This is a genomic window from Ferrovibrio sp. GW821-FHT12B10 (assembly GCF_058807515.1).
Genome location: NZ_JBXAQT010000001.1, coordinates 689234 through 803562, shown reverse-complemented (window position 1 = coordinate 803562; position 114329 = coordinate 689234). Strand labels below are relative to the sequence as shown.

Genomic DNA, 114329 nt, shown 5'->3' with positions numbered 1-114329 from the left:
GCTGGGCACCGATTGGCGCGCCGGGCCGTGCAGTAACACCCCCACTCTGAAGTATGGGCGCGCCGCCGGACATATCCGTTCCGCGCATCTTCAGCCGGTTCTCAATCCGGCTGGTCAGCGTGCGGAATTCCATCTCGTTGAGGAAGGCCGAGAGCCTGGGCCATTCCACCGGCGACAGCTTGAGGTCGTCCAGCCCCAGCTCCAGCGGCACGTCGTCTTTCAGCTTCACCAGCTGGTATGAGATGCGCGCCTTGTCGGCATTGGTCTGCAAGGTCTCGCGGCGCTTGGGCTGCTTGATCTCGCCGGCGCGCGCCAGCAGCGTCTCCAGGTCGCCATAGGTGTTGATCAGCTCGGCCGCCGTCTTGACGCCGATGCCGGGCACGCCGGGCACGTTGTCGGTAGAATCACCGGCCAGGGCCTGCACGTCGATCACCTTGTCAGGCGCCACGCCGAATTTCTCCAGCACCTCGGCCGGGCCGATGCTGCGATCCTTCATCGGATCCATCATGCCGATGCCAGGATCTTTATCAGTAGCTGGGCGGACAAGCTGCATCAGGTCCTTGTCGGACGACACGATGCAGACTTCCATGCCGGCTTCGTTGGCGATGCGGGCGTAGGTCGCGATGATGTCGTCGGCCTCGAAGCCGCTCTTTTCGATGGAGGGCAGACCAAAGGCCCGCGTCGCTTCGCGGATCGGCGCGAATTGCGGGATCAAGTCTTCCGGCGTCTCGCTGCGGTTGGCCTTGTATTCGGGATAGATCTCGCTGCGAAAAGTTTCGCGGCCGGCATCGAAGATCACGGCCATATGGCTGACCGCCTCGTCATGCTCGGCTTTGTCCCGGAGGGACGAGAGCATGTTGCAAAAGCCCGAGACGGCGCCGATCGGCATGCCGTCGGATTTGCGCGTCAGCGGCGGCAGGGCGTGATAGGCGCGGAAGATGTAGCCCGAGCCGTCGACGAGGTAGAGGCGGTGCTTGCTGTCAGCCATTATGAAGAATGCAGCCCGGCCTTAATGGCCGTGGCCACCAGCGCCTTCCTTCAGCAGGTAGAGGCGGCCGCAATAGGGGCAGTCGATCTGGTGCTTCTCGCCCATGTTCAGGTAGACGCGCGGATGGCCCAGCGCGCCGCCGCCGCCATCGCAGGCGATGACCGGGCTCTCGACGGTGATCGTCTCTGGGGCCGAGGCGGATGCAGAGGGGGATTTGGTGGCCTGCATGGGGGTCTCCAAAGGCTGATCGAGGCAGTCGGTGCGGGCGGGTAAATTGACCAGCCCGGCATCTGGTGATACCTACCGCAGGGCCGCTCGCCACGCCAGCCTTTCAGGCCATAAAGACAATGTCAGACACCCCGTCGACCGCCTCGGTTCCGGACCGGAATGCCGCCATTTCGGTGCGCGATCTGGTCAAGATTTACGGCTCTGGCGCCAAGGCCAAGCAGGCGCTGCATGGCGTCTCGCTCGACATCGCGCGCGGCAGCTTTTTCGGGCTTCTTGGTCCCAACGGGGCTGGCAAATCCACCCTGATCAACATTCTCGCCGGCCTGGTGCGCAAGACCGCCGGCCAGGCCATGGTCTGGGGCCATGACATCGACAGCGACACCCGCATGGCGCGGGCCGCCATCGGCGTGGTGCCGCAGGAGCTCAACCTCGATCCCTTCTTCACGCCGGAAGAGGCGCTGGAATTCCAGGCCGGCCTCTATGGCGTACCCAAGGCCGAACGCCGCACGGCTGAAATCCTCGCCGCCATGGGGCTGACCGACAAGGCGCAGGCCTATGCGCGCACGCTCTCGGGCGGCATGCGGCGGCGCCTGCTGGTGGCCAAGGCGCTGGTGCATGCGCCGCCGGTGCTGGTGCTGGATGAACCCACTGCGGGCGTCGATATCGAACTGCGCCAGCAGCTCTGGGCCTATATCCGCGAGCTGAACAAGTCGGGTGTCACCGTGGTGCTGACCACGCATTACCTGGAAGAGGCCGAGGCGCTGTGCGACCACATCGCCATCGTCAATCACGGCCGTATCGTGGCGCAGGGCGAAACCCCGGCGCTGCTGTCGAAGCTCGACCGCAAGGATGTGATCCTCACACTGGGCGCTGATCTCTCGGCCGCGCCGGCCTCTCTAGCCAGTTTGAGCCCGGAACTGCTGGGGCCGCGTCGCCTGCGGCTGCATTACCGTCCCAGCGCCACGCCGTTTCCGCGTGTGCTGGCGCTGGTGCAGGCGGCGGGTCTGGAGATCATCGATCTCTCGACCCAGGAAGCCGACCTGGAAGACCTGTTCCTCGAACTGACCAGCAGCCGCGCGGCATAAAAGGGTTATTCGGCACCCTTGCGCAGGGCGTCCTGGATGCATTGGTGCACCACGTCCAGATCGTAGGGCTTGCGGATCATCGGCCCGATATCGTCGTCGCAGGCGGCGACGACGCCGGAGGTGACGATCACCGGCACGGCGGGATGGTTGGCTTTCACCCATCTGGCCAGTCCAATGCCATCCATCTCGCCGGGCATCTGCAGATCGGTGAAGACCAGATCAATATTCATTTCGCGGGCGAAACTGGCGATCGCCTCGGCGGCATCCTCGGCCTGCAGCACGACATAACCGCAGCTTTCCAGGAAATCGGTGGTGGTCAGGCGGATCAGTAGGTCGTCTTCCACCAGCAGGATGCAGATCGGAGTCTCGCCGGCGTCCTTGAGCAGCATGATGGGGTAGCGCGTATTGGCCAGAGCCCCGTCTTCGACAGGATTCCGGCCGGCATTCGCTATTATCGCGTCTGCGGACGATGCCGTGTGGAGCGTGACATCCGTTCCATCCAAGTGTTTCAACGACAAATACTCCAGGCGGCAGCGCAATGCTGGTGCATGACGGGGGAACCACCTCGTGGTCCGATGGTTCCGATCGAGCGAGGATGAGCAGGAATTGATTGATTTTTGTCGCAGCGGAACACAGCTGGCGTCATAAGGGCTGCTCAGCCACGGGGTAGCGCAATCTCCCGAGGGAAGGTGATGGTGACGGTCAGTCCGCTGCCGTTGCTCTGCGCACCGGAATCAAGGCTGCCATGGAGCTGTTTGACCAGCAGCCGGATCACCTTCATGCCGAAACCGCGGCTCGCATCGGCGGCCTGGCCGGCGGGCATGCCGGGTCCTTCGTCGGAAACCGACAACGCGTAGCCGGCCTCAGCCTCGGCAAAGCGGACCGCGACCTTGCCCTTGCCGTATTTGATCGCGTTGGTGACCAGTTCGTTGATGATCAGGCCGATGGCGACGATCCGTGCGGTGGGCAGCTTTACTTCGGCGCCGCTGACTGCGATTTCACCGCGACCGGTGGCGCGCAGCATCACTGACAGGTCGTCGCAGATTCGCTGCAGATATTGTGCGACATCGGCATGCTCGATGCCCTCGCTCAGATAGATATGCTGGTGCACCCTGGCGATGGCGGCGACGCGGCCGGCCGCCTGCTTGAGCTGGGTGGGCACATCGTCGTCGCTATGGCTGCGGCTTTGCATCGACAGCAGACCCGAGACGAGCTGCAGGCTGTTCATCACCCGGTGGTCGATTTCGTTGGCCATGGTGGCGGCCAGGCGCAGCGCGTTTTCCTTGTCGGCGGCAACCTCTGACAGCGCCGCCGCGGCGCGGCGTGCGGCGAGCCGCAGGTCGAGTTGGTCCATGGCAATGGCGGCCAGGTTGCCAAGGCTGGCGATCTGCCGGCGGGTCACGCTGCGGGGCTTGTGGTCCATGACGCAGAGCGCGCCGATATTGCTGCCATCGGCGCTGCACAGCGGAATGCCCAGGTAGAAGCGCAGGCCGAAATCACCGGTGACCAGCGGATGCGCCTGCGCCCGCCGGTCCGCCTCGGCATCCGATACCAGCCAGGGGCGCGTCTGCAGGATGGCCGAAGCGCACAGGCCCGGCTCCCGGCCGGTCTGCCGCAGGGGCATGCCGTGACGGGATTTGAACCAGACGCGGTCCTCATCGACAATGCTGATCATCGCTATTGGCGCCGACAGCAGGTCGGCGGCCATCACCGCGATATGGTCGAAGGCGGCTTCGGGTTGGGTATCCAGGATGTCGTGCTGGCGCACGGCAGCCATGCGCCGCTTCTCCTCTGACGGAGAAAGCAGTGGCTGGACGGACGGCATCATGGCGAGCGTCTCATACGGCCTGCGAATTGTAGGGCTGGCCTTGAGAGATACGACTCTACGGTGGTATGTCGAGTGATATTTCGAGGTAGTCCGCCGTGGTGCGGCTCTGTTGCCTGTATGGACCTGGACTGCGCGGATTTGTGCGTCGCCTGACGAACAGACAGGCATTGTCAGCGCCATGGTGTCTCCACCATTTCGCCTGCATACGCCCATTCCGCTGCTTCAAATCGCCTTACCTACCGTCATCTGCCGGCTGAAGGCTTCGTCCTCGTCGATGAAGGCGGCTTCCGGCATCGCGCCCACGGCATCGAGATAACGGCTGAAGAAGCAACGCCAGGCGGCGCAGAAGGCGATGTCGCCGATCTCGCGGTCGCTGAAGCCGGCAGCGCGCAGCCTGTCGATATCGGCCTGCGTCACAGCGGCGGCATTCAGGGCGACCTGCTCAGCATAGGCCAGCATCGCCACATCTTTCGCCGACAGGCCCGCATTGCGGAAGTCGCGATGCGCCGCCAGCACGGCGTCCTTCGATCCCAGATCGGCGATCAGCTGCTGGCTGTAGACTTGCGTGCAGTAAGTGGAGGGGATGTGCTTGGCGGCGATCAGGGTGATCAGGCGCCAGGCGCGCAGGTCGAGTGAGAAGCCGGCGCGGATCGCTTTGTTGAAATCGTAATAGAGCGGTAGCAGGTCGGGCCGCGTGGTCAGGCACTGGCTGGCCTGCATCACGAAGCCGAAGCGCGCCTTCTCATCGGCATAGATTTCGGCGATGCGGCCGGTGGCGTCTTTCTCCGCGATGGTTTGCAGGAACATTCATGTTTCTCCAATGGCAGGCGCATGCATCTGCAGGCGACTCGTGTGCTGCAGGCTAGCAGCCGGATCGCGCGGCTCTAGTTCAATTTCCGGACACTGGTTCCAGACACTGGGCGATTCCCCCGATCTTGACCGGGGTCAGCCATACGGAACCGATGCGTCGCGGAAATCTGCAAATTCTCGGAGCGTGGTTTGCGGGCTGCGATTCAGATGAGCGCGGCGCGCATTTTTTGAAAGGGCGCTGGAACGTTTCTGCTGGAATGGCGTTCCAACCTCAGGCAAAAATTGCATTTCCGGGGACGGAGAGGCCAGGGAAATAACGGGGACGGATCATGCGATATCGCAGGAAGCCCGAGATTATCGAGGCTTTTCGTTTTGGATTTGACGAACCCCCCCGGTGGTGGAAGGAAGCCGTACGGACTGGGTTCGCGCGTGTCACTAAAACCAGCGCAACGATATTCACGGCCGACAGTGCCGTGTTCGCGGATCGCGGCGACTGGATCATCAAAACACGGACCGGCAGCATGTACCCGTGCAAGCCCCATGATTTTGAGGTGCAGTTTGAACTGGCGAGGCCTCGTCGCAGCTCGTCCCCGAATGCGGATGAGCATGTCGGGGACCTGATGCGAAAAAGCTTGCCCCGCGCCTAAGGCATTGAGGCTTTTCGCAGCATGCGCATTGTGGCGATGTTCGCCATGAAGTGCCCGCATCTCGCGGCTCCGGCTTCACTTTTCCGGCAATCAGCGATTCCCTGCAGGTGATTCGGCCTTGGCGTGGCCTGCGAATCACCGGATAACGGATTCATGGCGAAGCAACGGAGTCGGCTAGCCCATGGATCGCAACGCCAGTCGTCTTGAAGACGGTGCCCCGCTTGGCCAGGAGAGCCAGCATTGGGACCAGATCGCCCCGCAATGGACGGACGAGATCTTCAACTCACTGCAGCATGACAAAAAGCGCGTCATCACCGCGGCCCTGAAGGCCGCCTCGATCAAGAGCGCATCGATTGCCGATTTCGGCTGTGGCATCGGCGTCTATCTGCCGATGCTGAGTCGCCTGTTTGCCCGCGTGCATGGCTTTGATCATTCCGCTGCCTGTATCCAGGTGGCGCGACGTCGCTTCCGCATGCAGAAGAACATCACACTGTCGGTGGCGGGCGAGACTCCGAAGCAGTTTCGCGGCGGCTTCGATGCCGTGCTCTGTGTCAATACGGCGCTGCATCCCCGGCGCAAGGTCTGGCAGCGCATCCTGCGCTCGACCTACGAGCTGCTGAAACCAGGCGGCGCATTGGTTCTCGTGGTGCCGGCGCTGCAATCGGCGCAACTGCTCGAGCGCGCCGAACGCGGGTATTCCGATATCGTGATCGGCCCCGACCCGCATGAGAAAGGCGCGCGCGCCGTCAGCATCGAGGGTGTGCCGACCAAGCATTACACCCGCGGCGAACTGCTGGCCGCGCTGAAAGGCCTGGGCTTCACACGCTGCAAAATCCAGCGCGTGGAATATTCCTGGCCGAGCCAGGGCGTGAAGCCGACGCCGGCGCTCAAGCATCTCAAGCCCTGGGACTGGCTCGTCACGGCCAGGCGATAAACAGCGCATAAGATTGTATTCGGCTGGAAGGCGGGATTGCGGCTTGACTTTATGTTCTCTATATGTTCTAATTCGGTATGGACATAGCGGGAGTTCGCGCTGCGCCGGCAACGGTCGCAAACGATGGAGTCTGTCTGACGGTTTCAATGAAGCGTCGGAGGTCGACGAACCGCAGCGGATTCCAGCGAACGCCAACGAACACCAGCGAGCGTCAACGAACCGGAATGAACCACAGCGAAGCAAAACGAACGCAAACGAAGCCAAACGAACTGAAACGAACCCAAACGGCGTGAAACGAAGGCAAAGGAAGCAAAAGGAATGCGCGGGAAGCGGATCGGGGTCTTTACCGGCCCGCCTGCGCACCGTCAGGATGGCAGGCGGGATTCATCAAGGATTTCCGCAGGATGCCATGATTCCAGACCGCCATGGCCGTCTTGCCTGGGGCGGAGCGCTCCTGTATGGTCCGGCCGACCGAAACGGCTCCGTGCACCCGTAGCTCAGCTGGATAGAGCGCTGCCCTCCGAAGGCAGAGGTCACAAGTTCGAATCTTGTCGGGTGCACCATTTTCCCAAAATTCTGATCGTCAGGGCTGCCGTCGATGGCGGGCGGTCACTCGGCCGCAGCGGCGCCTGGCGTCCTGTCGTTGCCGGCGACCGGAAAATGGCAGGCCACGGAATGGCCGGGGCCGACGCCCTGCAGCAGGGGCATGCTTTCCTCGCAGGCCAACTGGCTTTTCGGGCAACGGCCATGGAAACGGCAGACGTTGGGCGAAGGGTCGATCGGGCTGCGCGGTTCGCCGCTGATGCGCAGGCGCTGGGCCGGCGGGCCGCCGCTCCCTTTGATCTGGTCGAAATGCGGGATCGCCGACAGCAGCGCCTTGGTATAGGGATGCGCGGGATTGCGGAACACCGTTTCGGCCGGTCCGGTCTCCACGATCTTCCCCAGATACATCACCATGACGCGGTCGCAGAGCAGGCGCACGACGTTGAGGTCATGGCTGACGAACAGGTAGCTCATGCCCAGTCGCTGCTTGAGGTCGTCGAGCAGTTGCAGGATCACCACCTGCACCGAGACATCGAGCGCTGCGGTCGGCTCATCCAGGATCAGCAGGTCGGGTTCGACGGCGATGGCGCGCGCGATGCCGACGCGGGCCTTCTGGCCGCCCGAAAGCTGGTGCGGGAAACGGCCCAGCAGTTCGGTCGGCAGGCCGCACATGGCGGCCAGCGCTTCGACGCGGGCTTTCAGTGCGGCGCGGCCCAGTGGTTTCAGGCGCTGGATCGGATCGGCGATGGCGGCAAAGGCGGTGAAGCGCGGATTGAGGCTGTCGCCGGCATCCTGGAATACCATCTGGATGCGCGGACGATACGGGCTGCGGCCAAAGCCCTTGGCGGGCAGATGGCCGATCTCCTCGCCGTTGAGATGGATGCTGCCGTCGGTGAGGTCGAGCAGGCGGGTCAGCAGGCGCACGAGCGTGGATTTCCCGCAGCCGCTTTCGCCGACCAGGCCGAGCGTCTCGCCCTTGCCGATGGTGAAGGTAACGTCGTCGACGGCATACAGCATCGTAGGCGGTTTGGCGGCCGACTTGCGTGTGAACAGGCCGCCAGTCTTTTTCCCAACCGGAAAATGCTTGTGCAGCGACTGCGCATCCAGCAGCGGTTTGTCCAGCGGGCTGCTCATAGCGGATTCCAGCAGGCGACCATGCTGTCCCTTCCATCGGTGAGCGCGCGCGGCAGCGCCTGGGCGCAGCGCGACTGCCGGCGCTCGCAGCGCAGGCTGTAGCGGCAGGTCGGAATTTCCGTGGCGCGCAGGTCAGGCAGGTTGCCCGGAATCGCGGCCAACTCGGCCAGCCTGGCGGTCGGGCGCGGCGTCGCGGCGATCAGCTTGGCCGTGTAAGGATGGTGCGGATTGGCGAACAACGCCGCGGTCGGTGCGGCCTCGACGATATGGCCGGCATGCATCACCACGATATGGTCGCAGTATTCCGCCGCCATGCCGAGGTCGTGGGTGATGAGCAGCGTAGCCATGCCCTGGCCGGCGCCCAGTTCGGCGATCAGGTCCATGATGGCAGCCTGGGTGGTGACATCGAGGCCGGTGGTCGGTTCATCGGCGATCAGCAGCTTGGGTGAGCAGGACAGCGCGATGGCGATCATGATGCGCTGGCACATGCCGCCCGACAGCTCGAAGGGATAGGCTTTTGCGCGCCGCTCCGGATCGGGGATGCGCACACGGGCCAGCATCTCGATGGCGCGGCGCGGCGCCTCGCGACGGGTGACATTGCCATGCTGCAGCAGCACGTCGGCGATCTGGTCGCCGACCCGGCGGATCGGGTTCAGCGCCACGCGCGGATTCTGGAAGATCATCGACATCTCGCGGCCGCGGATATCGCGCAGCATGCTCTCCTTGGTCTGCAGCAGGTCGAGCCCGCCGAAGGTCGCCGTGCCGCTGCTGACCCGGCCGGCGGCATCCAGAATCCCCATCACCGTATAGGCGGTGACCGATTTCCCCGATCCGGACTCGCCCACGATGGCAACCATCTCGCCCTTGTTGACGTTGAAACTGACCTGCTCCAGCGCCTTGACGATGCCGCCGCGGGTCTTGAATTCGACGCTGAGGTTATCGACGGCGAGAACCGGTACGGCGCTCATGTGCGCCTCCGGGGATCGACGATGTCGCGCAGGCCGTCGCCCAGCAGGTTGAAGCAGAAGACCGCGGTCATCAGCGCCAGGCCGGGGAACAGCGCGACCCACCATTCGCCCGAGATCATGAAGGCGGCGCCCTCGGCTACCAGGATGCCCCATTCCGGCGTCGGTGGCGAAATCCCTAAGCCGATGAAGGAAAGGCCGGCCGCGTTCAGGATGGCGTAGCCCATGGTCAGCGAGCACTGCACCATCAGGATGGGCAGGATGTTGGGCAGGATCTGCAGCAGCAGGATACGGTTTTCCGAATTGCCCGATAGCCGCGCGGCCTCGACGAAGCCGGCGTTGCGGCGGATGTTGGCCTCGGCCCGGGCGACGCGCGCATAGAGCGGCGTGTTGATGATGGCGGTGGCCAGCACGATGTTGCCGACGCTGTTGCCCAACGCTGCCACAATGCCCATGGCCAGCACGAACAGGGGGAAGGCCATGATGGTGTCTGCGGCGCGGCCGACGGCGCGGTCGACCCAGCCGCCGTAGAAGCCGGCGGCGATGCCAGCCAGCGCGCCGATGGCAAAGGTGAGGATGACGGAGGCGAAGGCGATGCCGAGGTCGAGCCGGGTGGCAACCAGCACACGGCTGAAGATGTCGCGGCCCAGAGAGTCCGTGCCGAACCAGTGCGCGGAAGATGGCGGCTTCAGCGCCATGGCGGCATTGGTCTCCAGCGGATTATACGGCGCCAGCCAGGGGCCGAGGATCGCGCAAAAGACGATGAATCCGAACAGCGAAAAGGCGAAGAGCGTGACCAGGTTCTCGGTCAGCACATAGCGGATATGCTTCAGCGTCGCGCTCATGCTTCAAACCCGACGCGGGGATCGATCACGATATAGAGGATATCGATGGCGAGGTTCAGCGCCACATAGAGCAGCGCCATGGTCAGCACGAAGCCCTGGATCGGCGCATAGTCCGAGGCCACCAGCGCCTCGATCGCGAAAGTCCCGATGCCGGGCCAGGAGAACACTTTCTCGACCAGCACATTGGCGCCGAGCAGGAAGGAGAACACCATGCCCAGCGTGGTGACGACCGGCAGCATGGCATTGCGGAAGGCATAGCCGTAAACGATCTTGGCCTTGGGCAGGCCGGAGGCGCGGGCGGTGCGGATGAAATCACTGCCCAGCACCTCCAGCATGGCGGCGCGAGTCATGCGGGCCAGCGGCGCGAGGGTGAAGATCGCCAGCGCCGTAACCGGCAGCAGCAGCTGCGCCAGCGCGGCGCGGAAGGTTTCGAGATTGCCGTCGAGCAGGCTGTCGATGGTGTAGAAGCCAGTCACATGGCTGGGCGGCGAGAAGAAGATGTCGAGCCGGCCGAGCGGCGCTGGTGCCCAGCCCAGCAGGTAATACAGCACATAGACCAGCAGCAGGCCGGTGAAGAAGGCAGGCAGGGACACGCCGGCCGTGGTGATGACGCGGCAGCCATGGTCGATCCAAGAACCCGGCCGCGTCGCCGCCAGCACGCCGAGCGGCACGGCGATCAGCACCGAGACCAGCAGGCCATACAACGTGAGCTCCAGCGAGGCCGGCAGGCGGGTGCGGATTTCAGTGAGCACCGGCTGGCCGGTCGCGATGGAGTTGCCCAGGTTGCCGCGGCCCAGGTCCTTCAGATAGACGACAAACTGCTCGGGCAGGGTCTTGTCGAGGCCGAGACTTTTGCGCACCTCCTCGATGGCCTCGCGGGTCGCCGCCGGACCAGCGAAGAAGACGGCCGGATCGCCGGGCAGGGCGCGGGTGAGCAGGAAGGTGACGACCAGTACGCCGATCACGCTGGGAAGCGCACCCACCAGTCGCTTGCCGATCAGCCGCAGCATCGCCGCCCTCCTGCCTTACCTGCCGCTTCCCTGGGCCTTACAGCTTCTCGAACTGGCGGAAATCGAGCTGGCGATGGAACCAGTAAGTGTAGCCCTTGATGTTCTTCTGCATGCCGACGTCGAGCATCTGCTGGTACAGCGGAATGCGCGGTACTTCATCCATCGACATCTTGATGAAGCTGGTCACCAGGGTCTTGTACTTGGTTGGATCGCTTTCAAACCGCGAGGCGTCGATCAGCGAGTCCATGTCCTTGTTCTGGTAGGCCATGGTGTTGAACACGGCATTCTGGCCGTGATAACCCCAGAAGAAGTAATAGTCGGGGAAGTTGAGCCAGCCGCCGAAGCTGGCGATATGGATCGGGCGGTTCTTCTGCAACATGGCATTGCGGAAGTTGGCGCTCGGGATCTTCTCGATGGTTGCCTTGATGCCGATCTTGGCCAGGCTTTCCTGCAGCAGCACGGCGGTCGGCTCATCGGCCGTTGCCTCGCCCAGGTCGAAGGAGATCGTGGTCTCGAAGCCATCGGGATAGCCGGCCTCGGCCAGCAGCTTCTTCGCCTTGTCGAGATCGACATTATACGGGAAGGGCTGCGGCCAGACGGCGTCCTTCGGTGTGGCCGAGGCCGCGCCGTACATCATGTTGCCGCGGCCGTAGATGGCGGATTTGGAAATCTGTTCGAAGGGCACGGCATAGGCCACGGCCTGGCGCACCTTCACATTGTCAAAGGGCTTGGCAGTGGTGATCATGCCGATGTATTTCAGCGAATTTTCGACCGGCACGCCGACGACGATGTATTTGCCCGAGCCCTTCTCGGCAAAGATCTCGGAGGCATCCTTCTGCGGCATGTCGAGTGAGATATCGGCATCGCCGCGTTCCATCAGCGCACGGCGGTTACCGGCCGAGGGCACGTCCCGGATGATCACGCGTTTCATCTTGGGCAGCGGACCGCTTTTCCAGTCGTCGAAGCGGGTGAACGTGATCTCCTGGCCAGGCGTCCACTTTTCCAGCTTGTAGGCACCGCCACCGGCATCGTTGGTCTTCATCCAGTCCATCGCCCACGGATCCTTCTCCGTGGCATTCTTCTTGGCCAGCTCCGAGTTGTAGATCGCCGGCACCACCACCGCCATGTCGGGCAATGACAGCTTGTCCTTCTTCGGCAGGTCGACGCGGAAGGTGTAATCGTCCACCACCACGAACTGCTCAGGCTTGGTCAGGCTGCCGGCCGCCATCTGGAAGGTGGGGAAGCCGCCGACGCTCACCGCGCGGTCGTAAGACCATTTGGCATCCTTCGCCGTCACCGGCGTGCCGTCATGGAATTTCGCATCCTTGCGCAGCTTGAAGGTCACCGAGGTGCCATCGGGCGCCACCGTATAGCTCTCGGCCAGCTCGGGTTCGATCTTGCTGTAGTCGTAGGACAGCGTGCCGTCAGGCAACGTCTTGCGGCCGAAGGTGACCAGGCGATCGTACATGTTCCAGGCCGCGACATAGGAACGGCCGCTGGTGCCGACGCCATGAATGTCGAGATTGTTCATGCCGGCCTCGACCACCACCAGCAGCGTCTCCTGACGCGATTGCGCGGCGGCGGGTGTGGATGCTGTGCCGAGCGCCAGCGATGCGGCGACGAACAGAGCTGATGTGGCGAAAAGGAATACGCGACGTTGCATGGCAGGACCCCCGTTGCTGCAATTTGCTTTGCATACAATCTGCAACCGGCGTGCCATGGCGGTCGGGCGCGAGCCCGGCTCTGGTAATCGCCTGATCCGTTTCAGGGAATCCGATTGGCCAGGCGAATGCTCAAATTTACACCGTAGGATTTGGCCGCAGAATATGCATATAAATTATGCATATGCTTTTGAGAGTCGGCTAATTTTACGACACAGAGTTTTAAAAATATAAGTGTTTGTATGTATTTAATTGAATTTACTGACGGTATGCAGATTGCATACATGATCGTTGAGACGACCGTTTTGCCGAGGGAAACCATCGATGTCTGCCTCTGACGCCACTCTCCTGGGGACCCTGACTTTGACCGGCCTGCGGCAGGATTATCAGGCCGGCAGACGCCGGCCGGGCAGTGTGATCGCGGCAATCTACGATGCCATCGCAGCGCGCGGTGAAGACGGAGTCTGGATATCGCTCAATCCACGCGACGCCGCCTTGCAGCGCGCCGCAGAGCTGGAACGTGCAGGGCCGCAACCGGACCAACCGCTATGGGGCGTGCCCTTTGCGGTAAAGGACAATATCGATGTCGCCGGCCTGACCACCACGGCGGCCTGTCCGGCGTTTGCCTATGCGGCGACGCAGACCGCCTCTGCCGTGCAACGGCTACTGGATGCGGGCGCGATCCTGATCGGCAAGACCAATCTGGATCAGTTCGCAACCGGCTTGGTCGGTGTGCGCAGCCCCTATGGTGTGGCGCGCAATCCCTTCAATACCGAATACATTCCTGGTGGATCGAGTTCGGGCTCCGCCGTCGCGGTCAGTTCTGGTCTGGTCAGCTTCGCGCTGGGCACGGATACGGCCGGATCCGGCCGCGTGCCGGCCGGCTTCAATAATATCGTGGGGCTGAAGCCCAGCATTGGTCTGATCAGCGGTGCCGGCATGGTGCCGGCCTGCCGCTCCATCGACTGCATATCTGTTTTTGCATTGTCGGTATCGGACAGCATGGCAGTCTTGGATGTTACCGCAGCGCCGGATTCTGCCGATAGCTATAGCCGCGCGGCGCCCGCCGGCTGGCGCGCCATCACGCCAGCTAAACCGGAACGCTTCCGTTTCGGCGTGCCGCGCCGCGACCAGCTCAGCTTCTTCGGCAACACGGATGCCGCAGCCCTGTTTGATGCAGCATTGGAGCGATTGCAAAGCCTGGGTGGCATCGCGGTTGAGATCGACTATGCGCCCTTCGCGAAGGCCGCGAGCTTCCTGTATCAGCCGGCCGGCACGGCAGAGCGCACGGCGGCGGTCGGTGCCTTCCTGGATGAACAGGCCGATGCCATGCATCCGGTGACGCGCGCGGTGATCGAGCGCGGCCGCGAGGCGACGGCCGTCGACGTGCACCGGATGAACTACCAGCTGCAGGCATTGCGGCAGGAGACCGCACCGGTGTGGAAGTCGATCGACTGCATGGTGGTTCCGACGAGCGGCACGATCTACCGGATCGACGAGGTGCTTGCCGACCCGGTGACGCTGAACAGCAATCTCGGAACCTATACCAATTTCGTGAACTATCTCGACCTTGCGGCTCTGGCGGTTCCGAACGGCTTCCAGTCAAACGGCCTGCCGGCCGGCATCACCCTGATCGGTCCATCTTTCCATGAGAGCGAACTGGCGGCTATCGGTCATGCCTTCCATGTCGCATCAGACGTGACGCTTGGCGCAACGCCATTCCCGCTGGAAGACATCACGCCGGCCAAGGCGAGTTATCCGCATTTCCAGGTGGTCATTCTAGGTGCGCACCTCTCCGGTGAACCGCTGAACCATCAACTGACCGGCCTGGGCGGCCAACTGGTCGGGGTCTGCCGGACGGCGGCCGATTACCGCTTCTATGCACTGAACGGCACACCGCAGCGCCCCGGTCTTGTGCGCGTGGAGACGGGTGCAGGCGCCGAGATCGAAGGCGAGATATGGTCTCTGCCGACACCCGCCTTCGGCGCTTTCATGGCCGGAATCCATGCACCGCTGGGCATCGCCGATGTCCGCCTGAATGACGGTCGGCTGCTGAAGGGCTTTATCTGTGAAGCGGCCGGCGCCAGTGGCGCGCCCGAGATCACGAGCTATGGGGGATGGCGAGCCTATCGTCAGGCAGCGCGGCCTTGATGGTGTCGCGCTGTTTGTCCTGATCGGTGTCGGGCGTGCGGTGACCCTCGACCAGGATGACGGATGCGGTAGTGACCTGCGCCACATGGCCCCGCATGGCTTGCTCCGCCGCCTGGCTGTCGCCACGCAAAATCGCTTCGACCACGGCGTCATGCTCGGCATGTGAGTTGCTGAGACGGCCAACCACGCGGAACTGCGACTGCCGGAACGGCATCAGGCGGCGGCGCACAGAGCGCGCCGTTTCCTCCAGGAAGCTGTTCTTGCTGGCGCGATAGATGAAGTCGTGGAATTCGTTATTGAAACGCGCGTAGGATTCGCGGTCGCCCGCCTGCACCAATTGCTGCCCCTGGTTATGAAGGGTTTCCAGGGCGCGACGCTCGGTGCCCGTCATGCGCTGGGCGGCAAGACGGGCGCAGGTCGCCTCGATCTCGGCCATGACTTCGAACATCTCTTCCATGCGGTGGCGGTCCGGCAGGGCGACGACGACGCCACGATGAGGGCGCTGTTCCACCAGGCCCATGGCGGCCAAGGCCTTGAACGCCTCGCGTACGGGGGTGCGCGACATGCTGTAGCGCTTGGCGAGTTCGATCTCATCCAGGCGCGCGCCCGGCGGCAGCACGCCTGTCACGATCTGGTCGGCCAGTTGCTCGCGCAGACGTTCAGCCAGGGTCGGTTGGCCTGCCATGATCCGGTATTCTCGTCTCCTGCATCTCGGTTCGAAGACTATAGCCGTTCAAATGAACAGGGCGATAGGCCTGGCGCCTGTCGGCAAGGGGTAAGAGCCGGGAGCCGATCGTCACGTTCATGGCATGTGAAGTGAAAGCGAGCCGATGTTGTTCATGGCGGCTTCGTGCCGGCTATCCCTCGGCGGGTCATCAGGATTGGCGTATCCGCCGGGCCTCGGCCCGGGCTGTGCGCTGTCTTCCCACGGCTGTCTTGCCGATGGGATCGCCCGGGCCACGGAGTTGGCCTGCCTGCAGTCTGGACGGGCGGCGCGGGATATAAGGGGAATCGCGGTTTTTAGGCGATTTGCCTTCTTCTCCGCCGGTCTCAAATTGGTTCGTCCTCGACCGTAGGCGTGGCAGACCGTATTTTCCCTATACGGAGCAGGACGGTCGCCAGATCGGGAAGCGGCCGGGGTATAGTCGGGGGATGAGATTCAATATGAAAAAGGCGTTTGTCTGGGCCGGCCTTGTGCTTGTGGCCGGCGGTATCGGTGTCGGGGTATTCGGCGCTCAGATCAAGGCAAAGCTGTCGCCGGGCGCGACGGCCTCGGCCAATGCGGCGGCGGCCCCGAATGCCACGCCGGTCGCGATCCAGTCAGTGATCATCGGCGCGGTACGCCAGCAGCTCGATGCGGTGGGCAGCCTGCGTTCGAACGAGTCTGTCATCCTGCGGCCCGAAATTTCCGGTCGCGTCACCGACATCCTGTTCGATGAGGGCCAGCCGGTAAAGCGTGGCGCGCCGCTGGTGCGGCTGGATGCCGCCGTTGCGCGCGCCCAAGTGGCGCAGGCCAGGTCCAGCATCGTGCTTAGCCGCGCCAATTTCAGCCGCGCCAAGGAACTCTACGACAAGGGCGCCGGCACCCAGCGTGCCCATGACGAGGCGGTCGCCAAGCTCGCCAATGACGAGGCCATGCTGGCGCTGGCCCAGGCCACGCTCGACAAGAGCACCATCCTCGCGCCGTTCGACGGCATCGCCGGCCTGCGCTCGATCAGTGTCGGCGACTATGTCAATCCCGGCCAGGCCATGGTGAATATCGAAAGCGTCGAGCAGCTCAAGGTCGATTTCCGCATCCCGGAAATTCATGCTGCGCTGATCGCCGTCGACCAGCCGGTGCGTGTGCGTCTGGATGCCATCCCGAATGCCGCATTCGACGGCAAGGTCTATGCCGTCGATCCGGCCTTCGATCCCAGCGGCCGCGCGGCCATCCTGCGCGCCAGCCTGCCCAATCCGAACAAACAGCTGCGACCGGGCATGTTCGCCCGTGTCACCCTGATCGTCGAGGATCGTCAGAATGCAATCCTGGTGCCGGAAACCGCGCTGATGCCGGCCGGTCGCGACGTCTTCGTCTTCAAGGTCGTCGATGGCAAGGCCCGGCAGACCAAGGTCCGTACTGGCCTGCGCCGTAGCGGTGAGGTCGAGATTATCGAAGGCCTGACGCCCGAGGACCGGATTGTCTCCGAGGGCGCGCAGAAGCTGCGCGACGGCCAGGCGGTACGCGCCTCCGAGATGAAGGGCTCGTAACGTCATGAGGATTTCCGATCTCTGCATCGAACGTCCCGTCTTCGCCACGGTGCTCAGCCTTGTGGTGGTGCTGGTCGGCCTGGTCGCCTTCACGCGCCTGACCGTGCGCGAATATCCCAATATCGATCCGCCGGTGGTGCTGGTGGAGACAATCTATCGCGGCGCAAGCGCCGAGGTCATCGAAAGCCAGGTGACCCGCATACTGGAGGAGTCGATTGCCGGTATCGAAGGCATCGATTTCGTCCGTTCGATCACTCGTCCGGAGCGTAGCCTGGTGGTGGTGCGCTTCAAGCTTTCGCGCGATGCGGAATCGACCGCAAACGACGTGCGCGACCGGGTCAGCCGTGTGCGCGGCAAGCTGCCGACCGAGATCGATGAGCCGATCGTCTCCAAGGTCGAGGCCGATGCCCAGCCGGTGCTCTATATCGCTTTCTCGTCCGACCGGCATTCGCCGCTGGAGTTGACCGATTTCGCGGACCGTTATGTGAAGGATCGCCTGCAGTCGGTGACCGGTGTATCGGAGGCTCGCATCTTCGGCGAGCGCCGCTATGCCATGCGCATCTGGCTCGACGCCGCACGTCTCGCCGCCTACAGCCTGACACCGCAGGATGTGGAAAATGCCCTGCGCCGCCAGAATGTCGAAGTGCCGGCCGGTCGCATCGAAAGCCGCAACATGGAATTCACCGTGCTGTCGGAAACCGATCTGCGCAGCTCGGAGCAGTTCGGCGCCATCATCGTCCGCGAGGTGAATGGCTATCCGGTGCGTATCAGCGATATCGGTCGTGTCGAACTGGGTCCGCTGGACGAACGCGTCAGTGTCCGATTCAACGGCAAGCCGGCTGTCTCGATTGGCATCGTCAAGCAGGCGGTGGCCAATCCACTGGATATTTCCGAAGGCGTGCGCGACGCGCTGCCCAGCATCCTGGAAAACCTGCCAGAGGGTATGCGGGCCGAGATCGCCTATGATACCTCGCTGTTCATCCGGGCCTCGATCAACTCAGTTTACCATACCATTGGTGAGGCGGTGATCCTGGTTGTCGCCGTGGTCTTCTTCTTCCTGCGCAACTTCCGCGCCACGTTGATTCCGGTGGTCACCATTCCTGCCTCGCTGCTCGGTGCCTTCGCCATCATGCACGCGATGGGCTTCACGGTGAACACGCTGACCCTGCTGGCCATGGTTCTGGCCATCGGCCTGGTGGTCGACGATGCCATCGTGGTCCTGGAAAACATCTACCGTCATATCGAAGAGGGCATGGAGCCGTTGGCGGCCGCTTTCAAGGGCGCCAAAGAAATCGGTTTCGCCGTGGTGGCGATGACATTAACGCTGGCGGCCGTCTATGCGCCGATCGGTTTCATGAGCGGCACGACGGGCCGCCTGTTCACCGAGTTCGCCTGGGCGTTGGCCGGAGCGGTGCTCGTCTCGGGCTTCGTCGCGCTGACGCTCAGCCCGATGATGTGTGGCCGCCTGCTCAAGCATGAGGCCAAGCACGGCTACCTGTTCAACCTGGTTGAACGCGGCCTCAACAGCATGACGGAAGGCTATACCCGTTTGCTGCGTACGTCGCTGCAGGCGCGCCTTGTGGTAATCCTGATCGGCGTCGTTTTCGCCGGCAGCAGCTACTTCCTTTTCCGCGGCCTGAAGCCTGAACTGTCGCCGGTCGAAGATCGCGGTACGGTGATCGGCAGCTTCAACGGCCCTGAAGGCGCGACCATCAATTATATGGAGCAGTATGCCCGCCAAGTGGAATCCATCATGGAGAAGGTGCCGGAAGCAGAGGCGCGCTTTGTCGTCTCGGGCAATCCCATCGTGTCGCAGGGCGTGTCCTTCACCCGCCTGAAGCACTGGGACGACCGCGACCGCAAGCAGCAGACCATCACCGCTGAACTCACGCCGAAGTTCAACGAACTCGCCGGCGTGCAAGGCTTCGTCAACAATCCGCCCTCGCTGGGCCAGAACCTGCGCTCGCCGCCGGTCTGGATCGTGCTGGAAAGCAGCATGGAATATGACGAGCTGAACCGGCTGGTAGGTCTTGTGATGCTGGAGGCAGCGAAATACCCGGCGCTGACCAATATCGATACGCGCCTGAAGCTGAACAAGCCCGAGATCAAGGTGGCGGTGAATCGCGACAAGGTTGCTGATCTCGGCGTCGAGGTGGACACCATCGGCCGCACGCTGGAAACCATGCTGGGCGGCCGGCAGGTCACGCGCTTCAAGCAGAATGGCAAGCAGTATGACGTGATCGTGCAGGTTGCCGATGTCGAGCGCACCAATCCGGAAGACCTGTCCAAGATATACGTGCGCGGCGGTGGCGGCCAGATGACCCAGCTGTCCAACCTGGTGGACGTGCGGGAATCGCTCACTGCGCGCGAGTTGACCCGTATGAGCCAGTTGCGCGCCGCCGATGTCACCGCCAATGTGGCGCCAGGCTATTCTGAAGGCGAGGCGCTGGCACAGCTGGAGGAAGCTGCTCGCAAGGTGCTGCCGGGCAGCGTGCAGATCGACTACAACGGCGGCTCGCGCGAATACAAGCAGGCGGCCGGCGACATCTTCCTGACCTTCATCCTGGCGCTGCTGTTCATTTACCTGGTGCTGGCGGCGCAGTTCGAGAGTTTCATCGACCCCTTCATCATCATGCTCACTGTGCCGCTCTCGATGACCGGCGCGCTGCTGGCGCTGAAATACGGCGGCGGCACCATGAACATCTACAGTCAGGTCGGACTGGTGACGCTGGTGGGCCTGATCACCAAGAACGGCATCCTGATCGTGGAATTCGCCAACCAGCTGCAGGAGCAGGGCCGCAGCCGGCTGGAAGCCGTGATCGAGGCCGCGTCGCTGCGCCTACGCCCAATCCTGATGACCACGGCTGCGATGGTGCTGGGTGCGGTGCCGCTGGCCTTCGCCGAGGGTGCCGGCGCCGAAAGCCGCAACCAGATCGGCCTGGTGATCGTGGGCGGGCTGCTGCTCGGGACGCTGCTGACCCTCTTCGTCGTGCCGACCGCCTACACGCTGCTGGCGCGCGAACGGAAGGCGGCAGGCGCGGGCGCTGCGACAGAGCCGCATCCGGCCGAATAAGCCGCTCGTTTTACTTAGGTTTCTGGCGAAAATTAACCTTCTAGCTACCGCTTTCGGCGATGCTGGCCGGGAAGAAGTACGGAACGGCATCATGCGCGTCGTTTTTGCGGCAAATATCCTTCCCCAGGACCTGGCAACCCAAAGGGGCGTGCTGGCGAGCACGCGCTATCGCGCCCTGATTCCCGCCGAGGCGCTGCGCGACGACGGCGTGCAGGTCGAGGTCATTTCCTTTATCGACCTTTTCCGTCCTGAATTTGACTGCAATCTCGATCTGCTGGTTGTGCATCAGCCTAAGACCGAAATCACGCAGCTTTTGCCGATCATTTCGGTCTTACTCGACAATTTGGACCACGTGCGCGAGCGTGGCGGCACTGTCGCGGTGGATGTGTCCGACTTCAAGTTCACACCGGAATTTGCGCAGAATGCGGCCAGGGAGATCGGCGCTGAGGCGGCAGTGAACTACCGCATGATCCTCGATGCAATCTTCGCCCATAGCAGCGCGGTGACCACACCGACCGAAAGTCTTGCCGATCTGATGCGCACCGCGCTCGGCGGCAAACTGCCAGTCTTCGTCATCGACGATGTCGTTGAGGTCGAACGGCGGCCAGCTCGCTTTGCGCCGGGCGCGGAACTGAATCTTCTGTGGTTTGGCCGGATGGCGGCACACCGGGCCGCCATAAAGCTTTTCCTCGACCAGGACTTGCCGCGGATCGATGCCATTCATCCCACGCAGATGACCCTGCTCTGCGAACCGTTGCCCAATGCCTTGGACGGACATCTGCCCTGGCCCGGCCGGACGGAGAGGCTGCTTAAAGTGAAAGCGTGGTCGGTGTCGGCCCTGCAGGCGGCATTAGAAGACTGCGATCTTGTAGTTTTGCCATTTAACGTCGATTCCCTTCTATCTCTTGGCAAAAGCAATAACCGGGCCCTGCAGTCCCTGTATGCGGGCCGCGCCGTGGTGGCGCACCCGATCGACAGTTACCTGCCGCTGGGCGACTATATAGGCCTGGATCGCGACCTGCCGGCCGCGGTGGCTGCGGCGCTGGCCGATCCGGCAGCCATGACGGCGAAGCTGGAGCGCGGTCAGTCTTATGTTGCGGAGCATTACAGCCCGGCGGCTGTCGGGCGGCGTTGGCGCGAACTGGTATCCCGACTGGTGGCGACGGACAGTCCTTAATCGTACAATCGGGCCCGTGGTTATACTGCCGGATCGGAAATACGATTCGGCGAGAAGGAACAAGCTGACGATGCGAATTATCGCGACCGACCTGCCGGATGTGTTCATCATTGAAATGCGCGCCTTTGGCGATGCACGCGGCTTCATCAAGGAGTTGTGGAATGCCCCGCGCTATCTGAACAACGGTCTTGGCGTGCCTTCGGTGCAGACGAATTTCTCGCGCTCGGGCAAGGGTGTGCTGCGCGGCCTGCATTACCAGGAGCCGCATGCCCAGGGCAAACTGGTGACCGCGCTGGCCGGCGAGGTTTTCGACGTGGCCGTCGACATCCGCAAGGGTTCCCCTACTTTCGGCAAATGGACCGGCACAATCCTGTCGGGCGACAATCATCGGCAGCTCTGGATTCCGCCGGGTTTTGCCCATGGTTTCTCGGTTTTGAGCGACAGCGCCGATTTCCTGTATCAGTGCACCGCGCCCTACGACCCGAACTGCGAGCATTCGATCCGCTGGGATGATCCGGCGATTGGCATCGACTGGGGCATTTCCAATCCCGTCATTGCACCGAAGGACCTGGCCGCGCCGCTGCTGCGCGACGCCAAGGTGCTACCGCCGTATTTCCCGCTGCCGCCGCTGATCACGTCGCAGAATGGCGCCGGTGCCTGATACGATGCCGTTGCGGATCGCGGTCATCGGCCAGAGCGGGCAATTGGCTCGCGCCATGGCCGATGCGGCTGCCGGGCGGAGCGATATTGCCGTGACCTGCCTCGGGCGGCCGCAAGTCGATCTTGCCGCGCCCGATGGAATTGCTCCCGCTCTTGCTGCCATCAAACCGACACTTGTCGTCAATACCGCAGCCTATACCGCAGTCGACAAGGCCGAGATCGAGGCAGACGCAGCCTTCGCGGTCAACCGCGACGGCGCCGCTGCTGTGGCGCGGGCCTGTGCGATTCATGGGCTGCCGCTGATCCATGTCTCCACCGATTATGTCTTCGATGGCACCGCTACCGTGCCCTATCGCGAAACGGACGCCTGCAATCCGCAGGGCATCTATGGCCGTTCCAAGCTGGAGGGTGAGCAGATGGTGCTGGCGCAGTTGCCGGATGCGATCATCCTGCGGACTGCCTGGGTGCACAGCCCATATGGCACCAACTTCGTGCGCACGATGTTGCGGTTGGCGGAAGAACGCGACGAACTGCGCGTCGTGTCCGACCAGCGGGGATCGCCGACTTATGCTCCCGATCTGGCAGGCGCACTGCTGGTCATGGCGCAGCGCCGGATCACGGCGGCAACGCCGGCCATGAAAGGCGTGTTTCATCTGGCTGGTAGCGGCCAGGCTAGCTGGTGGGAGGTCGCCCGGGCGATCATGACGGAAGCGGCGACTTTGGGGCGCCGCGCTGTTCCTGTTCAGCAGATTACAACGGCCGAGTATCCCACGCCGGCGCGGCGGCCGGCCTGGTCGGTGCTGGATACCACGAAGGTCGCCGCCGTGTTCGGCGTGACATTGCCACCATGGCAGGATGGCCTGCGACGTGGGGTTGCCACCCTCTTGGGCGGTGTGCGATGAGTCATCGGGATACGGCTGCGGGCCGGGAGAGATGAGATGCAGGACCTGAATATTTGCTGGCTGACCGGCACGTCTCTGCCGCGTTATCTCGTGACGGGAAAAGGCGTTGCCCTGAATCTGGTCGGACTGACCGCCGATGCTCTGGCCAAGGCCTGCAAAGGCGCTGCCCCTGATATCGTGGTGGTGCCGCCGGTATCGGCGGCGCTGCAGGCGGCTGGCTGGGCCCGCGCTCTGGGTGCAAAGGTCGTCGTCGATTGTCATGACAGCTATTTAGATACGCCGGCTGCCATGGCTGGGATGCGGCAGCTTTTGACGCAGGCGCATGCGGTGAGCGCCGCCTCGCCGGGGCTGGCGGCGCTGGCCAAAGAGGCCGGGCGTGTGGCCGTACAAGTCAACGATCCCTGTCTGGATGCGGCCCTCGAACCCCGCTTCGCGCCATCGGCTGATCGCGCGTTACGCCTAAGCTGGACCGGCGATGCCGGCGACCTGGGTGAAATTTCGGCGCTGCTGTCCGATCTGATCGCTTATGCCCAGCAGCGCCCTATCAGCCTCGCCATCGTGGGCAGCCTGCCGGGACCGCTGGCCGACTCACTGCGGCGCGTGCATGAGGTTACAGGCGGCCGTATGGCGGTGTCGGTAACGGAGTGGAGCGAGGCGGCCTGCCGGTCCGCGCTGGGCGATTGCGATGCCGTCATTCTGCCAGCTTCACCCGATGATCGTGGCCGTATTCGCAGTGCAAGCCGTTTGACGCAGGCCCTGCGTGCCGGCCGATTGGTTGTTGCCGGCCCGGTTTCGGCCTATGCCGCTTTCGACGCGGGTATCGTGACGGGGAACCCGCTGTCTTCAGGCCTGTATCGCGCCGAGCAGGATGTTGCAGCAGCCCGCCAGCGTATTGTCACCGGTCAGGCGCTGGTCGAAGCGCAAGCTTCGCCGGCGGCGGTGACGACGCAATGGGATGCTGTCTTCCAGGCAGCGCTTGATAGCATCGCGGTTGCACCGGTCATCGCCATGCCCCAGGGCGTGCGGTTCAACCTTGGCTGCGGCGATAAGATCCTGCCGGGCTATATAAACTGCGATGCCCTGGCCTCGCGCGGGCAGGGTGGTGCCGTCGATGTCCAGTGCAACATCACCAAGCCGTTGCCGTTTGCCGACAATGTCGCCAGCGAAGTGCTGGCCGTGCATGTGGTCGAACATATCTGGCGCTGGGAAGTGATCGATGTGCTGCGCGACTGGCGGCGTGTGATCCAGCCTGGTGGCCAGATCATCCTCGAATGCCCCAATCTGTTAAGCGCGGCGATGGAGCTGGTCAAGAATCCGGCCCTGGCTGCCGGCCCGGGTCCGGAGGGTCAGCGCAGCATGTGGGTATTCTACGGAGATCCGCGCTGGCGCGATCCGCTGATGAATCACTGCTGGGGCTATACGCCGCAGAGTCTGGCGGCGCTGCTGAGCGAAGCCGGGTTCGTCGATGTGCGGCAGGAGCCAGCGCAATTCAAGCTACGCGAGCCACGCGACATGCGGATTGTCGGCGTGAAGCCGGCAGGCTGAAGCTGGCGCGACCAGCGGTCAGGCGGCCGGTGTCACCTGTTTTGGAATCACCGAGTTTGGCGCGACGATAATGATGTTCGGCGCCGGCAGTCCCAGCCAGATATCGGGATTTTGCAGCGTCACCATGCTGGATTTCACGAAGCCTTTGACCGACTTGGCATCGACATTGGGCCAGCGTCGCTGCATCGAGGCATCCCCCAGATGCTTGGCCGACATGTATTTGACGTCGAGAATTTGGGTGATGTCGCATTGCGGCGGGTCGAAGGCGTCGAAGGCGTCCAGCGTCTGCTCGATCACCGGCTGGTCGATGCCGTAGATCGTTTTCTGGATCTCATGTAGGATTTCGTCGTTGGCAGGGGCCTGTAACTGCCGGAGCGCTTCCTGCCAGCCATGCGGCGGAATCAACTGTGCGCTCAGGGTGTGGTCGGGCTCGGCCATGTAGTTGGCGACTGGCTTGCCCAGCAGCACGGATTCCAGGCCGGTGGTGCAGTTGCCCATCAGCACGCCACTTGCGGCCATCAGCCAGGGCGCGACGGTATCACGATCGTCGACACGGACATTCGGCACGCCATCAAGCAGGTCGCGCCACATCTGCGGATTCTCATGCGGATGCGGGCGGACGACGATGTTCTTGCCTTCCGCTCCCAGGGAGCTGGCAAGACCGATAACCGTCTCGATGCCGCGTTTCTCGCGCTCGTAGGTCTCGCTGAAATAGTCTTTCTGCTGTACGGCTGCTTCATCGGCACCCAGGTGATCGAATTCCTCACGCTCGCGTTCCACCGAGCGGAAGCTGCCGGTGATTCCGAAGGATGAGTTGATCAAAACGAAGTCGCCCAGCTCCTGGTGCAGGAAATTGACATAGGGTTGATAAACCTTGCGGTTGTTGCCGCGCAGCATTTCAAGCCGGCTGTTACCGATATTGGCGATCTTTGCAAAGGGATAGGTCTCGGCCACATGTGTATCCACCGTATTCGCGGCCAGATACAGGTCGATATTCTCGGCGGCGCGGCGATCGAAGAAGAGACGCGCGTAGTTCCGGATGGATTCATCGTTGGGGATGTTGAGGATTTCCTCGCAGCATCCGACAGTACGGCTACCGAGCTGGCGTGCCAGTTCGTAATAATGGGTGCAGCGGCTCGTGGCGGTCTTGTGCCAGAAGATGCCAGCCGGCAGTTTCGGCAGATTGGTCTTCATCACCAGCTTCTGGGAGATGACGCTGGTGTAGCCCCGGCGTGCGGCGGCAACCGCGAAAAACAGCCGCGCATGCAATTCGCGTCGCTGCACCTCGCAGGACATGTAGATCGGCTTGACCTTCATCGAAACCTCGGCAGTTCTTCTAACTGTACTGGGGGGCACATTTTGTGGCCCGGAGACACCCATAAGATTGTGCGAGAGTATGGCGAGGCAATCTTACCTGAGGGTTAAATTTTGCATCGCCCGGGCGACGTCTTTTCCAATATTATTTATACATTTCAATGCATTATAGAGGTGTCGCGGTTTTACCGCTGAAACCTTGGCGGACGCTGCGATGTTTCAGCCGACGCTGCAGGGATTTCGCGCAAAAGAAAACCCGCGGCCGGTCGCCCCGCCGCGGGTCATCGCAATTGAAACCTTTTACTTAATGTCCGACTGACGGCCGTTCAGGATCTGGTACAGGATGATGGCACCGAAAGTGGCTGTACCGATGCCGCCCAGAGAAAAGCCGCCGAATTTCAGCATCAGGTCGCCGGCGCCGACGGTGAGTGCCACGCCGACCGTGATCAGGTTGCGGGCATTCGAGAAGTCGACTTTGTTCTCCACCCAGATACGGCCGGCCGTTGCCGAGATCAGACCAAACACCACCAGTGCCAGGCCACCGAGCACGGGGCCGGGAATGGTGAGGATCAGCGCGCCGAACTTGGGTGAGAAGCCGAGCAGCAGGGCGAACAGCGCCGCCACGATGAAGATCAGCGTGGAGAAGATCTTGGTCACCGCCATCACGCCCATGTTTTCGGCGTAGGTGGTCATGCCGGTGCCGCCGCCAGCGCCCGAAATCATGGTGGCGATGCCGTCGCCCAGGAAGGCGCGACCCAGAAGTGGATCGAGGTTGCGGCCGGTCATAACGCCGATCGCCTTCACATGCCCCAGATTCTCGGCCACCAGGATGATCGCCACCGGTGCGATCAGCGCCATGGCGCCAGCCTCGAAGACGGGCGCGGTGAAGTTCGGCATGCCGATCCAGGCAGCATTCATCACGCCGCTGAAGTCGATCGGCTTGCCCATGCCGGCGCCGTTAGCCAGTGCGGCATAGACGATATAGGCGGCCAGGCCGCCCAGCAGGATCGGCAGTCGCTGCAGCGTGCCGCGGGTATAGACCGCAACCACGCCGACGGCGACCACGGTGAACAGGCCGATGAAGGCGTCGAAGCCGCTGGCGCTGACGCCCTTCACCGCAATTGGCGCGAGATTGAGTCCGATCACGGCGACAATGGCGCCGGTCACCACCGGCGGCATCAGCGTCTCGATCCAGGCATGGCCGATCTTCATGACGATCAGTCCGATGATGGCATAGAGCGCGCCAGCGGCGATGATGCCACCCAGGGCCACGCCGATGTTGGTGTTAGGGCCGGCCCCGCTATATGCGGAGGCTGCAATGACAACGGCGATGAAGGAAAAGCTGGAGCCCAGGTAGCTCGGCAGCTTGCCGCCGGTGATGACGAAGAAGATCAGCGTGCTGATGCCGGAGAACAGGATCGACACGTTCGGATCGAAGCCCATCAGCAGCGGCGCCAGGACGGTGGCGCCGAACATGGCGACCACATGCTGCAGGCCGACCACAATTGTCTGCCCCATGGGCAGGCGTTCGTCCGGCGCGATCACGCCGCCGGTTTTCAGGGTCCATCGCGACAGGAAGCCGCCATCTGACTGTGTCATTGTTTTCTCCCCAGGGTTTCGTCTGCGAGTGCGAGCGGCCGGAGCGGGCGGTCTTTGGAAATGCCGCCGAGTCTTCGACCAAAGTCGATCATTCGGGGTCGCGTATCGCGTGTCAAATGGGGAAAACGAGTCGCCTTATATGATTTGTGCAATCAAGTCGGGTCAGTGGCGGCCGGTGTCAAAGAATCCAACGAGCTTGGCCAGTTGATTCGCTTGATTGGCGAGTTGCTGGGCTGATGCGGAAGTCTCCTCGACCAGTGCGCCGTTGCGCTGGGTCATCTCGTCCATCTGGCCGACAGCGGTGTTGATCTGGTCTAGGCCGGTTGCTTGTTCGCGGCTGGCGGCGGCGATCTCAGCAACAATGTCGCTGACCTTTTTCACAGCTTCCATGATGTCGGTTAGCGAACGGCCCGCCTGGCCGACCAGATCGGCGCCGCTTTTGACCTGACTGTTAGAAGTGCCGATCAGGGTCTTGATATCCTTTGACGCATCAGCCGACCGCTGCGCCAACGCCCGCACCTCCTGCGCCACCACGGCAAACCCTTTACCCGCCTCACCGGCGCGTGCGGCTTCCACCGATGCATTGAGCGCCAGCAAATTGGTCTGGAAGGCGATTTCATCGATCAGCGAGACGATATCGCCAATCTTGCGGGCACTTTCCTCAATGCCGTTCATGGCGCCGGTGACATCGGCCATGACGCGTCCGCCTTGTTCAGCAGCCGTTCGAGCCACAGCTGCCATCTGGTTGCCCGCTTCGGCATTGTCGGCATTCTGCTTCACCGTCGTGGTGATTTCATGCATTGAGGCTGCGGTTTCCTCGATACTGGCCGCCTGACTTTCAGTGCGCTGAGCCAGATCAAGGCTAGCTGTTGAGATCTCGGCCGAGGCATTGCGTACGACCTGTGCGGTCTCGGCCAGGCGGGCGGCGAAGTCACGCAGCTTGCCCGCCATGGCATTCACGCTGTCCTTGAGCTGGCCATAGACCCCGCTGTAAGCCCCATCAATCGATTGGGTCAACTTGCCTTCGGCCATCGCACCGGTCACATCAGCAAGTTCCCGTGTCATCTGCTGCAGAGTATCGGTCAGGCTGTTGAGCTGCTGGCTGATCGTGAGCAGGAAGCCTTCTTTGTCAGCTTCTATCAGCCGACCCGCGAGGTCACCGCTGGCGACGCGTTCGCAAAGGCTTGAGATCTCGGCAATGGCCTGTCGTTCCCGGGCTTCGCGTGCATTGCGTTCGCGCTCGGTCTCCTCGCGCTGGGCGGCAGCGCTGGACTCCGCGGCGCGCTTATCGATGGCATTCTGTCGGAACACAAGCAGCGCACGGCCTATCAGCCCAACCTCGTCACGGCGTCCGTCATCGCTGATTTCGATGTCCAGGTCATCCTGTGCCAGCCGTTCCATGCCTGAGATCATCCGCCGCAAAGGCCGGCTGATTGCCGCGAGCGTAATGAGTATGGCAAGTCCGAGGCCGATGGCGCCGCCGATTCCGGATTGAACCAGCATAGCAGTGATGGCCTTTTCACCATCCTCGCGGGCCTTGGCGCTGAATTCGGTGATTTCCTTGGTAATTGCGTCCTCAATCGGACGGATGCGGGCTCGGATTTCCTCGGCCTGGACCATGCCGGCAGCAGCGGCTTTTTGACTGCCTGCGACATCGCCCTGTTCGGCCAGTTGAAGGACCATACGATGAACGACTTCATAGGCACTCACGGCCTGCATCATGGCGGCAAGCCGTTGCTGGCTTTCGGCGTTATGCAGGAGACCTTTCAGATTGTCGATGCGCACGCCAAGCCGGCGTCGCTCGTCAGCGGCCTTGCTGGCTGCATCGTTCCGGCCGGCCGGCGTGGTTGCATGAGAAATCGCTTCGACCATGCGAATCCAGCTCAGTGCGTTGGCAGTACCGCGTCCAGCATTCTCGACCCGCTTGGCCTGCAGCTCGAGTTCGGCGATGTCAGTGGATAGCTCGTGCAGACCGCGATAGCCGGTCCAGACGCTGGCGGTCATCGCCAGCAGAAGCACGGCAATGACTGTCATGATTTTCCAGAGAATGCCCCAACTCTTGAATGACCGCATGATTGTGCCCCCCGCGTTTGAATTGGGATTTGCAATATATGAATGCCTAAAGAGGCGAGCTGTGCCAGAAGATTCTATCGGAGATAGAACGTAGGCGGCAGAAATTGCTTGACATTTCAATATAATCTGTGTACTGATGATATTGTCGATGGCAGACAACAAGAAAATAAGGGGAGGGCCATGGCAGCTAAGCGGGATCAGCCGATCATTATCGTCGGCGGCGGTATAGGGGGCTTGGCGACGGCTTTGGCCTTAGCGCTCAAGGGCATCGACAGCGTGGTGCTGGAACAGTCGGCTGAGTTCCGCGAGGTCGGCGCCGGGATTCAACTCGGGCCGAATGTTTTCCGCCGCTTCGACGCACTTGGCATCCGTGCTGGTATCGATGCGAAGGCGGTGTTTCCTGAAAACCTGATCATGCGCGATGCGCTGACCGGCGAGGAAGTGACGCGCATGCCGCTGGGTGAGCGGGCGCGCAAACACTGGGGCTACCCCTACGGCGTGACCCATCGCGCCGATCTGCATGGCACCTTTCTGGAAGCCTGTCGCGCGCAGCAGCGCATCACGCTGCGCACCAACACCAAGGTTGCGGCCTGGCAGGATGATGGCGACAGCGTGCGCGTGACGCTGGCCGATGGCGAGATCGTCGCGGGCAGCGCCATGGTGGCCTGCGATGGTCTGTGGTCGCAAGTGCGCGAGGATATCGTCAAGGATGGTAAGCCGCGCGTCTCCGGCCATATCGCCTATCGTGCCGTGCTGCCGGCCGCTGACGTGCCCGAAGGCCAGTTCGAAAACAACGTGGTGCTCTGGGCCGGGCCAAAGACCCATCTGGTGCATTATCCGCTGCGCAGCGGTGAGCTGTTCAATCTGGTCGCGGTGTTTCATTCCAATCGCTACGAGGAAGGCTGGAATGCCTTCGGCGATGTGGACGAGCTGAACGAGCGGTTTCAGAACCAACAGCCGCAGGTGCACCGGCTGCTCGACAAGATCGAATCCTGGCGCATGTGGGTGCTGTGCGATCGCGAACCGGTCGAGACCTGGACCAAAGGCCGCATTGCTTTACTGGGCGATGCGGCACATCCGATGCTGCAGTATCTGGCTCAGGGCGCCTGCATGGCCATCGAGGATGCGGTCTGCCTCGCCGACTGCCTGCATGAGTCGCGCATAGATCCGCAGCGGGCGTTTCTCGCCTATCAGAAGGCGCGATACCTGCGCACCGCGCGGGTGCAGGTGATGGCGCGGGTCTATGGCGATTTCTATCACGCTGCCGGCCCGGTGCGGGAATTGCGCAATATGGCGCTGTCCGGTCGCGGCGTCGACGCTGCCTATGCCGGCAACGACTGGCTTTATGGTGGCTGATCAGGACGTACGCCAGACGATATAGGCTGCCACCACAAAGATCAGGCCGGCGAAAATTCGGTTGAGCAGGCCTTTGCGTTCGGCCACATGCAGGGCCAGCCGCATGCCGGCCAGCCCGCCGATCACGCCGCCAGCGATGAACCAGGCGGCCGCGATCCAATGCACTTGGTCGGACAGGGCGTAGTTGATAGCAGTGGTGAGGCCGAAACTACCGACCGAGACAAGTGAGGCCGCCACCGCATTCAGCATCGGCATGCCGCTGCCCAGCATCAGGCCGGGCACCACCAGGAAACCGCCGCCAATGCCGAAGAAGCCGCTGACTAGGCCGGTGACTAGGCCGAGTGCCAGCAGTTTTGGCGTGTTGCTGTGGCTCAACTGCACATTGGGGTCACCGCCAGCGGCCTTCGGCCGCAACATGGCAATACCAACCGCCACCATGGCGGCGGCGAACAGCAGCAGCAGATAGTGACCATTGACCAGCTTGCCGAGGCTAGAGCCCAGTATGGCGCCTAGGACACCACTTAGGGCATAGACGCTGGCGCAGCGCCATTTGATGCTCTGACGTTGCGCATGTAGCGCCAGATTGGCGAAGGCATTGACCGCCACCGCCAGGGCGCTGGTACCGAGCGCCAGATGCGTATCGGCGATGCCGACTAGATAGAGTAGGGCCGGGACCGCGAGAATAGAGCCCCCACCGCCGATCAGGGCTAGCATGAAGCCGACCGCGCCGCCGGAGGCCAAAGCCCAGGCCGATTGAACTGCGGTCAGGCTGTGCATGGGATTACAGCGCGTCGAGCGGAATTTTCAGGTAACGTATGCCATTGCCTTCCTCTGGTGGCATCTGACCGGCACGCATATTCACCTGCACCGAGGGCAGGATAAGGCGCGGCATGTCCAGCATGGCATCGCGTTCGCGCCGCAAGGCCACGAAAGTGTCTTCATCCACGCCATCGTGTGCGTGGATATTGGCGGTGTGCTCCTCGGCTACCGTAGTTTCCCAGCGATAGTCGTCGCGGCCCGGTGCTTTGTAGTCGTGGCACATGAACAACCGGGTGTCCGGCGGCAGGCTGAAGATGCGGCGGATCGAACGATACAGTTGGCGGGCATCGCCGCCCGGGAAATCGCAGCGTGCCGTACCGTAATCGGGCATGAACAGGGTATCACCGACGAAGGCGGCGTCGCCGATCAAATAGGTCATGCAGGCCGGCGTATGACCAGGCGTATGCAGGGCTTGGGCCGCTAGATCACCGAGCCGGAAGGTTTCGCCGTCCCGGAACAGATGGTCGAACTGGCTGCCATCGCGGGCGAATTCAGTGCCGGCGTTGAAGACCTTGCCGAACACATCCTGCACGACGGTGATGTTGAAGCCGATACCGATATGGCCGCCAAGCTGTTGTTTCAGATAAGGCGCGGCAGAGAGATGGTCGGCATGGACATGAGTTTCCAGAATCCAGTCGAGCGTCAGGCCCTGCTGTCGGACAAAGGCGATCAGGATATCGGCGGAGGTTTTGCGCGTGCGTCCCGAAGCCTGATCGTAATCGAGCACAGAGTCGATGATCGCGCAGGTCTTGCTGGCCGGATCGACGACGACATAGCTGACCGTGAAGGTCGGTTCATCGAAAAAGGCATGGACCTGGGGTTTCATTCGGTCGCTCCATCACGCCGCAAAGGCTTTACGGTTCCAGGGCATCAGGGCCAGCAAGCGGGCCATGCCGCAGAAGCCGGTTAGCCCGGCGGTCATCAGGCCGCCGCCAACGAAGGCGCAGAGCAGGATGAACCAGGGCGAGACCAGCCATGCGAGGAGGACGCCAAGCAATACGACTAGGCCGGCGCCGATCTGGGCCTGGCGCGGCAGATCAAGTGGGGCTACCGCATTGAAATGCACTGGTAGGCCGGCCTTTTTCCAGCCATCCAAGCCGCCATCGAGCGTGTAGGATTCACGGAAGCCCGTCGCCAGCAAGCGCGAGGCATTGAGCGTGGTGCGGTTGCCACTGCGGCAGGTAAAGACGACTGCCTTGCCATGCTCGGCATCGAAATCATGACTGTCCATGGCCGCTAGCGGCACCAAGCGGGCACCATGGATATGCTCGCGGGCATATTCGGAGGGTTCCCGGATATCGATCAGCACTGCGCTGCCATCCTGGAGACGACGCTGCAGTTCGGTAGGGGCAATTTTCGGCATGGACATGGCGGGGTTTCCCGGACTTAGCGTTTAGGGGCGCAGAACTGGTCGTAAAGCAGGCTTATCATCGCCTCGATGCGCGGATCGGCGAGCCGGTAATAGATCGTCTGGCTGTCGCGTCGGGTGGCCACCAGGCCATCTTCGCGCAACCGGGTGAGATGCTGCGACAGTGCCGACTGGCTGAGGCCGACGGCTTCGGCCAGCGTATTAACCGAGCGCTCGGTGCCGACCAACTGACAGAGAGTGAGCAGGCGCTTCTCATTGGCGAGGGCACGCAGGAACTGGCTGGCTTCAGAGGCGCTGGCTTTCAGTCGTGACAGGTCGGTCTTACGCATGAGGGGGCCTTATTATTTGAGTAATTTCTAATTTAGAATATGCTAATATAAATGTCAAGCCGTAGTATGTGGAATTATTGCGAGAGAGGTGCATCAGGAAATGGCCGGTTTGTGAGCGAAAATTGTCAGCAGCATGGCGACGAACACGCCGCTGGCACCAAGCGCGAACAGCAGATTGTAGGAATGCGTGAGATCGAACAGGTATGAGAAGAGGTAACCTACACCGGCCGACGCGCCGGCGAAGCCGGCGGTGAGCCAGCCCCAGACCTGACGGTGCGCACCGTAGCCGACCAGTTCCACCACCCGGCCCGAGGCGAGCGCCGAGATGCCGGGTGTCATCGCGCCGACGGTGATGGCCGATACGGCCAGCGCCACCGGATGCTGCGATACCAAAGGGAGGGCGATGGCGGCGCTCTTGATGGTCAGCACGCCGATGATGCTGCGATAGAAGCCAAACCATTCGGCCGAGAAGCCGACCAGCATCGGGCCGCAGAGCGCGCCGACTCCGAACAGCACCCAGTAGAAGCCGCCGGCAGTGACGCCGAAGCCGAGGCCGCGGGCGACATAGTCGGCCCAGAAGACGGTATGCGGCACAAAGCCGGCGGAATCGAGCGTGTAGGCGGCCAGCAGCAACGCGACCGGCAAAGTGAAGGCGCGTGCCGGCGCTTCACCGGATGGTGGCGGCGGCAATGCCGCGTCGCTGTCCCACTGCTTCCATGTCAGGCCGGCGATGATCAGCGCCAGCAGCCCCATGCCGAACCAGATCGGGGCAGGCCCAAAGGATGCCAGCGCGGGCACGAGTGTGCCGGCGGTCATGATGCCAAGGCCGACGCCAGTAAAGATGATGCCGTTGGTGCGGCCACGCTGGGCCACCGGCGCACGCGACAGGATCAGCGGAATGCCGGCTACCATCAGCAGGCCGCCAGTAAAGCCGGCTATGAAGCGCCACGGTACGAACCAGGCAAAGCCCCACGGCACGGCACAGACAATGAGGCTGATGGCGGCGATCAGCATTGAGGCGCGTATCAGACGGGGTACCGGCACCAGTCTGGCCATCGTGGCGGCCAGCAGGCTGCCGGCAACATAGCCGAACAGGTTGGTGGCGCCGAGATAGCCTGCATCCCCCGCGCTGAGCCAGTTGTTCTGGACCAGCACTGGGATCAGCGGTGTATAGCCGAAGCGGGCTAGGCCAAGGCCGAGAAGCAGCGCGCAAAGCCCGGTGAAGGCATTGCGCAGGACAGGATTGAACATGGGATGGCCAGGGGCGGAATGACTAAGCCGCTATGCTACCCGGGTTGAATGATTCCGACGATGGCCAACGCCATGAAATTTGACGATGCCTGATATGGCCTTTTGTGATGCCTATTTGCCGAACAGGCCCTTCAGCTTTTCCGCCGGGGCCCCGCTAGTGCCTGTACTGCCGGCTCCGCTGCCGCCGAGCAGGCCGCCCGCTTGGTTCTTGATCAGGTCGCCAGCCTGCTTCTGCAGTTCCGTCGTGGCGACGCGGCTGGCCTGAGCACTGATCGCGCCGATCACCTTCTCGGCCACTTCTGCCGGCGTGGCGCCGCCGTTACTCTTGCCGATGTCCTTCAACTGGATGGTCGGCAGGGCGGCCGACAGAGTGCGGCCCTGCAAGGCCTGATGCGCGATCGACACGCGGCCATCGCGGATGCTCAGGTTCTCGATGATGACTTTCTTTTCCGGTTGCTTGCTGGCGGACTGGTTCGTATCGCCGGCGCTCTTGTCCGGCGTGGTCTTGCCGCCGCTGAACTTCGACGCATAAGACTGCACGTTCTTCTGCAGTGTCTCCAGGTTGCCGCCGCCGCTGGCATACTCATAAGCGACTACAGGCTGCAGGATCGTCACATCCTTGATCACGATGGGATTGGACTGCAGCGTGGCGGTATCCAGCACCACCTTGATGTCGCCCAGCGCGATGGCATCCGCACTGCTGAAGCCCTTAGGGTTTTTCACCGTCAAGGTGTTCAGTTCGCCGCTGCCTGCCGTCAGCGCCAGTTTAATCGATTTCAGGTTGACGCTCGCCTGGGTGGCTTCAGAGCCGTAGCGCTCGATGGCCGATTTCACCAGGCTGTCGAGATTGGAGAAGAAGTAGTAGCCAGCGCCGACGACGGCGACGACCAGAATGGCGAATGCGAGAGCGAGTTTCTTGATCATGGCTTTTCCTCTGTTCGGGTTTTCAGCCTGCCAGCCGCAATTATCGGACCGTCGCTGCAACGCGGCAACCATTCTGCTGCCTTCGCGACTAGGCAGGTGGGTGGAAACCCGATAAAGTTTCTCAAAACTGATATATCAGATGGGAGAGAAAATGTCCGCGACCCTCCCGGCCGGTACCGGAACCGGCCTGTCTTCTGCTAGCTCGCCCCCCTCTGGCCTGTCGCTCGCTGACCGCTTGGCGCGCTGTTACGCCTCGGCCGTTCACGACGTGCTGCGCGCCCAGGGTCATGACAACTGCTTGCTGCCCCATGAGATTCGTCCGCTGGACATCCGACAGACGCTGGCCGGCGAGGTCTGGACCGTCAGCGGCCATATCGACCGTACCAAATCCGCCCACGAAACCCTGCTGGAATGGACCGGTGTGCTGTCCAAGGCGCCCGGCGGCAAGGTGGTGATCTGTCAGCCCAATAATAAAGAAGTGGCATTGATGGGCGAGCTGTCGGCCTCAGCGCTGCAGTTGAAGGGCGTGCGCGGATATGTCGTCGATGGCGGCTGTCGCGATGCGGCGATGATCGAGGACATCGGTTTTCCAGTCTGGTGCAGCTTTTACACGCCCTCAGATATTGTGGCGCGCTGGGTGCCGGACCGCTTCGGCGCTCCCATCACCATTGGCACCGTCACCATCAGCAGCGGCGATTATGTGATCGCCGACCGTGACGGCGTGGTGATTGTGCCTGCTGCCATGGCTGCCACGGTGATCGCCCGCAACGAAGAAGTGATGGGTACCGAGGGCGAGGTGCGACGCCAGATCATGGCCGGCATGGATCCGCAGGAGGCTTACAGGCGTTATGGCAAGTTCTGAGCAGACCGATGCCCGGCTGCTGGTTCTGGCGCCGGGCGACAATATCGCGGTAGCGCGGCAGGAAATCGCCGCCGGCACTGCCGTGACGGTGGCCGGCCGCAGCGTCAGCCTGCAGCGCGCGCTGGGCTTCGGCCACAAGATCGCGTTGCGCGATATCGCAAGCGGCGAGCGAATCGTCAAATACGGTGCGCCGATCGGCCGCGCGACTGCCGCTATAGCGCTGGGCGAGTATGTGCATAACCACAATGTCGCCAGCGACTACATGCCCAATACCGTTGCGGTGGAGGCGGCGCCATGAGCGATGTGACGATGCGAGGCTGGCGTCGCGCCGACGGGCGTAAGGGCATTCGCAACTATGTCGCAGTGGCTTACCTGGTAGAATGCGCCCATCATGTCTCGAAAGAGATCGCCTGGCCGTATCGCGAGCAGGGCGCGCATGTGATCGGCTTTCCTGGCTGCTATCCCAATGCCTATGCGCTGAAGATGATGCAGCGGCTGTGCACGCACCCCAATGTTGGCGCCGTGCTGCTGATCTCGCTGGGCTGTGAGGGCTTCAACAAGAAGCTGCTGGAGCGCACCATTAAGGATAGCGGCCGTCCGGTCGAACTGCTGGCGATCCAGGAGCATGGCGGTACGCGCTCGACCATCGAGAAGGGCCGCGCCTGGGTTGAGGCGCAGCTGAAAAGCCTGGCGGCGCAGCCGACGGAGCCGATGGAGGTGTCCGAACTGGTGGTCGGCACCATCTGCGGCGGGTCCGATGCAACCTCGGGCCTGACCGCTAATCCGGCGATGGGCCGCGCCTTCGATTTCCTGGTACAGGAAAAAGCCGCCGCCATCTTCGAGGAGACCGGCGAACTGATCGGCATGGAAGATTGGATGGCCGAGCGCGCCGTGACGCCAGAATTGGGCGTCGAACTCAAGGCTTGCGTGGCTAAGGCGGCACGCTATTACGAAACGCTGGGCTATCCGAGCTTTGCCCCCGGCAATGCCGATGGCGGGCTCACCACCATCGAGGAGAAGTCGCTGGGCGCCTATGCCAAGAGCGGCGCTTCGCCGATCAGCGGCATCATCAAGCCGGGTGATATTCCGCCGCATGGCGGACTCTACCTGCTCGATGTCGTGCCGGATGGCGAAGTGCGATTCGGTTTCCCCAATATCAGCGACAATGCCGAGATCGCCGAACTGATTGCCTGTGGCTCGCACGTCATACTGTTTTCTACTGGCCGCGGTTCGGTGGTCGGCTCGGCGCTGGCACCTGTGATCAAGGTCTGCGCCAATCCGCGCACTTATACGCGAATGGCCGACGATATGGACGTCAATGCCGGACGGATACTCGAGGGTTCGGCCGATCTGGATATGGTGGGCCGCGAAATCTTCGACCTGATCAAGCAGGTGGGAGCGGGCGCGGCGACCAAGTCGGAGGGCCTCGGCCATCAGGAGTTCATTCTCACCTACAAGAGTTTCGAGCCGATCGGTCCGGCCTGTCTGCCGGCGGTGGCGTAAACACAGGAGAGCTTAATGCGTTTGGAAGGCAAGTTGGCGGTAGTGACTGCGGCGGCCCAGGGTATAGGCCGGGCTTCGGCCATCGCCTTTGCACAGGAAGGCGCCACGGTGATCGCCACGGACATCAACGAGGAAAAGCTCAAGCAGCTCGGCGCCCTGCCCAATATCCGCACGCGCAAGCTGGATGTCATGGATGCGGGGTCCATCGAGGCTTTTGCCAAAGAGGCTGGTGCCGTCGATGTGCTGTTCAACTGCGCCGGCTTCGTGCATCACGGCACGATCCTGGAAACCTCCGAGAAGGACTGGGATTTCTCCTTCGATCTCAATGTGCGCGGCATGTATCGCATGACCAAGGCCTTGCTGCCTGCCATGATCGCTGCCGGCAAAGGCGGCTCCATTGTCAATATGGCCTCGGCCTGCTCGTCGGTCAAAGGCGCGCCGAACCGCTTCGTCTATGGCACGACCAAGGCCGCCGTGATCGGCTTGACCAAGTCGATCGCCGCCGATTTCATCAAGCAGGGTATCCGCTGCAACGCGATCTGTCCGGGCACCATTCAGACGCCGTCGCTGGATGACCGTATCGCCAGTCAGGCTGTGGCCGCGGGCGGCGTTGAACAGGCGCGTGCCGGCTTCGTGGCGCGCCAGCCGCTGGGCCGTCTGGGCACGCCGGAAGAAATCTCGGCGCTGGCCGTCTATCTGGCTGCCGATGAATCCGCCTTCACCACCGGCACGATCCATGTGATCGATGGCGGCTGGTCGATCTGATCGTTCAAGCAGGTTTTCTGGGGAGACAACAATGAAACTGCTGCGTTACGGCCCGGTGGGCCAGGAAAAGCCCGGTTTGCTCGATGCGAGCGGCACCCTTCGCGACCTCTCCACCGTGGTGCCGGATATTGCTGGCAGCGTGTTGAGTCCGGCGGGACTGGACAAGCTCAAATCGCTCGATCCAGCGGCGCTGCCGGCCATTTCAGGCAATCCTCGCTTGGGGCCTTGCGTCAACCGCGTGGGCAAGTTCATCTGCATCGGCCTGAACTATTCCGATCATGCAGCCGAGACCGGCGCGACCGTGCCGCCGGAGCCGATCATCTTCATGAAGGCGACCTCGGCCATCACCGGACCGAACGACGATGTGATCATTCCGAAGAACTCGCAGAAGACCGACTGGGAAGTCGAACTGGGCGTGGTGATTGGATCGGTCGCACGCTATGTAGATGAGAAGGACGCGATGAAACATGTCGCGGGTTATTGTCTGGTCAACGACGTGTCGGAGCGTGCCTTCCAGATCGAACGCCATGGCCAGTGGACCAAGGGCAAAAGCTGCGACAGTTTCGGCCCCATCGGACCGTGGATGGTGACGGCCGATGAAGTGCCGAATCCGCAGAACCTGTCGATGTTCTGCGATATCAACGGCAAGCGTTTCCAGGACGGCTCGACCAAGACCATGGTCTACGGCGTGCGGTATCTGGTGAGCTATCTCAGCCAGTTCATGTCGCTGCAGCCGGGTGACATCATCTCGACCGGCACGCCGCCGGGTGTGGGCATGGGCCAGAAACCGCCGCTGTATCTAAAGGATGGCGACAAGATTCACCTTGGCATCCAGGGCCTGGGCGAACAGCACCAGACCGCCAAGAACTACAAAGGCTGAGTCTTCAGAGCGGTTGGGGCGGAATCTTCCCGACCGACTGGAAGAAGGCGTCCACGGCGGCGCGGCGCGGAATCGGAGCAACCGCGCCGTAGCCGATGGTGGTCAGTGCGGCGGCCGCATTGGCGTAAGTCACGGCCTCCAATGGATCGGCGCCACGCACCAGTTCGGCCAGGAAGGCGCCATCGAAGCAGTCACCGGCACCTGTGGCATCTACGGTTGGCACGCGATGGCCCTTCAGGTGCCAGCGCTTGCCGTCCTCGCCAGCCACCAGCACGCCATCGGCGCCGCATTTCAGCACGATCAGCGGAATGCCCATGGCGTGATAGAAATCCAGAATGGCTGTTGGTTCGCTCAGGCCGGTCAGCGCCGTCGCATCTTCCAGGCTGGGCAGGGCGATGTCGCTGAGTTTCAGTGCAGCATGAATGGCCTCGCGCGCAGCCTCGATCGGCCAAAGCTTGAGCCGCAGATTGGTGTCGAACGAAACCTTGCGCCCGGCCTTGCGCATGCGCTGGATCGCTGCCATGGCCGTGTCGCGCAGGGACGCGCTTACCGCTAGGGTAATCCCGGAGACATGCAGCAGTTTCGCGGATTCGAGCTCTGCGCCGGGCAGGTCGGCCGGCATCATACGGCTGGCGGCGGAATCCTTGCGGTAATAGGTGAAGGTATGGCCCTTGTCGCCATGAGTGACGAAATAGATCGCGGTCGGTGCATCGGCGCGCTGGCCCACGGTGCTGGTGTCGACCTCTTCGGTTCGCCACAGATCGAGCAGCAGGTCGCCGAACGGGTCCTGGCCCAGCAGGGTGCAGTAGGCGGCTTTCGCGCCCTGCCGCGCCGCAGCAATTGCACAATTGGACGTGTCGCCGCCGAAGCCACGCAGATACTGGTCGCTGCCGGCGCCGCCGGTCTGGTTGAACTCGACCATGGCCTCGCCAAGGCAGAGGATGTCGAACGCCATCGCGTCAGCGCCTCCCTGTTGTCTCTTTCCTAGCCGACTGGATGCAGCGCGGCAAGTCAACTGACATATCAGATATTAACTTGAGGCTGTCCGGGGCCGCTGCTACGGTGCGGTCTGGCAGGAAACAAGGTCAGCCCTCATGGCAAAAAACAGCGTCGCGCGCACCACGCGGCTGGAGCGTCCGAAATCCCTTACGGAACTGGTCAAGGATCACGTTCGCAGCCGGATCACCAATGGCGAACTGATGATGGGCGAAGCGCTGTCGGAAAACGTTTTAGCGGCCCAGCTCGGGATTTCCAAGACCCCGGTCCGCGAAGCGCTGCTGCAGCTCAAGCTGGAAGGCCTCGTGGATATCCAGCCGCAGCGCGGCAGTTTCGTCTTCTCGCTGGCGCCGGAAGAGGCGGCCGAGATGTGCCAGTACCGCGTCATCCTGGAATCGGCGGCGTTGCGCGATGCGTTGGCCAATGATGAGGCTGGGCTGGTTACGGCGCTGGAGCAGAATGTGCGTCGCATGGCCAAGGCGGTCGCCGATGACGACATGCCGGCCTATCGCCGATTGGATACCGAATATCATCTGCATATCCTGTCGCGTGCCAATAACCGTTTCCTGACCCAGGCGCATCAGCAACTGGAAATGAAGATCCAGGCCCTGCGCGCCCGCGTCACCTCAAAGCACCGCACGGTGGAGGATTCGCTGGCTGAGCATCAGAATATCGTCAAGCTGCTGCGCGCCAAGGAGCGCACCAAGGCGATGAACCTGCTTGGCGTGCACATCCGCGCCGCGTCACGCGATTACCAGATCATCCTGCAGGAGCAGGCGCGTGGCCGGGAACGCAAGAGCGGTTGAGTGGACGGAACATGGCTGAGCGCAGCGTGGGCGGAGTAACCGCAAGCATGGATATGGCCGGTCATTGGCGTGGCATCGTCTTCATGCTGCTGGGTACCGCGTTATTCACCTTCAATGATGCATTGGGTAAGTGGATGGTTGCCAGCGTCGCCGTTGGCCAGCTGCTGTTTATCCGTTCGGCCACGGCATTGGCGGTGCTGTTGCCGATTGTGCATCGCGCTGGCTGGCGCGAGGTGTTCGTCGTCGCGCAGCCAGGGCGACATATCGTCCGGCTGGTTTTTATCGTCGCCGAAGTGGCCTGCTTCTATCTGGCCGTTCGTCATCTGCCGCTGGCCGATGTGATGGCGGTCTACCAAGCGACCCCACTGATCGTGACCGTACTGGCGATCCCGCTGCTGGGTGAGATGGTAGGCTGGCGTCGCGGCTTGGCTGTCGGTATCGGCTTTATCGGCGTGTTGCTGGTGCTGCAGCCCGAAGGCGGCGTGCTGTTCACAGCGCCGGCCCTGATAGCGCTGGCGGGCAGTTTCACCTATGCGCTGTCGATGATCGCCACACGCCATCTGCGCGCGGCCAATTCGCTGTCGCTGATCGTCTACCACACCCTGGCTGTCGGTGCCGCTGGACTGCTGACTCTGCCCTGGGGCTGGTCGGCTGTGAGCGCGCTTGATATCGCCTATCTGGCTTTGATCGGTGTTGTCGCCACGGCTGCGCATATGTGCATGAACCAGGCCCTGAAGCTGGCGCCGGCTGCTGTGGTGGTGCCCTATACCTATACCTCGCTGCTCTGGGCGATCCTGCTCGGCTGGCTGTTCTTCGCTGATATTCCCACGCCGCTGATGCTGCTGGGCGCGACGATCATTGTGGCCAGTGGCTGGTTCGTCCTGCATCGCGAACGCCAGAAGAAAGCCCAAGTCTGAAATCAGCATCAGTACCGAGGAAACGCTCATGACCGAGAACAAGAAACGCCTCCGCAGCCGCGAATGGTTCGACAACCCGCATGATCCGGGCATGACGGCGCTGTATCTTGAACGCTATCTGAATTTCGGCCTCACCCTGGCCGAACTACGCGGCGGCAAGCCCATCATCGGCATTGCCCAGTCGGGCAGCGATCTGTCGCCCTGCAATCGCCATCACATGGAACTAGCCAAGCGCGTGCGCGAGGGCATCCGCGATGCCGGTGGCATTCCCTTTGAATTTCCCACCCATCCGATCCAGGAAACCGGCAAGCGCCCGACGGCGGCGCTTGACCGTAACCTGCTGTACATGACTCTGGCGGAGCTGCTGTATAGCTATCCGATCGACGGCGTCGTGCTGACCACCGGCTGCGACAAGACCACGCCCGGCATGCTGATGGCGGCAGCCACTGTCGACATTCCCGCCATCGTGTTGTCAGGCGGCCCGATGCTGGATGGCTGGTACAAGGGCCAGCGCGCTGGTTCGGGCACGGTGGTGTGGTTCGCGCGCCAGGAGCTGGCGGCCGGCCGGATCAATTACGACCAGTTCCTCGAGATGGTGGCATCTTCCGCGCCCAGTCCGGGTCATTGCAATACCATGGGCACGGCGCTGTCGATGAACAGCATGGCTGAAGCGCTGGGTATGTCGCTGCCGGGCTGTGCCTCGATCCCGGCGCCTTATCGCGAGCGTGCCCAGATGGCTTACGAGACCGGCCGCCGCGCGGTTGAGATTGTGCATGAGGACCTGAAGCCGTCGAAGATCATGACGCGCCAAGCGTTCGAGAACGCCATCGTGGCGGCGAGTGCGCTCGGCGCCTCCACCAACTGTCCGCCGCATCTGAACGCCATCGCCCGCCATATGGGCGTCGAATTGGATGTAACCGATTGGGACAAGGTCGGTTATGACATTCCGCTGCTGGTGAACCTGATGCCGGCCGGCGAATATCTGGGCGAGGGCTTCCATCATGCCGGCGGCGTGCCGGTGGTGATGCGTGAACTGCTGGAGGCGGGCAAGCTGCATGCCGATGCGCTGACCGTGAACGGCAAAAGCATGGGCGAGAATGTGAAAGGCGCGATCTGCGAGGACCGTAATGTCATTTGGCCCTACAAGAAACCGATGCTGCCGGAGGCGGGCTTTGCCGTGCTGTCGGGCTCGCTGTTCGAGTCCGCGGTGATGAAGACCTCCGTGGTGTCGGCAGAATTCCGCAAGAAGTACCTGCAGCGGCCGGGCGATCCCAATGCCTTCGAGGGGACGGCGATCGTTTTCGAGGGGCCGGAGGATTATCACGAGCGGATCAATGATCCGTCCCTGCCGATCGACGAGAACAGCATCCTGGTGATCCGCGGCACCGGGCCGATTGGCTATCCGGGTGCGGCTGAAGTGGTGAACATGTTGCCGCCGGACCGGCTGGTGAAACAGGGCATCAACCTGCTGCCCTGCATCGGCGACGGTCGCCAGAGCGGCACCTCAGGCAGCCCTTCGATCCTGAATGCCTCGCCGGAATCGGCTATCGGCGGCGGTCTGGCCCTGCTCAAGACGGGCGACAAGATCCGTATCGACCTGAACAAGCGCAGCGCCGACATCATGATTTCCAAGGACGAGCTGGAGCAACGCCGCAAGGCCTGGACACCGCCCACGCTGGTCAACCAGACGCCGTGGCAGGAGCTGCAGCGCAAATATGTGGGGCAGTTGTCCACAGGCGGATGTCTGGATTTCGCCACCGATTACCAGCGCATCGCCGAAACCCACGGCGTGCCGCGCCACAATCACTAAATGCATGGTGGCCGCCGGTTTCGCGGCGGCCACCATGCAGTCACAGCCATAGCTAGCCAGGGCCGGATACAAGCCGAAAGTCGTGTGCTGATTCCCCGCGAAGGGGACTTGGCAGGGCCGGGAGGGCTGGCTAAACTGATATATGAGATGCAACATCGGCATGACCGGCGTCGCATTGAAGGCATATAGAACCCACAACGGGTCTATGGTTCAGGGAGGACCGAGAAGATGCGTAAAGCATTGGGATTGATTCTTGCGACGACTGCTCTGGCCGGCATGACGGCCTACGCCTCGCCCGCCGCGGCGCAGCAGACGGTGACCGTGTGGTTCACCAAGGGTTTCTACGAGGCTGAAGACAAGGCGCTGTACGCCTTCATCGAGCGTTTCGAGAAGAAGCATAACGCCAAGGTGCAGCTCAGCCTGTTCAGCACCGAAGATATCATCACTAAGACGGTCAGCGCCGTCGAAGCCGGCACGCCGCCGGATGTGGGTTTCGGCACCACCTATGACTTCCGCACCACCGGCAAGTGGGCGAATGACAACAAGATCGAAGACCTGACCGACATCATTACCCCGATCAAGGACCGGTTCCTGCCGGGCACACTCGAAACGGTCTTCCTGAATAACGCGACCACCAAGAAGCGCGCCTATTACGCGATGCCGGTGCAGCAGCAGACCATTCATACCTTCTACTGGAAGGACATGATCGAGGACGCTGGCTTCAAGACCACCGATATCCCGACTGATTGGAAGGGCTACTGGTCCTTCTGGTGTGACAAGGTGCAGCCGGCACTGCGTGCCAAAGGCAAGCGCGTGTACGGCATCGGCCATCCCAGCTCGATCGCCGCCAGCGACACCTTCTACAGCTTCCTGACCTTCGTGAACGCCTATGACGCGTCACCGGTGGACAAGGACGGCAACCTGACGGTGGATAACCCGAAGGTGAAGCAGGGTCTGGTCAATGCGCTGAAGGACTATGCAGACGTCAATCTCAAGGGTTGCACGCCGCCGTCCTCGGTGACCTGGACGGATACCGACAACAACGTCAACTTCCACAACAAGACGACCGTGATGACGCATAACGCGACCATCTCGATTCCATCGTCGCATCTGGACAACGCCAACAAGGGCGATGCCCAGGCGAAGATCAATTACGATTCGCTGATCCAGACTGCCGGCTGGCCGAAGAAGCCCGATGGCGGCACATTGCCGAACCTTGCTGCGGTGAAGACCGCCGTGGTGTTCGCCGATGCCAAGCAGAAAGCACTGGGCAAGCAGTTCCTGGCCATGCTGCTGGAAGACGAGAACCTCAATCCGTTCGTCGAGGGCGCTTTGGGCCGCTGGTTCACCGTCACCAAGGCGGGCGCCGAGCGTCCGTTCTGGAATGATGGCAAAGACCCGCATCGCAAGCAGGTCTACCAACAGTTCATCAAGGAAGGCACGATTCCTTTCCAGTTCGTCTATGACTACCACTTCACCACGATCAACGCTGAGAATGTCTGGGGCCGTGCCATTGCGCGCGTCGCTGGCGACAAGATCAGCCCGGAGCAGGCGGTCGATGAAATGATCGCCCGTATCAAGGTCCTGGTTAAGAGCTGACGCGTAACGGGAGGGTCGCGACGATGGTGTCTATTGCGCAGGACGTCGCGCCCTCCCACCGCTCCGGCCGCATGTCGGCCGAGGCGACCTGGGGGCTCATCATGTTGATCCCCTACATCGCCATCTTCCTGGTCTTCGTGCTCTATCCGGTCGGTTATGGCCTGTACCTCGGCACCGAAGTGAAGGCCTATGAGCGGATTTTTGACGACCCGATCTTCATCCGCACGCTGGTCAATACGGTCATTTTCCTCGGCCTCGGCGTGAACATAAAAATGTTCCTGGCGCTGTTGCTGTCGGGGTTCTTCGTGCATGAGCGTCGCTGGATTCGCTGGGTCAGCTTCATCTTCATTCTGCCCTGGGCGATCCCGTCCATTCCCACCATCCTGTCCTTCCGCTGGATGCTGAATGCGGAGTGGGGCATGGTGAATTCGCTGATCTTCCAGTTCACGATGCAGGACGGTCCGGGCTGGCTGCTTGACCGCGTCTATGGTCTTGGCTCCATCACGACCATCCATATCTGGAAATACCTGCCGTTCTGGACGCTGATCCTGGTCGCTGCGCGCCTGACCATCTCGAAGGATCTGTATGAATCGGCCGATGTCGATGGTGCCAGCGGCCTGCAGAAATTCCTCTACATCACCTTCCCTGGTGTGCGGAACATGTACATCACGTCGACACTGCTCTCGACCATCTGGACGCTCGGCGATTTCAACTCGATCTACCTGCTGACGGGCGGCGGCCCGGCTGATTCAACACAGGTTCTGGCTACGTTAGGCATCCGTTACGCCTTCGGCATGAGCGAGATCCGCGCTGGTGTCGCCACCGTGATCGTAGCGCTGCCCTTCATGATTCCGATCACCATTATGATGTTGAAGCGTCTGCGCGGAGAGAATCAGTGAACGTCCGGAAAGCCTTCGGCGAGGCCCGGCTGATGCTGGTCGGGCTGCTGGTCCTGATCTGGACCCTGATCCCGATCTATCATCTCTTTGTCATGTCGATCACGCCGCAGGCTGAGGCCTTTGCCGGTGCGGTCTGGCCGAAATCGCCGACCATCGACAACTACAAGACGGTGCTGACCCAGGGCCACTATTTTCTCGGCCATTTCTGGACCCAGTTGTTCAACTCGGCCCTGGTCGCCGTGGCAGTGGCGGGGCTGACCCTGACGATCGGCACCTGTGCCAGCTTTGCAATCAGCCGCCTGAAGGTGCGCTTCGGCGAGACGGTTTCGAACCTGGCCCTGCTCACCTACCTGATCCCGGCCGCCTTCCTGGCGATCCCGATGTATACCGCGATGGGGCAATACGGACTTCTGGGCAGCAAGTGGTCACTGATTCTGACGATGGTGACCTTCGCCAGCCCCTATGCGATCTGGATGCTGCGGCAGTATGCCGACAAGCTGCCGTATGAACTGGATGAGGCCGCGCGTATCGACGGTGCCAGTCCGATCCAGATTTTCTGGCTGATCTATCTGCCGTTGATGATGCCGTCGATGGTTGCGATTGGCACATATGCGCTGCTGCTGGCCTGGAACGAATACCTTTATGCCTTCCTGCTGCTGTCCTCGGATACGGACATCACGTTGTCGGTGGCGCTGGGGCACTTCCTTAGTACCGACGATGCGCCGTGGAACCTGTTGATGGCGACCGGGATCATATATTCGCTGCCGCCGGCAGCAATCTATTACGCGTTCCGCCGCTACATGGTGGCGGGGCTCACCGCGGGGGCGGTGAAGTCCTGAGGCGGGGCGGTAACAAAAAAGAGTGACAGGGAGTATGACATGGCGAGTGTGAGTGTTGAGGCCGTGCGCAAGCGATACGGCGCGCTGGAAGTCATTCATGGCATCGACGTCAAGATTCCAGACGGCGAGTTCGTCGTTCTGGTCGGCCCGTCCGGATGTGGAAAATCGACCCTGCTGCGCATGATTGCCGGACTAGAGGAAATCTCCGGCGGACAAATTCGTATCGGCGACAAGGTGGTGAACGAGGTTCCCTCGAAAGACCGCGACATCGCCATGGTCTTCCAGAATTACGCGCTCTATCCGCATATGACGGTGCGTGAGAATATGGGTTTCTCGCTGAAACTGCGGAAGGCAGAAAAGGCCATTATCGCCGAGCGTGTGGAACGCGCTGCGCAGATTCTCAGCCTCGGCAGCTATCTCGACCGTTACCCCAAGCAGCTTTCGGGCGGCCAGCGTCAACGCGTCGCCATGGGCCGGGCCATCGTGCGCAATCCGCAGGTCTTTCTGTTCGACGAACCGCTCAGCAATTTAGACGCCAAGCTGCGCGTTCAGATGCGGACTGAGATCAAGGCGCTGCATCAGCAGCTCAAGACGACGTCGATCTATGTCACCCATGACCAGATCGAGGCGATGACCATGGCTGATCGTATTGTTGTTATGCATGATGGCATCGTCGAGCAGATCGGCTCGCCGCTTGATCTCTACGAGCGCCCGAATAACCTGTTTGTGGCGGGCTTTATCGGCTCCCCTGCGATCAACCTCATCAAAGGCGTGTTGCGTCGCGATGGTGGCCGCAACTGGGTCGCCACTGAGGCTGGGATCGACCTGCCGCTGGGCAGTAATGTTGCAGGCAAGGATGGCCAGGCGGTGGTCTATGGCATTCGGCCAGAGCATCTGTCGCCGACTGACAGCAATGGGCTGCCGGTGAAGGTGAATGTGGTGGAGCCCACGGGCGCCAGCACCTTTGTCTATGCTGACTTGAGCGGCGCGCAGATTTGCGGCGTCTTTGCCGAACATCACGGCTTCCAGCCCGGCGGTGTGGTGCATCTGATGCCGCGGGTCGATCGCGTGCATCTGTTCGATGCGGGCTCAGGCCAGCGCTTGGCGGCGTAACGGCCGTACTCGCAGTTGCCTATGATCGGGGTTGATTGGGGCAGCAGCGGCTTCAGGGCCTACCGGCTCGGGTCGGATGGCGCCATCCTCGACAGCCGTACCGGCATATCGGGCATCGCCAGCTTGACGCCGACCGACTATCCTGCCGTTTTGCGCAACCAGATCGGCGATTGGCTTGATACTGCCCCCGATGTTGCCGTGTTGCTCTCCGGCATGGTGGGCAGTCGCCAGGGCTGGCGCGAGGCGCCCTATGTGGCATGCCCGGCCAGCCTTGATGATCTGGTTGATAAGCTCTGCCCGGTGGATCTGGGGCAGGGACGCATGGGACATATCGTCCCCGGTCTGTCCTGCCGCAATGCCGATGGCGTTCCCGATGTGATGCGTGGCGAAGAGACGCAGATTTTCGGTCTCGACGCTGCGGCCGATTCCACTATCTGCCTGCCCGGCACCCATTCCAAGCATGCCCATTTGCACGCCGGCCGTATCACCGACTTTGCGACAGCGATGACGGGTGAGGTCTTTGCCCAGCTGAGAAGCCAGGGATTGATTGCGGCCATGCTGAAGCCTGATGAAACGGCGGACCCGGTTACCGCCGATCAGTCCTTCGCGGATGGCATCACGCGATCCGGTCAGGTCGGCGGGCTGTTGCATCATCTGTTCGGAGTGCGGACGCGCCGTCTATTTGATGAAGTGTGCGCTGCAACAGGAACGGATTACCTTTCCGGCATCCTGATCGGCCATGAATTGCGCGCGACAGATTGGTCGGGCCGTGTGATCATTGTCGGAACCGGCGCCCTGGCGTCGCGTTACCGGAAGGCCTTTGCCATGCTCGGCATCGCCGCCGATATCGCGCCGGACAATGCGGCGGCCCATGGACTCTATCGCCTGGGCCAGCTGCTGAAAGGGAGAACGCCATGATTGACTTCAATGCCTGGCTGCGTGCCTGCCCCTTCGTCGCCATCCTGCGCGGCGTCAAACCCGATGAAGTGCTGGAAATCGGCGCGGCGCTGATCGAGACCGGCATTCGCATCATCGAAGTGCCGATGAATTCCCCCGATCCACTGGTCAGCATCAAGGCGCTGGCCAAGCAGTATGGCGACAAGGCGCTGATCGGCGCCGGCACAGTGGTCGATCCTGCCAATGTGAAGCGCATCTGCCAGGCGGGTGGTCAGTTGATCGTCGCGCCGCATGCCTGCGCCGATGTGGTGCACAAGGCCAAGGTGCTGGACATGGTCGCAGTCCCCGGCTTTGCCACGCCCACCGAGGCCTTCGACATGATCCACGCGGGCGCTGACGGGCTGAAGCTGTTCCCGGCCGAGGCCTTCTCGCCGGCGGTGCTGAAAAGCCTGCGTTCGGTGCTGCCTTCGACCATGCCGATCCTGCCGGTCGGCAGCATCAATGCCGATAACATGGAACCGTGGTTCGAGGCGGGGGCCGCTGGTTTCGGCCTGGGCGGTTCGCTCTACAAGCCGGGCTTCACCGCGCAGAAGGTGGCCAAGCGCGCGCGCGCCGTGATGCGGGCGTTGCAGCCGGCCAAAGCGGCCTGATCGGATAGCCGCCTATAGGAATTTGGCGGTGATATCGGTAGTAGAGGTTTTGCCGACGCTATCGAAATGCTTGCGCAGGAAGGTTGCGCCCTGGCGCCGGCCCAGCGTGAACAGGCTCTGCAGGAAATCCCAGTCGACATTGTACTTGCTGACGGCACCGTAGCGCGCCAACTGCTCTTCCGCGTCCACAGTATGGATCAGCATGCGCCTGAGGCGGCCACCATCATCGAAGCCTGAGTCTATCAGTTTGCTGACGAAGGCAATGGCGCGCATCTCGCGCACCAGGCTGGAATTGAAGCTCAGGGTATTGGCGCGATCCAGGATCGCCTGAGGCGTCTTTGGCACGGCCGGGATACGCATCGGGTTGATCTGCACGATCAGGACGTCGCGGCAGTCACAATGATAGATGATCGGGTAGATCGGCGGATTGCCCATAAAGCCGCCGTCCCAGTAATAGCTGCTGCCGATCTTCACCGCCTGGAACAGCTGCGGCAGGCAAGCCGATGCCATCAGAGCGTCGATGCTGAGCTCCTGGTTCTGGAAGACCTTGATCTTGCCTTCCAGAACATCGGTGGCGCAAACGAACAGTTTTACCTCCGAGCAATCCTGCAGGGTCTTGTTGTCCAGGGTCTTCTTCAGGATGTCGCGGAGCGGATTATTGTTGGCGGGGTTGCGCTGGTAGGGTGAGGCCAGCTTGGTGCTGAGCTCCATCAGCTCATAGCTGGGCGAATAATCGATGCCGCCGAACTTGAACCAGTGATCCAGCAGGGTGGGGCGGAAAGGCGAGAGCGCAGCGGCATCGGCCACGCTGCGCCAGAAATCATGCAAGGCCTGCCGCGCCATGGCCGGCCCGCCCTTGGTCAGGCCGCTGGCCATCACGGCGGCGTTCATGGCGCCGGCCGATGTGCCGCTGATACCCTCGAAATCGAAACAGTCTTCTTCCAGCAGGCGATCCAGCACGCCCCAGGTGAAAGCGCCGTGGGTACCGCCGCCCTGCAGAGCAAGGTTGAGCGGCTTGCGCTTCGCCGTGGATTTTTTCGGTGCCGCCATGGCGAGGTCGCATTGCCCGTGTCAAAATATGGTTATGTCCGACACTATGCAGGTCTTCGATCGTAGCGCCAAGCGGCGTCAGCGTCAGCGGATGGCTTCCCGGGCCGGGGAATACGATTTCCTGCGCGCCGCCGTGGCCGAGCGGTTGCTGGATCGCCTGGACGATATCCGCCGCAGTTTCCCGCTCGCCCTGGTCCAGGGTTGTGACGCCGGCTGGCTGCAGCAGCGCCTTGAGGGGCGGGGTGGCATCGAGACTCTGGTCGGCATGGACGGTATTCCGGGTGCCGGCCTGCATGTGGTGGGTGATGAGGAATTCCTGCCCTTTGCCGAGCAGAAATTCGATCTGGTGATCGCGCTGCTCAATCTGCACTGGATCAACGATCTACCCGGTGCCCTGATCCAGATTCGGCGCGCGCTCAAACCAGACGGACTTTTCCTTGGCGCCATGCTAGGCGGTTCGACGCTGAATGAGCTGCGCCAGTCCTGGCTCGCCGCCGAGGCTGAGCTGGAAGGCGGGGCCAGCCCGCGCGTCTCGCCAATGGCGGAGACGCTGGATGCGGCCGCCCTGCTGCAACGGGCGGGCTTCGCGCTTCCAGTGGCAGACAGCGAGATAATTCCCGTAACTTATGCCAATGCCTTTCGTCTGATGCAGGATCTGCGCGGCATGGGTGAGGCCAACGCTGCCTTGAGCCGGCGCAAGCATTTCACACGACGGGCCACTCTGCTGCGTATGGTGGAACTCTATCAGCAGAAATTCGCAGATGCTGGAGGCCGCATCTCCGCCAGCTTTGAGATGATCGCGCTTACTGGCTGGTCGCCGCATGAAAGCCAGCAGAAGCCGCTGCGTCCCGGCCAGGCGAAAAACCGCTTGTCTGATGCGCTGGGAACGGCTGCGTATCCGATCGGCGGCCCGCCGAAAGCGAGCTAGTTCGCGGGCGTAAACAGCAGCTCCAGAATCCGCTTGAGCGCTGTATCGGCAGCCTTGCGCGCCGCAGCGTCATTTCCTGCCGCAGCCAGCCAGAGCGCGGCCTCGTTCATCGCACCGGTCAGCAGATAGGTCAGGGCGTCGGCCGACAGGCGCTGGCCGCGTGGCATCTCGGCCAGGGCCGCATCGATGCCCCGTCGCAGAGAGCCGGTGCCGTAGCGCGCATCGATCTCGCGCCATTGCGGCCAGCCGATCACCGATGGTGCATCGATCAGGTAGATCTGCCGCGCTGCCGGCTGCAGGCAGGCATCAAGGAAGGCCTGGCTGCCCTTCACCAAGGCATCGACCGGACTGCCGGCCTTGCCCGCAGCAGCCTCGATCTCAGTCAGAATGTCTTGCGCCATCTCCTCGACCACGGCGGCGAATAAAGCCTGCTTGTCCTTGAAGTGATAGTAGAGCGCGCCGCGCGTGACGGCGGCCTGCGCCACCACCTCTTCAGTGCCGGTGGCGGCATAGCCTTTCTCGCCAAACAGGGTGCGCGCCGTGGCCAGCAGGGCCGCCCGGGTCACTGCGTGTTTTTCAGCTTTGGTTTGACGTTTTTCTTGCATACATACAACCTGTATGTTTATATCAATCCCAGCCTAGAGCCGTCAAGACCCGAACCGCCACCAGGAAGCAGCCATGAAACTGACCAGCTATTATCCCGTGATCTGCACCGCCAAGTTGGCCCAGACCCGCGCCTTTTACGAAACGCATTTCGATTTCGCCCCGGCCTTTGAGAGCGACTGGTATGTGCACCTAACCAGCCGGAGCGATTCGCGCGTTCATCTTGCCATACTGGACCACACCCATCCGACCATTCCGGAGGGCTATCGCAAGCCGGCGCAGGGCATGCTGCTGAATTTTGAGGTCGAAGATGTGGATGCGCTATACCGTCAGGCCGAAGCGGCCGGCCTGGATATCCGGCTGAAGATCCGGGATGAGGATTTCGGCCAGCGGCATTTCATCATCGCCGATCCCAGCGGGGTGCTGGTCGATGTAATCAAGCCGATCCCGCCGTCGGCGGAATTTGCCGCCCAATATGCGCCGGAAGCGCTGCCGACCTAGCCCAGCAAGTCGCGCAGCATGGCGACCAGCGGGATGTCGGCCGGCGGCATCTCGAGCTCGCGCATCTTGATCGGTTTGACCCACTTCATCGCCTGGCCTTCGCGCGGATCGGGCTGACCGGCCCAGCGGCGGCAGACGTAGAGCGGCATCAGCAGGTGGAAGTCGTCATAGGCATGGCTGGCGAAGGCGAACGGAGCCAGGCAGGCGGCGCTGATATCCAGATGCAGTTCCTCGTGCAGTTCGCGCACAAGCGCCGCTTCGGGTGTTTCGTTCTTTTCCACCTTGCCGCCGGGGAATTCCCACATACCGGCCAGCTTTTTGCCGGGCGGGCGCTGGGTTAGCAGCACGCGGCCGTCGAGATCGACCAGCGCCACGGCTACCACCAGCACCACCGGCTTGGGCACCAGCAGGGCGGCGGCATCGCCGGGGCAGAGCGGATCGTCAGCTGCGATAGTCGGCATTGATGTCGATGTAGCCGTGCGTCAGGTCGCAGGTCCAGACCCGTGCCGTGCCTTTGGCAACCGCCACATCCACCTCGATCCGCACATCGCGACTCTGGAAATGCTTGGTCGCGGCGGCATCGTCGTGATCGGGGCGCACCATGCCGTTCTTGGTCACGGCCTTGCCACCGATCTTGATCACCAGCTTGTCGCGGTTGGCGGGCTCGGCCGACTTGCCGACCGCCATGATGATGCGGCCCCAGTTGGCATCGGCGCCGGCGATCGCCGTCTTCACCAGCGGCGAATTGGCAATCGCGCGTGCAATGATGCGCGCGGAGACATCATTCTTGGCTCCGGTGACGTCGATGGTGACCAGCTTCTGCGCACCTTCGCCATCGCGGGCGATCAGTTGCGCCAGCTCGCCCATCACCTGGGCCAGAGCGCGGCGGAAATCGGCCAGACGCTTGTCGGAGGCCTTGGCATGCGGCGTGTTGCCAGCCTTGCCGGTGGCGAACAGCAGCACGGTGTCAGACGTCGAGGTATCGCCATCGACGGTCAGGCAATTGAAGCTCTGGTTGTTGGCGCCCTTCAGCAGGGCTTGCAGCGTTTCGGCCGGCAGCTTGGCATCGGTGACCAGGAAGGCCAGCATGGTTGCCATGTCTGGCGCGATCATTCCGGATCCCTTGCAGAAACCGTTGATCGTCACAGTCTTGCCGTCGATTTTGCAGGTCGCGGTGGCGAGCTTGGGGAAGGTGTCAGTGGTCATGATCGCCTTGGCGGCGGCCATCCAGGCATCAGTCTTCAGACCGGCCTTCAGTTTCGACATCTGCGCCACGATCTTGTCGGCTGGCAAGATCTGACCGATCACGCCGGTGGAGGCGAGATAGACTTCCGTTGCCTTGCAGCCGACAGCTTTGGCCGCACCATCGGCTGTCGCCTTCACGGCCTGCGCGCCGGCTTTGCCGGTAAAGACATTGGCGATGCCGGCATTGGCCACCAGTGCGCGGGCCGCACCGTTGGGCAGCACCTTGCGGCACCATTCCACCGGCGCGCCCGGCATGGACGAGCGCGTGAACAGGCCGGCGGCCTTGGTGCCCGGCGTGAACTCGATCAGTAGAAGGTCGTCGCGGCCCTTGTAGCGCATGCCCGAGAGGGCAGTGGCGAGCTGCGCGCCGGCAATGGCGGGCAGGGTGGGCTGGTGCTGCGGTGCCAGCGGTGAAACCGGATGCGCGGCCATGATGTCGTCCCCTGACTCTTCTTACGGCTTCTTCTTGGGTTCGGCCGGTGCAATGGCCGGCATGCGGCTGCCCTGGGGCACCCAGTCATACTGCTCGATCTTGGCGTCTTTGCGCAGGTCGGCGACCAGCTTCTCGACGACTTCACCGGACATGATCTCGTAGACCTGGGTGCGCACATCCTCGAACTTCGGCGCTTCGGCCTTGCGGCGCGCTTCCACCTTGATGATGTGCCAACCGAACTGGGTCTTCACCGGCGCCTCGGTCACCTGACCGGGCTGGAGCTTGAAGGCGGCCTCGGCGAATTCCGGCACCATTTTGTCCTTGGTGAAGAAGCCGAGGTCGCCGCCGGTTGCGGCCGTCGGGCCGGTCGAACGCTTCTTCGACACTTCGGTGAAATCGGCGCCCTTCTTCACTTCGGCCAGGGCGGCATTCGCATCAGCCTCAGTGGCGGCGAGGATGTGGCGGGCATGCACCTCTTCCTGCGGCGGCTGCTGTTTGATCAGTTCGGCGTAGCGGGCGCGCAGTTTGGCATCGGTCACTTCGGTCTTCACCTGGCGATCCAGATAGGCCTGCTGCAGTACCTGCTCGCGCGCGGCCTGCAGTTGCGCCTTCACGGCGGGGGTGTCGGCCAGCTTGGATTTCTCGGCGGCCTCGCCCAGCAGCTTGCGGGCGGCGAGCTCATTGATGATGCCAGGCAGAATCTGCTCCAGCGGAATCTGCGCCATCTGCGGCGGCAGTTGGCCATAGAAGTCGATCACGGCCGAGCGATAGATCGGCTTGCCGTTGACGCTGGCCACGACCGGATCGTCGGCAGGCGCCTTCTTGGCGGCCGGCTGACCCTGCGCCAGCACGGCGGGGCTCAGCGCCAGGATGGCGGCAGTGATGAGAAAGGCGGAACGGATCGAACGGGTCACGGTCAAGCTCGCTTGGCTGAAAGAGGCCGCCGAGCATACCGCTTTTCCATATCCGGACAAGGCGCGGAAACCGCGATTCAGGCGGCTTTTCCGGCTGCGATGGTATCAAGTTCGTGACGCAGGTCGGCAATCAGCGTTCGGCTGACGGCAAGGTTGGCGGCTTCGCGATCCAGCACCAGTCGGAAGGCCTTCAGCTTGATCGCCATGCGGTCGACAGGAACATCCGACCCACTGCCCAATCCCGCGTCACAGACAATGTCGATCAGGCGATCGACGGCATGCAGGCGGCCCCAGAGATAGTCATTCTCGCGATGGGCCCGGCTGAAGAAACCGCCGAAGCGGCCGAGATTGACGCCCTTCAATGTATTGCCACGCCGGATCGCCACGGCGTCTTCCGGGCTGATGCGATCGATGCGGATTTCATTGAACTCGCCCAGATCGCGCCAGTTGGTGATGGTGAAGGTTAGCACGTCCCAGAAGGGGAAGCCGATATACCCGACTAGCAGATCGGAGCGCGCGGCACTGCTCCAGTCTTCAGGCGCCAAATCCGCCAGCAAGGCGTCCAGCTGGTCGGTGCGGCGATTGAGGTCAATGTCGATGGCCATGGCATCGATGATAGTGTCTATGGCGGTCAGGTTTTGGCGCGCGAAAGTCAGGGCGTTCTCGGACATCTCTTCGGCACGCTGACGATCCACGTGGCGGAACAGCAGTGCCTTGATGGCATCGACCGTCGCCGTGCTCAGGCAGCTTGCGCCATCCAGATGCCGCAGGCTTTCCTGCGCTTCGTAAAGCGCGCGCTTCAGGCCATCGAGCTGCTCGGCTTTCAACCCGCGATGCTCGGCTTCGCCCAGCTTGCCGTAGAGCTGGTTCAGGCGCTGGATCAGGAAACTGACGCGGCGCTGGCGGAAGGCGACGTCGAAGCGCAGCAGGAAACGCACCCAGCCGGGCAATGTGTCGACTGTGGCGCCGGACGGTGCCTTAGGGAAATTGGCGACGGTGTGGCAGACGCCGCGATCCTCGGCCCAGCGCAACAATACTTCGCGTGTCCACAATGCCTCAGCCGAGCGTTCGCCATAGCCGCAAGCGGCGCAGATCAGGCGTGTGACGAAATCCAGCACTGCGCCCAGCTTCAGCCGCACATAACCTTCATAGGCAAAGCCGGCTTCGCGCACGGCGCGCTCGCTGGCCTGCATGCGCCAAAGCCGGATTTCCATCTCGCTAAGCGGCGCATCCAGGTTCTGCGGCGCGCTTTCCTCGACCAGTCGAGTGATCTGCGGCTGAGTGGCATCGATCACGCCGCGCAGATGCCGGACCTGCTCGTTGAACTGGCTGGCCCAGATCAGTTCGTCGGCGATGGGTTCATTGCGCGGAATATCGCTGAGCGAGCCTTTGAGCACGCGGAAGAATCCGGGCAGGCGGCCGGTCTGCGGCGGCGCGGGGCGCAGTGGCTGCGGATCGATATAGACCAGCCGGCGGTCAACCTGGCGATAGGCCGGGCGGCCGCGGATCGCCTTCATGGCAGCGGCGAAGGGCTTGTTGGCCAGCACGCCGCCATCAACGAAGGATGTCAACTCGGGGTCGATGCCGGCCTTCAGGTAATCCTGGAAATTGGCCTGCACGAAGGCCGGCTTGGTTTCCCATCTGCGGTTCTGCTGCGCCAGCAGGCGATCAACCTCGCCCAGCTGCGCCGGCGGGAAGGCACCGGGGAAAGCCGAGGTGGCACGGCCGGCGAAGGCCAGCGCGGGCGCATCCTTGCTGGTGAAATCCGATTGCTCGTCGCCATTGGGCCAGCGGCGATAGCCGAAATGCAGCACATGGCGATGCTCGCGGTCCTGCACATAGGGTGGATCGTGGATCGGGATATGCTGCAGGAAGCCGTAGAAGTCGGTCATGGTGACCGAGAGCTCGAGCGCCAGTTGTGCCGGCATCAGGCTGTCGCCGGGCTTGGCCGAATCGCCCATGCCTTCGAGGCCAGCGAGCAACTGCCGCAACAAATGCTGGTCGTCGAAAGGCGGCTGGAACCAGCGCGAGCGTGTGAACAGCGAAATCTTGTCACGGATTTCACCATCGCCCAGCAGTAGGCGACCGAAGCGCGAGCGCGCAGCCAGCCACAGCATCGGCCGCATGTATATTTTGCTCCAGCGCTTGGCGCGCTTTTCAGGGGCGAGCAGTCGCGAGACGTCAGCCTCGTGGAGCCAGAGATTGCGGAAATGGTCGATGCGCAGGTTGTGAGCCAGTGCCCGGCCCAGAATGATGCCGTTGATGGCGCCGGCTGATGCGCCAGCGATCACATCGACGACGATGCGAAGATCGACATGGTGGCCGATCTCCTGCAGCAGTTCGAAATAGGCGTGCTCGCTATCGTATTCGGTGTCGCTCGGATGCACATGGTCGGCGAAGCGCGCAGTCTCGCGCCCCGCTCCCTTGGGCAGGGAATGATAGGCGCGCGACGCCCTCACCAGCTTCAGGATTTCCTTGGTGACGCCATGCATGTAGATGGCGAGCGAGACGCCGCCGAAACACACCAGGGCTAGGCGTAGTTCTTTTTCCTGCAAGAAAATCTCCCGCCGATACGAATCGGCGGGGCGCGATTCGTATCCTAGGGCTTGAGTCTGACCTGTGTGGCAGGCTGGCTCAAGCGGCAGCCGCAGCCAGCATGGCCACGGTCTGTCGCAGGCAGGCGTCGGCTTCCGGCATCAACCCGGCGAAATTGGGCCAGGCATGCGGCAGGCCATGCCAGAGTTTCAGATGCACCTCGGTTTCTGCAGCCCGGGCCCGGGCGGCCAGCAGGAGCGAGTCGTCACGCAGCAACTCGGTGTCGCTGGCATGCAGGATCAGGGGCGGCAGGCCGTCCAGATCGCCATGGAGTGGCGACAGGCGCGGATCGGACAGATCGGCCTGACCGGCATAAAGCCGGGCGGCGAAGTGCAGTTGTTGCGGCCGGAACCAGGCACAACGCTCGACATTGTCTGCCAGGGATGAGCCGCTGCAGGTCAGGTCGGTCCAGGGCGAGAAGAGGGCAGCGGCGCGCGGCAGCGGCAGGCCCTGGTGCCGGCAGGTTTGCATGAGCGCCAGGGCCAGTCCGCCACCGGCGGAATCGCCGGCCAGCCACAGCCGGTCGGCACGGTAGCCGCGCGCCAGCAGGCCCTGCCAGGCGGCCAGCGCATCCAGCAGGGCGGCGGGGAAGGGATGCTCCGGCGCCAGACGGTAGTCGGGGACGAAGACGCTGACGCCCAGCTCGGCAGCAAGCCGTGCCGTGATGGCCCGGTGTGTGCGTGGACTGCCGGCGAGATAGCCACCGCCATGCAGGTAAAGCAGCGCCCGGCCGCGCCGAGGCTGCGATGGATGCAGCCATTCACCGCACATGGGGCCGCGCAGCGGCTCGACCCGGATGCCGGGGGGCAGGCGGCTGCGGGTCAGGGCCGTCATCAGGCCGCGGATCAGGGCGATGTCGCTGGATCCCACCTGGCGCGGTTTGATCAGCCGCCGCAGTGCCCGGGCGATCAGCCGGGCCTGCAGACTGGGGCGGGCCGGGGGCAGCCGGCTTTCCCGAAGGTCAGGGCCGGGGTAAGCGGTGTCACAACTGGCATCGTAAAGGGGCTGACGGCTTGCCGGGTTGCGTCCAGAGTCGTACATCGGATCAGTCATGACCGGTCTTTCCCACTCTGCCACCGCCATTGCCGTCGATCGCGCCGGCCATGAACTTCGTCGCGGCCGCCCCGTACTGCTGGCCATGGCCGATGGCAGCCGTGTTCTGGTGCTGGCCGCTGAAACCCTGACCGAGGCCATGCTGGACGCGACCTTGTCGACGGGCAGCGAGGCCGCGCTGGTGCTGACCGCATCGCGCGCTGCCGTGCTGCATATCGGCCCCACGGGGCATGACATGATTCTGTTACCGCTGCATGACCTGCCGACCGATGGCGCAGGACGTGCGGCGCTGATCCGAGACCTGGCTGATGCCAGCCGCGATCTGGCCGCGCCGCTGCGTGGGCCGTTCACCCGTATCAAGGCCGCGCCGCCGCCAAGTGCTGCACTGGCTGTCAAGCTGGCGAAGACCGCCTATCTGCTGCCGGCCGCCGTGCAGATGGCGGTAGCGGCAGATGCGACGCTGCCGGCCGATATCTTGTCCGTGCCGGCGGAGGCCGTTGCGACCTATGACCTGGCGGCGGCGGAAACGCTGGTGCCGGTCAGCCAGGCGCGGCTGCCGGTAATCGATGCCGAAGATGCGCAGCTTTATGCCTTCCGGCCTGCTGATGGCCGGCAGGAGCATTTCGCCCTGGTGATCGGCGCACCCGATCCGACCAAACCGGTGCTGACGCGGCTGCATTCCGAATGCTTCACTGGCGACCTGCTAGGTTCGCTACGCTGCGATTGCGGCGAGCAGCTGCGCGGTGCGGTGCGCACCATCGCCGAGGCTGGCGGCGGCATTCTGCTGTACCTGGCCCAGGAAGGCCGCGGCATCGGCCTGGTCAACAAGCTGCGCGCCTATCAGTTGCAGGACCAGGGCTTCGACACCGTGGATGCCAACCAGCGACTGGGCTTCGATGCCGACGAGCGCTGGTTCCTGCCGGCCGCCCGCATGCTGCAGCGACTGGGCTATGGCAGCGTGCGGCTGCTGACCAACAACCCCGAGAAGGTGAAGGGTTTGGAGGCCTGCGGGATCGCGGTGGCCGAGCGCGTACCGCATAAATTCCCCTCCAATGCCCATAACGAGGCTTATCTGGCGGCCAAGCGCAAACGCTCCGGGCATTATCTGTAAGGCCCGCGCATCCGCTCCCGGCAGAAATTGCCGGACCCGCCTCGATATATGGTTAACGCATTGATTTTACTGGCCTGAATTCTGGCCTGCGGTTTGCAACACCGGTCCTGATAGAGGACTGCAATGCCGAACCCGATACCAGCAACCGCTTATCCGACCCATCCGCTGATGGCCCAGAGGGCTAGTGCAGCGGGGATGGGTGCGGCCGGCGCCACGACTGCCGCGGAGGGCACGTCCGAAACCAAGGGCGGCAATCCGTTGTTCGGCAAGGACGGGTTCACCTTCGGCGATTTCCTCGACATCATCAATCCGCTGCAGCATATCCCCGTCGTCTCGACCATCTATCGCGCCATCACCGGCGACAAGATCGATCCGGGCGCCCGCATTGCCGGCGGCGGTCTGTTCGGCGGCCCGATCGGCGCGGTCCTGTCCATGGTCAGTGGCATGGTGGAAGAGGCCACCGGCAAGGACCCGGGCGAGCATGCCCTGGCCGCGCTGGGTCTCGACATCGGCAAGGGTAACAAGGATGCGCCGCAGACGATGGTTGCCTCCGCAGGCGGCAGCGAGCCGGGCGAGCTGGCCGCCCAGACCCAGGCCGCCCAGCTTCAGGCTGCGCAGGCGCAAGTGGCCGTCAAGGCACCACCGCTGCAGGTCGGCGCCAGGATCGTGGAACCGCGTGACTCCGAACCGGCCCGCAAGGCCAGCGAGAAAGACCAGACATCCGAGGCCGTGAAGACGGACGGCCCGATCGAATTGCCGGCCGATCTGTTCCAGGCCCTGAAGCAGACGGCCGCGACCCAGCAGGCCGATGCCAAATCGGCGGCGGCCAATTCGGCCAGCGCCATGCCGGTCGTGAGCGGCAATGCCATGACGGCGCAGCAGCGCCCCGCGGCGCCGATGCAGACCAACGCCACGCCGAACACTGCCATTCAGGCACCCGATGGCCGGACCTGGTTCCCCGCCCATCCGCTGGGTGGTGGTGGCGTGCCGACGCGTGGTGTCGGCGCCCAGCCGGTGGGCCAACAGACCGTGAATGCCCGCTATGGCGCAACCCGCGCCGGCGGCGGTATCCCGTCTTCTCCGCAGGCTGCCACCGCGGCTGCGGCTGCGGCTATCCAGGGTAATGCGACCCCGCAGCAGAACGAATGGAACAATCGCGCCAGCGAGGCCTATCAGAAGTATTTCGAGATGCAAGAGCAGAAGAACCTGCGCGCCGGCATCACCCGTGGTGGCGTTCAGCCCTTCTGACGCTTGCAACGACCGCATGAATACCGCTTGATCGCGACATGAGCGATATTCTCGTCACCAGCAACGGCATTCTGAAATTCGGCGGTCTCAGCTTCCGGTGTGCGCTCGGCAAAGGCGGCGTGCAGCCCGAAGCCGACAAGCGTGAAGGCGATGGCGCTACGCCGCTGGGGCGTTATCCGCTGCGCCAGGTGCTTTATCGCCCCGATCGCCTGACGATGCCGCAAACGCGACTGCCCTGCGCGCCGCTGACGCCGCAGAGCGGTTGGTGCGATGATCCCGCCGATCCTGCCTACAACCGCCCAGTGACGCTGCCCTATGCCGCCAGCCACGAAAAGCTCTGGCGCGACGACCATGTCTACGACGTCATCGTGGTGCTGGGTCATAACGACGATCCGCCGGTGCCGGGGCTGGGCAGCGCCATCTTCCTGCATCTGGCGCGGCCGGATTACAGCGGTACCGAAGGCTGCGTCGCGCTGGCGCAGGCCGACCTTATGACGCTGCTTGCGGCTGTGCCGGCTGCGGCGGCGATGCAGATTTCTCTTATCTGAGAATACGTGCGGCCGCGCGATCGATCGCGCCAAGCACGATCTCCGGCCGGGTGAAGTGCAGAGGATGGCCACCGCCTATCACGGTGACCAGTTCCGCCTGCGGCACGGCTGCGGCCAGCGGTCGGCTGTGGATGATGGGTGAGGTGGCATTGTCCTCGTCACTGACCAGCACGATCAGGGGCACGGTCAGCATCGGATAGCGTGGCGCCTGTTCGGCCAGGAACGGTTTCAGCGTGCGGATGTCTTCCGCGTTGGCGTGATAACTGCCGGGGCGCAGGCTCAGGCTGATCGGCGCCTGTGCGAAGGCCCGCGGTACAGCTGCCGGGCGGAACACGCCTTCCACGCCCTTGTCGACAATCATGTGGCCCGTCGGCGTGACGATGGTGTAGCGCAGCAGTGGGCCAAGCAGCGGCACGCTATCTGCCTGGTATGACAATTCCACCGGTGTCGGCCAGGGATGGCTGGCGGTGTTTATCAGCACGACAGCTCCGACCTCGTCGGGATACTGCAGCGCATAGCTCAAAGCCACGGCGCCGCCGAAAGAGAATCCAAGCAGGACTGGCTTCTGCACCTGCATCGTCTGCAATGCGGCACGCAGATAGCGGGCCTGCTTATCGGGTGTCACCGGCGTGTCGTCGCCACGCTCGGTGTAGCCATGGCCCGGCCGGTCGATGGCGATGCTGCGATAACGCTGTGCTGTCTGCGGCATGATGCTGATCGCGAAATCCTGGGCCGCGCCGAAGGCGCCATGGATCATCACCAGAGGCTGGCCAGTGGCGGGACCCTGCTCGATCACATGCTGACGGATGCCGCCGGCCTCTATCAGGCGGCCGGTGGGTGGGAAATCCCCCTCGGCTTTCTGGCTGAGATGCTGGGTGGTGGCGCCCAACCCGAAAAGAGCGATGCCGGCAAGAACGAGAGCGGTGAGCATGACTGGATCTGTTGTTGTTTCACTAGCTTATACGGGAAATCGGCAGCCCCGGATGACTGCCGCAACGTCAATCTGGCGTGATTGCGCCGGCGCCGGAGCCTGCCCTAATCTGATGCCAAGAAATCCACGGAGGAAGCCATGACTGTTCCCGCCATCCTGAAGGGTCGCCTGTCGCTGCCGGTGATCGGTTCGCCGATGTTCATCGTCTCCGGCCCTGAGCTGGTGATCGCCCAGTGCAAGGCCGGCATCGTCGGATCCTTTCCGGCCCTGAATGCCCGCCCCGCCGAAGTGCTGGAAGAATGGCTGAAGCGTATCACCACCGAGCTGGATGACTACCGGGCCAAGAATCCCGACAAGCCCGTGGCGCCTTTCGCCGTCAACCAGATCGTGCATCAGTCGAATGACCGGCTGCAGCATGACGTGGAGATGTGCGTCAAATACAAGGTGCCGATTGTCATCACCTCGCTGCGTGCCCCGAATGAAGTGGTAGACGCCATCCATTCCTACGGCGGCATCGTGCTGCATGACGTGATCAATATCCGCCATGCCAAGAAGGCGCTGGAAGCCGGTGTCGACGGGCTGATCCTGGTCTGCGCCGGCGCCGGCGGGCATGCCGGCACGCTCAGCCCCTTCGCGCTGGTTTCGGAGGTGCGGCAGTTCTTTGACGGGCCGATTGCGCTGTCGGGTTCCATTGCCCATGGCCGGCAGATTCTGGCAGCCCAGGCGATGGGTGCGGATTTCGCCTATATTGGCACCCGCTTCATCGCCACCCAGGAAGCCAATGCGATGCCAGACTACAAGCAGATGCTGATCGATTCCGCCGCCGGCGATATCGTCTATTCCTCGCTGTTCACCGGTGTGCATGGCAACTACCTGAAGAAGAGCATCGTCAAGGCCGGCATGGATCCTGATAATCTGCCCGAGGCCGACAAAAGCACCATGAGCTTCGGTTCGGGCGGCAGCTCGAAGTCGAAGGCCTGGCGCGACATTTGGGGTGCGGGGCAGGGTGTTGGCCTGATCAGCGATGCACCGCCGGTGGGCGATCTGGTCGCTCGCCTGAAACGCGAATACGATGCGGCCAAGGCGGAACTGATGGGTGGCAGCGCGGCCCTCGCCGCCGAGTAAGGGTTCTCGCGAACTGGCTTCATCTGCTATAGATCGACGTCATAAGAAAAGACGTCGGGAGAGCCGGATGAAGCGCTACGAGGAAGTCTATGCTGCGGCCATGGCCGACCCGGAGGCCTTCTGGGCCAAGGCGGCCGAGGCGCTGCACTGGTACAAGCGCTGGGACAGCGTGCTGGATGCCAGCAACCCGCCGTTCTTCCAATGGTTCTCCGGCGCCGAATGCAACACCTGCTATAATGCGCTGGACCGTCATATCGAGGCTGGTCATGGCGAGCGTGTCGCCCTGATCTATGACTCGCCCGTCACACAGACGGTGCGCACATTCACCAATACCCAACTGCGTGATCGCGTGGCCAAGCTGGCCGGCGCGCTGAAGGCGCATGGGGTACAGAAGGGCGATCGCGTCATCATCTACATGGCGATGACCCCGGAAGCCGTGATGGCCATGCTGGCCTGCGCCCGCATCGGCGCGATCCACTCTGTCGTCTTCGGCGGCTTTGCGCCGCGTGAACTGGCGACGCGGTTTGACGATGCCAAGCCGAAGCTGGTGATCGCGTCGTCTTGCGGTCTCGAGCCTGGCCGAGTGGTGGAATACAAGCCGCTGCTGGACCAGGCGATCGAGCTGGCGACCCATAAGCCGCAGGCCTGTCTGATCTTCCAGCGCCCGATGTATCAGGGTCCGCTGACCGAAGGTCGCGACTTCGATTTCGAGACGGAAGTGACGAAGGCAGAGCCCGCAGATTGTGTGCCGGTGAAGGCCACCGATCCGCTCTACGTGCTTTACACCTCCGGCACCACCGGTATTCCAAAAGGCGTCGTGCGCCAGAACGGCGGCCATATGGTGGCGCTGCACTGGTCAATGAAGCATGTCTACGGCATGAACCCGGGCGATGTGTACTGGGCGGCCTCCGACGTGGGCTGGGTTGTCGGTCATTCCTATATCGTCTACGGGCCGCTGCTCTATGGCTGTACGACAGTGCTGTATGAAGGTAAGCCGGTCGGCACGCCGGATGCCGGCGCCTATTGGCGCGTGATCCAGCAGCACAAGGTGGCGGCGCTTTTCACGGCACCCACGGCCTTCCGGGCGATCAAGAAGGAAGATCCGAAGGCCGACCTGCTGAAGAAATACGACCTGACGCATTTTCGTACGCTGTTCCTGGCCGGCGAACGCGCCGATCCTGATACGGTGAAATGGGCCGAGGATGCGCTCGGCAAACCGGTGATCGATCACTGGTGGCAGACCGAAACCGGCTGGCCGGTGGCTTCTAACTGCATGGGGATTGAGGTTCTGCCGGTCAAGCATGGTTCGCCCACCCGCATTGTGCCGGGCTACGACGTGCGCGTGATCGACGATGATGCTAGCCCGGTGAAGGCCGGCGATATCGGCAATATCGTGATCAAGCTGCCGCTGCCGCCGGGCTGCCTGCCAACGCTGTGGCAGAATGACGAGGGCTTCAGGAAAAGCTATCTCACCCGTTTCCCGGGCTATTACAACACCGGCGATGCGGGTTTCATCGATGAGGACGGCTATATCTACATCATGAGTCGTACCGACGACATCATCAACGTCGCGGGACACCGGCTCTCCACCGGCGGCATGGAGGAGGTGCTCGCTTCGCATCCAGATGTGGCGGAATGCGCCGTTGTCGGCGTCGCCGATGCGCTGAAGGGCCAGGTGCCGCTTGGCTTTGTGGTGCTCAAGGCCGGCGTCAGCAAGCCGGAGGACCAGATCCAGCGCGAGCTGGTGCAGTTGGTGCGCGAACGCATCGGCCCGGTTGCGGCCTTCAAGCAGGCGGCGGTGGTGAAACGGTTGCCGAAAACCCGCTCGGGCAAGATACTGCGCGCCACAATGCAGAAAATTGCCGACGCCCAGGACTTCCGCATGCCCGCCACCATCGACGATCCTGCCATTCTGGGTGAGATCACGGACGTGCTGCAGCCGCTGGGTTATGCCAAGCGGAGTTGACGGGTGAAGTTGCAGGGGCTGCGTGACTGGCTGGCGGCGTTTACCGTCTATCGTGACCGGCGCGTTCTGGCCATTGCGATTCTCGGTTTCGCTTCCGGCCTGCCGTTGGCATTGACCGGGCAGACGCTGCAGGCGTGGCTGAAGGATTCCGGTGTTTCCCTGCAGTCGATCGGGCTCTTCGCGTTGGTCGGCGTGCCATATACGCTGAAATTCCTGTGGGCGCCGCTGGTCGACCGCCTGCCGCTGCCGCTTCTGACGCGCCATCTCGGCCGCCGGCGCGGTTGGCTGATCTTTGCGCAGGGGCTGCTGATGGCGGCGATTGCGGCGCTGGCGCTGAGCAATCCCAGCCAGGCACTTGTGGTGACCGCGGTCTACGCGGTTGCGGTTGCCTTTGCCTCTGCCACGCAGGACATCGTGATCGACGCCTGGCGCGTGGAAATCCTAGAGCAGCGTCAGCTCGCTGCCGGCGCTGCCGCCATCGTCTTCGGTTATCGCATCGGCATGCTGGTCTCCTCAGCCGGCGCGCTTTACCTGGCTGACCGTTTTGCCTGGCCGCTGGTGTATATCGCCATGGCAGCCATCCTGGTAATTGGCGCCGTCACGGTTCTGCTGATCGGTGAACCAAAAGCGCAACCGCGCGGCGATGCCGATCGCCGCTTTGCAGAGGCCCAGGCCTGGCTGGCGTCACGCCCGCATCTCTCCGGCCCGCTGGCCGGTACGATGGCTTGGCTCTATGCCAGTGTCGCCGGCCCGTTTCTGCAGTTCGTCTCGCGCAAGGGCTGGGTCGCCATCCTGCTGTTCGTGATGCTGTTCAAGCTGGGCGACAGTCTGGCGGGTGTACTGGCCACCAGCTTCTATCTCGATATCGGTTTCACCAAGTCGGAGATCGCCGAAATCAGCAAGCTCTATGGCTTCGGCGCCACCATGCTCGGCCTGTTCCTGGGTGGCTGGTTGATGCAGGCAGTGGGGCTTTATCGCGCACTCTGGGTCTGCGGCATCCTGCAGATGGGCTCGAACCTGATGTTTGCTCTGCTGGCGCTGCAGGGACATGACCTGTGGTTCCTGGCGCTCACGGTGGGCATCGAGAATCTGGCCAGCGGCATGGGGACGGCGGCGCTGGTGGCCTATCTCTCGGCGCTGTGCGATGTGGCCTACACGGCGACGCAGTATGCGCTGCTGTCCTCGCTGACGGCCGTAGCGCGCACAGTGCTGTCGTCTTATGCCGGCTTCTTGGCCGCCGCGCTGGGTTGGCCGGCTTTCTTCGTGCTCACCACGTTTGCCGCACTGCCGGGACTGGCGCTGCTGGCTTGGCTCACGCGCCGTGGCGCCGAAACCCGCCTCGATGCTAGGCGGGCCGGCAACACGGCGCTGGTCTCAGATGACTGAACCGGCCGGCATCTTCCGGGCATAAAGTTTGATGCCGGGCTTCCACGCGAAGGACCGGCGAATAACTTCCAGGCCATGCTGGGCGAGCAGGAGCTGCAGGTTGCTCGGGCTGAAGAAAATGCAGTGGCCCGGCGGGCGGAAGCCATCCCAGTCAGGCAGATGGCGCGGCCGGCGCCAGTGCGTGATGTCCGGCGTGGTGAGATACAGGATGCCCCCCTCGTTCATGACGGCAGCAATGTGCCCCATGAAGGCATGCGGATCGGGCGCGTGCTCGATCACTTCCGAACAGTAGACGGCGTCGAATAGGCGACCGCCGAGATCGGCCTCTTCCAGCAGGCCTTCATAGAATTGGTTCTGCGGAAAGGTCTTACGCGCATACTCTACGGCCATGCGGTCCGGTTCCACACCGGATGCCGTAAAACCCTGCTCCCGGCAGGCTTCGACCATGAAGCCGCCGCTACAACCGATATCCAGGAACTGAAGCGCCCGGCCCGCCATTTTCACACCGGCGACACGGGCAAGCTGTGCCGCCCGATGACGCATGCGGCGCATTTTCTTGTCGGCCTTAGCCAAGTACTGCGGCGTGCCGGAATAGGTATCGTCATACAGGGCATGCAGGGTCTCGGCGGTCGGGGGTGGATCCATGAAGACCAGCCCGCAGGACTCGCAGCGCTCCAGATGACAGTTGTTGTAATCAATAAAAGCCTGATGATTCGGCTTCCGGCACACCGGACACGCCATTCCCTTATCCCCTACATATAGCCGTCCGGACACCCCGGACCCCGCTAGATATTATTGTACGATCGCCCCATTTCCTTTATGTGTCATATATTTGACATGTTAGCGTCACAGTGTATAGCGATAGTCGGAGCATGAACATGCAACTGCCTCTCTCCGTTCCGTCGGCTGTACCCACGTCTCGCGCGCCCCGTAGTGGCTGGCATTGCGTTTCCGCAGATGGCCGCTTCGAGGTTCGCCTGACGCGCAGCCCGGGTGATATTGCCGCCGCCCAACGGCTGCGGTACCAGGTTTTTTACGAGGAGATGGCCGCCCAGCCGTCTGCCGAGATGGCGCGTCTGGGGATGGATTTCGATCAGTTCGACCGCCTGTGCGATCATCTGATGGTCTTCGATCGCAACCGCCCCGATAGCGAGCGCGTGGTTGGCACCTATCGCCTGCTGCGCCGCTCCATGGCCGAACTGCATGGAGGCTTCTATTCGGAGTCTGAATACGACCTGCAGCCTATGCTGGATTTTGTTGGTGTCGGCGGTGGTCTGCTGGAGTTGGGCCGTTCCTGCGTGCACCGGGACTATCGTACTAACGCCACCATCCAGCTTTTATGGCGGGGCATTTCCACCTATGTGGCCGACCATGGCATCAGCTTCATGTTCGGTTGCGCATCCTTCCCCGGGATTGACCCGCAGCAGCACGCGATGGCGTTGAGCTACCTGTACGCCAATCACCTGCCGCCGCCGGAATGGCGCGTCCGCGCACTACCTTCGCGCTTTGTGCCGATGAACCTGCTGCCACACGACCAGATCAACCCGCGCATGGCGCTGCATGCCTTGCCACCGCTGATCAAGGGCTACCTGCGGTTGGGTGCCTATATCGGTGACGGCGCCGTGATCGACCATCAGTTTGGCACCACGGATGTGTTCATCCTGTTGCCGGTCGAGCGCATTGCGCCGAAATACCAGAACCGCTTCTCGGCAGATGAAGGCTTGGTCGAGACTGAATATCACGCCTGATTGTGGGAAATCCGCGTCGCGGTCCAAACGGCGCCCATTGCGGGCGCCGTTTTTGTTTGCGTAACCCACCGGCCCGACATTGGCGGGCCGGCTTTTGTTTGCGTAACATCGACCCCGAGGAAACATTCCGGGGTGATCATGAACCTGGCGTATCTGCTGCAGCGTGCAGCCAAGGTCTGGGGTGACCGGCCGGCGCTGTCGGTCGGCGACGAGGTCCGGCTGCGCTATGGCGACATGGGCGGCCGTGTGGCCTGCCTGGCGGCCGGCCTGGTGCGCGCAGGTAGCCTGAAGCCTGGTGATCGGGTCGCGCTGCTGCTGAAGAATTCTCCTGAATACTGGGAGCTGCTGTTCGCGCTCTGGCATGCCGGCCTGGCCGCCGTGCCGGTAAACGCCAAGCTGCATCCCCGCGAGGTCGCCTGGATTCTGGACAACAGCCAGGCCAGGCTGGCTGTGGTTTCGGCGACCCTGGCCGAGGAGCTGATCCCGCTGGCCAAGGATATCCCGACGCTGCAGCGCCTCATTGTCGCCGAAGACGCCGAATACGCGAAACTCTACGCCGCTGAGCCAGTGCCGCTGGCCGAGGTCTCGGCCGATGATCTCGCCTGGCTGTTCTACACCTCGGGCACCACAGGTCGGCCCAAGGGCGCGATGTTGACCCACTGCAACATGTGGTCGGCGACGCTGAACTATTTTTCCGATGTTGATCGCATCGACCCGCAGGATTGCATGATCCACTGCGCGCCGATCAGCCATGGCTCCGGCCTTTACGGCCTGCCGCATGTGGCGCGTGGCGCCAACCAGATTGTGCCGGCTTCGGGCGGCTTCGATCCGGCCGAGACGCTGGAGCTGATTGCGCGGTGGCCCGGCGCCAGCTTTTTCTTCGCGCCCACCATGGTGCATCGCCTGATCCATGCGCCGCAGATCGGCAGGGCGAAGACCGACAACCTGAAGACCATCGTCTATGGCGGCGGCCCCATGTATGTGGCTGATCTGCAGGCGGCGATGGCCGCGCTGGGGCCGAAGCTGGCGCAGATATACGGCCAGGGCGAAGCGCCTATGACCATCACCGGCATGGACAAGCGGATGCATCTGGATGACGGCCATCCGCGCTATCTGCAGCGCTTGGGTTCGGCCGGCGTGGCGCGCACTGACGTGGAGGTGCGCGTGGTCGATGCCGAGGACCGGCCGCTGCCCACGGGCGAGGTGGGAGAGATCATCTGCCGCGGCCCGGTGGTAATGGCGGGCTACTGGCGTAACCCCGAGGCCAGCATGCAGACGCTGCGGAACGGCTGGCTGCATACGGGCGATGTCGGCAGTTTCGACGAAGATGGCTATCTGACCCTGAAGGACCGGTCGAAGGACATGATCATTTCCGGCGGCAGCAACATCTACCCGCGTGAAGTAGAGGAAGTGCTGCTGCAGCATGCCGATGTCAGTGAGGTGTCGGTGGTGGGCAAGCCGCATGCCGACTGGGGTGAAGAGGTGATCGCCTTCGTGGTTGCCCGCGATGGCATGCAACTGTCACCCGAGAGTCTCGATAGGCTCTGCCTTGATCACATCGCGCGGTTCAAACGGCCCAAGCAATACCGGTTTGTCGATGCGCTGCCGAAGAATAATTACGGCAAGGTCCTGAAGACGGAATTGCGCGCCGCCTTGCAGAAGGAAAGCTGAATTGTCCGATCTGGTTTATATCACCGAACACGCGAAAAGGACTCCGGATAAACCGGCCATTATCATGGCCGAAACGGGCGGCATCACCACTTTCGGCCAGTTGGAGGCGGCATCCAATCGTGCCGCTCATCTGTTCCGCAAGCTGGGTCTGACCGCGCGCAGCCATATGGCTTATGTGATCGAAAACCGGCCGGAATTTTTCGAGGTCAGCTTCGGAGCCGACCGCGCCGGCCTGTATTACACGCCGATCAGCACGCGGCTGAGTGCGACCGAGATCGCGCATATTGCCGGCGATGCCGGCGCGCGCGTGCTGGTGATTACCGATGAGTTCCGCGATATGGCGGCCGAGCTGCGCAAACTCTGCCCGGAGGTCGAGCGCTTCTTCATGATCGGTGGCACCGCCGAGGGTTATGAAAGTTGGGAAACTGCGACCGCGAGCATGCCGGCCACACCGGTGGTGGATGAGCTGCAGGGCCGCGACATGCTCTACTCCTCAGGCACCACCGGAAAACCCAAAGGCATCAAGCGGCCGATCAATGGCGATCCGGTGGGGGCGCGCAGCTACTTCGTCGACAACGGCTACAGTCTGTATGGCTACGGCCCCGATATGGTCTATCTGTCGCCGGCACCGCTCTATCATGCCGCTCCGCTGCGCTACTGCATGCTGGTCTCCAAGGTCGGTGGTACGCTGGTGATCATGGAAGGTTTCGATGCCGAAGAATCGCTGAAACTGATCCAGACATACAAGGTCACGCATTCCAACTGGGTGCCGACCATGTTCGTGCGCATGCTCAAGCTGCCGGTCGAGGTCCGTAGTCGCTATGACCTGTCCTCGCATCGCGTCGCCATCCACGGCGCGGGGCCGGTCTCGCAGGCGACCAAGCAGCAAATCATCGACTGGTGGGGGCCGATCCTGTTCGAGTATTACGCGGCCTCCGAAGGCAATGGCATGACCTTCATCACCAGCCAGGAATGGCTGACGCATAAGGGGTCGGTGGGACGGGCCATCATCGGCGAACTGCATATCGTCGACGATGAATCCGGTGAGGAACTGCCCGTGGGGCAATCCGGCCTTGTCTACTTCGGCAAAGGCCAGCCGTTTGCCTATCACAACGATGACGGCAAGACGCAGCAGGCCTTCAACGACAAGGGCTGGAGTACGCTCGGCGATGTCGGCTACATCGATGCCGAAGGCTATCTCTACCTGACCGACCGAAAAGCCTTCATGATCATTTCCGGCGGCGTGAATATCTATCCGCAGGAAGCGGAGAATGTGCTGATCGAACACCCTAAGGTTGCCGATGTGGCGGTGATCGGCGTGCCCAATGAAGACTTCGGCGAAGAGGTGAAAGCCGTGGTGCAGCCGGTCGACATGGCGCTCGCCGGTCCGGCTCTGGCGGAAGAGTTGATCGCCTATTGCCGCCAGCATCTGGCCTCGATCAAATGCCCGCGCTCGATTGATTTCGAAGCAGCCCTGCCGCGGCATCCGACCGGCAAGCTTTACAAACGGCTGATCAAGGACCGTTATTGGGGCAACCGCACCAGCCGTATCGTCTGAGGCTCAGGCCTTGGGCATGCCCGGCATGCCCTTCGAGGTGGAATATTCGAAATGCAGCGGCTTGCCGTCATGCAGCAGCGGATAAATGGTGTGGGCTGCCAGTGCGGCTTCCGCGAAGCCGGTCAGGATCAGCTTGAGCTTGCCGCGATAGCTGGCGACGTCGCCAATGGCGAAAATGCCGGGCACTGAGGTCTGGCAGGTGCCCGGGTCGACGGGCAGGTGATGACGGTCGAGTTCAATGCCCCAGCCTGCGATGGGGCCGAGATCGCTCTTCAGGCCGAAGAAGGCCAGCATGGCATCGGCCGGCAGGCGCTTTTCCTCGCCTTCCAGCGACTTGATCCGTACGCCGGTCAGCACGTTGTTGCTGCCTTCCAGCGCATCCAGCTGATAGGGCACCACGATGTCGAGGCCATGGCCGTTCAGCGCGCGCAGCTTGGCCACGCTGTCGGGCGCGGCGCGGAACTGGTCGCGGCGATGCACGAACCAGATCTGCGCGGCTACGCCATGTAGGGCAAGCGCCCAGTCCACCGCGCTGTCGCCGCCACCGGCAATGACCAGGCGGCGGCCACGGAAGTCGTCGGGACGGCGCACCAGGTAATGCACGCCGCTGCCGCCGGGCTGGCCTTCATAGGCTTCGATATCGGCCAGCGGCGGACGGTTCGGACCAAAGGCGCCGGCGCCGGCAGCGATGATCACGGCACCGGCCTCGATCACATTGCCTTTGGAGGTGGTGAGGCGGAAGCCACCGCCATCCACGCGCTGCAGCCCGTCGACGCGCTGGCCCAGATGGAACACCGGCAGGAAAGGTTTGGCTTGTTGCTCGAGCTGCGACACCAGGTCGGCGCCCGAAATCCTGGGGAAGCCTGGAATGTCATAGATCGGCTTGTCGGGATAGAGCGCGCTGCACTGGCCGCCGATGGCGTCCAGCGTATCGATCACATGGCAGCGCAGACCGACCATGCCGCATTCAAAGATGGCGAACAGGCCGACAGGGCCGGCGCCGATAACGGCAACATCAGTCTTGTGCAGCATGGAATCGTACTGGTCCGGATGATCTGAAGCCGGGTTTTTTTACCGATTTCCGGCCTCCGCGGCTACTGCAACGGGCCTCCAGGAGGTCGATTCAGAGCGTTCATCACGTTTTTGTCCCGTTTTTACGAGGCAGAAGACGTATCCGACGGGAGGTTACCGATTCTTTCGCTTCCGCCTTGGACGGCTTACCGGAAAATCACTGGGTAACGGGCGGGAAGCCGGGCCTCATCAAGCGAGCCTCCGGACGCCGACCAAGTGGTCATCGGGCCGGCGGCGAAGACGAGGCTAGCCATGATGATGCAGTTGAAGCAGCGGGTGTTCACCTATGAGGACGACAGCGGCGCTGCCGCCATCGCGCATCCCAGTTTGCGCGCCCTCTATGAACTCTGGAATACCAAACGCGGCACCCGGCAGGCGCCGCCGCGCAGCGATTTTTCCCCTGAAGAACTCCGCCCCTGGTTTGGCCATCTGATGATGATCGACTGCCTGCCCGGCGACGAATTCCGTTATCGCCTGTATGGCACCGAACTGGTGCGGATGTTTGGTTTCGATCTGACCAATCAACTGGTTGGCGATGCGCTGGTTTTCATCGGCGACAAACCGTTGCGCGAATACCGTCAGGTCTGCCGCATCGGCGCACCGGTGCATGCTTCGCGCACCAGCCCTTCGGCGCGTGAATTCCTGCAGGTCGACAAGCTGGCTCTGCCGCTGATGGAAGGCGGCGAGGTCACCCGCATTCTGGGGGCAATTTATCCCTCGGAAGAGGCGGCCTGATCGATGATGGCCGGCGAACGCACGGACGGGGAGTCGGGCGGTCCGCCGAAGCCGGAAGACACTACGGTGCCGGGGGCGCAGGAAAGCGTGATCTGGAATCCGCGCGCCGTCGATTGCCAGGGCGAGATCGCCCGCGAAATCCTCGAATACTGGCGCTACAAGTGCCGCGGCCGGCAGATGCCGGCGCGTGCCGATCTCGATCCGCTGGAAATGCGGCGCGCGCTCGGCCAGATGATCATGATGGAAATCCATCGCGACCCGTTGCGCTTCCGCACCCGGCTGGTGGGCAGTGGGCAGGCCCGGCGTCGTGGCCTCGATTTCACCAACAAGTGGCTGGACGAACTGCCACCCGATTACCGCGCGATGGTTTTGCCGCGCGCCGAGGCCGTGGCGACACGCGGTGAGGCGGTCTGCTCCCGGGTCCGGCGGATGATGGATGGTCGTTGGTTCGACTATGAAGCGCTCTGGCTGCCATTGAGTTCCGACGGCAAGATTCCGACGATGATCATCGTCTGCCAGGAGTTTTTCAGCAGTTAAGTGATCAAGCCGTCTTGCGTGCCGGGATCGACATCGCGGCCACGCCGATCAATACGAAGATCAAGCCGAGCCAGAGCGTCGACGACAGGGTTTCTCCCAAGAAAATCACACCGATGCCGACGCCGATCGGAATGCGCAGATAGGCCTGCGACGTCGTGCCGACCGAGCCCAGTGTGCGCACCAGTCGGAAGTAGATGGTGAAGGCCAGTGCGGTGGACAAGACCGAAAGGCCGATCAGCGCCATGATCGAACTGTCGGAGGGCGAGAGCGTCCAGGGCTGGTCGAGGATCAGGCTGGCCGGCACCAGGAGCACTGCGCCGCAGAGCAGCGAGCCGGTGGCCGGCACCATGGAATCCAGGTGCTTGAAGTTCTGCCCGTAGATGGCGGCCGCGCCGTAAGACAACGAAGACGCCACCAGTGCCAGCTGGCCCCAGAGATCCTGCCCTAAATCGCTCAGGGCGCCGATGCCGATGATCAGGCAAATACCGCCCAGTCCGGACGCCGTCCCGAACAGTTTCCGTCCCGTCACGGCTTCATGGCGGGTGATAGCCCATGTGATCAGGAAGGCGAAGATTGGCGTGGTGGAATTCAGGATCGCGGACAACCCCGCATCAATACGGGTTTCGGCCCAGGCGATCAGCGTGAAGGGCATCACGGAGTTCAGGCAGGCCTGGATGGCGAGATGCCGCCAGGTCGCCAGGTCGCGCGGCATACGGATGCCGCGCATGTGCATGATGAGCAGCAGTATGCTGCCGGCGATCACTGTGCGAGCCGCGATCAAGGTGACAGGCGGAATGGTGGCCACGCCCAGCTTGATGAAGGTGTAGGAGGCGCCCCAGAGTGTGGCCAGCGTCAACAATAGCAGGAGTTCCAAGACGAGCGGGCGGGCGGACGTAATGGCGGTTGACTGGGCGGTCATCATTGGGCTCTGGGAAGTGAGGCAGGGCATTACCATGCCATGACGCTGCGGCACGGTCAGCCCCTGACGCTACGGCGAAGGCCGAAGTGTTGCACTGCATTGTACCCATCCAATCAACGTCGCCATGGAACCAAGGCCCGCTTATCGCTTATCGTGAGCGGGGCAGTCGCGAGAGACGCTGCATTGGCAATGCCGCTTGAGACGGCAGGAGGGGACGTTCATGGAAGGCGATATCGTTACCGGAATACTGCTGCCGGCCATTCTGGCTTTCATCATGTTCTCGCTGGGCTTAGGGCTGACGGTGGGTGATTTCTCCCGCATCGTGCGACAGCCACGCGCGTTGCTGGTTGGCGTGCTGTGCCATTTCATCCTGCTGCCGCTGATCTGCTTCGCGCTGCTCAAACTGGTGGGCATGACCGGCACCTTCGCGATTGGCTTCATGATCCTGGCTGCCTGCCCCACCGGCACGACTTCGAATCTGTTGACCTATATTGCGCGTGGCGATGTGGCGCTGGCGGTCAGTTTCACGGCCGTCGCCAGTGTGGCGACCATCTTCACCTTGCCGCCGATCGTGATCTGGTCGATGCAGCATTTCGCCGGCAGCACTACACAGGCGGTGACGGTGCCGGTCGGTCTGATGATGGGCCAGATATTCCTGATGCTGGGCGTGCCGGTGGGTCTGGGCATGCTGGTGCGCCATCTCTGGTCAGCGGCAGCGCTGCGGTGGGAACCGCGAGCAACACGGTTGGCGGCGGTGCTGTTCATCCTGATCGTGCTGGGCGCCGTAGCGAAGAACTGGCCTCTGCTGCGCGACAATGCTGGCAGCCTGGCGGGCTTTGCCGTTGGGCTCAACCTGTTGATGCTGGCTTGCGGCTTCCTGGTTGCCTGGTTGGCTCGGCTGTCGCGTCCGCAGGCGGTAACGCTGGGCATCGAGACTGCCGTACAGAATGCGACGCTGGCCATCGTGATCGCCAGCACCGTGCTGCAGGACGATGCGCTGGCGGTGCCAGGCGGACTCTATGGCGTGCTGATGTATGCCGGTGGCCTGCTGTTCGCCTTTGGCATGCGGCGATTCAGCGGCCGGTGACGGGCTAGCGCACGAATGCCAGTCGTCGGTAGCTGAGTGCTTCCGCCACGTGATTGCGTGTCACACTGTCCGCACCCTCCAGGTCGGCGAGAGTGCGTGCGACCCGCAATACGCGGTGATAGCCGCGCGCGGTCAGATGCATGGTCTCGGCCGCCCGTGCGAGCAAGTCGCGCCCGAGTGCATCTGGTGCGGCCACCTGTTCCAGCAGTTCGCCATCGGCTTCGGCATTAGTGCGCACGCGCGCAGCGCCTGATTTTGCCAATGCAGTATAACGTTCGCGCTGGATGTCGCGCGCCGCGGCCACGCGGGCGGCGACGGTGGCGGAGTCTTCGCCAGGCGGCGGTGCGGTCAGGTCCGAGACCGCCACCGCCGGTACATCCAGGGTGAGATCGATTCGATCAAGCAGAGGGCCGCTCAGGCGCGCCTGATATTCGCCGGCGCATTTGGGTGCGCGGGCACAGGCCAGGGATGCATCGTCCAGATGACCACAGCGACAGGGGTTCATTGCCGCCACCAGCTGCACGCGGGCGGGATAGCTGACATGCGCATTGGCACGGGCGACCACGGCCTGTCCGGTTTCCAGCGGCTGGCGTAAGGAGTCGAGCGTCTGGCGATTGAACTCCGGCAGTTCGTCCAGGAACAGCACGCCTAGATGCGCAAGGCTGACTTCGCCGGGTTTGGCGCGCAGGCCACCGCCGATGAGCGCTGCCATGGATGCCGAATGATGCGGTGCACGGTAGGGGCGGCGACGGGTGAGCCGGCCGTCGGCGATCTGGCCGGCCAGCGAGGCGATCATGCTGACTTCCAGAATCTCGGCTGAGTCCAGAGGCGGCAGGATGCCGGGCAGCCGTTGCGCCAGCATCGATTTGCCCGAACCCGGCGGGCCGATGAATAGGAGATTGTGGGCGCCGGCCGCGGCGATCTCGAGCGCGCGTTTGGCGCTGTCCTGCCCCTTGATGTCGCGCAGGTCTGGCACGGCACGGCTGTCCTCGGCGATCCGCGCCTGCGGCGGGATCAGGATCTGGGTGCCCTTGAAATGGTTGATCAGCGCCAGCAGTGTTGGCGCGGCCAGCACGCGCGTCGCATCGCCGGCCCAGGCCGCTTCGCCACCCTGCACATGCGGACAGATCATGCCGCGATCCTCTGCATGGGCCGCCAGCGCTGCTGGCAGGATGCCGGTCACCGCGCCCACCGCACCATCCAGCCCCAGCTCACCCAGCGCCACATAACCGTCGAGCATATCCCCCGGCAACACGTTCATCGCGGCCAGGAGGGCCAGCGCGATCGGCAGGTCGTAGTGACTGCCTTCCTTCGGCAGGTCGGCCGGTGCCAGGTTGACGGTGATGCGTTTGGGCGGCAGCGCGAGTCCGATGGCGCCGAGCGCCCCACGTACCCGCTCGCGACTTTCCCCCACCGCCTTGTCGGCCAGGCCGACGACGCTGAAGGCCGGCAGGCCATTGGCGAGCTGTACCTGCACATCCACTGGCATGACCTCGATGCCCTGGAAGGCGACGGTTCGGCAGCGGGCAACCATGGCAGCTCTCGTTTATCGTTTGTTCGCTCAAACTCAATCACCTCCGATTGAGTCTTTCAAGTCAATCTCCCGCAAATGGAATATGGGTGTATGCGACATTGAAACGCTTGGCACCTTCGTTGTCCCGGGCTACACAGGCGCTGCACCCTTTGGGGAGTAGCCGTCTGCCGCCTCGCAAGAGGCCGAGCAGGGAGAGCGTCAACAGACTAGGCGAGCGGAGACCAGCCCTCTCGCCTTGGCGCTTTCGGACCGGAGTGCAACGCTTCGGTATGGCGAGACCTTAGGCTTGTACTGTCGACACCCGGACCGGGCGGCGACGGGACAGCCTATGGCCTCATTCGCCGCCCGGTCCCCGTCCAGTGCCCCATGCTCACAGCCTTCCTCACCACCACCGGCGTCGTCGCCATCGCCGAGATCGGGGACAAGACCCAGCTCCTGTCGCTGCTGCTGGCGGCCCGCTTTCGCCGGCCTTGGCCAATCCTGGCCGGTATACTCGTCGCCACTATCGGCAATCACCTGGCCGCTGCTGCACTCGGCGTCTGGCTACAGGGCCAGTTCGATGAGCGTATCCTGCGCTGGATTCTGGCGGCCAGCTTTGTGGCCATGGCGATCTGGACCCTGATCCCCGATACGCTGGACGAGGATGCCGCTCCCAAAGCAGGCCGCTGGGGCGCCTTTCTCACCACGCTAATCGCCTTCTTCGTGGCCGAGATCGGCGACAAGACTCAACTTGCGACCACGGCGTTGGCGGCACGATTCGACGCCATCCTGTTGGTTACCTTGGGCAGTACGCTGGGGCTGATGCTGGCGAATGTGCCGGTGGTGATCCTGGGCGAAAAGTTGATGCGCCGTCTGCCGCTCGCGCCAGTGCGTTATGTCACGGCGGGCGCTTTCATCATTCTTGGGGTGGCGGTTTTGTTCATCTCGGGAAATTGAACGCAAGTGCACAAAAAGGTTGCAGGTCCAACGAAATCGTTGGTCTGCAGCCGGCTTTGCCTTAAGACTCCTGGTTCTGAGGAAACGCGCGCGACCGGATCAACCGGCGTGCTTGGAAGGGAGAGATCACATGCGGCGGATTCTGGTACTCACTACGGCGGTTCTTGCCGCAGTCACCTTCAGTCCTGATGCGGTGCTGGCGCAGGCCTGGCCCGATAAACCGATCACTATGATTGTACCCTTCCCGGCCGGCGGCGGCACCGATGCCTTCGCCCGGCCGCTGGCCGCTCATCTCGGTAACAAGCTCGGCAAGCAGATCATCATCGACAACCGCGGTGGCGCTGGCGGTACGGTTGGTGCCAGTGTGGCGGCACGCTCGACGCCTGACGGCTATACTTATTTCATCGGCGCCGCCCATCATGCGATCGCCCCGGCCGTTTATCCCAAGCTCGACTACGACATCGAGAAAGATTTCATCCCGGTCGCGCTGCTTGCTCAGCCGCCACAGGTGGTGGTGATCAACACCAGCCGCACCTCGGCCACCACGCTCAAGCAGCTGATTGACGAAGCCAAGGCGAAGCCGGGTAAGCTGTCCTATGGTTCGGCCGGCAATGGCACCTCGCATCACCTGGCTGGCGAGATGTTCAAGATGCTGACCAAAACGGATATCGCGCATGTGCCTTATCGCGGCGCCGGCCCGGCCATGCAGGACCTGGTGGGGGGGCAGGCAATCGAGATGATCTTCGATGGTCTCGGTTCTTCGGCCGCGCAGATCAAGGGTGGTCGTATCAAGGCGCTGGCGGTGGCCGCGGCCAAGCGCTCGCCGGCCTTCCCCGATGTGCCGACGGCCGCCGAAGCAGGTGTGCCTGGCTATGAGGTCTCGACCTGGTATGGCATGTGGGCGCCCAAAGGTACCCCGGCACCGATCATCGAGCGCATGACCAAGGAAGTGCAGGCAGCGATGGCGACGCCGGAGTTGACGGAAATCTGGAAGAACAACGGTTCCGAAGTGCCCAACATCACGGGCGCGGCTTTCGGTACCTTCCTCAATACCGAGATCAAGCGCTGGGGCGAAGTGGCCAAGGCTTCGGGCGCCCGGATCGACTAAAGTCGATCCTCACCAATTCTTGCCGAACATGGAACCGGCCGCCTTTGGGCGGCCGGTTTTTTTATGTGACAATCCCGCATGGCCTGTGGCCCGGATGTGGCCGAATTGGCTAGACTGGGGTGCAGAGGCAGGCTGAGAGCACATGACCAAGATTGCCGGTAAACGCTACAAGAAGGCAGAGATCGAAACTCTGCTCGATGCGCTCAAGCGCCAGACCCGCCGCGCCCGCAAGATTGCCGAAGATGCCATCGCCCGCATCAGCAAGGCGGCCTACGAGCCCTATTACGAATATCGCAGTGCACTAACCGAGATCGAAGGGGTGTTGGTGCTGATTGAAGACCGCATGGAAAATGCGGAGGCCGACGCGCTGGCCCAGATGAAGGATTATCACAGCACGCTGATCATCGATCTGCTACGCATGAAGATCGAGGTGGTGCTGCGTGTCTTTCCGGCATTGGAGAATGCCGAAGTGCTGCCGATGGGTACGCAGAAAGTCTTTCTCTCGACCATCTGGGAACTGCATGAAACGGTGGGGCGTATCGACCGCGAACAAATCCAGGGCATTCTGGATGACGATGCGCGCAAACGCCTGACCGTGGCTGAGACCATCCTGCGCGAAGTATCCGAGCGGGCCCCGGCTCTGATGGAGCTGGCCCAGAAGGAATCGCACGGGGCCTGATTACAGTGTCCCCTCAGGGGGCTGAAAGCTCGTGATACTGCCGGGCGTAGAACATGCGATGCGCTGTCTGGGTCTGTGCCGCCGCCTGTTTGCGGATCAGTTCTGGTAAGGCCTCAGGCTCAATCGGTTCCAGCTGGTAAGGGCCGGTGCGCATTTTATAGGGCATCAGGCCGCCCTTGGGCGTGAGCACCACCGCATTGTTGCCATCACCTACAGCCACATCGAAATTATGCGCCATTGCGATGCGGCCGCGACCATCCTTTGGCGCTCGCCTGAGGTCGATGCCGAAAAAGGGGCTGTCGTAACTCAGGCCCAGCACGCCCATGAGCGTCGGCCCGATGTCCATGCTTGAGCCTAGCGCGGGGTTGCGCTCGGGTTTGATATATTTTGGCGCCAGGATAACCACAGGCACGCGGAAGGCCTGGACCGGAATCTGCGCCGCCCCCCAGACCTTGGGGCCGTGATCGCCCAGCATCACGAACACCGTGTCGTCAAACCAGGGCTTCTTTTTCGCCGCCTCGATGAACTGGCCGAGGGCCCAGTCGGCATAGGCGGCGGCATGGTCGCGAGCATTCGGCGCAGGCTTGAATGGCACGCGTCCCTCAGGGAACATGAAGGGCCGGTGGTTGGTGACGGTCAGCGCGCTGAAGAAGAAGGGGCCGGGTTCGGCCGCCATCTGGTCGATGCGATTGAGCGCTTCCTTGAACATGTATTCGTCGGCCACGCCCCAGATGGTCTTGAAGCTCTGATCGGCGATGTCGCTCTGGCCCATCACCTTGTCGAAGCCGATGGTCTTCCAGAAATAGCCCATGTTGTCGAAACTGGTGGGGCCGCCATAGAGGAATGCCGTGCGGTAGCCGAATTTCTCCAGCAGGAAAGGCAGTGAGTTCATGCCTTCCGAGCCGGCGCGACGGGCCGTAGAAATACCGGGGATCGGCGGGAAGGACGTGAAGACCGCCTCCAGAGCGCGCACCGTGCGGTCGCCGGTGGCGTAGATGTTGGTGAACAGCAGGCCCTCGTCGGCAATACGATGCCAGTTCGGCGACATCGTCTGCCAATAGTCCTTCTGTTTGGGATCGAAGACATCCTCGAAATAGACCGAGCCGAAAGACTCTTCCAGAATCAGCACCACGTTCAGCTTCTTCGCCGGAGCCGGACCGTTGTCGACATGGCGGCGGATGCTGCGCTCGTTCGGGGCGGCAAGGTTGGAGGTGTTGTCCTGTTTCACCATATCGCGCAGCAGCGGAAGGGCCTCTTCTTCCGGGATGCCGGCATAGACGCCGTCATATTTGCTGTCATTGGTGAAATAGGCATTCAAGATACTATGCATGCCGTTGACCGCCAGTTCATTGACGGTGCGGGTTGCGACCGGCTCCCAGGGGCCGAACAGTATGAAGGGCAGGGCGAAGACAAAGGTGAAGGCCGCGGCAGCCAGCGCGCGGCGCCGCTCGCCTTTCACAAAAGGCGCTTTCAAGGCCTGGGTCAGACGGCGCCACAGCAAGGCGTAGATCAGCAGAACCACCGCCCCGATCGGTGGCAGGTAATACCGCAGGTCGAAGGACTCGCGGATATTGCCGATCACTTCCTTGGGGAAGATCAGATAATAGACGGCAATACCGTTGAAGCGGCTGTTGTATTCCTCCCAGAAGAACAGCTCGGCCACGGCGCTAAACACGACGAGGCCAAGGAGTGCAAGCAGCAGCAGATGTGCCGCAATCATTCCCGGGCGCCAGCGCAGTGGTCGGGCAAACAGGTACAACCCCAGCAGGAAAGGCAGGCCCAGCAGCAGGCCGGTGGCCAGGTCGTCGGCCAGCCCCACGATCCAGGCCGCGGCGAAGGCGCCGATCGAATCCGGCGTGTCGCTCGCGACCCAGATCGTCAGGGCCAGGCGAACAAGAGCCGCTGCCCCTACGAAAATGGCGATGCAAGTAAGCCAGAGCTGTAAACGTTTCGACATGGCGGGAGTGTGCGTCATCCCAGTCGCCTTCGCGACTGCCAGAAACCCTAATTTTATACGGAGGTTGCGGCCTGCGTCACAATGATGGTTGCGCGCAGGCCCCGACTCCGGGTAGAAGGGCCACGGGACACGCCCCCCCAACGGGGCGCTTACTATCTGGAAGGATAGACACATGACGAAGCCTGCCCTGCGCCCCAAATCCGCGCATTTTTCTTCCGGCCCCTGCGCTAAGCGCCCCGGCTGGACTCCCGAAATCCTCAAGAATGCCCTGCTGGGTCGTTCGCATCGTTCCAAAGAGGGCAAGGCCCGCTTGGTCGAGGCGATTGAGCTGCATCGCAAGATCCTCGGCATCCCCGCTGACTACAAGATCGGCATTGTGCCGGCCTCCGATACCGGCGCTGTCGAGATGGCGCTGTGGTCGCTGCTGGGCGAGCGCGGCGTCGATGTTCTGGCCTGGGAAAGCTTTGGCGCCGGCTGGGGCTCGGATATCGCCAAGGAGCTTAAGCTCAAGGATGTCCGTACGCTGAAGGCTGGCTATGGTGCGATCCCCGACCTGACCCAGGTCGACTGGAGCCGCGACGTCGTCTTCACCTGGAACGGCACCACCTCGGGCGTGAAGGTTCCCAACGGCGACTGGATCGCCGCCGACCGCCAGGGCCTCGCCATCTGCGACGCCACTTCCGCCGTTTTCGCTATGGACCTGCCGTGGTCGAAACTGGATGTCACCACCTGGTCCTGGCAGAAGGCGACAGGCGGCGAAGCCGCGCATGGCATGATCGTGCTGAGCCCGCGCGCTGTGAAACGTCTTGAGACTTACACCCCGGCCTGGCCGTTGCCGAAGATCTTCCGCATGGCCAAGGACGGCAAGCTGATCGAAGGCATCTTCAAGGGCGAAACCATCAACACGCCCTCGATGCTCTGCGTCGAAGACATCATCGACGCGCTGAAGTGGGGCGACAGCGTTGGTGGCCTCAAGGGCATGATCAGCCGCTCGGAAGCCAATCTTAAGGCGATCACTGACTGGGCGGCCAAGACCACCTGGGTCGACTTCCTCGCCGGCGATGTTGCCGTGCGTTCCAACACTTCGATCTGCCTCAAGGTGGTCGATCCCTGGTTCACCGCACTCGGCGAGAAAGACCAGGAAGCCGCTGCCAAGCAGATCGCTGCCGTGCTGGAGAAAGAGGGTGTGGCCCTCGACATCGCCGCTTATCGCGACGCGCCTCCGGGCTTGCGCATCTGGGGTGGTGCCACGGTGGAAACCGCCGATGTGGCGGCACTCTGCCCCTGGCTGGACTGGGCCTTCGCCGAAGTGAAAGCCACCTACAAGCCGGCTGCAGCCGCCTGATCTGTTCGGGCGCGACTTCGGTCGCGCCCGCTTCCCTTATCCCCATTCTGACATCCGAGGACTATCCCATGGTCAAGGTTCTGATCTCCGACGAACTGAGCCCCGCCGCCGTCGACATCTTCAAGACACGCGGCGTCGAGGTCGACATCAAGACCGGTTTGAAGCCGGAAGAATTGCTCGCCATCATTGGCGACTATGATGGTCTTGCCATCCGCTCGGCCACCAAGGTCACCGCCAAGGTGCTGGAAGCCGCAAAGAAGTTGAAGGTCGTCGGTCGCGCCGGCATTGGTGTCGACAATGTCGACATTCCGGCCGCCACTGCCCGTGGCGTCTGCGTCATGAACACACCGTTCGGCAATTCGATCACCACCGCCGAACATGCCGTTGCCATGATGATGGCACTGGCCCGGGAAATTCCGCTGGCCGACCGCTCCACCCAGGCCGGCAAGTGGGAAAAGAACCGCTTCATGGGCGTCGAAATGTACGGCAAGACGCTTGGCCTGATCGGGTGCGGCAATATCGGTTCCATCGTGGCCGACCGTGCCCAGGGCCTTAAGATGAAGGTGATCGGCTATGATCCCTTCCTCACCCCGGAGCGCGCCACGTCGCTGGGTATCGAGAAGGTCGAGCTGGACGACCTGCTGGCCCGCGCCGATTTCATCAGTCTGCACACCCCCCTGACCGAGCAGACCAAGAACATCCTTGATGCCAAGGCGCTGGCCAAGGCCAAGAAGGGCGTGCGCATCGTCAACTGCGCCCGCGGCGGCCTGGTCGACGAAGCAGCTCTGAAGGCTGCCCTCGATAGCGGTCATGTTGCCGGCGCGGCCTTCGACGTCTTCGTAACCGAGCCGGCAAAGGAAAACGTGCTGTTCGGCCATGAGCGTTTTGTTGCGACCCCGCATCTGGGCGCCTCGACCAATGAAGCTCAGGAAAATGTCGCCCTCCAGGTAGCCGAACAGATTGCAGATTACCTGTTGAACGGCGCGGTGACCAATGCGCTGAACATGCCGTCGGTTTCGGCCGAAGATGCACCGAAGCTGAAGCCCTACATGACGCTGGCTGCCCAGCTCGGCAGCTTCGTTGGCCAGCTGGCGGAAGCCAATCTGACCAAGGTTGTGATCGAATATGAAGGCCATGTCGCGACACTGAACACCCGTCCGCTGACCGCCATCGTGCTGGAAGGCCTGCTGCGCCGCCAGCTCAGCAGCGTCAACATGGTCAACGCGCCGCTGGTGGCCAAGGAACGTAACATCGAGGTCTCCGAGGTCAAACATGACCGCGAGGGCGACTATCAGACCCTGATGCGCGTCACCATCCATGCCGATAAGGTACGCCACCTGTCCGGCACACTGTTCGCCAACAAGAACCCGCGCGTGGTCGAGATCAAGGGTATCGATATCGACGCCGAACTGGGTCCGCACATGCTCTATGTCACCAATGCCGACAAGCCGGGTTTCATCGGCCGTCTGGGTACGGTGCTGGGTGATGCGGGTATCAACATTGCCACCTTCCACCTCGGTCGCGCGTCACGGGGTGAGGATGCGATCTGCCTGGTTGAGGTCGACGGCCCGATCCCGGCCGATGTGGCGGAAAAGGTGAAAGCCATCCCCGGCGTGCGTCAGGCGACCCCGCTGCAGTTCTAAGTCAAGCCTTAAGTCTCCGATTCCCGTCTTTACCCGGGCCGGATGAGCCGCTTAACTGATCGTGCCCCCGCAACATGGAGCAGGATCAATGGCTCGTCTGGCCCGGTTTGTTTTTACGCTTGCACTGCCGCTGGCTCTGATCGCCTGCGGGCCGCCGTCCACCGAAGAGGCTTTGAAGAAAGCCGAACCGGTGAAGACCAAGGCGGAACTTGAGAAAGTGTTGGGCAAGCCTACCGAGCTGCAGAAGCTCGGGCCGCTGGAGCAGTGGACATACAAGACCAGCGACGGTTCGGTCACCTTCGTGATCACGGGTGACAGCGTTACGCTGGCCTCTGGCGGCACCACCAAGAAGAACTGATTTCGCGTCTCAGGGTTTGGCAATGTTGAAGAGTCTGGCCGTCGCCTGCGGTTTGCTGGTGCTGACCGTAGCACCAGCAATGGCCGGCGTGACCTGCACCCTGGTGATCGATGCGATCGATGGTCGCGTGCTGCATGAAACTGGCGATTGCGTCACGCGCAACAGCCCGGCCTCCACCTTCAAGGTGCCGCTGGCGGTGATGGGTTTCGATGCCGACATCCTGCAGGATGTCCATGCGCCGGTTTGGCCCTATCGCGAGGACTACAAGGCTTCGCGAGAGGGGGTGAGGAAGTCCACCGATCCTGCCTATTGGCTTGAACAATCTGTGGTCTGGTATTCGCAGCGACTGACCCAGCAGATGGGCCTGCCGCTGTTCCAGCGCTACGTCGACAGCCTGGACTATGGCAACCGCGACCTCTCTGGCGATCCAGGTCGCAGCAACGGCCTGACGCAGTCTTGGCTGGCGTCTTCGCTGCAGATATCGCCGCGTGAGCAAGTCGCCTTCCTGCGCCGGCTGCTGGCGCACAGCCTGCCGGTATCGAAGGCGGCTCAGGAAAAGACGATCGCCAGCATGCCCGCTTTTCAATCCAGTGACGGCTGGGACGTTCGCGGCAAGACGGGGGCGGATTCACAGCCGAAGATGGATGGCAGCGGCCTGGATACTGATCGGCTGTTCGGTTGGTTCGTCGGCTGGGCCGGCAAGGATGGCCGCACTGTCGTCTTTGCCCGCCTGATCAAGGATGAGGGACGGATGGAAACCTATCCCAGCTATCGCGCGCGTGAGGGCCTGCTGGTCGAACTGTCGAAACTGGTGGCGGGAAATTAGGGCGTCGGCGCTGCGTAGCTGCGGCCGCCGAAGATGGCGCTGCCGACACGCACATGGGTCGCCCCAAGCATCGCCGCAGTCTCGAAATCGCCACTCATACCCATGCTAAGCTGATCGATGCCGTTGCGCTTTGCGATCTTGTTGAGCAGGGCGAAATGCGGGGCCGGCTCTTCCTCTGCCGGTGGAATGCACATTAGGCCGACGACGGGCAGGTCGAGCGCGCGGCAGCTGGCGATGAAGGCGTCGGCCTCACGCGGCGTGCACCCGGCCTTCTGCGGCTCCTCGCCGGTATTGACCTGCACGAAGCACGGCAGGCGACGGCCGCTTTTCCCGAATTCCTTGGCCAGTTCCTCGGCCAGGCTCTGGCGGTCCAGCGTATGGATCACATCGAAATGCGCGACTGCCTGCTTCACCTTGTTGGTCTGTAGCGGACCGATCAGATGCAGCACCAGATCGGGATAGGCCTTCCGCAACTCGGGATACTTGGCCATGCCTTCCTGAACGCGGTTCTCGCCGAAATGGCGCTGACCGGCGGCGAGCGCCTCGGCTACCGCTTCGGCAGGGAAGGTCTTGGCCACGGCGATCAGGGTGACAGCGCCGGGCTTGCGGCCGGCCTCGGCGGCGGCATCTGCAAGGCGTCCGCGGATGTCTGCGAGACGGGCGGCGAGGCTGTCGGATGCTTCCGGCGGCGGCTGGGTCATGGCAGGCTGCACTGATGCAAGGGATGAAAACGGGAACCGGCCGCACGCTACCAATCCGCAGGCGCAGGCGAAAGCCCTGCCGCCAAAGCAGTGGCTGGCCGGCGCGCCTGCTGGTCACCGATGCGACCCGTCTGGCTGATCCGTTGCCGGCGATCTGTCGGCTGCAGGCGGGCGACGGTGTGCTGTTCCGTCATTACGAGCTCACGCCGGCACACCGGTTGGCGCTCGGACTGCAGGTGGCACGGCTCTGCCGGCAGCGCGGTCTGCTGTTGCTGGTGGCGGGCGATGGCCGGCTGGCACGCCGGCTGGGGGCGGATGGCCTCCATCTGCCGCAGGGCCTGGTGCGCAGGGCAAGAGAGTGCAGGAGCGGGCTGGTCACGGCGGCTGCCCATGACGCGGGCGCGGTTCACCGGGCGGCGCGCGTGCGGGTCGACGCGGTGCTGGTCTCTCCGGTTTTCGCCACGGCCAGCCATCCAGGCACGGCATCCCTCGGGGTGCTGGGCTTTGCCCGGCTCGCCAGTCTGGCTGGGCGGCAGGGGCTGCGCGTCTATGCGTTGGGCGGCATGACCGCAACCGGGATGCAGCGGCTCGGGCGCATGCCGGCGGTTATCGGCTTTGCTGCAATTGCCGGCTTGTCATAAGGCATAAAAAAACCGCCGCCATCCGAAGATGGCGGCGGCCGTATCAGGACTTCCGATTGGATCAGAAGTTGAAGGTATAGCCCAGCGAGGCAACCGCACCGGCTTCGCACCAGTTCTGGCCGCCCATGCATTCACGCTTGCTGAGGTTGGTGTCGACATACTGGAGGCCGGCAGTGAAGCCCCAGAAGGTGGCGAACAGACCGATATTCCAGTCGGTGTAGTTCGGCACGCCGTAGCTGGCGTTCTTGTCGATGCTCTGATGGCCGACATTGGCGATGATCTTCGGCTCGAACTGGGTGATCGGCAGCGGCACGGTCACACCACCGGTGTAGTACACGGCGCCGCCCGACGAACCCTGGAACTGCGGACTGTAGTAGACGCCGGCGCTCGGGATGACGAAGCCGAAGTCGTAAGCGGCAGTCAGCTTGAATTCAGTGAAGTCGAGGTTGAGCGTGTCCTGGGCGCCCGCATAGACGTAGCGGATGATGCCGGTGTCGACGCTCAGCTTGTCGAAGGTCCAGCGGAAGCCGCCGAGGAAATCAACTTCAGCGTCGGCGCTGTTGTTGAAGTCGACGTTGCTGCCCCAGAGGCCGAGGTAGCCGGTCACCATGTCGGTGAGCTTCATGGCGCCTTCAGCGCCAATCTGCAGGGCCGCGCCGGTATCGGTCTGGCTGATGCCGCGGAAACGGTAATCGGACACGGCAGTGGCGGAAACCAGGCCGGCGAAACGATCGGCATCCGCCGCCATCGCCGGGGTCGAAACCGCCGAGATGGCCGTCAGGCCGAGCGCCACCAAGGCGGCGCGGAAAGCAAACTTAGTCATAGGGCTAACCTCCGAGAGAGAATTCGAGGGTGAGATAATCAGACAAGTTCCTGTTCCACAAACTCTTCTCCAGTAAACTGGGGGTTGAGGCGGGAAAGTGTGTCTCCCGGGTTACACTCATCCCGAGAAACAGTCACATTGCGCAAAATCTGTGCAAAGACGGTCGCAATTTAATTACCTATTTATGCGGGTTTACAGGGCGTTTACGGGGGTTTACCCCCGATTCTGCGAAAAGGGAGTGTCGAATCATGCGTGAGGCCCAGCCTCTGGTCATCACCGAATCCGCTCCCCCCGCTGTGTCCGGGGGGGAAGCGATCCGTGTCATCCGTTTGAATTACGCGGTCAAGCGCAATGCGCTGTCGCTGGAGTTGCGCGCCGCGCTGTATGACGCTTTCGAGGCGGCAATGGGTGATCCGGAGGTGCGGGCCATCGTGCTGACGGGCAGCGGCGGCGCCTTCTGCGCCGGCGGTGACATCTCGTCCATGCAGGATGTGGCCGGTGTCGGCGGGCGCCAGCGCCTGGCCAATCTGCACCGGCTGGTCCGATTGATCGCTGCCGGACCGAAACCGGTGATCGCCGCCGTGGAGGGGTTTGCCTATGGCGCCGGAATGTCGCTGGCGCTGCTCTGCGACCAGGTGGTGGCGGCGCGGGATGCGAAATTCTGCTGCTCCTTCGGCAAGGTCGGGCTGATGCCGGACATGGCAGCGTTGTGGACAGTGCCGCAGAGGGTCAATGCGGGTTGGGTGCGGCGGCTGCTGATGCTGGCCGAGGAAATAGATGGCGAGCGTGCCCTGCAGATTGGCCTGGCCGACCAGGTGACCGCCCCGGGCGAGACGATGGATGCTGCACTCGCTCTGGCGGCGAAATTCGCTGCGATGGCTCCGCTGCCGATCGGCTTCACCAAGGCCGCCCTGGCGCGCGGACCGCAGCCTCTCGAAGCGGTGCTGGCGCAGGAGGCCGACGGGCAGGCACTGCTGTTCAATTCAGCCGACTTTGCCGAGGGGCGCGACGCCTTTCTGGCCAAGCGCAAACCGGTCTTTTCGGGTCGCTGAAAAATATTGTGGCTATCGCAGCGGCAGGGCGGGCCGGCGAGGGGCCACCCGCTTGCAGGTGTATGAGCCTGCGTCCTAGACTGACCCCACTAAAACAAAAGGGTTACACAGGAGGAAACCGATGCTGGGCCTGATTCAGGACCGTCCGTTGCTGATCTCGCAGCTGATCGAATACGCCGCGCTGTATCACAGCCAGACCGAGATCGTGACCCGCACCGTCGAAGGCCCGGTGCATCGCTATACCTACAAGGACCTGTGTGGCCGCTCGAAGAAGCTGGCCAATGCGCTGACACGGCTCGGCGTGAAGCTAGGGGATCGCATCGGCACACTGGCCTGGAACACTTACCGACATTTCGAGCTGTATTACGGCGTGTCGGGCATGGGTGCGGTGCTGCATACCGTCAATCCCCGCCTGTTCCCCGAGCAGATCGACTACATCGTCAATCACGCCGAGGATAGCTATCTCTTCTTCGATCTCACCTTCCTGCCGCTGATCGAGAAGCTGGCGCCACAGCTCAAGACGGTGAAGGGCTTCGTGCTGCTGACCGATGCAGCGCATATGCCCAAGGACAGCAAGATTCCCAATCTGCTCTGCTACGAGGATCTGATCGGCAGAGAGAGCGACGATTTCGCCTGGCCGCAGTTTGACGAACGCACGGCCTCTTCGCTTTGCTACACCTCGGGCACCACCGGCAATCCGAAGGGCGTGCTGTTTTCGCATCGCTCGAGTGTGCTGCATTCCTACGCGGTCTGTCAGCGCGACGGCCTGAATCTGGGGTCGGGTGATTCTGCGCTGGTGATCGTGCCGCTATTCCATGCCAATGCCTGGGGCGTGCCTTACGGTGCAGCGATGTGCGGGGCCAAGCTGGTCTTCCCCGGCCCGGCGCTGGACGGCAAAAGCGTCTACGAATTGCTGCGCGACGAGAAGTGCAACTTCTCGCTCGGCGTGCCCACCGTCTGGCTCGCCTTCTTCCAGTATGTTGATGCCAATCCCGGCCTTGATCTGAAGAAGGACATCCTGCTTGAGCGCTGTGTGATCGGCGGTTCGGCGGCGCCGCGCGCGATGATCGAGCGCTTCGCCAAACAACTCAATTGCTTCGTCATCCATGCCTGGGGCATGACCGAGATGTCGCCGCTGGGTACGACTGGCAATCTGCTGAAGAAACATGCCGACCTGCCGCTGGAGCAGCGGTTGGATGTGCAGCAGAAGCAGGGTCGCACCGTTTATGGCGTCGAGATCAAGATTACCGACGACGACGGCAACGAACTGCCGCGCGACGGCAAGGCCTTTGGCGACGTGAAGGTACGCGGCCCCTGGATCACCAAGGGTTATTTCCGCGGTGATGGCGGCAATGTGCTGGACAAGGATGGCTGGTTCACCACGGGTGATGTCGCCACGCTGGATTCCGACGGTTACATGCAGATCACCGATCGCTCGAAGGATGTGATCAAGTCGGGCGGCGAGTGGATTTCCTCGATCGACCTGGAGAATGCCGCCGTTGGCCATCCGGCCGTGCAGGAGGCCGCGGTGATCGGCGTGCATCACGACAAGTGGCAGGAGCGCCCTCTGCTGCTGGTGATCAAGAAAGCTGGCCAGGAGGTCGATCGCGACGAGCTGCTGAAGTATCTCGAGGGCAAAGTGGCCAAGTGGTGGTTGCCTGACGATGTCGTCTTCGTGACGGAACTGCCGCATACCGCGACCGGCAAGCTGCTGAAGACGAAGCTGCGTGACCAGTTCAAGGGGTACAAGCTGCCGACACCCGGCGCGTAAGCTGGACGGCATGTCCGAAAACAGCAAAGCCGGCCCGGGAAACCGGGTCGGCTTTTTTCGTGAAGTGAATTCAGTTCGCCCGGGTGCGGGTGCGCGCGGCTAGCAACTGCTTGATCCGTCGCTCGACCTCGATGGCCTCATATGGCTTTTGCATCAGTGGGCCGTCCCCGCAGAGCTCGGCTGCTGCATCTGCGGCCTTGGCCACGCCAGAGGTAAGGATGACAGATGTGCCGGGGCGATTTTCGCGAACCCAGCGGGCGAGGGCGAAGCCGTCCAGCTCGCCTGGCATCTGCACATCGGTGAAGACTACGTCGATTTCCAGCGAGGCCTCGAACACCGACACGGCCTCGCGGCCGCTGCCAGCCTCGATTACAGCATAGCCGCAGTCGCGCAGGTATTCGGCAATCACCATGCGGATAAGGACTTCGTCTTCAACCACAAGCACGACCGACTTGTCGTCACCGGCATCCGCCGTGGGGCGGTTGTCTTTGGCTGGAGTCATGATGGGTGAAGGCTCCTGAAGCACGCGATATTAGAAACAGGACGGGTGAGAAATAACGCCCGAATGGACGGGCGGTTCCGCCGGTCTCGCTCCCGGCAGGCCGCCGAGGCGCCAGCTTACCCGCAGGTCCGGCGGCGGGTGCAGAAAATTGTAACTGTCCGGGAATAAAGCGGGGCGCAGAGAGTCTGTCTGTTGGGCGCGTCACAAGGCTGAGAGCGCACCAAACAGTGTTCGGACAGGGCTGAACCGCTGTTTTAAACCAACCGGACATCTGCAAACACTGAGGTATCCCATGAACAAGAAAATGCGTTCGTTTTATCTGCTGCCGGCGCTGGTGCTGGCGGCTTGTGCCGGACAACAGCAGGCGGCCCCGCCGGCCATGGTAGCGGTGCCCGATGCGCTGAAAGGCGCGCCGGGGGAGAAGCTGGCGATGGTCGTGCCGGCGAAGGGCGTGCAGATCTATGAATGCCGCGTCGTGAAGGACAAGCCGGGCAATTATGAATGGGCCTTCGTCGCCCCCGAGGCCGAGCTGTATGACACGCGCGGCACGCGGATCGGCAAGCATTACGGCGGCCCGAGCTGGGAGTCGAATGACGGCAGCAAGATCACCGGCGCGCTGAAGGCCCGTGCCGATGCGCCGCAGCCGGGCACTATTCCGTGGCTGCTGATTACAGCTACCCCGTCTGGCCCCAAGGGGGCGTTCAGCGACATCAGCAGTGTGCAGCGGGTGAACACGATGGGCGGTGCCGCGCCGGGCGTTGCCTGTGCGCAGGGCAATCTGGGCACCGTGGTGCGCGCGCCTTACACGGCCGACTACTATCTGCTGACCATGAAATAACGATGCACGCCGATCGGCGCGCATGAGGGAATCAGGGAAAGGCCGGATGCAAGTCCGGCCTTTTTCGTTTTGCGCTGCATATTTTCATAACCCTGGAGAGTTATGTGGTGGCATGGAGTCAGCGTCGATTTCGATTCTCACGTGTGCCATCAGGCATAAGTTATGCGCATAAAATCTGGCGAATCGCGATATCTGCATGCATCTCGATTCGATAGCGAGAACGTGAAGTGACGACGCGCGAGGCCTGTGACTGTTATCACGGTGGGTAGGCATGAGGAGTGGGACAACGGTAATGCTCAACTACTCAGAGGTTTATGAATGCGTCAGTCGATCAAACTGCTTTCCGTCCTTGCTCTGACCCTTCTTGCTGCTCCTGTTCATAGCGAACAGCCCCCGATCCCAGACGTGCTTAAAGGCCGCGCCAACGAAGGCGTGCTCATGGTGACTATCGCCAAAGGCGTGCAGGTTTATGAATGTCGCGAGAAGAAAGATCAGGTCTCGGCCTATGAATGGGCCTTCCTGATGCCGCAGGCGGTTCTGTTCGATCGCAACGGCAACAGGATCGGCGATCATTTCGAGGGGCCGACTTGGCAGTCCGATGATGGCAGTCGCATCACCGGCGTAATGGTGGCGCGTGCCGATGCTCCGCAGGGCGGTTCCATTCCCTGGCTGCTGCTCACCGCCTCGGCGGCCGGTCCCAAAGGCAGCTTCAGCCCGGTGACCAGCGTGCAGCGCGTCAACACCGTCGGCGGTGTTGCTCCGAAGGTGAACTGCAACGAAGGCAATGCCGGGGCCATCGCCCGCGTGCCCTACACAGCGGACTACTATTTCCTCAGCGCGCGGTAAAACCGCGCGTCCCCCCGCCGAGGTCGCTCCTGTTGTCACTGGCAGGAGCGGCCTCGGCACCCCGGTGGTTTAGGCGGTGCGATACGTCGCCGCTTCGTCGGCGGCACCGTTTGCCTTCACCCGGCCACCCCCGACCATGTGAATCAGATGCGCCAGCACCGAGCGCGCTGCTGCAGGATGCAGGTAGGCGGGCACGTCGGCATACATCGTCTTCACCATCTGCGGGATGGTCTGCGGTCCCGACGACAGGCAGGCCATGATCTGTGCCTCGCGCGCCTCGCGGTGCCGGATCAGCTCGGTGACAAAATGCTGCGGCGAATGACCGGTGCTGGTCGCATCGATCGGTGCGCCATGGGTCGGGTAATAGCGCACGTCGTCGCGGAACAGCAGCTTCTTCAGACTGACGTAATAGTCGGTCATGCTGCCGTCGGGCGGCGAGATCACTGTGGTGGACCAGCCCATCACATGGTCGCCGCTGAACAGCGCTTTCTCCTCATGCAGGCCAAAGCAGAGGTGGTTGGAGATGTGACCGGGCGTGTGCACGGCGGTCACCGTCCAGCCCTCGCCCTTAACCACTGCGCCATCTTTCATAAGGTGGTCAGGCCGGAAGTCGTGATCGCCGCCTTCCTCCACCACAGGTCCGCCTTTGGGTTGCGGATGTGGACCGTACGCCCAGGTCTCGGCGCCAGTCCTGGTTTTCAGCAGGGCGGCGCCTGGCGAATGGTCGCGATGCGTATGCGTGATCAGGATATGGGTGACGGTTTCCCCGGGCAGGGCCGCCAGGATGGCCTCAATATGGGCGGGATCATCCGGACCGGGGTCGATCACCGCGACCTTGCCGCGGCCGACGATATAGGTGCCGGTGCCATGGAAGGTGAAGGCGGACGGGTTTTGTGCAATGACGCGGCGCACCAATGGCGACAGGCCGCTGACTGTTCCGTAAGCAAATTCCAAGTCTTTGACGTATGGGATCGACATGCTGGTTTCTTCCTAGGCAGAACCCTTGGCCTCGATTGACGCGGACGGAAGGTAAACGCGAAAAATTGACGTAGCGTCAAGTGATTAGCATTCATCCGAGCGCGAAAGCGATTGACCTTTGCGGCGGCGTCTCCGTAATCTGCCATCACAAGACGGCGACACCAAGAATCGCCTGAATATTACCTGGGAGGGTGGACGCTGTCTGAGATTGTCCAGTTGCTGCTGAATGGGTTGGCGGCAGGCTGTATCTACGGCCTGATCGCACTCGGATTCGTGCTGATCTACAAAGCCACCGAAATGGTGAACTTCGCCCAAGGCGACCTCCTGATGTTGGGCGCCTTCATGGCATTTGCCCTGATTGAGGGTTTCGGTCTGAACTACTGGCTCGCCTTCCTGGGGGCGGTGCTGTTCATGGCGGTATTCGGCTATCTGCTTGATACCGTGATCCTGCGTCAGGTGATCGGCCAGCCGCAGTTTTCCGTCGTCATGCTCACCATTGGCCTGGGCTTTATCTTCCGTTCGGGGGCCTCGATGATCTGGGGTACCGAGACCCGGGCTTTTGCCACGCCGTTCACTGACGGCGTGAGCCGGGTCGGCGGCTTCGTCATCGCCGACGTCAACGTTTCCATCGTGGTGGGCACCGCGATCCTCTGCGGCGTTCTATACGGATTTTTCCGCTTCACGCGCATTGGTGTTGCCATGCAGGCCGCCTCGCAGAACCAGCTGGCGGCCTATTACATGGGCATCCCGGTGAAGATGATTTTTTCGCTGGTCTGGGCAATTTCAGCCGCAGTCGCCGCAGTCGCCGGTATCCTGTTGGCTCCGGTCTCGCTGATCGACACCACCATCGGCCTCCTGGGCCTGAAGGCCTTCGCAGCCGCAGTGCTGGGGGGCTTCGGTTCGATCCCGGGTGCGGTGATCGGCGGTCTGGTGATCGGCGTGATCGAGCAGTTCTCCGGCATCTACATGGCCGAGGGCTTCAAGGATGTGGCGGCCTATGTGGTGATCCTCGCGGTGCTGTTCATCCGGCCGCAGGGCCTGTTCGGCAACATCGGCCGCAAGCGCGTGTAAGGGGCAGGACAGATCATGCGCTTTTTCTTCAAGACGGATTACAACCAGGATATCAACCTGTTCCGCGACGGCGTCGACCGTTTCTGGTACGGGCTGCTGATTCTTATCCTGCTGGCCGTGCCCTTCGTGCTGGAAGACTTCTGGCTGGGCGAGATTTCCTACGTTTTCATCCTCTCCATCGTTGGCATCGGCCTGATGATCCTGACCGGTTATACCGGCCAGGTGTCGCTCGGCCATGCCGCCTTCCTTGGCATCGGCGCGTATACCCATGCGGTCCTGCTGAATCTGGGTGTGCCGTTTTTCATCTCGATCCCGGTCGCCACCGTGCTCAGCGCCATCATTGGCGCGGTGATCGGGCGGCCGGCCCTGCGGCTTACCGGCGTTTATCTCGCCATTGCCACGCTGGCCTTCGCCTTCATCATCGAGCAGATCCTGATCCGTTGGGAGCATGTGACCGGCGGCTTCAAGGGTTTCCCGGTCGATCGGCCCGAAGTGCTTGGCATCGCCATCGTCGACGATATCAATTTCTACTATATCACCTTCGGTGCGCTGGTGCTGGCGGTGTTGGCCGCACTCAACCTGCTGCGCTCGCCCACCGGCCGTGCCTTCGTCGCCATCCGCGATTCCGAAATCGCCGCCCAGTCGATGGGCGTCAACCTGGCCGCCTACAAGACGCTGGCCTTCTCGATTTCGGCCGGTTTCACCGGTTTCGGCGGCACGCTGTTCGCCCACAAGATCGGCTATCTGGCGCCCGATGCATTCAACATCCTGCTCTCCATCCAGCTGCTGCTGATGGTCGTGGTGGGCGGTCTGGGTTCGATCCACGGCGCGATCTTCGGTGCAATCTTCGTCGGCTCGTTGCCGCAGCTGATCGCCATCCTGCGCGACTATCTGCCTGAATCAGTCGCTCGCCAGCCGGGCCTGGAACCGGGCATTTTCGGCTTGATCCTGGTCTTCTTCATCCTGTTCGAGCCGCTGGGCATCTACGGGCGCTGGCTGAAGGTCAAACTCTATTTCTCGCTCTTCCCGCTCTACAAGAAGGCCACCTTCAAGCGGCAGAAGACCTACACCAAGTCGGAGCGCAACCGGTGACGCTGTTCAAGGCCGACAACCTCGCCATCAACTTCGGCGGCATCAAGGCCGTCGACGGTGTCAGTTTCGACATCGAGAAAGGCCAGGTTTTCACCATCATCGGCCCCAACGGTGCGGGCAAGACGACGGTGTTCAATCTGATCAGCCGCATCTACGACCCCACCGAGGGCAAGCTGATCTTCGAGGGGCAGGACATCACCGGGGTGGCCCCGCACAAGATCGCGTCCATGGGCATCGCGCGTACCTTCCAGAATATCGAGCTGTTCGAGCATGCCTCCGTGCTGCACAATTTGCTGCTCGGCCGTCATGCTCATCGCGGCGGCAATCTGGCCTCGGAGCTGCTGTTCTTGCCGTCGGTCCGCAAGATGGAGCTCGCGCATCGCGAGAAGGTCGAGCATGTGATCGACTTTCTCAATCTGCAGGCCTATCGCGATACCTATATCGTCAATCTGCCCTATGGTGCGCGCAAGGTGGTCGAGCTGGCCCGTGCGCTCTGCACCGAACCCAAGCTGCTGCTGCTCGACGAGCCATCCTCCGGCCTCAATACCGAGGAAACCGAGGATATGGCCTTCTGGATCCACGATATCCGCAACGAGCTCGGCATCACCGTGCTGATGGTCGAGCACGATATGGGGCTGGTGAACGAGGTTTCGGACCGTGTGCTGGCGCTGAATTACGGCCGCGTGCTGGCGCTGGGCACACCTTCGGAGGTGCAGAGCCACCCCGAGGTCATCAAAGCCTATCTGGGAGGCTGAGATGCCAGAAGCCAAAGCTGAACCGATCCTCAAGCTCAGCAATATCGAGACCTTCTATGGTCCGATCATGGCCATCCGCGGCGTCAGCCTGGAAGTGCCCGAAGGCTCCATCGTCACCGTGCTGGGCGCCAATGGTGCCGGCAAGACTACCATCCTGAAGACCATCTCCGGTGTCATGGACCCGCAGAAGGGCAGTGTCACCTTCGCGGGCAAGGATATCCAGAAGATGGATCCCGACAAGGTGATGCGGCTCGGCATCGGCCATGTGCCCGAGGGCCGTGAAACCTTCCCGTTCCTGACGGTGAAGGAAAACCTGATGATGGGTGCCTTCACCCGCAAGGATGCCGACGGCGTCGCCAAGGACATGGAAATGGTCTACGGCTACTTCCCGCGCCTGAAGGAGCGCGAGAGCCAGCCGGCCGGCTCGATGTCGGGCGGTGAGCAGCAGATGCTGGCCATCGGCCGCGCCCTGATGGGGCGACCCAAGCTGCTGCTGCTAGATGAACCCTCGCTCGGCCTGTCGCCCAAGTTGGTGAAGGAAATCTTCGAGATCATCGTCCGCATCAACGCCGAGCAGAAGACCACCATCCTGCTGGTCGAGCAGAATGCAAATGTGGCGCTGCATGCGGCGCATTACGGCTATGTGCTGGAAGTCGGCCGCATCGTGATGGCCGATACCTGCGCCCGTCTTCTGGAAAAGGAAGACATCAAGGAATTCTACCTCGGCATGAAAGAGCAGGGCGTCCGCGGCAAGCGGCGCTGGAAGAAGCGCAAAACCTGGCGGTAAGCAGTCGCCACGACCTGGGAGGACCCACCATGAGTGCCAAAGCGGTCGACAAAGTAACGGGCATTGAAATCGATGCCGACATCCTCGCTCTCATCGGGAGCGATACCCTGCCGCGCTATTTCTGGCGCAAGGTCAAGGAGCGCGGCGCCAAGGTGGCGATGCGCGAAAAAGACCTCGGCATCTGGAATTCTGTCACCTGGACGCAATACGGTGACAACGCCAAGCATGCCGGCCTTGGTTTTGCCGCGCTGGGTGTGAAGCGCGGCGAGGTGGTCTCGATCATCTCGGAAGGCAATCCGCAATGGCTCTATGCTGACCTCGGGTGTCAGGGTATCGGCGGCGTCTCCAACGGTATCTACACGACGGATTCCGCCAAGCAGGTGGAATACATCGTCAATGACAGCAAGACGGTGGTCTATATCGCCGAGAATGACGAGCAGTTGGACAAGATACTGGAAGTGCGCGAGCGCTGCCCTAGCTTGCGCAAGATTGTCGTCATCGACATGGAGGGCCTGAGCGACTTCCGCGACCCCATGGTGATCAGCTTCGACCAGCTGCTCGACCTGGGTCGTAACTTCGAGAAGAGCAATGCGTCCTTTTGGGACGAGCAGCTCAAGCTTGGCAAGCCTGAAGATCTTGCCATCCTGATCTACACCTCCGGCACCACCGGTGCGCCCAAGGGCGCGATGATCAGCCATCGCAATCTGGTCTTCCAGATGGAGAATGCCGGGCGTCTGCTTGAGCAGTGCGAAACCGACGAGCAACTGAGCTTCCTGCCGCTCTGCCATATCGCCGAGCGCGGCTTCACGCTGCTTTGGCCGATCCGTTCGGGCTCCACGGTGAACTTCGCCGAAAGCCCCGAGACCGTGCCGCAGAACCTGCAGGAAGTGCAGCCTACGGTCTTCTTCGCCGTGCCGCGCCTGTGGGAGAAGTTCTACTCCGGCGTCGCTATCCGCATGAAAGACGCCACCGGCTTCGGCAAGCTGGCCTACAAGATCGCCATCGGCATCGGTTTCAAGCTCGCCGAGGCGCGGCTGGAACGCCGTGAGCCTTCGGCTGGCCTGAAGATTGCCTTCTGGTTCGCCGACCAGTTGGTGCTGCGCAACATCAAGCGCATCATCGGCATCGACCGCTGCAAATGGCTGGTCACTGGCGCCGCCCCGATCTCGCCTGATCTGATCAAGTGGTACTTGGCTCTGGGTAAGGACATGCGTGAGGTCTATGGCCAGACTGAGAATGTCGGCCTCGCCACCGCGCCGATGATGAACCAGGTCAAGCTCGGCACCATCGGGCAGGCTATTCCGAACACCCAGGTGAAGATCAGCCCCGAAGGCGAAATCCTGCTGAAGGGTCCGCATGTGTTCATGGGTTACCTGAATAACCCGACCCGCACGGCGGAAACCATCGTGGACGGCTGGCTGCATACCGGCGATGTCGGCAGCGTCGATAACGAGGGCTGGTTCCGCATCACCGATCGCATGAAAGACATCATCATCACTGCCGGCGGCAAGAACATCACGCCGTCCGAGATTGAGAATCAGCTGAAATTCAGCCCCTATGTCTCGGATGCAGTGGTGATCGGCGATCGCCGGGCCTATCTCACCTGCCTGATCATGATTGATCACGACAATGTGGTGAAATTCGCACAGGATTTGAATGTGCCCTTCACCAATTTCAGCTCGCTCTGCCACGCCAAGGAAGTGCAGGAGCTGATCTGGTCGGAGATCGAAAGGGTCAACAAGAACTTCGCCCGCGTCGAAACGATCAAGAAATTCCGCCTGATCGACCAGCAGCTCAGCGCCGAGGATGACGAGCTCACGCCCACCATGAAGCTGAAGCGCAAGTTCGTGAACGAGAAATACAAGCCTCTGATCGAGGAAATGTATGCCGGCGCCTGAGGCGGCGACCGGTCAACCTGTATTCCGGACCAACGGTTTACTGAAAGGGAGAATGAGGATGCGTACGAGAATTCTGGCCGCGACAGCGGCATTTGCGACTGTGACCGGCTTGGCCGGCATGGACGCACAGGCACAGGCGGTGCGTGGCGTCACCAAGTCTGAAATCGTCATCGGCCAGCATACCGATCTCAGTGGCCCGGCCGCGTCCTACGGCGTGCATGTCGCCAACGCGATGCGCCTCTATTTCGACAAGATCAACGCCGATGGCGGCATTTACGGCCGCAAGATCCGCCTGATCGTCGAAGATCATCAGTATCAGGTGCCGCGTGCTGTGCAGGCAGCGAACAAGCTGATCAACCGCGACAAGATTTTCCTGATGGCCGGCGCGCTCGGCACGCCGCATAACAACGCGGTCTTCCCGGACCAGTTCAAGGCCGACGTGCCGAACCTGGGCCCGCTGACCGCGGCGCGTTCGATGAGCGAGCCTTTCCATCGCCTCAAGTTCGCCACCTATTCGACCTACTACGATCACACCCGCGCGGGCATCAAGTACCTGGTGGCGAAGAACAACCGCAAGAAGCTCTGCTCGTTGTACCAGGACACTGACTTCGGCAAGGAAGTGTTCGATGCCGTGCAGGACCAGGCCAAGGCGATGAACATGCCGGTCGTCGATACCGCCACCAACACGCCGATCGCCACCGACTTCACCGCCCAGATCACCAAGCTGCGTGCTTCGGGCTGCGATCTTGTGGCCATGGGCGCCATCGTGCGCGACGCCATCGTGCCCTATGGCACGGCGCGCAAGATGGGCTGGACGGATGTCGACTTCGTGTCGCAGTCGGCCAGCTTCGACCAGATCGTGGCTTCCGCCCCCGGCGGCGCCACCGAAGGTCTCTATGTTGGCGCCGGTACCGTGATGCCCTATCGCGACACGGCCTCGCCGCAGGTTGCCGCCTGGTGGGATTCATACAAGGCCAAGTACAACACCGATCCGAATATCGGCGCGGTGTATGGCTATGGCGTGGCTGACCTGATCACAACCGCCCTTGACCGTGCGGGCAAGGATCTGACCACCGAGGGCTTCCTGAAGGGTATGGAAAGCATCAATGGCTTCCGCGACATCTTTGGCGGTCCGGTGGTGAGCTTCGGCCCGCAGAAGCATCAGGGGACCACGGACGTGCTGTTCTATCAGATCCAGAAGGGCCGCTTCGTGCAGATCGGCGATGGCCCCATCAAGTACTAAAAACGGCTAACGTCCGGATACGGACGAGAAGAAAAGTCTCGCATCGCCTGAGCGCCCGCAGCATCCGCTGCGGGCGCTTTCTTTTGTGCGCTGCATCAACGGTTTGGGTGCCCAGAATCCGATAGGTCGCGCCAAGGGAGAGGGCTAAGCTTTCCAGGCATAACCATAAAACCTGGGAGGTCCGCATGCGTAGGGTAGCTTTGCTCACGGCCGCTGCTGTGGCCAGTAGCGTTCTGATTGCCGGCTCCGCGGCCGCGCAGTCAGCCAAGGTGCGTGGCGTCACGAAAAACGAAATCATCATCGGCATGCATACCGATCTGAGCGGTCCGGCCGCGTCCTACGGCGTGCATTCCTCCAACGCGATGCGGCTGCGCATCGACGAGGTTAACGAGCAGGGCGGCATCTACGGCCGCAAGATTCGCCTGATCGTGGAAGACAACCAGTATCAGGTGCCGCGCGCCGTGCAGGCAGCGAACAAGCTGATCAATCGCGACAATATCTTCCTGATGGCCGGCGCGCTCGGCACGCCGATGAACAATGCCGTGCTGCCGGATCAGTTGAAGGCGGGGGTGATCAACTTCTCGCCGATCACGGCGGCCCGGCAGATGTCGGAGCCCTTCCACAAGCTGAAATTCGCCGGCCTGGCTTCGTATTACGACCAGATCCGCGCCGGCATGAAATGGATGGTTGCCAACAAGGGCAAGCAGCGCTTCTGCACGCTGTATCAGGACACCGATTTCGGCAAGGAAATCCTGGAAGCGGTGCAGGACCAGGCCAAGGCGATGAATATGCCGGTGATCGATACGGCGACCAATACGCCGATCGCCACCGACTTCACCGCCCAGATATCCAAGCTGCGGGCCGCCAACTGCGACATCGTGGTCATGGGCACCATCGTGCGTGATGCCATCGTGCCCTATGGCACCGCGCGCAAGATGGGCTGGGATGTCGATTTCCTCGGCCAGTCGGCCAATTACGACCAGATCGTCGCCGGTGCTCCCGGCGGCGCCACGGAAGGCATGTATGTGATGGCCGGAACCGTGATGCCCTACCGCGACACCGCCTCGCCGCAGGTCGCGGCCTTCATGGACAAGTACAAGGCCAAGTTTGGCGTCGATTCCAATATCGGCGCGGTCTATGGCTACGGCCTGATGGACCAGTTGATCTTCGCCTTCGATCGCGCGGGCAAGGATCTGACGACTGACAAGATGGTGGCCGCCATCGAAGGCATGCAGGGCTTCCGCGACATTTTCGGTGGCCCTGCTGTCAGTTATGGCCCGACGAAGCATCTGGGGGCTGATGAAAGCTTCCTGTTCCAGGTACAGAAGGGCCGCTTCATGCAGATTGCCGGGCCGGTGCGCTACGGCAGTTGATGCGCGTTACCCCGGCCGCGGCGTTCCCGCGGCCGGGTTTTTTGTTCATTACAAAAAAAACAAACCGGGAGGGATTATGAATATCTTGGGCAAACTCGGCATCTCCATGGCCGTTCTTGTGGCCGGCGGCCTGTCGGTCGGACCGGTCGCGGCGCAGAAGCTGCAGGGCGTGACGAAGACGGAAGTCATCATCGGCACGCATACCGATCTGTCGGGCGTGGCGGCGGCCTTCGGCGTGCATTCTTCCAATGCCGCGCGCATGCGTTTCGATGAGGTGAATGCCCAGGGCGGCATCCATGGCCGCAAGATCCGCTACATCATTGAGGACAGCCAGTATCAGGTGCCGCGCGCCGTGCAGGCGGCGAACAAGCTGATCAACCGTGACAAGGTCTTCCTGATGCTGCTTGGCGCCGGCACGCCGATGAACAATGCGGTTATGCCCGACCAGCTCAAGGCCGGCATCCCCAACTTCTTCCCCTTAAGTTGGGCCAAGCAGCTCTACGAGCCGCTGCATCCGATGAAATGGGCGGCGGGTGCGTCCTATTACGCCCAGATGCGCGGCGCGGTGAAATACTTCGTCGAGAAGCAGGGCAAGAAGAATGTCTGCGCGCTCTACCAGGATACCGATTACGGTAAGGAGGTTTTCGAGGGTGTGCGCGACCAGTTGGCGGCGATGAACGTCAAGCTGACCGATTCCACCACGCACAAGCCGGCCGATACCGATTTCTCGGCGCAGATCACCAAGCTGCGGGCTTCGGGTTGCGACCTGGTGGCGTTGGGCGCGATCGTGCGCGACGGCATCCTGCCCTATACCACGGCGCGCAAGATGGGCTGGAATGTCGACATGGTGGGGACGATCGCCACTTTCGACCTGAATGTTTCCAGCGCGCCGGGCGGCGCGACCGAGGGGTTGTATGTCATGACCCAGATCGAGGCGCCGTATCGTGATTCTGCCAATCCGGCGATCCGCAACTGGATCGAGAACTATCGCAACAAATACAATACCGACCCCAACCCGGCGGCGCAGTTCTCCTATGTCTCGGCTGACCTGATCGTCATGGGGCTGGACCGCGCCGGCAAGGACCTCACCACCGAGAGCTTCCTCAAGGCGATGGAATCGATCCAGGGCTATACCGACATCTTCGGCGGCCCGGTGATGACTTTCGGGCCGAATAAACATCACGGCAGCGATGCGGTCTTCATGGTGCAAGTGAAGAACGGCCGCTGGAGCCGGGTGACGGAGCCGCTCTCCTTCTGACCGCATCCTGAGACGTGCATTCCGCGGCCCGGCATGGCACAACCAGCCGGGCCGCTTCTTTTTTGCCAAAGTCCGCTCTCATGTCCGTGCTGCCGTATAAACAGGTTTCCGACACGCCGCTCGGCATTGTTTACATGCTGATGGCGGTGTCGCTGTTCGGCTGTATGGACACGCTGGTGAAGTGGCTGGGTGCGAGTTACCCCACCGTGCAGATCATGTTCTTCCGCAGCCTCTGCGCCTTTCCGCCGATCCTGGTCATGGTGTTGCGCAGCCCCGGCGGCTTTGCCCTGCTGCGCACCACGCAGTTGATGGGGCATGGCGCGCGCTCGATGCTCGGCCTGGCCGCCATGCTCTGCTTCTTCTTTTCCTACACGTTGATGCCGCTGGCCGATGTGACGGCGATTTCCTTCGCCGGGCCGATCTTCATCGCTTGCCTGTCGGTCTGGCTGCTGGGCGAGAAGGTGGGGCTGCATCGCTGGTCGGCTATTATTGTCGGCTTCATTGGCATGCTCGTGATCGTCAGGCCGGGCGCCGGCATGCTGGAGAGCGGCGCGCTGATCGTGGTGCTGGCGACCTTTTTCTACGCGCTGGCGATGATCCAGATCAGAAAGCTCAGCCGCTCCGAGCCCGCCGCCAGCATCGCCTTCTGGTTCACCGCTTTCTGCACGCTGTTCACCAGTCTGGCGCTGCCGTTCTTCTGGGTGACGCCGGCCTGGAGCGACCTGCCGCTGCTGATCGGCGTCGGCTTGATCGGCGGCGCGGCGCAGTTTTGCATGTCGCGCGGCTACAGCCTGGCGCCGGCCTCGGTGGCCGCGCCCTTCGACTACACGCATCTGATCTGGTCGGTGCTGTTTGGCTGGTATATCTGGGGCGACTTCCCCGATCTGCAGACCTGGATCGGCTGCGCCATCGTGATCGCCAGCGGGCTCTACATCCTGTGGCGCGAGACGGTGCAGCGCGCACCGGTGCCACAGGTGATTACGGAATAGGGAGATTGTCGGGAGAGCCGCGCGCTGGTCGGAGCGAGAGGATTCGAACCTCCGGCCCCTAGCTCCCGAAGCTAGTGCTCTACCAGGCTGAGCTACGCTCCGACCGGCGCGGGCCGACTGTATAGCGCCTGCGGCAGGCCCCCGCAAGGCGCGTCCCGGGTATTCCGGAGGGAAAAGCAGCCGGCCCGAAAGCCTTGGCCGTCCAGTGGCTTAAAGGATGGCTTAAAGCGCCCGTTCGACAGCGAAATCGACCGCTTCGCCGAGCGCATCGCGCATCGGTCCGGGGCTGAACACCTGCAGCGCCTGACGTGCCTTTTGGGCATAGGCACGCGCCCGGGCCATGGTTTCCTCGATCGCGCTGTGGCGGTCCAGATATCGGAGCGCTTGGGCGAAATCCTCCGGCACCTGTTCCTCGGGCCGCTCGATCACGCGGCGCCAGAAGGTCTTCTCGGCCTCATTGCCCTTGGCGATGGCGAGCAGGATCGGCAGCGTGATTTTGCCCTCGCGGAAGTCGTCGCCGGTGTTCTTGCCCAGCGTCTCGCCATCGGAGGCATAGTCCAGCGCATCGTCCACCAGTTGGAAGGCGATGCCGAGGTTATGGCCGAAGTCATCCATGGCCTGGGCTTCCGCCTGCGGGCGGTCGGCGATCACGGCGCCCACGCGGCAGGCCGCCGCGAACAGCGCGGCCGTCTTGGCCTTGATCACCTTGAGATAATCGGCTTCCGCCGAAGTCGTGTCGTTGGCGATGACCAGCTGCAGCACTTCGCCTTCGGCGATCTCGGAGGATGCACCAGCCAGGATGCGCAGAACTTCCAGCGAGCCGGTCTCGACCATCAGCTGGAAGGCGCGGGTGAACAGGAAGTCGCCGACCAGCACCGAGGGCTGGTTGCCCCACAGCACATTGGCAGTGGCGTTGCCGCGCCGGCGGTCGCTCTCGTCGACCACATCGTCATGCAGCAGCGTGGCGGTATGGATGAACTCGACGCAGGTGGCCAGCAGCACGTCATGCTTGCCCTCGTAGCCGCAGAGCCGGGCCGAGCCGAGCGTCAGCAGGGGGCGGATTCTTTTGCCGCCGGCGGCGATCAGGTGGCTCGCCAGCTCCGGGATCAGGGTGACATCGCTGGCCATGCGCGCGATGATCTCGCGGTTCACGGCGTCCATGTCGGCTGCCACCAGGGCGCGCAACGGCTCGATGCTGGGCTTGCGGCCCGGCTCGGTTACGCTCTGGATCTGTTTGGAGGCAGTCTGCACGGCGGCCTGGCCCGTATTGTGTATGGTCGTCTGGCTGGAGCATAGTGGGCTGGACCACCCGGTCAAGCGCTGCTCCTACCCAAGTTTCCGTTTCATATCAAATGCCTGATAGCGATCACACCTGCGATGACCTGCTTGGCGGTCTGATCCGCCTGACCCAGCCGCGCGAGGGCCAGCGCGCCAGCGCCGACGCCGTGATGCTGGCTGCCGCCGTGACTGCCAAGTCCGGCCAGCGCGTGCTGGAGCTCGGTTGTGGCTCGGGCGTGGGCATGCTCTGCCTCGCCGCCCGTGTCCCCGGGGTCGCTGTCACCGGGATCGAACTGCAGCCCGACCTGGTGGCGCTTTGTGCGCAGAACATTGTCGACAACGGCATGGCCGACCGCCTCACCGTACAGGCTGGCGACATCCGCCAGCCACTGGCCGGACTGGAGGCCGGCAGCTTCGATCAGGTTTTCGCCAACCCGCCATACTTTGATGCGGCCCGTCATCGCGCCTCGCCCCATGCCGGTCGGGCCACCGCGCGCAGCGAGGGCGAGGAGGCTGATCTGGGCCACTGGATCGCCGCTCTGCTGCGCTATGCCAGGCCGGGCGGCAGCCTCACCCTGATCCACAAGGCCGACCGCCTGGCGGATCTGCTCGGCGGGCTGAACGGCAAGGCCGGGTCGATTCGGGTGATTCCGCTCATGTCCCGGGCCGGCCAGCCGGCCAAGCGGGTGATCCTGCGGGCCGTGAAGGGCAGCAAGGCGCCGCTGATGCTGGAGGCCGGGGTGGTTTTGCACCAGCCCGATGGACAATATCTGCCCGAGATCGAGGCGGTCCTGCGCACCGGGGTGGCCTTTCCGGTCTGAGGCGGCTTGATCTGAGGGTGCCCGGGCCTTGCGGCGGGATGGCCAAAGGTCGCAGAATCCGCCCATGTTGAAATATCTGCTGCTGATTCTGGTGATTGCCGGCGTTTGGTACGGCTGGCGCTACGTCAATCGTAAGCCCGCCGAGAAGTCGGTTGTCACGCCCCCGCCGACCCCGGCGCCGCCCGCCCCGCCGCCGGCTGCCGCCACGGCGCAGGATTTGAAGCCTTGCCCGGTCTGCGGAACGTACACGGCGGGCCCTACCTGCGGCCGTCCGGAGTGCCGTCCGGCTTAAGTCTAAAGCCCTCAATGGCTTGATTCTCCGGGCTCCGCTGGCTATGGTCCGCGCGTTTTTCGGCCACCCCTAAACGCACGTCAGGCGAGAGCGCAAAGGACTTAACGATGGCGCCCACCAACGCCGCGGCTTCGTCGTTCCAGGACCTGATCCTTACGTTGCAAACCTATTGGGCACGTCAGGGCTGCGTCCTGCTGCAGCCTTACGACATGGAAGTGGGCGCCGGCACCTTCCATCCTGCCACCACGCTGCGCGCCCTTGGCCCCGAGCCCTGGAATGCCGCCTATGTGCAGCCTTCGCGCCGTCCCAAGGATGGCCGCTATGGCGAGAACCCGAACCGCCTGCAGCATTACTATCAGTTTCAGGTGATCCTGAAGCCGAGCCCGCCGAATGTGCTGGAGCTCTATCTCGGTTCGCTCGCTGCGCTGGGCATCGATTCCAAGCGCCATGACATCCGTTTCGTCGAGGACGACTGGGAAAGCCCCACGCTGGGCGCCTGGGGTCTGGGCTGGGAAGTCTGGTGCGACGGCATGGAGGTAACGCAGTTCACCTATTTCCAGCAGGTTGGCGGCTATGACTGCTCGCCCGTCTCGGCCGAGATCACCTATGGCCTCGAGCGCCTCGCCATGTACGTGCAGGGCAAGGACAACGTCTACGACCTCGACTTCAACGGCAAGGGCGTGAAATACGGCGAGGTCTTCCATCAGGCCGAACGCGAATTCTCTGCCTACAATTTCGAGCATGCCGACACCGAGCAGCTATTCCGCCGTTTCGCCGATGTCGAAAAGGAATGCAATGCATTGATCGAGAAGGGTCTGGCCCTGCCGGCCTATGATCAGTGCATGAAGGCCAGTCATACCTTCAACCTGCTGGACGCGCGCGGCGTCATCAGCGTGACTGAGCGCGCCGCTTATATCGGCCGTGTACGCGCGTTGGCCAAGGCCTGTTGCACCCAGTGGCTGCGGTCGCGTGGCCATCTGCCCTCTGAAGAGAAGGTGGGGGGAGCATAAATGCTCGGCGAACTCCTGCTTGAAATCCATTCGGAAGAAATTCCCGCGCGCATGCAGCAGCGTGCGGCCGAAGACCTGCAGCGTCTGGTCACCGAAAACCTGAAAAAGGCCGGTCTGACGTTTGAGGCATCCGAGGCTTATGTCACGCCGCGCCGTCTGGCATTGGTGGTGAAGGGCCTGCCGCGCATGCAGGCTGATGTGAAGGAAGAAAAGAAGGGTCCTCGCGTCGGTTCCCCCGACGCTGCTGTGCAGGGCTTCCTGCGTGGCGCCGGACTGACCTCGCTCGATCAGTGCGAAAAGCGCGACACCGGCAAGGGTGAATTCTGGTTTGCCATCGTGGAAAAGCCGGGCGAGGCCACGAAGGACGCGCTGAAGCGCATCCTGCCGGACTCTCTCGCGGCGCTGCCCTGGCCGAAGTCGATGCGCTGGAGCGATCACGATCTGCGCTGGGTGCGTCCGCTGCATTCGATCATCGCACTGTTCGAAGGCGAGACCGTGCCGTTTGTGTTCGGGCATCTCACTGCCGGCGACAGCACCAGCGGTCATCGCTTTCAGGCGCCGGAACGCTTCGCCGTGCGCGACGCCAGCGATTATCTGCGCCGCCTGCGCGCCGCCTATGTCGAGCCGGATTTCGCCGCACGTCGTGCGGCTGTGCTGAAGGACGCCGCTTTCGCCGCCTCGGCCGAAGGGCTGACACTGGTTGATGATCCGGGCCTGGCCGACGAGGTTACCGGCCTGGTCGAGCAGCCGGTGGTGCTGCTGGGCCGCATTCCACAGCAGTTCATGGACGTGCCGCGCGAGGTGCTGACCACCACGATGCGTTCGCACCAGAAGTATTTCGCGCTCAATACCAAGGACGGCGCGCTGGCGCCGCGCTTCGTCATCGTCGCCAATACGCTGACCGATGATGGCGGCAAACAGGTGATCGCCGGCAACGAGCGCGTGCTGAATGCGCGCCTGTCGGACGCCAAGTTCTTCTGGGACCAGGATCGCAAGGCGACGCTGGAAAGCCGCCTGCCGGCGCTGAAGGACATCGTCTTCCATGCCAAGCTGGGCACCGTGGCGCAGAAGGTCGAGCGCGTCGAACGCCTGGCCTACGAGATCGCCGGCGGCATCGAAGGCGCCGATGCGAAACAGGCGCGCCGCGCGGCCAAACTGGCCAAGGGCGATCTGGTTTCCGGCCTGGTGGGTGAATTCCCCGAGCTGCAGGGCGTCATGGGGCGTTATTACGCCCTGAATGACGGCGAGCCCGCGGCCGTGGCTGATGCCATCGCGCAGCATTATTCGCCGCAGGGTCCGAATGACCGCTGCCCGACCGATCCGGTCGCCATGGCTGTGGCGCTGGCCGACAAGATCGACGTGCTCGCCGGCTTCTTCGCCATCGACGAGAAGCCGACCGGCTCGAAAGACCCCTTCGCGCTGCGTCGTGCGGCGCTGGGCGTGATTCGTATCATCCTGGAAAACCGCCTGGCCCTGCCGCTGAGGGCGCTGTTCCGCTCGGCGCTGTCGCTGCAGATCGTGCAGGCCGGCAGCGATCGCAATCCGGCCGAAGAGCTGATGCAGTTCTTCGTCGATCGCCTGAAGGTTTACCTGCGCGAGCAGGGCGTGCGTCACGACCTGGTCGCCGCGGTCTTCGCCAAGGGCGGGGATGATGACCTGGTGCGCGTGTTGAACAAGGTGGAAGCGCTCCGCGGCTTCCTGTCACAGGAAGATGGCGGCAACCTGCTGGTTGCTTATCGCCGGGCGAATAACATTGTGCGCGCCGAAATGAAAAAGACCCCGGATCTGAAGCTGGGTGAGGTCGACGGAGGCCTGATCGCGCTGGATGAAGAGCGGGTGCTGGTTGCCGCCTTGGGCGAGCTGGGCCGCGAGGTCTCCGGAAAGACACAGGATGAAGCGGATTTCCGCCATTATCTTGCCACACTTGCGCGGCTTCGTGCCCCGGTCGACGTTTTCTTTGAAAAAGTCACCGTGAATGCCGATGACACCGCCGTGCGTCGCAATCGTTTGAGTTTGCTCTCCGCCGTAGCCGGAAGCATGGATCGTATCGCCGACTTCTCCCAGATCGAAGGGTAACAGACCGATGGCCAAGCCCAAGCCGAAGAAGAAGACTGCCACCAAGGCCAAGAAGGCTGCCAAGCCGGCCGCCCGTTCAAAAGCAAAGAGCGCGGCGAAGGTGAAGACCAAGGCAAAGGCCCGCAAGGCCGTGCCGAAGAAGGTCGTGAAGAAAACGGTCAAGAAGAAGATTGCCGTGAAGAAGGCCGCCGCGCCGCAGAAGGGCAAGCTGGTTTATTCGTTCGGTGACGGCAAGGCCGAAGGCCGCGCCGACATGAAGAACCTGCTGGGTGGCAAGGGCGCAAACCTGGCCGAGATGTCGAATATCGGCCTGCCGGTTCCTCCGGGCCTCACCATCACCACCGAGGTCTGCACGGCCTATTACAAGAACGGCAAGCAGTATCCCAAGGAGCTGAAGGGCCAAGTCGATGCCGCTTTGGCCAAGGTGGAAAAACTGGCCGGCGCCAAGTTCGGCGACGCCAAGAAGCCGCTGCTGGTTTCGGTGCGCTCGGGCGCGCGCGCCTCGATGCCGGGTATGATGGACACGGTGCTGAATCTGGGCCTCAACGACGTCACCGTCGAAGGTCTGGCCAAGCTCTCGGGCAACGAGCGTTTCGCCTGGGACAGCTATCGCCGCTTCATCCAGATGTATTCCAACGTCGTTCTCGATGTCGGCCACGAGCATTTCGAAGAACTGCTCGAACTGCACAAGGAAGAGCATGGCCTCACGCTCGACACCGAACTGAAGGCCGAGGACTGGAAGCAGCTCGTCACCGCCTACAAGCAGAAGGTACAGCAGGAACTGGGCAAGCCTTTCCCGCAGGATGTGCGCGACCAGCTCTGGGGCGCCATCGGTGCCGTCTTCTCCAGCTGGATGAACCAGCGCGCCATTACCTATCGCAGCCTGAACAACATTCCGGCCTCCTGGGGCACGGCGGTGAACGTGCAGGCGATGGTGTTCGGCAACATGGGTGATACGTCGTGCACCGGCGTCGCCTTCACCCGTGACCCGTCGACGGGCGAGAAGATCTATTACGGCGAATACCTGATCAATGCGCAGGGCGAGGACGTCGTTGCCGGCATCCGCACCCCGCAGCAGCTTACGAAAGAGTCGCGCCTGAAGGTGGGCAACGAGATGCCCTCCATGCAGGAGACCATGCCGGCCACCTTCAAGCAGTTGGTCGACGTCTTCGTGAAGCTGGAAAAGCACTACCGCGACATGCAGGACATCGAGTTCACGGTCCAGCAGGGCAAGCTGTGGATGCTGCAGACCCGTTCGGGCAAGCGCACCGCCAAGGCCGCGATCAAGATCGCCGTCGACATGGTGAAGGAAAAGCTGATCAGCCAGGCCGAAGCCATCGAGCGCGTTGAGCCCTCGTCGCTGGACCAGCTGCTGCATCCCACGCCCGATCCGAAGGCCGAGCGCAAGGTGATCGCCAAGGGGCTGGCCGCTTCGCCCGGCGCGGCCTCGGGCAAGGCCGTGTTCCTGGCCGATGAGGCCGAACAGTGGGCCGCCAAGGGCGAAGCCGTCATCCTCGTGCGCGTCGAAACCTCGCCGGAAGACATCCATGGCATGCATGCCGCCAAGGGCATTCTGACCGCGCGCGGCGGCACCACCAGTCACGCCGCCGTCGTGGCGCGCGGCATGGGCCGTCCCTGCGTCTCGGGCGCCGGCGGCATCCGCATCGATTACGCTGCCGGCCGTATGACGGCGGGCGATGTTGTCGTCAATAAGGGCGACGTCATCACCATCGACGGTTCGACCGGCGAAGTGATCCTTGGCGTCATGCCGATGATCGAGCCGCAGCTCTCGGGTGATTTCGGCCTGCTGATGGGCTGGGCCGACAAGCTGCGCAAGCTGAAGGTCCGCACCAATGCCGAGACCCCGGCCGACGCCGAGACCGCCGTGCGCTTCGGCTGCGAAGGCATCGGCCTGTGCCGCACCGAGCATATGTTCTTCGATGCCGACCGCATCACTGCGGTGCGCGAGATGATCCTCTCGCCGGCCGTCGAGGGTCGCAAGAAGGCGCTGGCCAAGATCCTGCCGATGCAGCGCGACGACTTCATCCAGCTGTTCAAGATCATGGCCGGCCGCCCGGTCACGATCCGCCTGCTCGATCCGCCGCTGCATGAATTCCTGCCCAAGAGCGACGCCGATTTCGACGCCGTCGCCCGCGGCACCGGCCTCAGCGTCGATGCGCTGAAGGAGCGCAAGAAGGCGCTGGAAGAGACCAACCCGATGCTCGGCCATCGCGGCTGCCGCCTCGGCATCAGCTATCCGGAAATCTACGAGATGCAGGCGCGCGCCATCTTCGAGGCGGCCGTGCAGGTGTCCAAGGCTGGCGGCAAGCCGGTCGAGCCGGAAGTGATGATCCCGCTGGTCGCCACCAAGGCCGAAATGGACTTCCTGAAGATCCGCGTCGACGCCGTCGCCGCCGCCGTCTTCAAGGAGCAGGGCAAGAAGGTGAAGTATCTGGTCGGCACCATGATCGAGCTGCCGCGTGCGGCTCTGCGTGCGGCCGACATCGCCGAGACGGCGGAGTTCTTCTCCTTCGGCACCAACGACCTGACCCAGACCACGCTGGGCATCAGCCGCGATGACTCGGCGCTGTTCATGGACGACTACCTGAAAGCCGGCATCTTCGAGCGCGATCCCTTCGTCACCATCGACCAGAATGGCGTGGGCGAGCTTGTGCGGATGGCCGCCGAGCGCGGCCGCAGCACCCGCAAGGACATCAAGCTGGGCATCTGCGGCGAGCATGGCGGCGATCCGTCCTCGGTCCGCTTCTGCCACAATGCCGGCCTGGACTACGTGTCCTGCTCGCCCTATCGCGTGCCGATCGCCCGCCTGGCGGCGGCGCAGGCCGCGATTTCCGAGGAAAAGGCCAGCGAGGCCTAATCAA

At 62.6% G+C, this 114329-nt stretch carries 103 protein-coding genes and 2 tRNA genes (1 of these 105 cut by a window edge); 65 read left to right on the top strand and 40 right to left on the bottom strand.

Annotated features, from left to right (window positions below):
• Together polA and AC1RRT_RS04100 are read right to left on the bottom strand one after the other, a co-directional pair.
• Positions 1 to 988, bottom strand: partial view of a DNA polymerase I gene (gene polA, locus AC1RRT_RS04105; RefSeq protein WP_493012442.1) — the 5' end (the start) only. Its footprint begins 1922 nt before the window's first position; only the first 988 of its 2910 coding nucleotides appear in the window; the start codon lies at positions 986 to 988; the stop codon falls past the left edge of the window.
• A 21-nt stretch (positions 989 to 1009) separates the two neighbouring features.
• Positions 1010 to 1216, bottom strand: coding sequence for a zinc-finger domain-containing protein (locus AC1RRT_RS04100; RefSeq protein ID WP_493012441.1), 207 nt, complete (start codon positions 1214 to 1216; stop codon positions 1010 to 1012).
• Positions 1217 to 1335: 119 nt separating this feature from the next.
• On the opposite strand from AC1RRT_RS04100, the gene AC1RRT_RS04095 reads away from it, so the two are divergent.
• Positions 1336 to 2301: an ABC transporter ATP-binding protein gene (locus AC1RRT_RS04095; protein WP_493012440.1), complete on the top strand. Its 966-nt coding sequence runs from the start codon at positions 1336 to 1338 to the stop codon at positions 2299 to 2301.
• Positions 2302 to 2306: 5 nt separating this feature from the next.
• Here AC1RRT_RS04095 and AC1RRT_RS04090 read toward each other — a convergent pair whose 3' ends face one another.
• The 3 genes from AC1RRT_RS04090 to AC1RRT_RS04080 all read right to left on the bottom strand — a co-directional run bounded on the left by AC1RRT_RS04090 (position 2307) and on the right by AC1RRT_RS04080 (position 4936).
• Positions 2307 to 2690, bottom strand: coding sequence for a response regulator (locus AC1RRT_RS04090; protein WP_493012439.1), 384 nt, complete (start codon positions 2688 to 2690; stop codon positions 2307 to 2309).
• Between the two features lie 266 nt (positions 2691 to 2956).
• The gene (locus AC1RRT_RS04085; RefSeq protein ID WP_493012438.1) at positions 2957 to 4078 is read right to left on the bottom strand and encodes a histidine kinase dimerization/phosphoacceptor domain -containing protein; all 1122 of its coding nucleotides are present in this window, start codon (positions 4076 to 4078) and stop codon (positions 2957 to 2959) included.
• A 273-nt stretch (positions 4079 to 4351) separates the two neighbouring features.
• Positions 4352 to 4936, bottom strand: coding sequence for a carboxymuconolactone decarboxylase family protein (locus AC1RRT_RS04080; protein WP_493012437.1), 585 nt, complete (start codon positions 4934 to 4936; stop codon positions 4352 to 4354).
• Between the two features lie 831 nt (positions 4937 to 5767).
• Between AC1RRT_RS04080 and AC1RRT_RS04075 the strand changes: the two genes are divergently transcribed.
• Positions 5768 to 6520, top strand: a complete 753-nt coding sequence (locus AC1RRT_RS04075) for a class I SAM-dependent methyltransferase (protein ID WP_493012436.1) — start codon at positions 5768 to 5770, stop codon at positions 6518 to 6520.
• Positions 6521 to 7006: 486 nt separating this feature from the next.
• Positions 7007 to 7083, top strand: a tRNA-Arg gene (locus tag AC1RRT_RS04070).
• 46 nt (positions 7084 to 7129) lie between these two features.
• Here AC1RRT_RS04070 and AC1RRT_RS04065 read toward each other — a convergent pair.
• Genes AC1RRT_RS04065 through AC1RRT_RS04045 form a run of 5 tightly spaced genes read right to left on the bottom strand, consistent with a single transcriptional unit; the run spans position 7130 to position 12680 of the window.
• Entirely contained in the window at positions 7130 to 8197 is a 1068-nt protein-coding gene (locus tag AC1RRT_RS04065; protein WP_493012435.1) for an oligopeptide/dipeptide ABC transporter ATP-binding protein, read from the bottom strand.
• Complete coding sequence (locus AC1RRT_RS04060) at positions 8194 to 9165, bottom strand: ABC transporter ATP-binding protein (protein WP_493012434.1); 972 nt, start codon at positions 9163 to 9165, stop codon at positions 8194 to 8196. Before AC1RRT_RS04060 ends, AC1RRT_RS04065 begins: the two co-directional genes overlap by 4 nt.
• Positions 9162 to 10007, bottom strand: a complete 846-nt coding sequence (locus AC1RRT_RS04055; RefSeq protein WP_493012433.1) for an ABC transporter permease — start codon at positions 10005 to 10007, stop codon at positions 9162 to 9164. Before AC1RRT_RS04055 ends, AC1RRT_RS04060 begins: the two co-directional genes overlap by 4 nt.
• Complete coding sequence (locus AC1RRT_RS04050) at positions 10004 to 11017, bottom strand: ABC transporter permease (RefSeq protein WP_493012432.1); 1014 nt, start codon at positions 11015 to 11017, stop codon at positions 10004 to 10006. Before AC1RRT_RS04050 ends, AC1RRT_RS04055 begins: the two co-directional genes overlap by 4 nt.
• A 37-nt stretch (positions 11018 to 11054) precedes the next feature.
• Positions 11055 to 12680, bottom strand: a complete 1626-nt coding sequence (locus tag AC1RRT_RS04045) for an ABC transporter substrate-binding protein (protein ID WP_493012431.1) — start codon at positions 12678 to 12680, stop codon at positions 11055 to 11057.
• Positions 12681 to 13002: 322 nt separating this feature from the next.
• On the opposite strand from AC1RRT_RS04045, the gene atzF reads away from it, so the two are divergent.
• Positions 13003 to 14829 (top strand): allophanate hydrolase, encoded by a 1827-nt coding sequence (atzF, locus tag AC1RRT_RS04040; RefSeq protein ID WP_493012430.1) that lies wholly within the window; start codon positions 13003 to 13005, stop codon positions 14827 to 14829.
• Here the strand turns inward: atzF and AC1RRT_RS04035 are convergent.
• Positions 14780 to 15514: a GntR family transcriptional regulator gene (locus AC1RRT_RS04035; protein ID WP_493012429.1), complete on the bottom strand. Its 735-nt coding sequence runs from the start codon at positions 15512 to 15514 to the stop codon at positions 14780 to 14782. The two genes, atzF and AC1RRT_RS04035, sit on opposite strands and share 50 nt — an antisense overlap.
• Positions 15515 to 15993: 479 nt before the next feature.
• Between AC1RRT_RS04035 and AC1RRT_RS04030 the strand changes: the two genes are divergently transcribed.
• The 6 genes from AC1RRT_RS04030 (at position 15994) to AC1RRT_RS04005 (ending at position 24433) form a co-directional block, all read left to right on the top strand.
• Positions 15994 to 17076, top strand: a complete 1083-nt coding sequence (locus AC1RRT_RS04030) for an efflux RND transporter periplasmic adaptor subunit (RefSeq protein ID WP_493012428.1) — start codon at positions 15994 to 15996, stop codon at positions 17074 to 17076.
• A gap of 4 nt (positions 17077 to 17080) precedes the next feature.
• Entirely contained in the window at positions 17081 to 20149 is a 3069-nt protein-coding gene (locus AC1RRT_RS04025; protein ID WP_493012427.1) for an efflux RND transporter permease subunit, read from the top strand.
• Positions 20150 to 20240: 91 nt separating this feature from the next.
• A complete protein-coding gene (locus AC1RRT_RS04020; RefSeq protein WP_493012426.1) occupies positions 20241 to 21326 on the top strand; it encodes a hypothetical protein in 1086 nt (361 codons plus the stop codon).
• A 70-nt stretch (positions 21327 to 21396) separates the two neighbouring features.
• A complete protein-coding gene (gene rfbC / locus AC1RRT_RS04015; protein WP_493012425.1) occupies positions 21397 to 21987 on the top strand; it encodes a dTDP-4-dehydrorhamnose 3,5-epimerase in 591 nt (196 codons plus the stop codon).
• The gene (gene rfbD, locus AC1RRT_RS04010) at positions 21980 to 22888 is read left to right on the top strand and encodes a dTDP-4-dehydrorhamnose reductase (RefSeq protein ID WP_493012424.1); all 909 of its coding nucleotides are present in this window, start codon (positions 21980 to 21982) and stop codon (positions 22886 to 22888) included. The genes rfbC and rfbD overlap by 8 nt, the downstream gene beginning before the upstream one ends.
• Before the next feature lie 36 nt (positions 22889 to 22924).
• The gene (locus tag AC1RRT_RS04005; RefSeq protein WP_493012423.1) at positions 22925 to 24433 is read left to right on the top strand and encodes a glycosyltransferase; all 1509 of its coding nucleotides are present in this window, start codon (positions 22925 to 22927) and stop codon (positions 24431 to 24433) included.
• 18 nt (positions 24434 to 24451) lie between these two features.
• On the opposite strand, the gene AC1RRT_RS04000 is transcribed toward AC1RRT_RS04005, so the two are convergent.
• The 3 genes from AC1RRT_RS04000 to AC1RRT_RS03990 form a co-directional block, all read right to left on the bottom strand.
• Positions 24452 to 25750, bottom strand: a complete 1299-nt coding sequence (locus AC1RRT_RS04000) for a surface carbohydrate biosynthesis protein (RefSeq protein WP_493012422.1) — start codon at positions 25748 to 25750, stop codon at positions 24452 to 24454.
• 297 nt (positions 25751 to 26047) lie between these two features.
• Entirely contained in the window at positions 26048 to 27346 is a 1299-nt protein-coding gene (locus AC1RRT_RS03995; protein ID WP_493012421.1) for a solute carrier family 23 protein, read from the bottom strand.
• Between the two features lie 162 nt (positions 27347 to 27508).
• Positions 27509 to 29419: a methyl-accepting chemotaxis protein gene (locus AC1RRT_RS03990; RefSeq protein ID WP_493012420.1), complete on the bottom strand. Its 1911-nt coding sequence runs from the start codon at positions 29417 to 29419 to the stop codon at positions 27509 to 27511.
• Between the two features lie 180 nt (positions 29420 to 29599).
• On the opposite strand from AC1RRT_RS03990, the gene AC1RRT_RS03985 reads away from it, so the two are divergent.
• Positions 29600 to 30775 (top strand): 3-hydroxybenzoate 6-monooxygenase, encoded by a 1176-nt coding sequence (locus AC1RRT_RS03985; RefSeq protein WP_493012419.1) that lies wholly within the window; start codon positions 29600 to 29602, stop codon positions 30773 to 30775.
• Here AC1RRT_RS03985 and AC1RRT_RS03980 read toward each other — a convergent pair whose 3' ends face one another.
• From AC1RRT_RS03980 to AC1RRT_RS03955, 6 genes are all read right to left on the bottom strand, one after another.
• Positions 30776 to 31552, bottom strand: coding sequence for a sulfite exporter TauE/SafE family protein (locus AC1RRT_RS03980; RefSeq protein ID WP_493012418.1), 777 nt, complete (start codon positions 31550 to 31552; stop codon positions 30776 to 30778).
• A gap of 4 nt (positions 31553 to 31556) precedes the next feature.
• Positions 31557 to 32420 (bottom strand): MBL fold metallo-hydrolase, encoded by an 864-nt coding sequence (locus AC1RRT_RS03975; RefSeq protein ID WP_493012417.1) that lies wholly within the window; start codon positions 32418 to 32420, stop codon positions 31557 to 31559.
• 12 nt (positions 32421 to 32432) lie between these two features.
• Positions 32433 to 32963 (bottom strand): rhodanese-like domain-containing protein, encoded by a 531-nt coding sequence (locus AC1RRT_RS03970; RefSeq protein WP_493012416.1) that lies wholly within the window; start codon positions 32961 to 32963, stop codon positions 32433 to 32435.
• Positions 32964 to 32980: 17 nt separating this feature from the next.
• A complete protein-coding gene (locus tag AC1RRT_RS03965) occupies positions 32981 to 33292 on the bottom strand; it encodes an ArsR/SmtB family transcription factor (RefSeq protein ID WP_493012415.1) in 312 nt (103 codons plus the stop codon).
• A 93-nt stretch (positions 33293 to 33385) separates the two neighbouring features.
• Positions 33386 to 34543 (bottom strand): YbfB/YjiJ family MFS transporter, encoded by a 1158-nt coding sequence (locus tag AC1RRT_RS03960; RefSeq protein WP_493012413.1) that lies wholly within the window; start codon positions 34541 to 34543, stop codon positions 33386 to 33388.
• Positions 34544 to 34654: 111 nt separating this feature from the next.
• Positions 34655 to 35467 carry an AsmA family protein gene (locus AC1RRT_RS03955; RefSeq protein WP_493012412.1) on the bottom strand — a complete coding sequence of 271 codons (813 nt, stop codon included), beginning with the start codon at positions 35465 to 35467 and terminating at the stop codon, positions 34655 to 34657.
• A gap of 151 nt (positions 35468 to 35618) precedes the next feature.
• Between AC1RRT_RS03955 and AC1RRT_RS03950 the strand changes: the two genes are divergently transcribed.
• The 5 genes from AC1RRT_RS03950 to AC1RRT_RS03930 are packed head-to-tail and all read left to right on the top strand — an operon-like array spanning position 35619 to position 39477.
• Positions 35619 to 36329: an RraA family protein gene (locus AC1RRT_RS03950; protein WP_493012411.1), complete on the top strand. Its 711-nt coding sequence runs from the start codon at positions 35619 to 35621 to the stop codon at positions 36327 to 36329.
• A complete protein-coding gene (locus AC1RRT_RS03945) occupies positions 36316 to 36627 on the top strand; it encodes a UxaA family hydrolase (protein ID WP_493012409.1) in 312 nt (103 codons plus the stop codon). Before AC1RRT_RS03950 ends, AC1RRT_RS03945 begins: the two co-directional genes overlap by 14 nt.
• Positions 36624 to 37832, top strand: a complete 1209-nt coding sequence (locus AC1RRT_RS03940; protein WP_493012408.1) for a UxaA family hydrolase — start codon at positions 36624 to 36626, stop codon at positions 37830 to 37832. The genes AC1RRT_RS03945 and AC1RRT_RS03940 overlap by 4 nt, the downstream gene beginning before the upstream one ends.
• Positions 37833 to 37847: 15 nt before the next feature.
• Positions 37848 to 38597 (top strand): SDR family oxidoreductase, encoded by a 750-nt coding sequence (locus AC1RRT_RS03935; protein WP_493012407.1) that lies wholly within the window; start codon positions 37848 to 37850, stop codon positions 38595 to 38597.
• 31 nt (positions 38598 to 38628) lie between these two features.
• A complete protein-coding gene (locus AC1RRT_RS03930; RefSeq protein ID WP_493012406.1) occupies positions 38629 to 39477 on the top strand; it encodes a fumarylacetoacetate hydrolase family protein in 849 nt (282 codons plus the stop codon).
• A 4-nt stretch (positions 39478 to 39481) separates the two neighbouring features.
• Here AC1RRT_RS03930 and AC1RRT_RS03925 read toward each other — a convergent pair whose 3' ends face one another.
• A complete protein-coding gene (locus AC1RRT_RS03925) occupies positions 39482 to 40432 on the bottom strand; it encodes a sugar kinase (RefSeq protein ID WP_493012405.1) in 951 nt (316 codons plus the stop codon).
• Between the two features lie 139 nt (positions 40433 to 40571).
• On the opposite strand from AC1RRT_RS03925, the gene AC1RRT_RS03920 reads away from it, so the two are divergent.
• From AC1RRT_RS03920 to AC1RRT_RS03880, 9 genes are all read left to right on the top strand, one after another.
• Entirely contained in the window at positions 40572 to 41279 is a 708-nt protein-coding gene (locus AC1RRT_RS03920) for a GntR family transcriptional regulator (protein ID WP_493012404.1), read from the top strand.
• A gap of 47 nt (positions 41280 to 41326) precedes the next feature.
• Positions 41327 to 42196 carry a DMT family transporter gene (locus tag AC1RRT_RS03915; RefSeq protein ID WP_493012402.1) on the top strand — a complete coding sequence of 290 codons (870 nt, stop codon included), beginning with the start codon at positions 41327 to 41329 and terminating at the stop codon, positions 42194 to 42196.
• A 28-nt stretch (positions 42197 to 42224) separates the two neighbouring features.
• Entirely contained in the window at positions 42225 to 44006 is a 1782-nt protein-coding gene (locus tag AC1RRT_RS03910; RefSeq protein ID WP_493012401.1) for an IlvD/Edd family dehydratase, read from the top strand.
• A 228-nt stretch (positions 44007 to 44234) separates the two neighbouring features.
• Positions 44235 to 45605, top strand: coding sequence for an ABC transporter substrate-binding protein (locus AC1RRT_RS03905; protein WP_493012400.1), 1371 nt, complete (start codon positions 44235 to 44237; stop codon positions 45603 to 45605).
• Between the two features lie 101 nt (positions 45606 to 45706).
• A complete protein-coding gene (locus tag AC1RRT_RS03900; RefSeq protein ID WP_493012399.1) occupies positions 45707 to 46504 on the top strand; it encodes a carbohydrate ABC transporter permease in 798 nt (265 codons plus the stop codon).
• Positions 46501 to 47343 (top strand): carbohydrate ABC transporter permease, encoded by an 843-nt coding sequence (locus tag AC1RRT_RS03895; protein WP_493012398.1) that lies wholly within the window; start codon positions 46501 to 46503, stop codon positions 47341 to 47343. Before AC1RRT_RS03900 ends, AC1RRT_RS03895 begins: the two co-directional genes overlap by 4 nt.
• A 39-nt stretch (positions 47344 to 47382) precedes the next feature.
• Positions 47383 to 48456 carry an ABC transporter ATP-binding protein gene (locus tag AC1RRT_RS03890; RefSeq protein ID WP_493012396.1) on the top strand — a complete coding sequence of 358 codons (1074 nt, stop codon included), beginning with the start codon at positions 47383 to 47385 and terminating at the stop codon, positions 48454 to 48456.
• 21 nt (positions 48457 to 48477) lie between these two features.
• Positions 48478 to 49374 (top strand): 2-dehydro-3-deoxygalactonokinase, encoded by an 897-nt coding sequence (locus AC1RRT_RS03885; protein ID WP_493012395.1) that lies wholly within the window; start codon positions 48478 to 48480, stop codon positions 49372 to 49374.
• On the top strand, positions 49371 to 50003 hold the full coding sequence (locus tag AC1RRT_RS03880; RefSeq protein ID WP_493012394.1) for a 2-dehydro-3-deoxy-6-phosphogalactonate aldolase: 633 nt from the start codon (positions 49371 to 49373) through the stop codon (positions 50001 to 50003). Before AC1RRT_RS03885 ends, AC1RRT_RS03880 begins: the two co-directional genes overlap by 4 nt.
• 12 nt (positions 50004 to 50015) lie before the next feature.
• Here AC1RRT_RS03880 and AC1RRT_RS03875 read toward each other — a convergent pair whose 3' ends face one another.
• Positions 50016 to 51053: a patatin-like phospholipase family protein gene (locus AC1RRT_RS03875; RefSeq protein WP_493012393.1), complete on the bottom strand. Its 1038-nt coding sequence runs from the start codon at positions 51051 to 51053 to the stop codon at positions 50016 to 50018.
• 34 nt (positions 51054 to 51087) lie between these two features.
• On the opposite strand from AC1RRT_RS03875, the gene AC1RRT_RS03870 reads away from it, so the two are divergent.
• Positions 51088 to 51981 (top strand): methyltransferase domain-containing protein, encoded by an 894-nt coding sequence (locus AC1RRT_RS03870; RefSeq protein ID WP_493012392.1) that lies wholly within the window; start codon positions 51088 to 51090, stop codon positions 51979 to 51981.
• Here AC1RRT_RS03870 and AC1RRT_RS03865 read toward each other — a convergent pair.
• A complete protein-coding gene (locus AC1RRT_RS03865) occupies positions 51978 to 52547 on the bottom strand; it encodes a TetR/AcrR family transcriptional regulator (protein ID WP_493012391.1) in 570 nt (189 codons plus the stop codon). The genes AC1RRT_RS03870 and AC1RRT_RS03865 overlap by 4 nt on opposite strands.
• A 112-nt stretch (positions 52548 to 52659) precedes the next feature.
• Here AC1RRT_RS03865 and AC1RRT_RS03860 point away from each other — a divergent pair, with 112 nt between their 5' ends.
• Positions 52660 to 53085: a VOC family protein gene (locus AC1RRT_RS03860; RefSeq protein WP_493012390.1), complete on the top strand. Its 426-nt coding sequence runs from the start codon at positions 52660 to 52662 to the stop codon at positions 53083 to 53085.
• Here the strand turns inward: AC1RRT_RS03860 and AC1RRT_RS03855 are convergent.
• The 5 genes from AC1RRT_RS03855 to AC1RRT_RS03835 form a co-directional block, all read right to left on the bottom strand.
• Positions 53082 to 53546, bottom strand: a complete 465-nt coding sequence (locus tag AC1RRT_RS03855) for a (deoxy)nucleoside triphosphate pyrophosphohydrolase (RefSeq protein WP_493012389.1) — start codon at positions 53544 to 53546, stop codon at positions 53082 to 53084. The two genes, AC1RRT_RS03860 and AC1RRT_RS03855, sit on opposite strands and share 4 nt — an antisense overlap.
• The gene (gene argJ, locus AC1RRT_RS03850) at positions 53527 to 54762 is read right to left on the bottom strand and encodes a bifunctional glutamate N-acetyltransferase/amino-acid acetyltransferase ArgJ (RefSeq protein ID WP_493012388.1); all 1236 of its coding nucleotides are present in this window, start codon (positions 54760 to 54762) and stop codon (positions 53527 to 53529) included. The genes AC1RRT_RS03855 and argJ overlap by 20 nt, the downstream gene beginning before the upstream one ends.
• A gap of 21 nt (positions 54763 to 54783) precedes the next feature.
• Positions 54784 to 55677: a peptidylprolyl isomerase gene (locus AC1RRT_RS03845; RefSeq protein WP_493012387.1), complete on the bottom strand. Its 894-nt coding sequence runs from the start codon at positions 55675 to 55677 to the stop codon at positions 54784 to 54786.
• 77 nt (positions 55678 to 55754) lie between these two features.
• Complete coding sequence (locus AC1RRT_RS03840) at positions 55755 to 58232, bottom strand: patatin-like protein (protein WP_493012385.1); 2478 nt, start codon at positions 58230 to 58232, stop codon at positions 55755 to 55757.
• 79 nt (positions 58233 to 58311) lie between these two features.
• Positions 58312 to 59325, bottom strand: a complete 1014-nt coding sequence (locus AC1RRT_RS03835) for an alpha/beta hydrolase (RefSeq protein ID WP_493012383.1) — start codon at positions 59323 to 59325, stop codon at positions 58312 to 58314.
• Here AC1RRT_RS03835 and ribA point away from each other — a divergent pair.
• From ribA to AC1RRT_RS03820, 3 genes are all read left to right on the top strand, one after another.
• Positions 59324 to 60436, top strand: coding sequence for a GTP cyclohydrolase II (gene ribA / locus AC1RRT_RS03830; RefSeq protein WP_493012381.1), 1113 nt, complete (start codon positions 59324 to 59326; stop codon positions 60434 to 60436). The two genes, AC1RRT_RS03835 and ribA, sit on opposite strands and share 2 nt — an antisense overlap.
• 168 nt (positions 60437 to 60604) lie before the next feature.
• Entirely contained in the window at positions 60605 to 61684 is a 1080-nt protein-coding gene (locus AC1RRT_RS03825; protein ID WP_493012379.1) for a hypothetical protein, read from the top strand.
• 38 nt (positions 61685 to 61722) lie between these two features.
• Positions 61723 to 62232 (top strand): L,D-transpeptidase family protein, encoded by a 510-nt coding sequence (locus tag AC1RRT_RS03820; protein ID WP_493012378.1) that lies wholly within the window; start codon positions 61723 to 61725, stop codon positions 62230 to 62232.
• Here AC1RRT_RS03820 and AC1RRT_RS03815 read toward each other — a convergent pair.
• Positions 62225 to 63163 carry an alpha/beta fold hydrolase gene (locus AC1RRT_RS03815; protein ID WP_493012377.1) on the bottom strand — a complete coding sequence of 313 codons (939 nt, stop codon included), beginning with the start codon at positions 63161 to 63163 and terminating at the stop codon, positions 62225 to 62227. The genes AC1RRT_RS03820 and AC1RRT_RS03815 overlap by 8 nt on opposite strands.
• Before the next feature lie 138 nt (positions 63164 to 63301).
• Here AC1RRT_RS03815 and AC1RRT_RS03810 point away from each other — a divergent pair, with 138 nt between their 5' ends.
• The 3 genes from AC1RRT_RS03810 to AC1RRT_RS03800 all read left to right on the top strand — a co-directional run bounded on the left by AC1RRT_RS03810 (position 63302) and on the right by AC1RRT_RS03800 (position 67640).
• The gene (locus tag AC1RRT_RS03810; RefSeq protein WP_493012376.1) at positions 63302 to 64288 is read left to right on the top strand and encodes an NAD(P)H-dependent flavin oxidoreductase; all 987 of its coding nucleotides are present in this window, start codon (positions 63302 to 63304) and stop codon (positions 64286 to 64288) included.
• Between the two features lie 67 nt (positions 64289 to 64355).
• Positions 64356 to 66254 (top strand): propionyl-CoA synthetase, encoded by a 1899-nt coding sequence (locus tag AC1RRT_RS03805; RefSeq protein ID WP_493012375.1) that lies wholly within the window; start codon positions 64356 to 64358, stop codon positions 66252 to 66254.
• A 3-nt stretch (positions 66255 to 66257) separates the two neighbouring features.
• Complete coding sequence (locus AC1RRT_RS03800; RefSeq protein ID WP_493012374.1) at positions 66258 to 67640, top strand: AmpG family muropeptide MFS transporter; 1383 nt, start codon at positions 66258 to 66260, stop codon at positions 67638 to 67640.
• On the opposite strand, the gene AC1RRT_RS03795 is transcribed toward AC1RRT_RS03800, so the two are convergent.
• Positions 67629 to 68285 (bottom strand): class I SAM-dependent methyltransferase, encoded by a 657-nt coding sequence (locus AC1RRT_RS03795; RefSeq protein WP_493012373.1) that lies wholly within the window; start codon positions 68283 to 68285, stop codon positions 67629 to 67631. The genes AC1RRT_RS03800 and AC1RRT_RS03795 overlap by 12 nt on opposite strands.
• 233 nt (positions 68286 to 68518) lie before the next feature.
• Here AC1RRT_RS03795 and olsB point away from each other — a divergent pair, with 233 nt between their 5' ends.
• The 3 genes from olsB (at position 68519) to AC1RRT_RS03780 (ending at position 72617) form a co-directional block, all read left to right on the top strand.
• A complete protein-coding gene (gene olsB, locus AC1RRT_RS03790) occupies positions 68519 to 69388 on the top strand; it encodes a l-ornithine N(alpha)-acyltransferase (RefSeq protein ID WP_493012372.1) in 870 nt (289 codons plus the stop codon).
• A gap of 138 nt (positions 69389 to 69526) precedes the next feature.
• Complete coding sequence (locus tag AC1RRT_RS03785) at positions 69527 to 71059, top strand: AMP-binding protein (RefSeq protein WP_493012371.1); 1533 nt, start codon at positions 69527 to 69529, stop codon at positions 71057 to 71059.
• A gap of 1 nt (position 71060) precedes the next feature.
• On the top strand, positions 71061 to 72617 hold the full coding sequence (locus AC1RRT_RS03780; RefSeq protein ID WP_493012370.1) for an acyl-CoA synthetase: 1557 nt from the start codon (positions 71061 to 71063) through the stop codon (positions 72615 to 72617).
• 3 nt (positions 72618 to 72620) lie between these two features.
• Here the strand turns inward: AC1RRT_RS03780 and AC1RRT_RS03775 are convergent, their stop codons facing one another.
• The gene (locus tag AC1RRT_RS03775; protein ID WP_493012369.1) at positions 72621 to 73649 is read right to left on the bottom strand and encodes an NAD(P)/FAD-dependent oxidoreductase; all 1029 of its coding nucleotides are present in this window, start codon (positions 73647 to 73649) and stop codon (positions 72621 to 72623) included.
• A gap of 291 nt (positions 73650 to 73940) precedes the next feature.
• On the opposite strand from AC1RRT_RS03775, the gene AC1RRT_RS03770 reads away from it, so the two are divergent.
• Complete coding sequence (locus AC1RRT_RS03770; protein ID WP_493012368.1) at positions 73941 to 74423, top strand: PAS domain-containing protein; 483 nt, start codon at positions 73941 to 73943, stop codon at positions 74421 to 74423.
• Between the two features lie 3 nt (positions 74424 to 74426).
• A complete protein-coding gene (locus AC1RRT_RS03765; protein WP_493012367.1) occupies positions 74427 to 74960 on the top strand; it encodes a PAS domain-containing protein in 534 nt (177 codons plus the stop codon).
• A 4-nt stretch (positions 74961 to 74964) separates the two neighbouring features.
• Here the strand turns inward: AC1RRT_RS03765 and AC1RRT_RS03760 are convergent, their stop codons facing one another.
• A complete protein-coding gene (locus AC1RRT_RS03760) occupies positions 74965 to 75879 on the bottom strand; it encodes a DMT family transporter (protein ID WP_493012366.1) in 915 nt (304 codons plus the stop codon).
• 220 nt (positions 75880 to 76099) lie between these two features.
• On the opposite strand from AC1RRT_RS03760, the gene AC1RRT_RS03755 reads away from it, so the two are divergent.
• Positions 76100 to 76966, top strand: a complete 867-nt coding sequence (locus AC1RRT_RS03755; protein ID WP_493012365.1) for a bile acid:sodium symporter family protein — start codon at positions 76100 to 76102, stop codon at positions 76964 to 76966.
• A gap of 4 nt (positions 76967 to 76970) precedes the next feature.
• Here the strand turns inward: AC1RRT_RS03755 and AC1RRT_RS03750 are convergent, their stop codons facing one another.
• Entirely contained in the window at positions 76971 to 78500 is a 1530-nt protein-coding gene (locus AC1RRT_RS03750) for a YifB family Mg chelatase-like AAA ATPase (protein WP_493012364.1), read from the bottom strand.
• A gap of 366 nt (positions 78501 to 78866) precedes the next feature.
• On the opposite strand from AC1RRT_RS03750, the gene AC1RRT_RS03745 reads away from it, so the two are divergent.
• The 3 genes from AC1RRT_RS03745 to AC1RRT_RS03735 all read left to right on the top strand — a co-directional run bounded on the left by AC1RRT_RS03745 (position 78867) and on the right by AC1RRT_RS03735 (position 81223).
• A complete protein-coding gene (locus AC1RRT_RS03745; protein ID WP_493012363.1) occupies positions 78867 to 79436 on the top strand; it encodes a TMEM165/GDT1 family protein in 570 nt (189 codons plus the stop codon).
• A gap of 130 nt (positions 79437 to 79566) precedes the next feature.
• On the top strand, positions 79567 to 80544 hold the full coding sequence (locus tag AC1RRT_RS03740; protein WP_493012362.1) for a Bug family tripartite tricarboxylate transporter substrate binding protein: 978 nt from the start codon (positions 79567 to 79569) through the stop codon (positions 80542 to 80544).
• Positions 80545 to 80686: 142 nt separating this feature from the next.
• Positions 80687 to 81223 carry a hypothetical protein gene (locus AC1RRT_RS03735; protein WP_493012361.1) on the top strand — a complete coding sequence of 179 codons (537 nt, stop codon included), beginning with the start codon at positions 80687 to 80689 and terminating at the stop codon, positions 81221 to 81223.
• Positions 81224 to 81236: 13 nt separating this feature from the next.
• On the opposite strand, the gene AC1RRT_RS03730 is transcribed toward AC1RRT_RS03735, so the two are convergent.
• Positions 81237 to 83198: an LTA synthase family protein gene (locus AC1RRT_RS03730; RefSeq protein WP_493012360.1), complete on the bottom strand. Its 1962-nt coding sequence runs from the start codon at positions 83196 to 83198 to the stop codon at positions 81237 to 81239.
• A 154-nt stretch (positions 83199 to 83352) separates the two neighbouring features.
• Here AC1RRT_RS03730 and AC1RRT_RS03725 point away from each other — a divergent pair, with 154 nt between their 5' ends.
• The 4 genes from AC1RRT_RS03725 to blaOXA all read left to right on the top strand — a co-directional run bounded on the left by AC1RRT_RS03725 (position 83353) and on the right by blaOXA (position 87352).
• The gene (locus AC1RRT_RS03725; protein WP_493012359.1) at positions 83353 to 84525 is read left to right on the top strand and encodes a phosphoserine transaminase; all 1173 of its coding nucleotides are present in this window, start codon (positions 83353 to 83355) and stop codon (positions 84523 to 84525) included.
• 68 nt (positions 84526 to 84593) lie between these two features.
• Positions 84594 to 86168: a phosphoglycerate dehydrogenase gene (gene serA / locus AC1RRT_RS03720; protein ID WP_493012358.1), complete on the top strand. Its 1575-nt coding sequence runs from the start codon at positions 84594 to 84596 to the stop codon at positions 86166 to 86168.
• Between the two features lie 88 nt (positions 86169 to 86256).
• Complete coding sequence (locus AC1RRT_RS03715) at positions 86257 to 86526, top strand: hypothetical protein (protein WP_493012357.1); 270 nt, start codon at positions 86257 to 86259, stop codon at positions 86524 to 86526.
• A 22-nt stretch (positions 86527 to 86548) separates the two neighbouring features.
• Positions 86549 to 87352, top strand: coding sequence for a class D beta-lactamase (gene blaOXA, locus AC1RRT_RS03710; protein ID WP_493012356.1), 804 nt, complete (start codon positions 86549 to 86551; stop codon positions 87350 to 87352).
• Here blaOXA and AC1RRT_RS03705 read toward each other — a convergent pair.
• Positions 87349 to 88053, bottom strand: coding sequence for a YggS family pyridoxal phosphate-dependent enzyme (locus AC1RRT_RS03705; RefSeq protein WP_493012355.1), 705 nt, complete (start codon positions 88051 to 88053; stop codon positions 87349 to 87351). The two genes, blaOXA and AC1RRT_RS03705, sit on opposite strands and share 4 nt — an antisense overlap.
• 23 nt (positions 88054 to 88076) lie before the next feature.
• On the opposite strand from AC1RRT_RS03705, the gene AC1RRT_RS03700 reads away from it, so the two are divergent.
• Positions 88077 to 88694: a thiamine phosphate synthase gene (locus AC1RRT_RS03700; protein ID WP_493012354.1), complete on the top strand. Its 618-nt coding sequence runs from the start codon at positions 88077 to 88079 to the stop codon at positions 88692 to 88694.
• 61 nt (positions 88695 to 88755) lie between these two features.
• Here the strand turns inward: AC1RRT_RS03700 and AC1RRT_RS03695 are convergent, their stop codons facing one another.
• Entirely contained in the window at positions 88756 to 89517 is a 762-nt protein-coding gene (locus AC1RRT_RS03695; protein WP_493012353.1) for a TorF family putative porin, read from the bottom strand.
• Positions 89518 to 89765: 248 nt separating this feature from the next.
• Between AC1RRT_RS03695 and AC1RRT_RS03690 the strand changes: the two genes are divergently transcribed.
• Positions 89766 to 90569 carry an enoyl-CoA hydratase/isomerase family protein gene (locus tag AC1RRT_RS03690; protein ID WP_493012352.1) on the top strand — a complete coding sequence of 268 codons (804 nt, stop codon included), beginning with the start codon at positions 89766 to 89768 and terminating at the stop codon, positions 90567 to 90569.
• 121 nt (positions 90570 to 90690) lie between these two features.
• The gene (locus tag AC1RRT_RS03685; RefSeq protein ID WP_493012351.1) at positions 90691 to 92340 is read left to right on the top strand and encodes a 3-(methylthio)propionyl-CoA ligase; all 1650 of its coding nucleotides are present in this window, start codon (positions 90691 to 90693) and stop codon (positions 92338 to 92340) included.
• A 70-nt stretch (positions 92341 to 92410) separates the two neighbouring features.
• On the opposite strand, the gene AC1RRT_RS03680 is transcribed toward AC1RRT_RS03685, so the two are convergent.
• Entirely contained in the window at positions 92411 to 92842 is a 432-nt protein-coding gene (locus AC1RRT_RS03680) for a response regulator (protein WP_493012350.1), read from the bottom strand.
• Between the two features lie 292 nt (positions 92843 to 93134).
• Between AC1RRT_RS03680 and AC1RRT_RS03675 the strand changes: the two genes are divergently transcribed.
• Complete coding sequence (locus AC1RRT_RS03675) at positions 93135 to 93680, top strand: DUF3455 domain-containing protein (RefSeq protein ID WP_493012348.1); 546 nt, start codon at positions 93135 to 93137, stop codon at positions 93678 to 93680.
• A 405-nt stretch (positions 93681 to 94085) separates the two neighbouring features.
• Entirely contained in the window at positions 94086 to 94526 is a 441-nt protein-coding gene (locus AC1RRT_RS03670; protein WP_493012347.1) for a DUF3455 domain-containing protein, read from the top strand.
• 69 nt (positions 94527 to 94595) lie between these two features.
• Here AC1RRT_RS03670 and AC1RRT_RS03665 read toward each other — a convergent pair whose 3' ends face one another.
• Entirely contained in the window at positions 94596 to 95504 is a 909-nt protein-coding gene (locus AC1RRT_RS03665; protein WP_493012346.1) for an MBL fold metallo-hydrolase, read from the bottom strand.
• Positions 95505 to 95720: 216 nt separating this feature from the next.
• Between AC1RRT_RS03665 and AC1RRT_RS03660 the strand changes: the two genes are divergently transcribed.
• The 9 genes from AC1RRT_RS03660 (at position 95721) to AC1RRT_RS03620 (ending at position 105970) form a co-directional block, all read left to right on the top strand.
• On the top strand, positions 95721 to 96575 hold the full coding sequence (locus AC1RRT_RS03660; RefSeq protein ID WP_493012345.1) for a branched-chain amino acid ABC transporter permease: 855 nt from the start codon (positions 95721 to 95723) through the stop codon (positions 96573 to 96575).
• Positions 96576 to 96590: 15 nt separating this feature from the next.
• A complete protein-coding gene (locus tag AC1RRT_RS03655; RefSeq protein WP_493012344.1) occupies positions 96591 to 97667 on the top strand; it encodes a branched-chain amino acid ABC transporter permease in 1077 nt (358 codons plus the stop codon).
• Positions 97664 to 98422 carry an ABC transporter ATP-binding protein gene (locus AC1RRT_RS03650; protein WP_493012343.1) on the top strand — a complete coding sequence of 253 codons (759 nt, stop codon included), beginning with the start codon at positions 97664 to 97666 and terminating at the stop codon, positions 98420 to 98422. Before AC1RRT_RS03655 ends, AC1RRT_RS03650 begins: the two co-directional genes overlap by 4 nt.
• Before the next feature lies 1 nt (position 98423).
• Positions 98424 to 99209, top strand: a complete 786-nt coding sequence (locus AC1RRT_RS03645; RefSeq protein ID WP_493012342.1) for an ABC transporter ATP-binding protein — start codon at positions 98424 to 98426, stop codon at positions 99207 to 99209.
• Positions 99210 to 99238: 29 nt separating this feature from the next.
• Positions 99239 to 101107, top strand: coding sequence for an AMP-dependent synthetase/ligase (locus AC1RRT_RS03640; protein ID WP_493012341.1), 1869 nt, complete (start codon positions 99239 to 99241; stop codon positions 101105 to 101107).
• A gap of 58 nt (positions 101108 to 101165) precedes the next feature.
• A complete protein-coding gene (locus AC1RRT_RS03635; protein WP_493012340.1) occupies positions 101166 to 102350 on the top strand; it encodes an ABC transporter substrate-binding protein in 1185 nt (394 codons plus the stop codon).
• Between the two features lie 185 nt (positions 102351 to 102535).
• A complete protein-coding gene (locus AC1RRT_RS03630; RefSeq protein WP_493012339.1) occupies positions 102536 to 103723 on the top strand; it encodes an ABC transporter substrate-binding protein in 1188 nt (395 codons plus the stop codon).
• 76 nt (positions 103724 to 103799) lie between these two features.
• On the top strand, positions 103800 to 104981 hold the full coding sequence (locus AC1RRT_RS03625; protein WP_493012338.1) for an ABC transporter substrate-binding protein: 1182 nt from the start codon (positions 103800 to 103802) through the stop codon (positions 104979 to 104981).
• 80 nt (positions 104982 to 105061) lie between these two features.
• On the top strand, positions 105062 to 105970 hold the full coding sequence (locus AC1RRT_RS03620; RefSeq protein WP_493012337.1) for a DMT family transporter: 909 nt from the start codon (positions 105062 to 105064) through the stop codon (positions 105968 to 105970).
• A gap of 25 nt (positions 105971 to 105995) precedes the next feature.
• Here AC1RRT_RS03620 and AC1RRT_RS03615 read toward each other — a convergent pair.
• Positions 105996 to 106072: transfer RNA gene (locus AC1RRT_RS03615), tRNA-Pro, on the bottom strand.
• Between the two features lie 120 nt (positions 106073 to 106192).
• Positions 106193 to 107131, bottom strand: a complete 939-nt coding sequence (locus AC1RRT_RS03610; RefSeq protein WP_493015127.1) for a polyprenyl synthetase family protein — start codon at positions 107129 to 107131, stop codon at positions 106193 to 106195.
• 191 nt (positions 107132 to 107322) lie between these two features.
• On the opposite strand from AC1RRT_RS03610, the gene AC1RRT_RS03605 reads away from it, so the two are divergent.
• From AC1RRT_RS03605 to ppdK, 5 genes are all read left to right on the top strand, one after another.
• Positions 107323 to 108069, top strand: coding sequence for a tRNA1(Val) (adenine(37)-N6)-methyltransferase (locus tag AC1RRT_RS03605; protein ID WP_493012336.1), 747 nt, complete (start codon positions 107323 to 107325; stop codon positions 108067 to 108069).
• Positions 108070 to 108133: 64 nt separating this feature from the next.
• Positions 108134 to 108361 carry a hypothetical protein gene (locus AC1RRT_RS03600; RefSeq protein ID WP_493012335.1) on the top strand — a complete coding sequence of 76 codons (228 nt, stop codon included), beginning with the start codon at positions 108134 to 108136 and terminating at the stop codon, positions 108359 to 108361.
• 107 nt (positions 108362 to 108468) lie between these two features.
• On the top strand, positions 108469 to 109371 hold the full coding sequence (locus AC1RRT_RS03595; protein ID WP_493012334.1) for a glycine--tRNA ligase subunit alpha: 903 nt from the start codon (positions 108469 to 108471) through the stop codon (positions 109369 to 109371).
• Positions 109372 to 111447 carry a glycine--tRNA ligase subunit beta gene (gene glyS, locus AC1RRT_RS03590; RefSeq protein ID WP_493012333.1) on the top strand — a complete coding sequence of 692 codons (2076 nt, stop codon included), beginning with the start codon at positions 109372 to 109374 and terminating at the stop codon, positions 111445 to 111447.
• Positions 111448 to 111454: 7 nt separating this feature from the next.
• On the top strand, positions 111455 to 114325 hold the full coding sequence (ppdK, locus tag AC1RRT_RS03585; protein WP_493012332.1) for a pyruvate, phosphate dikinase: 2871 nt from the start codon (positions 111455 to 111457) through the stop codon (positions 114323 to 114325).
• Positions 114326 to 114329 lie beyond the last annotated feature (4 nt).

Coding starts and splice junctions, on each gene's coding strand:
- AC1RRT_RS04100 (WP_493012441.1), bottom strand. CDS start 1,216: ATGCAGGCCACCAAATCCCCCTCTGCATCCGCCTCGGCCCCAGAGACG.
- AC1RRT_RS04095 (WP_493012440.1), top strand. CDS start 1,336: ATGTCAGACACCCCGTCGACCGCCTCGGTTCCGGACCGGAATGCCGCC.
- AC1RRT_RS04090 (WP_493012439.1), bottom strand. CDS start 2,690: ATGCTGCTCAAGGACGCCGGCGAGACTCCGATCTGCATCCTGCTGGTG.
- AC1RRT_RS04085 (WP_493012438.1), bottom strand. CDS start 4,078: ATGGCTGCCGTGCGCCAGCACGACATCCTGGATACCCAACCCGAAGCC.
- AC1RRT_RS04080 (WP_493012437.1), bottom strand. CDS start 4,936: ATGTTCCTGCAAACCATCGCGGAGAAAGACGCCACCGGCCGCATCGCC.
- AC1RRT_RS04075 (WP_493012436.1), top strand. CDS start 5,768: ATGGATCGCAACGCCAGTCGTCTTGAAGACGGTGCCCCGCTTGGCCAG.
- AC1RRT_RS04065 (WP_493012435.1), bottom strand. CDS start 8,197: ATGAGCAGCCCGCTGGACAAACCGCTGCTGGATGCGCAGTCGCTGCAC.
- AC1RRT_RS04060 (WP_493012434.1), bottom strand. CDS start 9,165: ATGAGCGCCGTACCGGTTCTCGCCGTCGATAACCTCAGCGTCGAATTC.
- AC1RRT_RS04055 (WP_493012433.1), bottom strand. CDS start 10,007: ATGAGCGCGACGCTGAAGCATATCCGCTATGTGCTGACCGAGAACCTG.
- AC1RRT_RS04050 (WP_493012432.1), bottom strand. CDS start 11,017: ATGCTGCGGCTGATCGGCAAGCGACTGGTGGGTGCGCTTCCCAGCGTG.
- AC1RRT_RS04045 (WP_493012431.1), bottom strand. CDS start 12,680: ATGCAACGTCGCGTATTCCTTTTCGCCACATCAGCTCTGTTCGTCGCC.
- atzF (WP_493012430.1), top strand. CDS start 13,003: ATGTCTGCCTCTGACGCCACTCTCCTGGGGACCCTGACTTTGACCGGC.
- AC1RRT_RS04035 (WP_493012429.1), bottom strand. CDS start 15,514: ATGGCAGGCCAACCGACCCTGGCTGAACGTCTGCGCGAGCAACTGGCC.
- AC1RRT_RS04030 (WP_493012428.1), top strand. CDS start 15,994: ATGAAAAAGGCGTTTGTCTGGGCCGGCCTTGTGCTTGTGGCCGGCGGT.
- AC1RRT_RS04025 (WP_493012427.1), top strand. CDS start 17,081: ATGAGGATTTCCGATCTCTGCATCGAACGTCCCGTCTTCGCCACGGTG.
- AC1RRT_RS04020 (WP_493012426.1), top strand. CDS start 20,241: ATGCGCGTCGTTTTTGCGGCAAATATCCTTCCCCAGGACCTGGCAACC.
- rfbC (WP_493012425.1), top strand. CDS start 21,397: ATGCGAATTATCGCGACCGACCTGCCGGATGTGTTCATCATTGAAATG.
- AC1RRT_RS04005 (WP_493012423.1), top strand. CDS start 22,925: ATGCAGGACCTGAATATTTGCTGGCTGACCGGCACGTCTCTGCCGCGT.
- AC1RRT_RS04000 (WP_493012422.1), bottom strand. CDS start 25,750: ATGAAGGTCAAGCCGATCTACATGTCCTGCGAGGTGCAGCGACGCGAA.
- AC1RRT_RS03995 (WP_493012421.1), bottom strand. CDS start 27,346: ATGACACAGTCAGATGGCGGCTTCCTGTCGCGATGGACCCTGAAAACC.
- AC1RRT_RS03990 (WP_493012420.1), bottom strand. CDS start 29,419: ATGCGGTCATTCAAGAGTTGGGGCATTCTCTGGAAAATCATGACAGTC.
- AC1RRT_RS03985 (WP_493012419.1), top strand. CDS start 29,600: ATGGCAGCTAAGCGGGATCAGCCGATCATTATCGTCGGCGGCGGTATA.
- AC1RRT_RS03980 (WP_493012418.1), bottom strand. CDS start 31,552: ATGCACAGCCTGACCGCAGTTCAATCGGCCTGGGCTTTGGCCTCCGGC.
- AC1RRT_RS03975 (WP_493012417.1), bottom strand. CDS start 32,420: ATGAAACCCCAGGTCCATGCCTTTTTCGATGAACCGACCTTCACGGTC.
- AC1RRT_RS03970 (WP_493012416.1), bottom strand. CDS start 32,963: ATGTCCATGCCGAAAATTGCCCCTACCGAACTGCAGCGTCGTCTCCAG.
- AC1RRT_RS03965 (WP_493012415.1), bottom strand. CDS start 33,292: ATGCGTAAGACCGACCTGTCACGACTGAAAGCCAGCGCCTCTGAAGCC.
- AC1RRT_RS03960 (WP_493012413.1), bottom strand. CDS start 34,543: ATGTTCAATCCTGTCCTGCGCAATGCCTTCACCGGGCTTTGCGCGCTG.
- AC1RRT_RS03955 (WP_493012412.1), bottom strand. CDS start 35,467: ATGATCAAGAAACTCGCTCTCGCATTCGCCATTCTGGTCGTCGCCGTC.
- AC1RRT_RS03950 (WP_493012411.1), top strand. CDS start 35,619: ATGTCCGCGACCCTCCCGGCCGGTACCGGAACCGGCCTGTCTTCTGCT.
- AC1RRT_RS03945 (WP_493012409.1), top strand. CDS start 36,316: ATGGCAAGTTCTGAGCAGACCGATGCCCGGCTGCTGGTTCTGGCGCCG.
- AC1RRT_RS03940 (WP_493012408.1), top strand. CDS start 36,624: ATGAGCGATGTGACGATGCGAGGCTGGCGTCGCGCCGACGGGCGTAAG.
- AC1RRT_RS03935 (WP_493012407.1), top strand. CDS start 37,848: ATGCGTTTGGAAGGCAAGTTGGCGGTAGTGACTGCGGCGGCCCAGGGT.
- AC1RRT_RS03930 (WP_493012406.1), top strand. CDS start 38,629: ATGAAACTGCTGCGTTACGGCCCGGTGGGCCAGGAAAAGCCCGGTTTG.
- AC1RRT_RS03925 (WP_493012405.1), bottom strand. CDS start 40,432: ATGGCGTTCGACATCCTCTGCCTTGGCGAGGCCATGGTCGAGTTCAAC.
- AC1RRT_RS03920 (WP_493012404.1), top strand. CDS start 40,572: ATGGCAAAAAACAGCGTCGCGCGCACCACGCGGCTGGAGCGTCCGAAA.
- AC1RRT_RS03915 (WP_493012402.1), top strand. CDS start 41,327: ATGGATATGGCCGGTCATTGGCGTGGCATCGTCTTCATGCTGCTGGGT.
- AC1RRT_RS03910 (WP_493012401.1), top strand. CDS start 42,225: ATGACCGAGAACAAGAAACGCCTCCGCAGCCGCGAATGGTTCGACAAC.
- AC1RRT_RS03905 (WP_493012400.1), top strand. CDS start 44,235: ATGCGTAAAGCATTGGGATTGATTCTTGCGACGACTGCTCTGGCCGGC.
- AC1RRT_RS03900 (WP_493012399.1), top strand. CDS start 45,707: ATGTTGATCCCCTACATCGCCATCTTCCTGGTCTTCGTGCTCTATCCG.
- AC1RRT_RS03890 (WP_493012396.1), top strand. CDS start 47,383: ATGGCGAGTGTGAGTGTTGAGGCCGTGCGCAAGCGATACGGCGCGCTG.
- AC1RRT_RS03885 (WP_493012395.1), top strand. CDS start 48,478: ATGATCGGGGTTGATTGGGGCAGCAGCGGCTTCAGGGCCTACCGGCTC.
- AC1RRT_RS03880 (WP_493012394.1), top strand. CDS start 49,371: ATGATTGACTTCAATGCCTGGCTGCGTGCCTGCCCCTTCGTCGCCATC.
- AC1RRT_RS03875 (WP_493012393.1), bottom strand. CDS start 51,053: ATGGCGGCACCGAAAAAATCCACGGCGAAGCGCAAGCCGCTCAACCTT.
- AC1RRT_RS03870 (WP_493012392.1), top strand. CDS start 51,088: ATGTCCGACACTATGCAGGTCTTCGATCGTAGCGCCAAGCGGCGTCAG.
- AC1RRT_RS03860 (WP_493012390.1), top strand. CDS start 52,660: ATGAAACTGACCAGCTATTATCCCGTGATCTGCACCGCCAAGTTGGCC.
- AC1RRT_RS03855 (WP_493012389.1), bottom strand. CDS start 53,546: ATGCCGACTATCGCAGCTGACGATCCGCTCTGCCCCGGCGATGCCGCC.
- argJ (WP_493012388.1), bottom strand. CDS start 54,762: ATGGCCGCGCATCCGGTTTCACCGCTGGCACCGCAGCACCAGCCCACC.
- ribA (WP_493012381.1), top strand. CDS start 59,324: ATGACCGGTCTTTCCCACTCTGCCACCGCCATTGCCGTCGATCGCGCC.
- AC1RRT_RS03835 (WP_493012383.1), bottom strand. CDS start 59,325: ATGACTGATCCGATGTACGACTCTGGACGCAACCCGGCAAGCCGTCAG.
- AC1RRT_RS03825 (WP_493012379.1), top strand. CDS start 60,605: ATGGCCCAGAGGGCTAGTGCAGCGGGGATGGGTGCGGCCGGCGCCACG.
- AC1RRT_RS03820 (WP_493012378.1), top strand. CDS start 61,723: ATGAGCGATATTCTCGTCACCAGCAACGGCATTCTGAAATTCGGCGGT.
- AC1RRT_RS03815 (WP_493012377.1), bottom strand. CDS start 63,163: ATGCTCACCGCTCTCGTTCTTGCCGGCATCGCTCTTTTCGGGTTGGGC.
- AC1RRT_RS03810 (WP_493012376.1), top strand. CDS start 63,302: ATGACTGTTCCCGCCATCCTGAAGGGTCGCCTGTCGCTGCCGGTGATC.
- AC1RRT_RS03805 (WP_493012375.1), top strand. CDS start 64,356: ATGAAGCGCTACGAGGAAGTCTATGCTGCGGCCATGGCCGACCCGGAG.
- AC1RRT_RS03795 (WP_493012373.1), bottom strand. CDS start 68,285: ATGGATCCACCCCCGACCGCCGAGACCCTGCATGCCCTGTATGACGAT.
- olsB (WP_493012372.1), top strand. CDS start 68,519: ATGCAACTGCCTCTCTCCGTTCCGTCGGCTGTACCCACGTCTCGCGCG.
- AC1RRT_RS03785 (WP_493012371.1), top strand. CDS start 69,527: ATGAACCTGGCGTATCTGCTGCAGCGTGCAGCCAAGGTCTGGGGTGAC.
- AC1RRT_RS03775 (WP_493012369.1), bottom strand. CDS start 73,649: ATGCTGCACAAGACTGATGTTGCCGTTATCGGCGCCGGCCCTGTCGGC.
- AC1RRT_RS03770 (WP_493012368.1), top strand. CDS start 73,941: ATGATGATGCAGTTGAAGCAGCGGGTGTTCACCTATGAGGACGACAGC.
- AC1RRT_RS03765 (WP_493012367.1), top strand. CDS start 74,427: ATGATGGCCGGCGAACGCACGGACGGGGAGTCGGGCGGTCCGCCGAAG.
- AC1RRT_RS03760 (WP_493012366.1), bottom strand. CDS start 75,879: ATGACCGCCCAGTCAACCGCCATTACGTCCGCCCGCCCGCTCGTCTTG.
- AC1RRT_RS03755 (WP_493012365.1), top strand. CDS start 76,100: ATGGAAGGCGATATCGTTACCGGAATACTGCTGCCGGCCATTCTGGCT.
- AC1RRT_RS03750 (WP_493012364.1), bottom strand. CDS start 78,500: ATGGTTGCCCGCTGCCGAACCGTCGCCTTCCAGGGCATCGAGGTCATG.
- AC1RRT_RS03745 (WP_493012363.1), top strand. CDS start 78,867: ATGCTCACAGCCTTCCTCACCACCACCGGCGTCGTCGCCATCGCCGAG.
- AC1RRT_RS03740 (WP_493012362.1), top strand. CDS start 79,567: ATGCGGCGGATTCTGGTACTCACTACGGCGGTTCTTGCCGCAGTCACC.
- AC1RRT_RS03735 (WP_493012361.1), top strand. CDS start 80,687: ATGACCAAGATTGCCGGTAAACGCTACAAGAAGGCAGAGATCGAAACT.
- AC1RRT_RS03730 (WP_493012360.1), bottom strand. CDS start 83,198: ATGACGCACACTCCCGCCATGTCGAAACGTTTACAGCTCTGGCTTACT.
- AC1RRT_RS03725 (WP_493012359.1), top strand. CDS start 83,353: ATGACGAAGCCTGCCCTGCGCCCCAAATCCGCGCATTTTTCTTCCGGC.
- serA (WP_493012358.1), top strand. CDS start 84,594: ATGGTCAAGGTTCTGATCTCCGACGAACTGAGCCCCGCCGCCGTCGAC.
- AC1RRT_RS03715 (WP_493012357.1), top strand. CDS start 86,257: ATGGCTCGTCTGGCCCGGTTTGTTTTTACGCTTGCACTGCCGCTGGCT.
- blaOXA (WP_493012356.1), top strand. CDS start 86,549: ATGTTGAAGAGTCTGGCCGTCGCCTGCGGTTTGCTGGTGCTGACCGTA.
- AC1RRT_RS03705 (WP_493012355.1), bottom strand. CDS start 88,053: ATGACCCAGCCGCCGCCGGAAGCATCCGACAGCCTCGCCGCCCGTCTC.
- AC1RRT_RS03700 (WP_493012354.1), top strand. CDS start 88,077: ATGAAAACGGGAACCGGCCGCACGCTACCAATCCGCAGGCGCAGGCGA.
- AC1RRT_RS03695 (WP_493012353.1), bottom strand. CDS start 89,517: ATGACTAAGTTTGCTTTCCGCGCCGCCTTGGTGGCGCTCGGCCTGACG.
- AC1RRT_RS03690 (WP_493012352.1), top strand. CDS start 89,766: ATGCGTGAGGCCCAGCCTCTGGTCATCACCGAATCCGCTCCCCCCGCT.
- AC1RRT_RS03685 (WP_493012351.1), top strand. CDS start 90,691: ATGCTGGGCCTGATTCAGGACCGTCCGTTGCTGATCTCGCAGCTGATC.
- AC1RRT_RS03680 (WP_493012350.1), bottom strand. CDS start 92,842: ATGACTCCAGCCAAAGACAACCGCCCCACGGCGGATGCCGGTGACGAC.
- AC1RRT_RS03675 (WP_493012348.1), top strand. CDS start 93,135: ATGAACAAGAAAATGCGTTCGTTTTATCTGCTGCCGGCGCTGGTGCTG.
- AC1RRT_RS03665 (WP_493012346.1), bottom strand. CDS start 95,504: ATGTCGATCCCATACGTCAAAGACTTGGAATTTGCTTACGGAACAGTC.
- AC1RRT_RS03655 (WP_493012344.1), top strand. CDS start 96,591: ATGCGCTTTTTCTTCAAGACGGATTACAACCAGGATATCAACCTGTTC.
- AC1RRT_RS03645 (WP_493012342.1), top strand. CDS start 98,424: ATGCCAGAAGCCAAAGCTGAACCGATCCTCAAGCTCAGCAATATCGAG.
- AC1RRT_RS03640 (WP_493012341.1), top strand. CDS start 99,239: ATGAGTGCCAAAGCGGTCGACAAAGTAACGGGCATTGAAATCGATGCC.
- AC1RRT_RS03635 (WP_493012340.1), top strand. CDS start 101,166: ATGCGTACGAGAATTCTGGCCGCGACAGCGGCATTTGCGACTGTGACC.
- AC1RRT_RS03630 (WP_493012339.1), top strand. CDS start 102,536: ATGCGTAGGGTAGCTTTGCTCACGGCCGCTGCTGTGGCCAGTAGCGTT.
- AC1RRT_RS03625 (WP_493012338.1), top strand. CDS start 103,800: ATGAATATCTTGGGCAAACTCGGCATCTCCATGGCCGTTCTTGTGGCC.
- AC1RRT_RS03620 (WP_493012337.1), top strand. CDS start 105,062: ATGTCCGTGCTGCCGTATAAACAGGTTTCCGACACGCCGCTCGGCATT.
- AC1RRT_RS03610 (WP_493015127.1), bottom strand. CDS start 107,131: ATGGACGCCGTGAACCGCGAGATCATCGCGCGCATGGCCAGCGATGTC.
- AC1RRT_RS03605 (WP_493012336.1), top strand. CDS start 107,323: ATGCCTGATAGCGATCACACCTGCGATGACCTGCTTGGCGGTCTGATC.
- AC1RRT_RS03600 (WP_493012335.1), top strand. CDS start 108,134: ATGTTGAAATATCTGCTGCTGATTCTGGTGATTGCCGGCGTTTGGTAC.
- AC1RRT_RS03595 (WP_493012334.1), top strand. CDS start 108,469: ATGGCGCCCACCAACGCCGCGGCTTCGTCGTTCCAGGACCTGATCCTT.
- glyS (WP_493012333.1), top strand. CDS start 109,372: ATGCTCGGCGAACTCCTGCTTGAAATCCATTCGGAAGAAATTCCCGCG.
- ppdK (WP_493012332.1), top strand. CDS start 111,455: ATGGCCAAGCCCAAGCCGAAGAAGAAGACTGCCACCAAGGCCAAGAAG.